Origin of the sequence: Lelliottia nimipressuralis (assembly GCF_004402045.1) — a bacterium.
Taxonomy (GTDB): domain Bacteria; phylum Pseudomonadota; class Gammaproteobacteria; order Enterobacterales; family Enterobacteriaceae; genus Enterobacter; species Enterobacter chinensis.
On the sequence record NZ_SOMG01000023.1, the window covers coordinates 338,798 to 454,140 of the forward strand.

Sequence of the window (115,343 nt, forward strand, 5' to 3'; positions counted from 1 at the left end):
ACGCTGGTTGCTATCTCCTGGCCGGACGTACAGTCCACTGCCAGCGCGCGAACCGAATCGCTGCCAAAATCGAGGCCAATCGCAATTGCCATGGTGTTGCTCCATCGGAAAAACAGGTATGGAAGAACATTAGAGACTGGGGGCGAAAATCGTCAGGCAGGATCCGCTAATCTTATGGACTAAATTGCTGTCACAACGGAAAGTGTGACGCTGTGCAAATATTCAATGTGGACATTTCTGCCGCACTTATAGACACTTTTGTTACTGCTTATCTGCCTGCTCTGGCGGAGAAATCAGGGGGAAAGGCTGAAACATGGCGGACGTAAAAGCGGCGTGATGATTTTTGGATCTTTTCGCGGGCCATTTTTAACCTGCTTTTAATGATATGGACAATTGGTTTCCTTCAGGACCCTTGGGAGAACTGAATCTATGGCCGAAACGCAAAACGATCCCCTGCTGCCGGGATACTCGTTTAACGCACACCTTGTGGCGGGGCTGACCCCTATCGAGGCTGAGGGATATCTCGATTTTTACGTCGACCGACCGCTCGGGATGAAAGGATATATTCTTAACCTGACCGTGCGAGGGGAAGGGATCATCAAGAACGGTGACCAGCAGTTCGTCTGCCGCCCCGGCGATATCCTGCTGTTCCCGCCGGGGGAGATCCACCATTACGGCCGCCACCCTGATGCCAAAGAGTGGTATCACCAGTGGGTCTACTTCCGTCCACGCGCCTACTGGCAGGAGTGGCTTTCGTGGCCGGCTATTTTTGCGCATACCGGTTTTTATCGTCCGGATGAGGTTCATCTGGCGCAGTTTCGCGAGCTTTTTGCCCAGATTATTGAGGCGGGGCAGGCAGGAGGGCGTTATGCCGAACTGCTGGCCATTAACCTGCTCGAGCAGGTGCTGCTGCGTCGGATGGAAGCCATCAACGAATCGCTTAACCCGCCGCTGGATAACCGCGTGCGCGACGCCTGTCAGTACATCAGCGACCACCTCGCCGATAGCCAGTTTGATATTGCCAGCGTTGCTCAGCATGTTTGTCTGTCGCCGTCGCGGCTGTCGCATCTGTTTCGTCAGCAGCTTGGCGTTAGCGTGTTGAGCTGGCGTGAGGATCAGCGCATCAGCCAGGCGAAGCTTCTGCTCAGCACCACCCGGATGCCGATTGCCACCGTGGGACGTAACGTAGGCTTTGAAGATCAGCTCTATTTTTCTCGCGTATTTAAAAAATGCACCGGAGCCAGCCCGAGTGAATTCCGCGCGGGATGTGAATAAACGGTAAAAAAAGATAAACAAACAGGTGAATGCGGAAAGCAGCCTGTAAACTATTCAGACAATTGTTGCCTTGACGCGGTGCGGGGCGCTAAGCAGAATCGCTGATTCGTTTTCTGACCGGAATAGTTATGCAGGCATTGCTGGAACACTTTATTACCCAGTCCGTTATGTATTCGCTCATCGCCGTGGCGCTGGTGGCGTTTCTGGAATCGCTGGCACTTGTGGGGTTAATCCTGCCCGGTACCGTGATGATGGCAGGGCTTGGCGCGCTGATTGGCAGCGGTGAGGTTAATTTCTGGCAGGCTTGGCTGGCCGGGATTATCGGCTGCCTGCTGGGCGACTGGATCTCCTTCTGGCTGGGCTGGCGCTTTAAGAAGCCGCTGCACCGTTGGTCGTTTATGAAAAAGAACAAAGCCTTGCTGGATAAAACCGAGCATGCGCTACACCAGCACAGTATGTTTACCATCCTCGTTGGTCGCTTTGTCGGGCCTACGCGTCCGCTGGTTCCTATGGTCGCCGGGATGCTGGATCTTCCCGTCGCCAAGTTTGTGGTACCGAATATCATCGGCTGCGTCTTCTGGCCGCCGTTCTACTTCCTGCCGGGGATCCTCGCGGGTGCAGCCATCGATATTCCTGACGGTATGCAAAGCGGTGAGTTTAAGTGGCTGCTGCTGGGCACGGCGCTGCTGCTGTGGCTGGCGGCATGGCTGTGCTGGCGGCTGTGGCGCAGCGCGAAAGCGAATATCGATCGCCTGAGTCGCTATCTCCCCCGCGCTCGCCTGTTGTGGCTGGCACCGTTGACGCTGGGCGTTGCGGTGGTGGCGCTGGTGGCATTGATTCGCCATCCGCTGATGCCGGTGTACGGTGAGATCCTGTTGAAGGTGGTGAGCCGCTAATGAATTCCCAGCAGGTGCGACGCGCTTGCTTTTCCGCTCATCAGCGCTTCAGTTTCGCCATCCCATAAAATACGTCCCTCCGCGATCACCACCGATCGCGGCGCAATGCGTACAGCATCTTCAATGCTATGTGACACCATCAGCATGGTCAGCTGCTGGCGCTGGCAGACGTCCTGCACCAGGGCAAGCATCTCCTGCCTCAGCGCGGGATCGAGTGCGGAGAAGGGTTCATCCAGAAGCAGCACCTGCTGCTCGCGTACCAGACAGCGTGCCAGCGCCACCCGCTGCCGCTGGCCGCCGGAAAGCTCGCCGGGCAAGCGGTCAAGAAAAGCGGTAATGCCCATCTGGTCGGCAATCCTTTCCAGCTTTTGACGCTGCGCGTCGTTGAGCTTTAGCCCCGGATCCATACCCAGCCCGATGTTTTGCCGTACCGTCAGATGGGTAAACAGGTTATTTTCCTGGAACAGCATCGACACCGGGCGCTTTGCCGGTGGAGTATGGGTATGGTCGCGGTTTTCAATCTCTATCGATCCGCTTGCCGGCTGCAGAAAACCGGCGATCAGATTAAGCAAGGTACTCTTTCCTGCACCGCTTGGGCCGAGCACCGCAATCATCTCACCCTGACGTACCGAAAGAGTGAAGCGCATGGGCAGGTGCTGGTAGAGCCAGGTTACATCAATCAGTTTTAACATCACGCCCCGGAATTTTTTCGATAACGGTAAATAACGCAAAGCACAGCAGCAGCAGCAGCAGCGCGGTGACAGCACCGTCCTGACTGCGGTAAGAGCCAATCTGCTGATACAGCCAGTAGGGCAGCGTGCGGAAATCGTCATTGCCGAAGAGTGCTACCACGCCAAAATCACCAATTGAAAGCACGCAGGCGAAGGCTAACGCCTGTGCCAGCGGGCGTTTCAGGGCACGCAGTTCGACTATTTTCAATCGCCGCCATCCCTGCATCCCCAGCGACTGACAGAGCAAACTGTAGCGGCTGTTGACGTCGCGCATCGGATTTTCCAGCACCTTGAGCGCGTAAGGAATGGCCATCAGGGCGTTGGTAAAAATCACAATACCGTCGGCGTTTTCCGGCAGGCCGATGGTACTGTTGAACAGTAAGAAGAAGCCCGTCGCCAGCACGATCCCCGGCATTGCCAGAATCAGCATGCCTGTCAGTTCCAGCGCGTGTCCGGCTTTTTGGGCCTGACGGGCATAGAGTTCGCGGCTGCTCCACAGCAGCATCATGGTCAGCATGACGCACAGCAGACCTGCCGCCAGGGCGATACGAAGCGAGGTCCCGGTGGCCCGCCAGAGGATGGGCTGCTGCAGGACGGACATGAGATTGAGGTTAAGACCGTCAACGATAACGGCTATCAGCGGCGGCAGCAGCAGCAGGAGTGCCAGCGCGATCAGAAGAAAATCGGTGATGCGGCTATGCAGGCTGTCCTGCGGGTCACGCCAGCCAGTCACCTGATGACTGCCGGGGGGAATGGCTTTACTCAGCCGCTGGCTCAGCAGCACCAGCGCAAGGCAGCATCCCATCTGTGCCATCGCCAGCAGTGCGGCACGACCGGGATCGTAGTCGTAACTCAGCGCCTGATAAATCGCCAGCTCAATGGTTGTGGCCTGCGGTCCGCCGCCGAGTGAAAGCACGGTGGCAAAGCTGGCAAAGCAGAGCATGAAGATTAATGCCGCTACAGGGGGAAGCTGGCGGCGCAGCCACGGCCATTCGACAAAGCGGAAGAATGACATGCCGCGCATGCCTAGCTGGGCGGCAATCTGACGCTGTTCGCCGGGAATGTTCTCCAGCGCCTGCAAAAAGAGGCGTGTCGCCATCGGCATATTGAAAAACACGTGCGCCAGCAGAATGCCCTTCAGCCCGTAAGGGGAGAAGGTCCACTCCAGGCCGAGAGCCGCAAAGAGTGACGCCAGCCAGCCCTGGCGACCATACACGCTCAGAATGCCAAATACTGCCACCAGTACGGGCAGGATCAGCGTCATGGCGCACAGGCGCAGCAGCGCCTGCCTGCCGGGGAAGCGCCTGCGGTAGAGCGCCCGCGCCAGGAAAATGGCCGGGATCACCGACAGCAGGGCAGAAAGAAACGCCTGCCAGAAAGAGAAACGAATGACGTGCCAGAGATAGCTGTCGTGCCAGAGCGCGGGCAGGTCACTCTCTGGCGCGTTAAACCACAATGCAAGAAAGGCCCCCAGGCTGACCGCCACCATGACTACGGCGGCGAGCAGCCCGGGTAGTAACCAGCCGGGAATTAACGGCTGACGGCGCGTTGCCATTCACTTACCCATGCCGCACGCTGCGCGGCGACCTGCTGCGGCGTAAATTCCAGCGAGGTTTTTGGTTTGGTCAGCTGCTCGAAACCTGCTGGCAGCGCAACGTTCGTGACGGGATACATCCAGTTACCTGCCGGGATGGCGTTCTGGAACGCGGGTGAAACCATAAATTTCAGGAACTTTTCAGCGAGTTCCGGCTGCTTGCTGGCGACGGTGCGCGCGGCCACCTCAACCTGCAGATAATGCCCTTCAGCAAAATCAGCAGCAGCGTAGTTATCTTTCTTCTCGGCGATAATGTGATAGGCCGGGGAGGTGGTGTAGCTCAACACCAGGTCGCTTTCGCCTTTCAGGAACAGACCATAGGCTTCGCTCCAGCCCTTGGTCACCGTCACGGTTTTGGCGGCCAGCTTCTGCCACGCTTGCGGCGCTTTGTCCCCGTAGACTTTCTGCATCCACAGCAGCAGGCCCAGACCCGGCGTACTGGTGCGAGGGTCTTCATAAATTACGCGCCATTTCTGGTCACTTTCCACCAGCTCTTTCAGGCTCTTCGGCGGGTTTTTCAGCTTGTTTTTGTCGTACACAAAGGCAAAGTAGCCGTAGTCGAACGGCACAAAGGTATCGTTTTTCCAACCGCCAGGCACGTTGACGGTATCTGCCGCTACGCCGCTTTTGGCAAACAGTTTGGTTTGCGAGGCGGCGTCCAGCAGGTTGTTATCCAGCCCGAGCACCACATCGGCTTTACTGTTTTTACCTTCCATGCGCAGACGGTTGAGCAGCGAGACGCCATCTTCCAGCGCCACGAACTTCAGTTCGCAGTTACAGTCAGCTTCAAAGGCTTTTTTGACTACCGGGCCAGGGCCCCAGTCGGCAGAAAAGGAGTCGTAGGTGTAGACCGTCAGAACGGGCTTAGCAAAAGCAGGCAGCGCAAACAGCGCCAACAGGGGAAGAGCTTTTTTTAACACTTTGCACCTCAAAGTTGAGTGGCAAAGGATTTTGAGCGACAGCCTCAAATCCCTTCGCCGGCGTTATCCGGATCAGGTTCGACGGGTATTATCTCAGCGCACATCTGTGATGCAGCACCCCGTTGAGAACGGCGGTATTGTAATGATTTGGTGAATATTACGAAAGCGTTATGGTTCCGGCGGCGCAAACCAGGCCGATTTGAAATCAAACCATCCCAGAGTGTTCATCCGCAGACCGCGCATACTGCGCTGTCCCTGGATCATCAACCAGTGGTGGATCAAGGGGACGATCGCCTGTTCAGCCAGCAGCTGCTGGCACCACACGGCAAGATTCATTTCGCCCGCACGCCACAGGGCTGCATCCTGCTGCCAGTCACGCTGGATGCAGTGCTGGATCAGCGGAACTTCATACAGGTGTGAGAATAATGAAAAATCGAGCGGCAGGGTGAAGTTGGCGCTGTTCAGCCAGATATCGCTGGTAAGCTCCCCCTGGTGCCATTCGTCATAGTCCACTTCCCGGATGTCCAGCCTGACCCCCTCCGCTGCCAGCAGTCTGGTCATGATCCTGGCGATAAAACGATGCTCAACATGTTCGCGGTAGTAGGTCAGGGTGATGGATTCCAGCCCTGCGGGTTTGTCGCAGTGCGCCGGGCGGGCGTGGTGCCAGCGCGGAAGCAGGCCGTACGCCGGGAACCAGTATGTCTGGTACTGCTCTTCCGCATGGTAAATCAGGTTGGAGGGAGACAAAATGTGGCTGATCCACTTGCGGACGGCCTGGTTTGCCCCGCGATGGGTGCGGCCGTCAAACAGCAGGTAGTAGCATCCCTCCTCCAGGCGGCTCTCCACGGCTTTTTCTCCCGTGGTAGGGCCTTCCAGCGTCAGGCCGGCGCTCAGCTCTTCATTGAGATCCGGTAATACCCACACGTTCACTTCATCGATAAGCGCCCGATAGCCAAAGTAGTCATCGAACGCGCGGATTTTCAGCTGATTGTTGTTATTGCGGGACACGGAGTAGGGGCCGGTGCCAATCGGCTGGCTGGCAAAATTGTTCATTGATTCCCACTCACCGGGCAAAATCATCGACGGCACATAGCCCAGCAGCCAGGGAAGCCACTTGTCCTGCTGCGACAGCTCAATATCGAGCGTCCATGCCGTTGGGGAGTGAACACGTGAAATATGCGAATACAGCGGTAGTTTACGGACACGTTCCAGAGAGGCGATGACGTCGCGCATTTCCAGCTCTCGCCCATGGTGAAAATGGATGCCGGGGCGTAAGAAGAAGCGCCAGTGAAACGGGGAAAGTTGCTGCCAGTGGTGCGCGATATCCGCTTCCAGTTCCCCATTTTCCTCATTTATGCGCGTCAGGCCGCTGAAGATTTGCCGGGCCATATGGGTTTCTGAGCGGCGTAAGGCCGTGCCGGGCAAAAGATTTTTCATTGGCCGATAGTAGAGGACCCGCAGGATGTGACGGCCCTGGCGGAAACTGCGTCCGAGATGCGAAACCAGCATCTGGCGCACGGCGGCTTTGTCGCCCACCAGCTGTACCAGCTGGTCAATTCGGTCCTGCTCCAGCAGGTCTTCAGCACGCTGCTGCTGCAACGCCAGCCCGGTGTAGAGGAAGGTCAGGCGCGAGCGTTTGCCGCGCCCCGCCTCCGCTTCCCAGCTTAACCAGCCCTGCTGCTGCATGGTATTGAGTAGCGTGCGCATATGACGGCGGGAACAGCTAAGCAGGTCGGCCAGCTCGTTCAGCGTGGTCTCCTGCGATTGCCCCTCACAGCACTGCCAGAGGCGGATAAATTGTTGTTGCAGTCGACCGGAAGGCATAAAAGGGGAACTCCTGATAAAAAATCAGCAATTTATTAATCCCTATATTAAGCCAATAATCCTTACCGATGAAGTGAGGAGGTAAATTATGAAGAGGTCTACCGCACGTCAGTTTTATCAGCACTATTTTTCAGCGACAAAAGGAACGTCCTGGCTGGCCCGTCAGTGTGCAGAGCAACGGCTGAAAATTCTGGAAGACCTGATGCAGTGGGACGTTACGAAACCGACCTCTTCTCGCTAACTCGCCTCGATCATGTGTGACTGAGTATTGGTGCTTATCACCCGCCAGCAAAATGTTTTTGCTGGCTTTTTTCGTTTATTCTTTCACCCGGTTTCGATTCGCTTTCACAAGGACTTGCGCATGCTCTGGTTGATGACGATGGGGCGACGCCTGAACGGCGTCTATGCCGCTTTTATGCTGGTGGCCTTTATGATGGGCGTGGCGGGGGCGCTGCAGGCACCGACCCTGAGCCTGTTCCTCAGCCGCGAGGTGGGAGCGCAGCCGTTTTGGGTAGGTCTGTTTTATACCGTCAACGCGATTGCCGGGATCCTGGTTAGCCTCGCGCTGGCGAAACGATCGGACAGCCAGGGCGATCGTCGAAAGTTGATCCTTTTTTGCTGCGCTATGGCCGTGGGTAACGCTCTGCTTTTTGCTTTCAATCGTGATTACCTGACGCTCATTACCTGTGGCGTGCTGCTGGCGTCGCTGGCGAACACCGCCATGCCGCAGCTTTTTGCCCTGGCCCGTGAATATGCGGATAACTCGGCGCGGGAAGTGGTGATGTTCAGCTCGGTGATGCGTGCCCAGCTGTCGCTGGCGTGGGTCATTGGTCCGCCGCTGGCCTTCATGCTGGCGCTGAACTATGGCTTTACCGCCATGTTTTCCATTGCGGCAGGGATTTTTGTCATTAGCCTGGCGCTGATTGCTTTTGCGCTACCGTCCGTGGCTCGGGTCGAGCAAACTACTGATAAACCGATTACTCAGGTGAGCGGCTGGCAGGACAAAAACGTCCGCATGCTGTTTATTGCCTCCACGCTGATGTGGACCTGCAACACCATGTACATTATCGACATGCCGCTGTGGATCAGCAGCGATCTGGGCTTGCCGGACAAGCTCGCCGGGATCTTAATGGGGACCGCGGCCGGGCTGGAGATTCCGGCAATGATTCTGGCGGGTTACTACGTGAAGCGCTTCGGAAAGCGTCGGATGATGATCGTCGCGGTGGCAGCTGGGGTGCTGTTTTACGCGGGGCTGATCCTTTTCCATTCGCGCGAAGCGTTACTGGCGCTGCAGCTGTTCAACGCCGTGTTTATTGGCATTGTCGCCGGAATCGGCATGCTCTGGTTCCAGGACTTAATGCCTGGCCGCGCTGGCTCGGCGACCACGCTTTTTACCAACAGCATTTCGACGGGCGTCATTTTGGCTGGGGTGATTCAGGGGGCGCTGGCGCAAAGCTATGGCCATGCTTCGGTTTACTGGATGATTGCTGCCATTTCGGTGGTGACGCTTGGGCTGACCTGCCGGGTCAAGGATGTGTGATTCTGGAAGGCGGCTTCACGAAATGAAACGACTTTCTGACAGGTATGAAGAAGGGGAATAGAGTGCGTGGCGGGTGCTTGAGGCTGTTTGCCTCAGGCTTTCGCAAGAGGCAAACAGTGGAGAGTCCCCCATCATTAAAACTGATGAGGAGACCAACTTCACAACCAACATTGCGAGGTTAGTCTCTTCGTTGCCGAAAAGCAATAAGGAGGCTGGAATGCCAAAACGTACTCTGCTGTTAGGTTTGTTTCTGATCTGTACGACGCTATTGATCTTCACCTGGATGGTGCGCGACTCGCTGTGTGAGCTGCACTTCAGACAGGAGAAAACGGAGCTGGCGGCAGTGTTGGCTTACGAAGCAAAACGTTAGCGGTATTGGCGGGGGACGTTGCCCCGCCTCTCCAGGGCGGTTGAGCCTCAACGCACCCTTATCAATGGCCCGCACGCTGCGGGCCATTGCCTTTAGCCCATAAACGCAGGCTGTTTTTTCTCATACGCTGAGATGGCGTCTTCGTGCTGGAGCGTCAGACCAATACTGTCCAGACCGTTCAGCATGCAGTGACGACGGAAAGCGTCAATGCTGAAACTGTAGGTTTTCTCCCCGGCTTTCACCACGCCAGCTTCCAGATCCACCTCAAATGAAATGCCCGGATTCGCCTGAACCAGTGCGAACAGTTCATCGACCTGCGCATCGCTCAGCGTCACCGGCAGCAGCTGGTTATTGAAGCTGTTGCCGTAGAAGATATCCGCAAAGCTCGGAGCGATAACCACTTTAAAACCGTAGTCGGTCAGGGCCCACGGCGCGTGTTCACGGGATGAACCGCAGCCAAAGTTTTCCCGCGCCAGCAAAATGGATGCGCCTTTGTATTCCGGGAAGTTCAGGACGAACTCCGGATTAGGCACTTCACCTTTCTCATCCAGGAAACGCCAGTCGTTAAACAGATGTGCGCCAAAGCCGGTGCGGGTGACTTTCTGCAGAAACTGTTTCGGAATGATGGCGTCAGTATCGACGTTAGCGGCGTCCAGGGGGACAACCAGGCCCGTATGTTGGGTAAATTTCTCTGCCATGATTGTCTCCTTATTTCAGGCTGCGAATATCGGCGAAATGACCGGTGACTGCTGCAGCGGCGGCCATGGCCGGGCTGACCAGGTGGGTACGCCCACCGCGGCCCTGACGGCCTTCAAAGTTACGGTTACTGGTGGAGGCGCAGCGTTCGCCCGGGTTCAGACGATCGTTGTTCATGGCCAGACACATGGAGCAGCCAGGCAGGCGCCACTCGAAGCCCGCGTCGATAAAGATCTTATCCAAACCTTCGGCTTCCGCCTGAGCTTTCACCGGACCGGAGCCTGGAACTACCAGAGCCTGTACGCCTGGCGCGACTTTACGGCCTTTAGCAATCTCGGCAGCCGCACGTAAATCCTCAATACGGGAGTTAGTGCACGAGCCGATGAAGACTTTATCAATGGCGACGTCGGTCAACGGAACGCCAGGTTTCAGCCCCATATAGGCCAGCGCTTTTTCCGCACTGGCGCGCTCGACCGGATCGGTGAACGAGGCCGGGTCAGGGATGCTGTCGTTGACGGAGATGACCTGACCCGGGTTGGTGCCCCAGGTCACCTGCGGGGCAATCTCTTCTGCCTGCAGGGTAACCACGGTATCGAAGCTGGCACCATCATCGGTTTTCAGGGTTTTCCAGTACGCGACCGCCTCGTCAAAATCCTGGCCTTTCGGCGCGTGCAGACGGCCCTTAACATAGTCAAAGGTGGTGTCGTCTGGTGCGACCAGCCCGGCTTTTGCACCCATCTCGATGGCCATATTGCACAAGGTCATACGGCCTTCCATGCTCAGGGCCTGAATGGCCTCACCGCAGAATTCCACCACGTGGCCGGTACCGCCTGCGCTGCCAGTTTTACCAATGATCGCCAGCACGATATCTTTTGCGGTGATCCCCGGTGCGGCTTTACCCTTCACTTCAATCTTCATGGTTTTGGCGCGGCCCTGCTTCAGGGTTTGCGTTGCCAGCACGTGTTCGACTTCAGAAGTACCAATCCCGAACGCCAGGGCGCCAAACGCGCCATGCGTCGCGGTATGGGAATCACCGCAGACGATGGTCATGCCCGGCAGGGTAATCCCTTGCTCCGGCCCCATCACGTGGACGATGCCCTGATAAGGGTGGTTCAGGTCGTACAGCTCAACGCCAAACTCGTTACAATTCTTAATCAGCTCCTGCATCTGGATACGCGCCATCTCACCCGACGCATTAATGTCTTTGGTTTGGGTGGAAACGTTGTGATCCATCGTTGCGAAGGTTTTTCCCGGCTGACGTACCGGGCGCTTGTGCGCGCGCAGGCCATCAAACGCCTGAGGGGAGGTCACCTCGTGTACCAGATGTCTGTCGATATACAGCAGCGGGGTTTCGTTTGAGGCCTCGTAGACAACGTGCGCATCAAACAATTTTTCATATAACGTTTTGGCCATGATTACACCCCTTGCGCGACATAGCGGGCAATAATGTCGCCCATTTCATCAGTACTGACTGCCGCCGTGCCGCGTGCTAAATCGCCGGTACGGACGCCTTCCTCTAACGCCCGGTTAATGGCGTTTTCAATTGCGGTTGCTGCATCGCCTGCATCCAGGCTGTAACGCAGCAGCAGGGCCAGAGAGAGGATCTGCGCAATCGGGTTAGCAATGTTTTTACCTGCGATATCCGGCGCGGAGCCGCCTGCCGGCTCGTACAGGCCAAAGCCTTCTTCATTCAGGCTTGCGGATGGCAGCATGCCCATGGAGCCGGTAATCATTGCGCACTCGTCCGAGAGAATATCCCCGAACAGGTTGGAACACAGCAGGACATCAAACTGGGACGGATCTTTAATCAGCTGCATCGTCGCGTTGTCGATGTACATGTGCGACAGCTCAACGTCCGGGTACTGCTTAGCGACTTCGCTGACGATTTCGCGCCACAAAATGGAAGACTGAAGCACGTTCGCTTTATCAATAGAGGTCACTTTATGGCGGCGCTTGCGCGCAGACTCAAACGCGATATGGGCAATACGTTCAATTTCGAAACGGTGATACACCTCGGTATCAAACGCTTTTTCATGCTGGCCGCTGCCTTCGCGTCCTTTTGGCTGACCGAAATAGATACCACCGGTCAGTTCACGCACGCACAGAATATCAAAACCGTTGGCGGCAATATCAGCACGCAGCGGGCAGAACTCTTCCAGACCCTGATACAGCTTCGCCGGACGCAGGTTGCTGAACAGCTTGAAATGTTTACGCAGCGGCAGCAGCGCGCCGCGTTCTGGCTGCTCTGCTGGTGGCAGGTGCTCCCATTTCGGGCCACCTACGGAACCAAACAGGACGGCATCGGCATTTTCGCAGCCTTCAACGGTGGCTTTCGGCAATGGCGTACCGTGGTTATCAATCGCAATACCGCCTACATCGTAGTGGCTGGTGGTGATTTTCATCGCAAAACGCGAGCGAACGGCTTCCAGTACTTTCAGCGCCTGTGCCATCACTTCCGGACCAATACCGTCGCCCGGTAACACAGCAATATGGTAATTCTTCGACATTACACGGTTTCCTTGTTGTTCTCTTTATTCTGAGCTTTGCGTTGCAACTCTTTTTCGACTTCGGCGGCGCGCCAGATGTTATTCAGAACATGCACCATCGCTTTCGCGGAGGATTCGACGATATCGGTCGCCAGACCCACGCCATGGAAACGGCGGCCATTGTGGGTAACAACAATGTCGACCTGACCCAGTGCATCTTTACCGTGGCCTTTGGCCGTCAGGTCATATTTCACCAGCTCAACGTCGTACTCGGTGACGCGGTTAATCGCCTGGTAGATAGCATCGACAGGGCCGTTACCGTTAGCGGCTTCTGCTTTAATTTCATCACCGCAGGCCAGTTTGACCGAGGCGGTAGCAATATTGCTGGAGCCGGACTGCACGTTAAAATAATCGAGACGGAAGTGCTCTGGCTCTTCCTGCTGCTTGTTAATAAAGGCCAGCGCTTCCAGGTCGTAGTCGAACACCTGACCTTTTTTGTCGGCCAGCTTCACGAATGCGTCGTACAGCTGATCCATGTTGTATTCGCTGTCTTTGTAACCCATCTCTTCCATACGGTGCTTCACGGCCGCACGGCCTGAGCGAGAGGTCAGATTCAGCTGCACCTGGTTCAGACCAATGGATTCCGGGGTCATGATTTCGTAGTTTTCGCGGTTCTTCAGCACGCCATCCTGGTGAATACCGGAGGAGTGCGCGAAGGCGCCGGTGCCGACAATGGCTTTGTTGGCAGGAATAGGCATGTTGCAAATCTGGCTGACGGTCTGGCTGGTACGCCAGATTTCGTTGTGATTGATACGGGTGTGCACGTTCATAATGTCTTTGCGCACTTTGATCGCCATAATCACTTCTTCCAGCGAGCAGTTACCCGCGCGCTCGCCGATGCCATTCATCGCGCCTTCTACCTGACGTGCGCCAGCGTGTACCGCGGCGATGGCGTTGCCAACGGCCAGGCCCAAATCATCATGGGTATGCACAGAGATAATCGCTTTATCAATATTCGGTACGCGCTCATACAGACCGGTAATGATATTGGAGAACTCAAACGGCATGGTGTAGCCAACGGTGTCCGGAATGTTGATAGTTTTCGCGCCCGCGTTGATAGCGGCTTCCACGACACGCGCCAGATCGTCAATTGGCGTACGGCCCGCATCTTCACAGGAGAATTCAACGTCATCGGTGTAGTTGCGTGCACGCTTAACCATATACACCGCGCGTTCAATAACCTCATCCAGTGTGCTGCGCAATTTGGTTGCGATATGCATCGGCGAGGTGGCAATAAAGGTATGAATACGGAAGGCTTCGGCGACTTTCAGCGATTCGGCCGCGACGTCGATATCTTTCTCTACACAGCGCGCCAGACCACAAACGCGGCTGTTTTTGATGGTACGGGCGATAGTCTGGACGGATTCGAAATCACCCGGAGACGAGACCGGGAAACCGACTTCCATCACGTCGACACCCATACGTTCGAGAGCCAGCGCGATCTGCAGTTTCTCTTTTACACTCAGGCTTGCCTGTAATGCCTGTTCACCGTCACGTAAAGTTGTATCGAAAATAATGACTTGCTGGCTCATGGGTTAGGTCCTTGTCAGTCTTAGGGCGCCTTGCTACGAGCATAAAAAAACCCGCGCAGTGGCGCGGGTTTCTAGTCTTACTGGTGACGATTCAACGCTGAATTTCGCCCGCCAGTCTACCGCGCACAGTGGATGCGTTTAGTAGTAGTAGACCGGTGAAACGAATGGTGCGAATCATGAATCGTGCTCCGTTAAATTCAATATGCTTTTAGTGGTACTGGATACGGCCGTTCATGTCAACCCCTGAGGATAAAAACGCCTCAGACAGGCTGAACAGGCAGACTTTTGGCTTTAGCTAATTGTGCTGGTTTTCTCTTTTGCGACCCGATGAATTGTCTAATTTTGGACTGGAAAAAAGGTTGCAGAAATAAATAAATATAATTTGTTTAAATTGAACAATGTACGTAGCCATACATGCTTTAGGCTTAAAGGGTTTTAATATCATTAAGTTATAAGTTCAATGAATCATTTTAGACGCTCTAAAAAATGAATTGGGATAACAGGTTGTTAACTTAATGTAGAGCGTCAGCAATAACAGTTTAATAATACTTAAGTCATCATTAACCAGAGACGAATTGTATATTTGCTTGGTTTATGGTTTCATCTTAATCCTAAAGTTAAGCATATAACTTACGCCTTTTTATTTTCATTATTTTATCATCTTTATATATTCCGAATTTTAAACAATTCTCTTTCGCTGGTCATATTTGCATGATAAATCATATATTTCGCGATTATTACAGTACGTTGGCAAAGGGAGTGTAGCGTGACGGTGGAGTCTGAAGTGTCAGAAAATAATATTAAACAAGCTCAAGCTGCTGATGGAATTAAGCCGCAGTTACGTACGGTGGACCTTAATCTTCTGACGGTGTTTGATGCTGTCATGCAGGAACAGAACATCACCCGTGCGGCACAAACGTTGGGGATGTCACAACCCGCCGTCAGTAATGCCGTCGCGAGACTTAAGGTCATGTTTAACGATGAATTGTTCGTTCGTTATGGGAGAGGGATCCAGCCCACGGCGCGTGCATTCCAGTTATTCGGCTCAATCCGCCAGGCGCTGCAGCTGGTACAAAATGAGCTGCCGGGGTCAGGTTTTGAACCCTTAAGCAGCGAGAGAGTCTTTCATCTTTGCGTCTGCAGCCCATTAGATAATTATTTAACGTCGATTATTTATAATAAAGTTGAAGAGATCGCACCAAATATCAATCTGGTTTTTAAATCATCCCTCAATCAAAACACGGAACATCAGTTGCGCTACCAGGAGATCGAATTTGTCCTGGGATATGAAGAGTTCCGTCGACCTGAGTTTTCCTGCGTGCCGGTTTTTAAGGATGAAATGGTTTTGGTCGCCAGTAAAAAACATCCTCGCCTGACTTCTCCGCTACGAGAAGGTGATGTTTATAGCGAGCAGCACGCTGTTGTTGCACTCGACAGATATGCTTCCTTTAGCCTGCCGTGGTATGACACTGCGGATAAACAGGCGTGCGTGGCGTATCAGGGGATGGCAATGGTCAGCGTATTAAACGTTGTCTCCCAGACGCAACTGGTGGCGATTGCACCGCGCTGGTTGGCAGAAGAGTTTTCTGAATCCTTAAATCTGCAAATTCTGCCTCTGCCGCTCAAGCTAAATAGCCGTACCTGCTACCTTTCCTGGCATGAAGCGGCGGGTCGGGATAAAGGGCACCAGTGGATGGAAGAGTTGCTGGTTGGCATCTGTCGCCGATAAACGCATCAGGATAAACTGCACTGGTTTATGTGGTTTATCCTGAGTTTTTTTAGATAATTGCTATTTTATTCTGTTGCGATTTTTTTCGGGCTGCTGTCCGGTGCGCAAAAATAGATGATTTCCTGCATTGTCGTGCTTTTCAGCGATGATTAATCATCCCATCCTCTATTACCAGATGAATTAACCATATCTTCTGTTAACCGCTGCTTTTTCTGCTTTACGCACCGTTTATCTCCCCGAGTTTGCTAATTGCCTGCCTCATAACGAGCGGTTAAGGTAAAGAACACTCTGCAAAATATAAGATTGGCTCATCCCAATCGTAAGACGGTGCGGAAATGAATTCGGCAGTCCGTCTATAACAAAATGCCTGGAGGCAAAGCATGGAGATGTTGTCTGGCGCGGAAATGGTCGTTCGGTCGCTGATCGATCAGGGCGTGAAGCAAGTGTTCGGCTACCCTGGCGGAGCGGTCCTCGATATTTATGATGCGCTTCATACGGTAGGGGGCATTGACCATGTGCTGGTACGTCATGAGCAGGCGGCGGTTCACATGGCTGACGGCCTGGCGCGTGCGACGGGTGAAGTGGGCGTGGTCTTAGTCACCTCCGGTCCCGGCGCGACAAACGCTATTACCGGCATTGCAACGGCGTATATGGACTCTATCCCGCTGGTGATCCTCTCCGGGCAGGTGGCAACCTCACTGATTGGCTACGATGCGTTTCAGGAGTGCGACATGGTCGGGATTTCGCGTCCCGTTGTGAAGCACAGCTTTCTGGTCAAGCAAACCGAAGACATTCCTGGCGTACTGAAAAAAGCCTTCTGGCTGGCGGCAAGCGGGCGTCCGGGGCCGGTGGTGGTCGATCTACCTAAAGATATACTGAACCCGGCAAACAAGCTGCCTTATGTCTGGCCGGAATCGGTGAGCATGCGTTCTTACAACCCAACAACGCAGGGCCATAAAGGTCAGATCAAGCGAGCGTTGCAAACACTTCTGGCAGCCAAAAAACCGGTCGTCTATGTCGGTGGCGGGGCGATCAATTCGGCCTGTGAAGTCCAGCTTCGTGAACTGATTGAAAAGCTCAATCTTCCAGTTGCGTCGTCACTGATGGGGCTGGGAGCGTTTCCCGCCACCCACCGTCAGGCGTTGGGTATGCTGGGTATGCACGGTACCTATGAAGCCAATATGACGATGCACCATTCCGATGTGATCTTTGCCGTTGGCGTACGCTTTGACGATCGTACTACCAACAACCTGGCGAAGTATTGCCCGAACGCCACCGTGCTGCATATTGATATCGATCCGACGTCCATTTCAAAAACGGTGTCGGCCGATGTGCCGATCGTCGGTGATGCCCGACAGGTTCTGGAGCAAATGCTGGAACTGTTGGCCCAGGAGAGCGCAACCCAGCCGCTGGATGATATTCGCGACTGGTGGCAGCAGATTGATCGGTGGCGCGCGCGTCAGTGTCTGAAATATGACACGCAAAGCGAAAACATTAAGCCGCAGGCGGTCATCGAAGCGGTGTGGCGACTGACGAAAGGTGAAGCGTATGTGACCTCAGACGTGGGTCAGCACCAGATGTTTGCCGCCCTGTATTACCCGTTTGATAAACCGCGACACTGGATCAACTCAGGTGGTTTAGGAACAATGGGCTTTGGTCTGCCCGCCGCGCTTGGCGTGAAGCTGGCACTGCCGAATGAAACCGTCGTCTGCGTAACCGGAGACGGCAGTATCCAGATGAACATTCAGGAGCTGTCTACCGCGCTGCAGTATGAACTGCCGGTTCTCGTGCTGAACCTGAATAACGGCTATCTCGGTATGGTGAAGCAGTGGCAGGATATGATCTATTCTGGCCGTCATTCACAGTCATATATGAAATCGCTGCCGGATTTTGTTCGTCTTGCTGAAGCTTACGGCCATGTTGGCATGCGTGTGACCGACCCTGCTGAGCTGGAAACGAAGCTCGCTGAAGCGCTTGAGCACGTTAAAAACAACCGCCTCGTCTTTATGGATGTGATTGTTGATGGGACCGAGCACGTTTATCCGATGCATATTCGTGGTGGTGGTATGGATGAGATGTGGTTAAGCAAAACGGAGAGAACCTGATATGCGCCGGATATTGTCTGTTTTACTGGAAAACGAGTCTGGCGCACTGTCGCGCGTCATTGGGCTTTTTGCACAGCGCGGCTATAACATTGAGAGCCTGACCGTCGCCCCGACGGAAGACCCAACGCTGTCGCGTATGACGATCCAAACCGTCGGCGATGCCAAAGTGCTTGAGCAAATTGAGAAACAGCTGCATAAGCTGGTCGACGTGCTGCGCGTGAGCGAGCTGGGGCAGGGTGCCTACGTTGAACGTGAGGTCATGCTGGTGAAAATTCAGGCCAGCGGCTACGGGCGTGAAGAAGTCAAACGCAATGCGGATATTTTCCGCGGACAGATTATCGACGTCACGCCTTCTCTCTATACCGTTCAACTGGTCGGGACGAGCGACAAGCTGGATGCTTTCCTGGCGTCCGTGCGGGATGTAGCAAAAATTGTTGAGGTGGCGAGATCGGGGGTAGTCGGTCTGTCACGCGGCGAGAAAATCATGCGTTAGTTGTCAAAAAGGTTCGCCTCTTTCTGCCCGGTCACCAAAGCCGGGCTTTTTTTTGTGTAATCAGCCGACAACGCAGATAAAAGCGGTTGCCGCGGAGGCTTTTCTGCGTTTAGATGTTAAAAGATTTAACCATAACCTTGACAGGGCCATGGACTCTTTTCTTTTTTTAAGGGGCAATTGTGAAACTGGATGAAATCGCCCGGCTAGCCGGCGTGTCACGAACAACGGCCAGCTATGTGATTAACGGTAAAGCAAAGCAGTACCGTGTCAGCGATAAGACCGTTGAAAAAGTTATGGCGGTGGTTCGTGAACATAACTACCATCCGAATGCTGTCGCAGCTGGCCTTCGTGCCGGGCGTACCCGCTCTATTGGTCTGGTGATCCCGGACCTGGAAAACACCAGCTATACCCGTATCGCCAACTATCTTGAACGTCAGGCGCGCCAGCGCGGCTATCAATTGCTGATTGCCTGCTCGGAAGATCAGCCGGACAACGAGATGCGCTGCATTGAGCATCTGCTCCAGCGTCAGGTGGATGCCATTATCGTGTCAACCTCCTTACCGCCAGAGCATCCGTTCTATCAACGATGGGCGAACGACCCGTTCCCTATCGTTGCGCTGGATCGCGCGCTGGATCGTGAGCATTTCACCAGCGTCGTGGGTGCCGATCAGGATGATGCAGAAATGCTGGCCGCGGAGCTAAGAACGTTCCCAGCGGAAACTGTGCTTTATCTTGGCGCATTGCCTGAACTCTCTGTGAGCTTCCTGCGTGAGCAGGGATTCAGAACCGCCTGGAAAGACGATCCGCGCGAGGTTCACTATCTCTATGCCAACAGCTACGAACGTGAAGCCGCTGCTCAGCTGTTCGAGAAATGGCTGGAAACGCACCCTATGCCTCAGGCACTGTTCACCACCTCGTTTGCACTTCTGCAGGGTGTGATGGATGTGACCTTGCGTCGTGAAGGTAAACTCCCCTCCGACCTGGCCATTGCCACTTTCGGGGATAACGAGCTGCTCGACTTCCTTCAGTGTCCGGTGCTGGCGGTAGCACAGCGTCACCGTGATGTGGCTGAACGCGTACTGGAGATTGTGTTGGCGAGTCTGGATGAACCCCGTAAACCGAAGCCAGGCCTGACGCGCATCAAACGTAATCTCTACCATCGCGGAATTTTAAGCCGTCAAAAATGAAAATGACCGGGGCGGCGAAATCTGCCCCCATTTTGTCGCGATAATTCGTGTAGATAATTCCCGGAGAGAAATTAGGATAATTCCTTAGGGCTCATAATCACCTATTTTCCTTAATTCATTTTGTCTTCTAAATTGTCCTTTAAAGAACGTCTGGGCAATTTAAAACAGCTATTTTTGTATTGTTTTGTTACAAACCCTCTCCGGTCGATGAATATTCAGACGTTTTTCCTCCTCCTTTGACAGCTAACATGGCAACCGCCGCGTTTACCGGGGGCCTGAGTGAATCTGGCGCTGTTATCCCCTGAGAATCTGTCATAAAATGCTGCCCGCGTCGCAAACTGACACTTTATATTTATCTGCGATGAAATTGAGTGAGCTTTAACGCTAGTGTGCATATTCGGTTTTTTTCTTACAAATATTCATAACGTTAATTTTGCCTCGCCAGTTGTGCAGTTATTAACCAGGACTGTTTATCTCTGTAAATAGAGGGCTTTCGGGTCCCTACAGGGAGAGTCCTGGCTTGACAAGCTTTTCCCTCGCTCCGTAAACTCCTTTAGGTGGGAATTTGTGGGTTAAAGTGGTGAGGGGGGGTGAGACTGGCATGTTCCGTGGAGCTACGTTAGTCAATCTCGACAGCAAAGGGCGCTTATCGGTACCAACCCGATACCGCGACCAGCTGATTGAGAACGCTGCGGGTCAAATGGTTTGCACCATTGACATTAACTCCCCCTGCCTGCTGCTTTACCCCTTGCCTGAATGGGAAATTATTGAGCAAAAGCTGTCGCGACTGTCGAGCATGAACCCGCAGGAACGCCGCGTGCAGCGGTTGTTATTGGGACATGCCAGTGAATGTCAGATGGATAACGCAGGGCGATTACTGATTGCACCTGTGTTACGGCAACATGCCGGTCTGACCAAAGAAGTGATGCTGGTCGGGCAGTTCAACAAGTTTGAACTGTGGGATGAAACGACCTGGTATCAACAGGTCAAGGAAGATATCGACGCTGAGCAGTCTGATTCCGCGACATTATCGGAACGGCTGCAGGACTTGTCTCTATAAATATGATGGAAAATTATAAACATAAGACGGTGTTACTGGACGAGGCCGTTAACGGCCTGAATATTCGTCCGGATGGCATCTACATTGATGGCACTTTTGGTCGCGGTGGCCACTCGCGTTTGATTCTCTCCCAGCTTGGAGAGGAAGGACGTCTGCTGGCAATCGATCGCGATCCGCAGGCGATTGCCGTTGCACAGACCATCAATGACCCACGCTTTTCCATTGTGCATGGACCTTTCTCTGCGCTCGCGGAATATGTTGCTGAGCGCGATCTGACGGGCAAGATCGACGGGATTCTTCTCGATCTTGGCGTCTCTTCACCGCAGCTTGATGATGCAGAGCGCGGCTTCTCCTTTATGCGTGATGGTCCGCTGGACATGCGCATGGATCCAACGCGCGGTCAATCTGCCGCCGAGTGGTTACAGACCGCAGACGAAGCGGATATTGCATGGGTTATTAAAACGTTCGGCGAAGAGCGCTTTGGCAAACGTATTGCGCGCGCCATCGTTGAGCGCAACCGCATTGAGCCAATGACCCGCACCAAAGAGTTAGCCGAGGTTATCGCGGCTGCGACACCGGTGAAGGATAAGCACAAACATCCCGCGACCCGTACCTTCCAGGCGGTTCGCATCTGGGTAAACAGTGAACTGGAGGAAATAGAGCTGGCGCTAAAAAGCTCGCTCGACGTGCTGGCCCCGGGTGGGCGGTTATCCATCATCAGCTTCCATTCGCTGGAAGACCGCATTGTGAAACGCTTTATGCGTGAACAAAGCCGCGGTCCACAGGTGCCAGCGGGGCTGCCGATGACGGAAGAACAACTCAGGAAGCTGGGTGGCCGTCAGTTGCGAGCATTAGGCAAGTTGATGCCGGGCGAAGAAGAGGTGGCAGAGAATCCACGCGCCCGTAGTTCAGTGCTGCGTGTTGCAGAGAGGACGAACGCATGATCAGCAGAGTGACAGAGACCCTAAGCAAAGTTAAGGATTCGTTAGGAAGCAACGAGCGCCATGCCTTGCCTGGCGTGATCGGCGACGATCTTTTGCGGTTTGGGAAGCTGCCACTCTGCTTGTTCATTTGCATCATTGTGACGGCAGTAACGGTGGTGACGACAGCCCACCATACACGTTTATTGACTGCGCAACGCGAGCAGATGGTACTGGAACGCGATGCGCTGGATATTGAATGGCGAAATCTGATCCTTGAAGAAAACGCGCTCGGCGATCACAGCCGGGTTGAACGGATCGCAACGGAAAAGCTGCAACTGCAGCATGTTGATCCTTCCCAGGAAAATATCGTAGTACAAAAATAAGGAAAATCGCGACGCATGAAAGCAGCGGCAAAAACGCTTAAACCAAAACGTCAGGAAGAACAGGCCAACTTTATCAGTTGGCGTTTTGCGTTGCTTTGCGGCTGCATTTTACTGGCGCTGGGTTTCCTGCTGGGACGCGTGGCCTGGCTACAAATCGTCGCCCCTGACATGCTGGTGCGCCAGGGCGATATGCGCTCTCTGCGCGTCCAGGAAGTGTCGACATCCCGTGGGATGATCACCGACCGCTCTGGTCGTCCGCTGGCGGTGAGCGTGCCGGTGAAGGCTATCTGGGCCGATCCTAAAGAACTGCATGATGCTGGCGGAATCACGCTTGATAACCGCTGGAAGGCGCTTGCGGATGCGCTGAAGATGCCGCTGGATCAGTTGGCTTCACGCGTGAATACGAACCCGAGAGGGCGTTTTATCTATCTGGCACGTCAGGTGAACCCTGACATGGCGGATTACATCAAAAAATTGAAGCTACCGGGGATCCATCTGCGTGAGGAATCACGTCGTTACTATCCATCCGGCGAAGTGACTGCTCACCTCATTGGCTTTACAAACGTTGATAGCCAGGGGATTGAAGGCGTTGAAAAAAGCTTTGATAAATGGCTCACCGGCCAGCCCGGTGAGCGCATTGTGCGTAAAGACCGCTATGGTCGTGTGATCGAGGATATTTCCTCAACGGACAGCCAGGCCGCACACAACCTTGCACTGAGTATTGATGAGCGGTTACAGGCGCTGGTTTACCGCGAACTGAACAATGCCGTGGCTTTCAACAAAGCGGAATCGGGCAGTGCCGTGTTAGTCGATGTCAACACGGGTGAAGTGCTGGCGATGGCCAATAGCCCGTCCTACAACCCTAACAATCTTACCGGTACGCAGAAGGATGTTATGCGTAACCGTACCATCACCGACGTGTTCGAACCGGGTTCGACCGTGAAGCCGATGGTGGTCATGACTGCACTTCAGCGCGGTATCGTCAATGAAAACACCGTACTGAATACCATTCCTTACCGAATTAACGGCCACGAAATCAAAGACGTGGCGCGCTACAGCGAATTGACCCTGACCGGGGTGTTACAGAAGTCGAGTAACGTCGGTGTTTCAAAGCTGGCGTTAGCGATGCCGTCCTCAGCGTTAGTAGAGACTTACTCACGTTTTGGGCTTGGAAAGGCGACCAATTTGGGGTTGGTCGGAGAACGCAGTGGCTTATATCCTCAAAAACAACGGTGGTCTGACATAGAGAGGGCCACCTTCTCTTTCGGCTACGGGCTAATGGTGACACCGTTACAGTTAGCGCGAGTCTACGCAACGATCGGCAGCTATGGCGTTTATCGTCCGCTGTCGATTACCAAAGTTGATCCACCGGTTCCCGGTGAGCGTATCTTCCCGGAATCGACCGTCCGTACTGTTGTTCATATGATGGAAAGCGTGGCGCTGCCCGGCGGCGGCGGCGTGAAGGCGGCAATCAAGGGTTATCGCATCGCCATCAAGACCGGTACGGCGAAAAAAGTTGGGCCGGATGGCCGCTATATCAACAAATACATTGCCTATACCGCAGGCGTTGCGCCTGCAAGCAATCCGCGTTTTGCGCTGGTGGTCGTGATAAACGATCCACAGGCGGGTAAATACTACGGCGGCGCCGTCTCCGCGCCTGTGTTCGGGGCTATCATGGGCGGCGTGTTACGTACCATGAACATTGAACCGGATGCGCTGGCGACGGGCGAAAAAAGTGAATTTGTAATTAATCAAGGCGAGGGTACAGGTGGCAGATCGTAATTTGCGCGACCTTCTCGCTCCGTGGGTGCCAAATGCACCGGAGCGAGCACTGCGAGAGATGGTACTGGACAGCCGCGTGGCTGCTTCTGGCGATCTTTTTGTGGCGGTGGTCGGTCATCAGGCGGACGGGCGTCGTTATATCCCGCAGGCGATTGCGCAAGGTGTTGCTGCCATTATTGCTGAGGCCAAAGATGAGGCAACCGACGGTGAGATCCGTGAAATGCACGGCGTACCGGTCATCTATCTCAGCCAGTTAAACGAGCGTCTTTCCGCACTGGCGGGACGTTTCTATCACGAACCTTCTGACCAGCTGCGTCTGGTTGGCGTGACAGGGACAAACGGAAAAACGACTACCACGCAGTTGATGGCGCAATGGGCCCAGCTGCTGGGGGAAACCGGCGCGGTCATGGGTACCGTGGGTAACGGCCTGCTGGGCAAAGTGAGCCCGACGGAAAACACCACCGGCTCAGCGGTTGACGTACAGCACGTGCTTGCCGGTCTGGCAGGGCAGGGGGCAACCTTTGCGGCGATGGAGGTTTCTTCGCACGGTCTGGTTCAGCATCGCGTAGCGGCCCTTAAATTTGCCGCCTCTGTGTTTACAAACCTGAGCCGCGATCATCTTGATTATCATGGTGATATGGAACAGTACGAAGCCGCGAAATGGCTGTTGTTCTTTACTCACCATTACGGGCAAGCCATCATCAATGCCGACGACGAAGTCGGTCGCCGCTGGCTTGCTAAGCTGCCGGATGCGGTTGCGGTGTCGATGGAAGAACATATCAATCCGAACTGCCACGGTCGCTGGCTGAAGGCCGTTGACGTTAATTATCACGACAGCGGGGCGACAATCCGCTTTGCCTCTTCCTGGGGGGAAGGCGAAATTGAAAGCCGCCTGATGGGCGCGTTTAACGTCAGCAACCTGCTGCTGGCGCTGGCGACGCTGCTGGCACTGGGTTATCCGATGGCCGAGCTGCTAAAAACCGCTGCGCGTTTGCAGCCGGTTTGTGGCCGTATGGAAGTGTTTAGCGCGCCGGGCAAACCGACCGTTGTCGTCGATTACGCCCACACGCCGGATGCGCTGGAAAAAGCGCTGGAAGCGGCGCGTCTGCACTGCACCGGCAAGCTCTGGTGCGTGTTTGGCTGTGGCGGCGATCGCGACAAAGGCAAGCGCCCGTTGATGGGGGCCATTGCGGAGCAGTTCGCGGATATTCCGGTTGTCACCGATGACAACCCGCGTACGGAAGAGCCGCGCGCCATCATTAATGACATTCTGGCGGGCATGCTGGACGCGGGCCGCGCTCGCGTGGTGGAAGGCCGTGCGGAAGCCGTGACTAACACCATCATGCAGGCGCGGGAGAATGATGTTGTCCTGCTGGCGGGTAAAGGCCATGAAGATTATCAGATCGTTGGCAATCGCCGTCTGGACTACTCGGACCGCGTAACGGCAGCACGTCTGCTGGGAGTCGTGGCATGATTAGCCTCTCGTTAAGCAAGGCCGCTGAAATCCTGCAGGGTGAGCTGCACGGTCAGGATCTGACCATTGATGCGGTGACGACGGACACCCGCAAAGTGACTGCCGGCTGTCTGTTTGTGGCGCTAAAAGGCGAGCGTTTTGATGCGCACGATTTTGCGGATAACGCCAAAGAGAACGGCGCTGGTGCGCTGCTGGTCAGCCGCAAGCTCGATACCGATCTGCCGCAAATTGTGGTGAAAGATACGCGTCTCGCGTTCGGTGAACTGGCCGCCTGGGTTCGCCAGCAGGTGCCTGCGCGTGTCGTCGCCCTGACCGGGTCATCAGGCAAAACGTCTGTGAAAGAGATGACGGCGGCGATCCTCAGCCAGTGCGGTAATACGCTTTATACCGCGGGCAACCTCAATAATGATATCGGCGTGCCGATGACATTACTTCGCCTGACCAAAGAGCATGAATTCGCTGTGATTGAGTTAGGGGCAAACCACCAGGGCGAAATCGCCTGGACCGTAAGCCTGACTCGCCCTGAAGCGGCGCTGGTGAATAACCTGGCGGCTGCGCATCTGGAAGGCTTTGGCTCGCTGGCAGGCGTGGCGAAAGCGAAAGGTGAGATCTATACCGGTCTCCCCGCTGACGGTATTGCCATTATGAATGCCGATAACAATGACTGGCTGAACTGGCAGAGCATCATTGGCTCGCGTAAAACCTGGCGCTTCTCGCCGAATGCAGCCAACAGTGATTTTACCGCGACCAATATTCATGTGACGTCGCAGGGTACGGAATTCACGCTCACTACCCCAACGGGTGGCGTAGATGTGCTGTTACCGCTTCCGGGCCGCCATAACATTGCCAATGCCCTTGCGGCGGCGGCGCTGTCGACGGCGGTGGGCGCATCGCATGAGGCGATTAAAAACGGCCTGGAAAATTTAAAAGCCGTGCCGGGGCGCCTGTTCCCAATCCACCTTGCTGAAAACAAACTGCTGCTGGATGACTCCTACAACGCGAACGTTGGCTCAATGACGGCGGCGGTGCAGGTGTTATCTGAAATGCCGGGCTACCGCATCATGGTGGTCGGTGATATGGCCGAGCTGGGCGACGAAAGTGAAGCCTGTCATACCCAGGTCGGTGAAGCGGCGAAAGCGGCGGGGCTGGACTGTGTGCTGAGCGCAGGAAAACTGAGCCAGGCGATTAGCCAGGCCAGCGGCGTAGGCGAACATTTTGCCGATAAAGGCGCGTTGATTGAGCGCCTTAAGGCATTAATTACAGAAAAACAAATTGTGACAGTGTTAGTGAAAGGTTCACGTAGTGCCGCCATGGAAGAGGTTGTGCACGCATTACAGGAGAACGGGACATGTTAGTTTGGCTGGCCGAACATTTGGTCAAATATTATTCAGGCTTTAACGTCTTTTCGTATCTGACGTTTCGCGCCATCGTCAGCCTGCTGACTGCGCTGTTCATCTCGTTGTGGATGGGCCCGCGCATGATTGCCCGTCTGCAAAAACTTTCTTTCGGTCAGGTTGTGCGTAACGACGGTCCGGAATCGCACTTCAGCAAGCGTGGTACGCCGACTATGGGCGGGATCATGATCCTGACCGCAATTGTCGTTTCCGTGTTGTTATGGGCATATCCGTCCAACCCGTACGTCTGGTGTGTACTGACGGTACTGGTGGGGTACGGGATCATCGGTTTTGTTGATGATTACCGCAAAGTCGTACGCAAAGACACCAAAGGCCTGATCGCGCGCTGGAAATATTTCTGGATGTCGGTCATTGCGCTGGGCGTGGCCTTTGCGCTGTATCTGGCAGGTAAAGACACACCAGCTACCGAGCTGGTCGTGCCGTTCTTTAAAGACGTAATGCCACAGCTGGGGCTGTTCTACATCCTGCTGGCGTATTTTGTGATTGTGGGCACCGGTAATGCCGTCAACCTGACTGACGGTCTGGATGGCCTGGCCATTATGCCAACCGTCTTTGTGGCCGCCGGTTTTGCACTGGTGGCGTGGGCGACCGGTAACATGAACTTTGCTAACTATCTGCACATCCCTTATCTGCGTCACGCGGGTGAACTGGTGATCGTCTGTACGGCGATTGTCGGTGCGGGGCTGGGCTTCCTGTGGTTCAACACCTATCCGGCCCAGGTGTTTATGGGTGACGTTGGTTCACTGGCTTTGGGCGGTGCGCTCGGCATCATTGCCGTGCTGCTGCGTCAGGAGTTCCTGCTGGTGATCATGGGTGGCGTGTTTGTGGTTGAGACCCTGTCGGTGATTTTGCAGGTCGGCTCCTTCAAGCTGCGCGGTCAGCGCATCTTCCGTATGGCGCCCATTCACCACCACTATGAACTGAAAGGCTGGCCGGAGCCGCGCGTGATTGTGCGCTTCTGGATTATTTCGCTGATGCTGGTCCTGATTGGCCTGGCAACGCTGAAGGTACGTTAATCATGGCAGATTACCAGGGTAAAAAAGTCGTTATCATCGGGTTAGGCCTCACGGGGCTTTCCTGCGTGGACTTTTTCCTCGCACGTGGCGTAACGCCGCGCGTGATGGATACGCGTGTCTCTCCGCCGGGCCTGGACAAACTGCCGGAACAGGTTGAACGCCACCTTGGTGGTCTGAATGATGACTGGCTGCTGGCAGCCGATCTGATTGTCGCAAGTCCGGGTATGGCGCTGGCGCATCCTTCACTGAGCGCTGCCGCGGATGCAGGCGTTGAGATTGTCGGTGATATCGAGCTGTTCTGCCGCGAAGTGCAGGCACCCGTTGTTGCGATTACCGGTTCTAACGGTAAAAGCACCGTCACCACCCTGGTGGGAGAAATGGCGAAAGCTGCGGGCATGAATGTCGGCGTTGGCGGTAACATTGGTTTACCTGCTCTGATGCTGCTGGACAAAGGCTGTGAGCTGTATGTCCTTGAACTTTCGAGCTTCCAGCTGGAAACGACCTCCAGCCTGCATGCTGCCGCTGCGACGATCCTTAACGTGACCGAAGATCATATGGACAGGTATCCATTTGGCCTGCAGCAGTACCGTGCCGCTAAGCTGCGCGTTTATGAAAATGCCAAAGTCTGCGTTGTTAACGCCGATGACGCGCTGACCATGCCGGTGCGTGGTGCAGACGATCGCTGTATTAGCTTCGGTATCACCATGGGTGATTACCACCTGAACCGCCAACTGGGCGAAACCTGGCTGCGCGTGAAGGGTGAGAAAGTGCTGAATGTGAAAGAGATGAAGCTCTCTGGTCAGCACAACTATACCAATGCCCTGGCGGCGCTGGCGCTGGCGGATGCAGTAGGGCTGCCGCGCTCCTCCAGCCTGAAAGCGTTAACCACGTTTTCTGGTCTGGCACACCGTTTCCAGCTGGCGCTGGAGCACAACGGCGTGCGCTGGATCAACGACTCCAAAGCCACCAACGTGGGAAGCACGGAGGCCGCGCTGAACGGCCTGCACGTTGAAGGTACTCTGCATTTACTGCTGGGCGGCGACGGTAAATCAGCCGATTTCTCCTCCCTGAAGCCGTATCTCCTGGGAGATAACATCCGCCTGTACTGCTTCGGCCGTGACGGCAGCGAGCTGGCTGAACTGCGTCCTGACGTTGCAGAGCAAACCGAAACCATGGAACAGGCGATGCGGCTGATTGCCCCTCGCGTGAAGCCAGGCGATATGGTGCTGCTCTCTCCGGCGTGTGCCAGCCTCGATCAATTCAAGAATTTCGAACAGCGTGGTGATGTCTTTACCCGCCTGGCGAAGGAGTTAGGCTAATGCGTTTATCTCTCCCTCGCCTGAAAATGCCGCGCCTGCCAGGATTTGGGATCCTGGCATGGCTGTTTGCGGCACTCAAAGGCTGGGTGATGGGCTCTCGTCAAAAAGATAACGACAGCCTGATCATGTACGACCGCACGCTGTTCTGGCTCACCATGGGGCTGGCGGCGGTCGGCTTTATTATGGTGACGTCAGCCTCAATGCCTGTCGGGCAGCGTCTGGCGAACGATCCTTTCCTGTTTGCCAAGCGTGATGGCCTGTACATCATCCTGGCGTTCTGTCTGGCGCTGGTCACCTTGCGTCTGCCAATGGAGTTCTGGCAGCGGCACAGTACGGCGATGCTGATTGCCTCGATCATTATGCTGCTGATCGTACTGGTGGTGGGGAGCTCCGTGAACGGGGCATCACGCTGGATTGCCTTTGGTCCGCTGCGTATTCAGCCTGCGGAATTTACCAAGCTCTCTCTGTTCTGCTACCTGGCTAACTACCTGGTGCGTAAAGTGGATGAAGTGCGTAATAACCTGCGCGGCTTCTTAAAACCGATGGGCGTGATTCTGGTGCTGGCGGTGTTACTGCTGGCGCAGCCTGACCTGGGTACCGTTGTCGTACTGTTTGTCACCACTCTGGCCATGCTGTTCCTGGCGGGTGCGAAGCTGTGGCAGTTCATCGCCATCATCGGGATGGGCATTTCGGCGGTTGTGCTGCTGATCCTCGCCGAGCCTTACCGTATTCGCCGTGTCACCTCATTCTGGAACCCGTGGGAAGACCCATTCGGCAGCGGTTATCAGCTGACGCAGTCGCTGATGGCCTTTGGCCGCGGTGAAGTCTGGGGGCAGGGGCTGGGTAATTCGGTACAGAAACTGGAGTATTTACCGGAAGCGCACACTGACTTCATCTTCTCCATTATTGCGGAAGAACTGGGTTATATCGGTGTGGTATTAGCGTTATTAATGGTATTCTTCGTCGCTTTCCGCGCCATGTCCATCGGCCGGAAAGCGCTGGAGATCGATCACCGCTTCTCAGGTTTCCTGGCCTGTTCAATAGGTATCTGGTTTAGCTTCCAGGCATTGGTAAACGTCGGGGCCGCAGCGGGTATGCTGCCGACCAAAGGTCTGACGTTGCCGTTGATCAGTTATGGTGGTTCCAGTCTGTTGATTATGTCGACGGCCATCATGTTCTTGTTACGCATAGATTATGAAACGCGTTTGCAAAAAGCTCAGGCGTTTACTCGAGGTTCACGATGAATCAACCGAAGCGGTTAATGGTGATGGCAGGCGGTACCGGCGGACATGTGTTCCCGGGACTGGCGGTTGCGCACCATTTAATGGATCAGGGCTGGCAGGTACGCTGGCTGGGAACCGCAGACCGCATGGAAGCCGACCTGGTACCGAAGCACGGTATCGAGATCGACTTTATCCGTATTTCTGGCCTTCGTGGCAAAGGCGTTAAGGCGCTGCTGCTGGCTCCGGTGCGGATTTTTAACGCCTGGCGTCAGGCGCGCGCCATCATGAAGCGCTTTAAGCCCGATGTAGTGCTGGGCATGGGCGGTTATGTCTCTGGTCCTGGTGGGCTGGCAGCATGGTCGTTAGGTATTCCCGTCGTGCTGCATGAGCAGAACGGTATTGCCGGTCTGACCAACAAGTGGCTGGCGAAAATCGCTACCAAAGTCATGCAGGCGTTTCCCGGGGCGTTCCCTAAAGCGGACGTGGTTGGTAACCCGGTACGTGTTGACGTGCTGGCGCTACCGTTGCCGGATGCTCGCCTGATGGGCCGTGAAGGGCCGGTTCGCGTGCTGGTCGTCGGCGGTTCTCAGGGCGCACGCATTTTAAACCAGACGATGCCGCAGGTTGCTGCGAAGCTGGGGGATGCCGTAACCCTCTGGCATCAGAGCGGAAAAGGTGCTCAGCAGATCGTTGAGCAGGCTTACGCCGAGGCGGGGCAGCCGCAGCATAGAGTTACCGAATTTATTGATGACATGGCCGCAGCGTACGCCTGGGCCGATGTCGTGGTCTGTCGCTCAGGTGCGCTGACGGTAAGCGAAATCGCCGCCGCCGGTTTACCCGCCCTGTTTGTGCCGTTCCAGCACAAAGACAGACAGCAGTACTGGAATGCGCTGCCGCTTGAGAAAGCTGGCGCGGCGAAAATTTTTGAGCAGCCACAATTTACCGCCGACGCGGTCGCCACCACCCTGGCGGGCTGGAACAGAGACGTATTACTGGAGATGGCAGAACGCGCGCGCGCGACGGCTATCCCGGATGCGACGGAACGGGTGGCAAAAGAAGTGAGCCTGGCAGCCCAGGCTTAACCCTCGCAGCGCGTGAAGCGCGGCACGAATTTTTAAGTAGTCGATGGCGTTTAGAGAATGAATACACAACAACTGGCAAAACTGCGTTCAATCGTGCCCGAGATGCGTCGCGTCCGGCACATTCACTTTGTTGGCATCGGTGGTGCTGGCATGGGCGGTATTGCCGAAGTGTTAGCTAACGAAGGCTATCAGATCAGCGGGTCTGACCTGGCGCCAAACCCTGTTACGCAGCAGCTGGCGTCGCTTGGGGCGACTATCTATTTCAACCATCGCCCGGAAAACGTGCGCGATGCGAGCGTGGTGGTGGTATCGAGCGCCATCGCCTCTGACAACCCGGAAATCGTTGCCGCGCATGAAGCGCGCATTCCGGTAATCCGCCGTGCAGAAATGCTGGCGGAACTGATGCGTTTCCGCCACGGCATCGCCGTTGCCGGGACCCACGGTAAAACCACGACCACGGCGATGGTCTCAAGTATTTATGCAGAAGCGGGTCTTGACCCGACGTTCGTCAACGGCGGTCTGGTAAAAGCCGCGGGCGTCCATGCACGTCTGGGCCACAGTCGTTACCTGATTGCTGAAGCGGATGAAAGCGATGCGTCGTTCCTGCATCTGCAGCCGATGGTGGCGATTGTCACTAACATCGAAGCTGACCATATGGATACTTACCAGGGTGACTTCGAGAACTTAAAGCAGACCTTTATCAACTTCCTGCACAACCTGCCGTTCTATGGACGCGCGGTAATGTGCGTAGACGATCCGGTGATCCGCGAACTGCTGCCGCGCGTAGGGCGTCAAATCACCACTTACGGCTTCAGTGAAGACGCTGACGTCCGCGTGGAAGAGTACAAACAGATTGGCGCACAGGGGCATTTCACGCTGGCGCGTCAGGACAAAGAACTGCTGCAGGTGACGCTAAATGCGCCAGGGCGTCATAACGCCCTCAATGCGGCAGCGGCAGTGGCCGTTGCGACGGAAGAAGGCATTGATGACGACGCAATCCTGCGTGCGCTGGAAAGCTTCCAGGGGACCGGGCGTCGTTTCGACTTCCTCGGTGAATTCCCGCTGGACGCCGTAAACGGTAAAGCTGGCACCGCTATGCTGGTGGACGACTACGGTCACCATCCAACCGAAGTGGACGCCACTATTAAAGCCGCGCGCGCAGGCTGGCCTGATAAGAATCTGGTGATGATCTTCCAGCCGCACCGCTTTACGCGTACCCGCGATCTGTATGACGATTTCGCCAGCGTCCTGTCTCAGGTGGATACGCTGCTGATGCTGGATGTGTATTCAGCGGGCGAAACGCCGATTCCGGGAGCAGACAGCCGTTCCCTGTGTCGTACCATTCGTGGACGCGGTAAAGTTGACCCTATTCTGGTTTCTGACCCGGCACAGGTGGCGGAAATTCTGGCTCCAGTGCTCACCGGTAACGATTTGATTCTGATTCAGGGGGCGGGAAATATCGGCAAAATCGCCCGTACCCTGGCTGAAATCAAACTGAAGCCGCAAACCCAGGAGGATGAGCATCATGGTTGATAAGATTGCTGTCCTGTCTGGCGGCACCTCCGCAGAGCGCGAGGTTTCCCTGCATTCCGGCGCTGCGGTGCTGGCGGGCCTGCGTGAAGGGGGCGTCAATGCGCACCTGGTCGATCCAAAAGAGGTCGACGTGACGCAATTAAAAGCGCTGGGCTTCGATAAAGTCTTTATCGCTTTACATGGTCGTGGCGGTGAAGACGGAACCCTGCAGGGACTTCTGGATTTGACTGGCATGCCATACACCGGTAGCGGCGTGATGGCATCCGCCATCTCTATGGATAAACTGCGCAGTAAGCTGCTGTGGCAGGGCGCGGGATTACCGGTTGCACCGTGGGTGGCACTGACGCGTCGCGAATTTGAATTGGGCCTGTCGGATAGCGTTAATACACGCATTGCTGAACTGGGCTTACCGGTTATTGTAAAGCCGAGCCGGGAAGGGTCGAGCGTGGGCATGTCAAAAGTCGACAAAGCTGACGATTTATCCTCCGCTTTAGCACTGGCATTTCAACATGATGAAGAAGTTCTGATTGAAAAATGGCTCAGCGGGCCGGAATTTACCGTTGCGATGCTTGGTGAAGAAATTTTACCGTCAATCCGTATCCAACCGGCCGGAACCTTCTATGATTATGAGGCAAAGTATCTCTCTGATGAGACGCAATATTTCTGCCCTTGTGGTCTTGATGCTGAGCGTGAAGCAGATTTACAGTCCCTGGTGCTTAAAGCCTGGCATATTCTGGGTTGCCGCGGCTGGGGACGCATCGATGTGATGCAAGACAGTGATGGACAATTTTATTTGCTGGAAGCGAATACATCGCCGGGAATGACCAGCCACAGCCTTGTGCCGATGGCCGCACGTCAGGCGGGGATGAGTTTCTCGCAGTTAGTCGTACGCATTCTGGATCAGGCGGGCTGATATGTCTCAGGCTGCATTGAACACGCGCAACCGCGATGACGAGGAAGATTACGCTTCTTCGCGCCGGAGTAATGGAACGCGTCTTGCAGGCATTATTTTCCTGCTCGGGGTGCTGTGCACCGTGTTTATCAGCGGCTGGATGGTGCTGGGCTGGATGGAAGATGCGCAGCGGTTGCCACTTTCTAAGCTGGTTGTTACCGGTGAGCGCCACTACACGCGTAACGATGATATTCGCCAGTCAATTCTGGCGCTGGGATCGCCTGGCACCTTTATGACTCAGGACGTCAATATTATCCAGAGCCAGATTGAACGTCTGCCATGGATAAAACAGGCGAGTGTAAGAAAGCAATGGCCTGATGAATTGAAGATTCATCTGGTTGAATATGTGCCCATTGCGCGTTGGAATGATCAGCACATGGTTGACGTAGACGGAAATTCCTTCAGCGTCCCGGCCGATCGTGTCAACAAGCAAAATTTACCGATGTTGTATGGCCCTGAAGGCAGCGAAAATGAAGTATTACAGGGTTTTCGCGAAATGGGTCAGGTGCTGGCGAAGGACAGGTTTACGTTAAAAGATGCTGCAATGACGGCGCGCCGTTCCTGGCAGTTGACGTTAACGAACGGCATTAAGCTCAACCTGGGTCGCGGGGACACAATGAAGCGTCTGGCGCGTTTTGTAGAACTTTACCCGGTTTTACAGCAGCAGGCGCAGACGGACGGCAAACGGATAAGCTACGTTGATTTGCGCTATGACTCAGGCGCAGCAGTCGGTTGGGTACCGGCTCCGGTCGAGGAACCTAATCAGCAACAGAATCAGGCACAGGTACAGGCAGAACAACAATGATCAAGGCGACGGACAGAAAACTGGTAGTTGGACTGGAGATTGGCACCGCGAAGGTTGCCGCTTTAGTAGGGGAAGTTCTGCCCGACGGTATGGTCAATATCATTGGCGTAGGCAGTTGCCCGTCACGTGGTATGGATAAAGGTGGGGTAAACGATCTTGAATCGGTAGTGAAATGCGTCCAGCGCGCTATCGATCAGGCTGAATTGATGGCAGATTGCCAGATTTCTTCTGTCTATCTAGCCCTTTCTGGAAAGCATATTAGCTGCCAGAACGAAATCGGTATGGTGCCGATTTCCGAAGAAGAAGTGACGCAGGAAGACGTCGAAAACGTTGTGCATACGGCGAAGTCCGTGCGTGTCCGCGATGAGCATCGCGTGCTGCATGTGATCCCGCAGGAATATGCGATTGACTACCAGGAAGGGATTAAGAACCCGGTCGGTCTTTCCGGCGTACGTATGCAGGCAAAAGTGCACCTGATCACATGTCACAACGATATGGCGAAGAACATTGTAAAAGCCGTTGAACGTTGTGGCCTGAAAGTTGACCAACTTATTTTCGCCGGTCTGGCGGCAAGTTATTCCGTGCTGACCGAAGACGAACGTGAACTGGGTGTCTGTGTGGTCGATATTGGTGGTGGTACAATGGACATGGCCGTATATACCGGCGGTGCTCTGCGCCACACCAAAGTGATCCCTTATGCAGGGAACGTTGTGACCAGCGATATCGCTTACGCTTTTGGTACGCCACCGAGCGATGCAGAAGCGATTAAAGTGCGCCACGGCTGTGCGCTGGGTTCTATCGTCGGCAAAGATGAGAGCGTTGAAGTGCCAAGTGTCGGTGGTCGTCCACCGCGTAGCCTGCAGCGCCAGACGTTGGCAGAGGTGATTGAGCCTCGCTATACCGAGCTGCTCAACCTGGTCAACGAAGAGATTTTACAGTTACAGGAACAGCTTCGTCAGCAGGGTGTTAAACATCATCTTGCGGCGGGGATTGTATTAACCGGCGGTGCAGCGCAAATTGAAGGTCTTGCGGCCTGTGCACAGCGCGTGTTCCATACGCAAGTGCGTATTGGTGCGCCGCTGAATATCACCGGTTTAACGGATTATGCTCAGGAGCCGTATTATTCAACGGCTGTGGGCCTGCTCCACTACGGGAAGGAATCTCATCTCAGTGGTGAAGCAGAAGTGGAAAAACGCGTCTCAGTGGGGTCGTGGGTCAAACGACTGAACAACTGGTTGCGAAAAGAGTTTTAATTTTTTTAAGAGACCGGAGAGAATTAGCGGTCTCGGGCGACAGGCACAACGGAGAGAGAAATTATGTTTGAACCTATGGAACTGACCAACGACGCGGTGATTAAAGTCATCGGCGTCGGTGGCGGCGGCGGTAACGCCGTAGAGCATATGGTGCGTGAACGCATCGAAGGTGTTGAATTCTTTGCAGTTAACACCGATGCGCAGGCACTGCGTAAGACGGCTGTAGGCCAGACTATCCAGATCGGCGGTGGTATCACCAAAGGGCTGGGAGCCGGGGCTAACCCGGAAGTGGGTCGCAACGCGGCTGAAGAAGATCGTGAAGCGCTGCGCGCTGCGCTGGAAGGTGCGGACATGGTCTTCATCGCAGCAGGTATGGGTGGCGGTACGGGTACCGGCGCTGCACCTGTTGTGGCTGAAGTGGCTAAAGATTTAGGTATCCTGACCGTTGCTGTCGTGACCAAGCCTTTCAATTTTGAAGGCAAGAAGCGTATGGCCTTCGCGGAGCAGGGTATCACCGAGCTGTCCAAGCATGTGGACTCGCTGATTACCATCCCGAACGACAAGCTGTTGAAAGTTCTGGGTCGCGGTATCTCTCTGCTGGACGCGTTCGGTGCAGCAAACGACGTGCTGAAAGGCGCGGTGCAGGGTATCGCTGAACTGATTACCCGTCCTGGCCTGATGAACGTTGACTTTGCAGACGTTCGCACCGTGATGTCCGAAATGGGCTACGCGATGATGGGCTCTGGTGTGGCGAGCGGTGAAGACCGTGCAGAAGAAGCGGCTGAAATGGCTATCTCTTCTCCACTGCTGGAAGATATCGATCTGTCTGGTGCGCGCGGCGTGCTGGTCAACATTACCGCTGGCTTTGATCTGCGTCTGGATGAGTTCGAAACCGTGGGTAATACCATCCGTGCGTTCGCCTCTGACAACGCTACCGTGGTAATCGGTACTTCTCTTGACCCTGAAATGAACGACGAACTGCGTGTGACTGTTGTTGCGACCGGTATCGGCATGGACAAACGTCCTGAGATCACTCTGGTGACCAACAAACAGACTCAGCAACCGGTAATGGATCGTTACCAGCAGCACGGTATGTCTCCTCTGACTCAGGAGCAGAAACCGGCCGCGAAAGTGGTGAATGACCCAACGCCGCAAACGGCAAAAGAGCCAGATTATCTGGATATCCCGGCGTTCCTGCGTAAGCAAGCTGACTAAGAATTGGCTGGAATTTGGGGATTTGCGCTCTTTGTGCTAAACTGGCCCACCGTTAGTGATATACACTCTCGGTTGGATAGTTAATTTGGCGAGATTATACGATGATCAAACAAAGGACACTTAAACGTATCGTTCAGGCGACAGGTGTCGGTTTACATACCGGCAAGAAAGTCACACTGACGTTACGCCCTGCGCCGGCCAATACCGGGGTCATCTATCGTCGCACCGACTTGAATCCACCGGTAGATTTTCCGGCCGATGCCAAATCTGTGCGTGATACTATGCTCTGTACTTGTCTGGTGAACGAGCATGACGTGCGGATTTCTACCGTAGAGCACCTGAACGCCGCCCTGGCGGGTCTGGGTATCGACAACATTATTGTTGAAGTCGATGCGCCAGAAATCCCGATTATGGATGGCAGTGCTGCTCCGTTCGTTTATCTGTTGCTGGATGCCGGCATCGAAGAACTGAACTGTGCGAAGAAATTTGTTCGCATCAAAGAGACCGTTCGCGTCGAAGATGGCGACAAGTGGGCTGAATTCAAACCGTACAATGGTTTCTCGTTGGACTTTACCATCGATTTTAACCATCCGGCGATTGATGCAAGCACCCAACGCTATGCGATGAACTTCTCTGCTGATGCGTTTATGCGTCAGATTAGCCGAGCCCGTACATTTGGCTTCATGCGTGATATTGAATATCTGCAGTCCCGTGGTCTGTGCCTGGGCGGCAGCTTCGATTGTGCCATCGTTGTTGACGATTATCGCGTACTGAACGAAGACGGCCTCCGTTTCGAAGATGAATTCGTTCGTCACAAAATGCTGGACGCTATCGGCGACCTGTTCATGTGTGGTCACAATATCATTGGTGCATTTACCGCGTTCAAATCCGGTCATGCACTGAACAACAAACTGTTGCAGGCCGTCCTGGCAAAACAGGAAGCTTGGGAATATGTGACCTTCGAAGACGAAGCTGAACTGCCGCTGGCTTTCAAAGCGCCAACCATGGTTCTGGCGTAACGGTTCACTCCGTTTCGTAAAAAATCGACTGGTTAACCTGGTACTCTCTCCGACCAGGGAGACCAGTCGTTTTTATTTTTACCCTTCTTTGTTTGCCCCAGCGTTATCTCTTGTTTGTCTTGCACAGAAAATGTGTGCGTTAGCTGCATTCTTGACCGTTTTTCCCCGCGGCAACACTTCATTCCTGCTGATGTGTATTGGCTTTAGTGGTAATATCTGGGCGCTTAAAAGAATAACTGAATTCAGCCTGTACCAGGCTGGCTTATGTGGTGGAGCAAGTGAGCGGAATACTGACGCGCTGGCGACAATTTGGCAGACGTTACTTCTGGCCGCATCTCTTATTAGGGATGGTCGCGGCGAGTTTCGGCTTGCCTGCGCTCAGCAACAGTGCCGAAGCGGCGACACCGGCGAAGACCTCCACAACCAAACACGATCTCAACACGCGGGTTAACTTTACTAACCTCGCGTGGCTTGAAGCCAATCGCCGCCCGAATTTCTCCGTTGATTACTGGCACCAGCACGCTATCCGCACGGTTATTCGCCATCTGTCATTTGCGATGGCACCGCAGGCCATGCCTGTTGCGGAAGAGACGCTGCCGGTGCAGGCGCAGCATCTTGCCCTGCTGGACACGCTCAACGCGCTGCTCACGCAGGACAGTCAGCCGCCGGTCATGGTTCGCCAGACAGCGCAACGTGCGCTTGTTCCTCCTGCCTCATTCTCTGTTTCAACATGGATTAGCCAGGCTCACGGCATTCGTGCCGGGCCTCAACGCCTCAGCTAAATTAACTTTTTTCAATACCTTAATTTATCTGCCCACGATGGGGCGTTTGAGAATTTATTATGCTAATCAAATTATTAACCAAAGTTTTTGGTAGTCGTAACGATCGTACCCTGCGCCGTATGCGTAAAGCCGTCACCGTCATCAATGGTATGGAACCGGCGATGGAACAGCTCTCTGATGACGAGCTGAAGGCCAAGACGGGCGAATTCCGTGCTCGCCTGGAAAAAGGTGAAACCTTAGAAAGCCTGATCCCTGAAGCATTCGCCGTGGTGCGTGAAGCGAGTAAGCGCGTATTCGGCATGCGTCACTTCGACGTTCAGCTGCTGGGTGGTATGGTGCTCAACGAGCGCTGCATCGCGGAAATGCGTACCGGTGAAGGTAAAACCCTGACTGCAACGCTACCGGCATACCTGAACGCCCTGACCGGTAAAGGCGTTCACGTGGTTACCGTCAACGACTATCTGGCACAGCGTGACGCCGAAAACAACCGTCCACTGTTCGAATTCCTGGGGATGACCGTGGGCATCAACATGTCCGGTCTGCCTGCGCCAGCCAAACGTGACGCGTATAACGCGGATATCACCTACGGCACTAACAACGAATACGGCTTCGACTACCTGCGTGACAACATGGCGTTCAGCCCTGAAGAGCGTGTACAGCGTAAACTGCACTATGCGCTGGTGGATGAGGTGGACTCCATCCTGATCGATGAAGCACGTACTCCTCTGATTATCTCCGGCCCTGCTGAAGACAGCTCCGAGATGTACCGCAAAGTCGACAAAATCATTCCGCACCTGCTGCGCCAGGAGAAAGAAGACTCCGACACCTTCCAGGGTGAAGGTCACTTCTCTGTAGATGAAAAAGCGCGCCAGGTGAACCTGACTGAACGCGGTCTGGTTCAGATTGAAGAACTGCTGGTTGCTCAGGGCATCATGGAAGAAGGCGAGTCTCTGTACTCTCCGAGCAACATCATGCTGATGCACCACGTGACCGCTGCGCTGCGTGCTCATGCGCTGTTCACCCGTGATGTCGATTACATTGTGAAAGACGGCGAAGTGATCATCGTCGATGAACACACCGGCCGTACCATGCAGGGACGTCGCTGGTCTGATGGTCTGCACCAGGCGGTTGAAGCCAAAGAAGGCGTTGATATTCAAAACGAAAACCAGACGCTGGCGTCTATCACCTTCCAGAACTACTTCCGTCTGTACGAGAAGCTGGCGGGTATGACCGGTACGGCAGATACCGAAGCGTTTGAATTCAGCTCCATCTACAAGCTGGATACCGTGGTCGTTCCAACCAACCGTCCGATGATCCGTAAGGATATGCCGGATCTGGTGTACATGACCGAAGCGGAAAAAATTCAGGCGATCATCGAAGATATCCGCGAACGTACTGCGAACGGCCAGCCGGTGCTGGTGGGGACGATCTCCATCGAGAAATCCGAAGTGGTTTCTAACGAGCTGACCAAAGCGGGTATCAAACACAACGTTCTGAACGCCAAATTCCACGCCAAAGAAGCGGACATTGTTGCGCAGGCAGGTTATCCGGGTGCCGTGACCATCGCCACCAACATGGCGGGTCGTGGTACCGATATTATGCTGGGTGGTAGCTGGCAGGCCGAAGTGGCAGAGCTGGAAAACCCAACCCCGGAACAGATTGCACAGATCAAAGCGGACTGGCAGGTTCGTCACGATGCGGTACTGGCGTCGGGCGGTCTGCACATCATTGGTACCGAGCGCCACGAATCTCGTCGTATTGATAACCAGCTGCGCGGTCGTGCGGGTCGTCAGGGTGATGCTGGTTCCTCCCGCTTCTACCTGTCGATGGAAGATGCGCTGATGCGTATTTTCGCCTCCGACCGTGTATCAGGCATGATGCGTAAGCTGGGGATGAAACCAGGCGAAGCCATTGAACACCCGTGGGTCACCAAAGCGATCGCTAACGCACAGCGTAAAGTGGAAAGCCGCAACTTTGATATTCGTAAGCAGCTGCTGGAATATGATGATGTGGCTAACGATCAGCGCCGCGCAATTTACACCCAGCGTAATGAACTGCTGGATGTGTCCGACGTAAGCGAAACCATCAACAGCATCCGCGAAGATGTGTTTAAAGCGACAATTGACGCGCATATTCCTCCTCAGTCTCTGGAAGAAATGTGGGATATCGAAGGTCTGCAGGAACGTCTGAAAAATGACTTCGACCTTGAGCTGCCAATCAAAGAGTGGCTGGATAAAGAGCCTGAGCTGCACGAAGAAACTCTGCGCGAACGTATCTTTGAAAACGCTCTTGAAGTTTATAAGCGTAAAGAAGAGGTCGTTGGCGCTGAGATGATGCGTCACTTCGAAAAAGGCGTGATGCTGCAGACGCTGGATTCCCTGTGGAAAGAGCACCTGGCGGCGATGGACTACCTGCGTCAGGGGATCCACCTGCGTGGCTATGCGCAGAAAGATCCGAAGCAGGAATACAAGCGTGAATCCTTCTCCATGTTTGCTGCTATGCTGGAGTCGCTGAAATATGAAGTGATCAGCACCCTGAGCAAAGTTCAGGTGCGTATGCCGGAAGAAGTGGAAGAGATGGAGCAGCAGCGTCGTGAAGAGGCTGAGCGTCTGGCGCAAATGCAACAGCTGAGCCACCAGACTGACGACATCGAAGCCGCAGCGGCGATCGCCGCACAGACCGGCGATCGTAAAGTAGGGCGTAACGATCCGTGCCCATGCGGTTCCGGTAAAAAATATAAGGCGTGCCACGGCCGTCTGAGCTAAGACGTTAACAAATCGAAAAGGCGCAGAAATCTGCGCCTTTTTTATGGACGTGACAATATGAAAATACTGCAAATTGCCGTCGGGATTATTCGCAACCCGCAAAACCAAATCTTCATTACCCAGCGCGCCGCTGACGCCCATATGGCGAACAAATGGGAGTTTCCTGGCGGAAAGATCGAGTCAGGTGAAACGCCGGAAGAGGCGCTGGTTCGTGAACTTCAGGAAGAGGTAGGAATTACCCCGCTTGGTGCAACGCTATTTGATAAGCTCGAATACCAGTTTCCGGACAGGCACATCACGCTGTGGTTCTGGCTGGTAGAAAACTGGGAAGGCGAACCCTGGGGAAAAGAGGGACAACCGGGCAACTGGGTTGAACTTCAGGCAGGTGATGCCGAAAAATTCCCTCCGGCCAATGAGCCTGTGATCCTGAGATTAGTCGCACAACCGTAGGCCTGCTAAGCGAAGCGCCAGCAGGCTTTACAGATTACTGCTGGCTCTCACTCCAGTCATCGCTATCCGAGAGATCGCCTTCGCTTGGAATGCGTTTCTCTTCCGCCGCCCATTCGCCCAGGTCAATGAGCTGACAGCGTTTGCAGCAGAACGGGCGGAACGGACTGATTTCGCCCCAGATAACGGTTTTGCCGCAGGTTGGGCAGTTTACGGTGGTGACATCAGACATCGGCACTCCTTAACAACAGGCCAGTTCAAAATCGAGACGTTCCGGCACGGTGCCATTTTCACTGTCCAGCGGCATAAAGCGAATCGCAAAGCGGCTCTTATGCCCTGAAATTTGTGGATAAAGCTGCTCGCCAAGGGACAGGTTCAGGCGCAGAAGATCGGCATCATCACCGTTGTCCTGGTAGAAACCGTTCAGGCTGGTTTGCTTGCGGAACGGCGCTGAGTTACGGATCAGATCGAGGATCAGCGACAGCGTCTGGTGCATCGGCTCCAGGCTTGCCAGCCAGCTGTTCACCTGAGCATCACGCTGAGATTGCGGCATATGCAGCCACATATGGAGCGTTGGCAGATCAAAGCTGCAGCAGCCGCCGGGAATACTCAGGCGCTGGCGCACCAGGGCGATTAAGCGGTCTTCACGTAAAAACTGCCCAACGCGTGGCGCAGCCATCAGAATGCCGCTGCTGTTTTTCAACTGCTGGCGTAGGGAGTCGATACGGCTTTGGTCGACGCCAGGCACCTCTGTCCATGCCTGTAATTTACGCTGTTGGCGCTCCAGCTCTTTCAGCAGCTCGGTGCGGACATCGCCACGTTCAATCACATCCAGCAAATCGCCTACGTTGCGGAAGAAATGCAGTGCAGCCGCATGATCGTTCACGGGCAGATGGTGCGAAAGCTGTTGAATGAGAAATTCTATGCGCAGCCAGGTACGCATTTTTTCATTGAGTGGATGCTCAAAAAGGATGTGTGTCGACATTATGGTTTTTCCTGTGCAACGGCCTGCGCGGCAAACGTGAGATACTGCGCGTGCAGACGGGCAACATCCGATGCAATGGCATCTGGTGCGCCGTTATTATCAATAACATCATCCGCAACGGCAAGACGCTGAGCGCGCGTGGCCTGTGCGGCAAGAATTTTTTCAGCATGTTCGCGTGAGACATGGTCGCGCGCCACGGTTCGCTGGATTTGCGTTTCGGGCGAAACATCAATCACCAGCACCCGATCGGCTTTACTCTGCAGCTGATTTTCTACCAACAGCGGAACGACCCACAGAACATAGGGCGAGCGGGCAGCGTTAATCTGGCGCTGAGTTTCCTGGTGAATAATGGGATGGAGCAGGGCATTAAGCCATACCTTTTCTGAAGAATCAGAAAAAATGCATTCGCGAAGCTGGCGGCGATCGAGCGTACCGTCCGGATTGATAATGGCCTGGCCAAAATGTGCTTTTATGGCCTTTAATGCGGGTGTATTGGGCTCTACCACCTGACGGGCAATGATATCGGCATCGATAATCGTGATGCCCAGACGAGCAAATGCGTCCGCAACGGTACTTTTTCCACTACCGATGCCGCCGGTTAATGCGACGATATACCCCATTAACTTAAATCCTGGGAATTATTCATTTTTAAAATCAGTTGCTTAAAATTCAAACATGCTACCGCAAATGTTTAGCTCTCTTTACCGGCTTTTTACCAGGTAAATTTATAGGATTGTAGCGTAAAAAAAGAGAATTTCGCAGTCTTGCAGAGCAGGTATTAGTGCGTATGATAACGTCACTGGAGTTGTGCTTTTAACATATTTGCCTCTAACCCCAGGAATCCCCACATGCGTATCGAAGAAGATCTGAAGTTAGGTTTCAAAGACGTTCTTATCCGCCCTAAACGCTCTACACTGAAAAGTCGCTCAGACGTTGAACTCGAACGTCAATTTACCTTTAAGCATTCCGGTCAGACCTGGTCTGGCGTGCCGATCATCGCTGCCAACATGGATACTGTGGGAACCTTTGAGATGGCAACTTCCCTGGCACAGTTCGACATTCTCACTGCCGTGCACAAACATTACAGCCCTGAAGAGTGGAATGCGTTTGTTACATCCGCATCTGCTGACGTGGTGAAGCATGTGATGGTCTCCACCGGTACCTCCGATGCGGACTTCGAGAAGACCAAACAGATCCTGAATGCTAACTCGGCACTTAACTTCATCTGTATTGATGTGGCGAATGGTTACTCCGAGCACTTCGTGCAGTTTGTCAGCAAGGCGCGTGAGGCCTGGCCGACGAAAACCATCATCGCGGGCAACGTGGTGACCGGTGAAATGTGTGAAGAGCTGATCCTGTCCGGTGCAGATATCGTGAAAGTGGGCATTGGTCCGGGTTCCGTGTGCACCACACGCGTCAAAACCGGCGTCGGTTATCCGCAGCTCTCCGCGGTTATTGAGTGTGCCGATGCGGCGCACGGGCTGGGTGGTCAGATTATCAGCGACGGCGGTTGCACCATGCCGGGCGATGTCGCAAAGGCCTTCGGCGGCGGCGCTGACTTTGTGATGCTCGGTGGTATGCTGGCAGGTCACGAAGAGAGCGGTGGTACCGTGGTTGAAGAGAACGGTGAGAAATTTATGCTGTTCTACGGAATGAGCTCTGAGTCTGCGATGACCCGCCATGTCGGTGGTGTGGCAAAATATCGTGCGGCAGAAGGCAAAACCGTGAAACTGCCCCTGCGCGGCCCGGTTGAATACACCGCGCGCGATATCCTCGGCGGCCTGCGTTCAGCCTGTACCTACGTTGGGGCATCCCGCCTGAAAGAACTCACGAAACGCACGACGTTTATCCGTGTTCAGGAACAGGAAAACCGCGTATTCAATAGCCTGTAATGGCTTTCGCTGGCGCATGCCCGTGCGCCAGCCCTTCAGCACTATCCCGCGCTCATCGCATCCCCCAGATGGAAAATCGGCAGGTACATTGCCACTACCAGCGTGCCAATGATGACGCCTGTCACAATCAGAAGCATTGGCTCCAGAAGTGCCGCCAGGTTATCTGCCCTTTGAAATGTTTGTTCCGTGTGATGCCGGGCAAGGTTTGCCAGCATGACGTCCAGCGCACCTGACATTTCGCCGGTTCGTAAAAGCTGGATACACAGCGGGGTAAAGATGGTCGCTCTCTGAAAGGATGACCAGACGGGGAGTCCTTTTTCAATGTCCTCCCGAACGCTGCGGAGTATTCCCTGCCAGTACTGACTTTCAACGGTCTCTTCTGCGCTCTCCAGGCCCTGTAAAAAGGCGATACCCGCCTGCTGCGTAAGCGACAGCACGGTAAAAATTTGCCCCAGTTTTTGGCCTTTTGCCAGCGCCCCCATCACTGGCGTATGCAGCAGGATGCGCTGCCAGCGAGGGTTTTGCCGCAGAGCCCAGGCGGCAATGAAGGGCAGCAATAACATGGCGAACAGCACGAGGGCATATGACTGCATAAATGCCGCCATCCCCATGACCTTTTGTGTCAGCCACGGGAGCGGGGCGTTAAACGTTTTGTAGATCGCGGCAAACTCGGGCAAGACCAGGGTAACCATCGCCAGCACGACGAGTATTGCAAGCGTCAGAACGATCGCCGGGTAGCGCAGCGCTTTTTTCACTTTCGCACTGAGCTGCTGCTGTGCTTTTTGTTGCTGAGCAAGCTGGCGACAGCACTCCTCCAGCTTCCCGGTCAGCTCACCGGTCTTCACCATCGAGACATGCAGTGGGCTAAAAACCGCTGGCCACTTTTTTAGCGACTCAGAAAAGGGACATCCTTCACTGAGCTCATCGGCAATGCCTTGCAGCAGCGCCTGCCATGGTTTTAGCGGATGCTGGTCTGCCAGCATTTGCAGGCTGTGGGATAATGTCAGCCCAGCCTGCAGAAGCGTGGCAAGCTGGCGAAACATCTCATAGCAGTGATGTGGCCGCCAGCGGTGTCGCTGCGCGCTTCGGGTCAGCGTCAGAGGATGAAGGTCGTTACGCATCAACCTGACGAAGGCCGCATTGCGGTCTGTAGCCCAGAGTGTCCCGCTTCGGGGTTCTCCTTCTTTGGTGAGCGCTCGCCAGCGCCAGAGCTGATTAGCTGCCATCGGGCATGCCCAGGACGCGAAGCAACTCTTCAAACGTAGTCAGCCCTTGTTCAACGGCCATGCAGCCGTGCTCAAAGAGAGAAACCATACCCGCCTGCCGGGCGCTCGCCTCTATCACTTCTGTTCCCGCCCCGCTGGCAATGGCCTGCCGCAAAGTATTGTCGATCGTGAGCACTTCAAAAATAGCCACCCGGCCATAAAAACCGTGATAACAACGATCGCAGCCGGTGGGCTGCCAGCGGGGGAGCGGCCTGCGCCATACTGAGCGAGGTAACTGAGCGTGTTCGCTGGCTTCCCGGCGACAGTGTGGACACAGACGCCGGACCAGCCGCTGGGCAATCACCATCGAAAGTGCGGAAGATATCATCCAACGTGCTACGCCCATCTGCTCCAGGCGCGTCAGGGCTTCCGTTGTCGAGTTGGTGTGCAGCGTCGACAACACCAGATGCCCGGTCTGTGCGGCATTAATAGCAATCCCAGCTGTTTCACCGTCACGAATTTCGCCGACCATAATGATGTCAGGATCCTGGCGCAGCAGCGCCCTTAGCACGCTCTGGAATGTTAAACCCGCCCGGGGGTTAATCTGCGTCTGGTTTAATCCCGCAAGGGGGATTTCAATTGGATCCTCCACGCTGCAAATGTTGACCTCAGGAGTGTTACGCGCCTGCAGCGCGCTGTAGAGCGTCACGGTTTTACCGCTGCCGGTGGGGCCGGTGACCAGAATCAGCCCCTGCGGCTGGTGGAGCACCTCATTAAAACAGGCCAGTTGTTCAGCGCTCATTCCGAGCGCTTTCGGTTCAAGAGCCTGCTGAACCTGATGCAGAAGACGCAGCACAATTTTCTCGCCGCCGCTGCAGGGAAGCGTGGCAATCCGAAAGGAGACCGGCTCGTTGGCCAGCTCAATCGTAAACTGACCGTCCTGGGGTAAGCGGCGTTCTGCAATATCCAGGTTACCCAGCACCTTTAAGCGTGCGCTGAACTGGCTTGCCAGTAAGGCGGAAAGGGGAGGCTGCGGGCAGAGCACGCCGTCGATACGCAAACGGATCTGGCACGCATGCCCCATTGGTTCGATATGAATGTCGGATGCGCGCTGGTTTATTGCCTGCTGCAGCGTGTGGTTGAGCATATCCACCGTCGAGTGTGTTTGCGAAACAACGGGCAGATGCGATTGCGACATGAGCTGCCGGTGTTTTTCCATGCGTTCAGCGCTCCAGCATTCGATATCAATCCGTTTCTGAGTCGCGAAACGCAGGGCCTCCATGAGTTCAGTTGCGGGGTTTCCCACGACGGCGATGCTTATCATGTCACTGTCGCTGGTGAGCAGCAGAGCATGATGGCGCAGACAAAGTGCCATAAGCCGATCGGTATTCATTAGCCGCTCCTCAGTTATTGTCGAAGCGGAAAACGTCTTCGCAGGCCTGTTTGAGCTCGCCGTCGCTACTGATATTGCAGCTACGTTTCCAGCCCGTCATCCCGTTGCCGCTGCTCCATTGTGGTGTCATAACCACCTCCAGCCCGTTAAGACTCTCCTGGCCCGTCAATGACACGACGCCCTGCGTCACGCTCATTCCCGAGATATAACGCGTTGTCGTCGGAGAGGGGATGCCGTTACTGCCGCCGTCACAGCTTGTCACGCCGCCGTGATCCAGCGCGCAAAGCTCAATAGCCGTACGATACGGCACGAACGTTTGCAGCATATCGGTCAGCGCCGCTTTGCGCAGGTAGTTCTGATAGGCGGGTACGCCGATGGCGCTCAGAATCGCAATAATGCCAATGACCACCATCAGCTCGATGAGAGTGAATCCATGTTGTCTGTCCATATCTGCTCCTTACGTTAAGTGGCGCTACTCTGTCAGCGCGAAAGGGCAGAAACGAGGGGCAAAAAAGGGAACGGGAAGGGGGCTTCAGAAAATTCATTGAGCGTTGCAGGGAAGGACAACGAAATTGCGAGCGGGGGTGAAATTCCCCTCTCCGGGCGGAGAGGGGAGGAATCATTATTTAAAGCGCATTGAGAGGTCGAGGGCGCGAACGTGTTTGGTCAGCGCCCCGACGGAAATGTAATCCACGCCCGTCTCGGCGAATTCACGGATCGTTTCGAAGGTGACGTTCCCGGACACTTCGAGCTGTGCCTGGCCGTTGGTCAGCTTAACCGCCTCGCGCATCTGCTCCGTTTCGAAATTATCGAGCATGATGATATCGGCACCGGCCTTAATTGCCTGCTCCAGCTCTTCCAGGCTTTCAACTTCCACTTCAACGGGCACATCCGGGTGCAGCCAGAAGGCTTTCTCAACCGCCTGACGAACAGAGCCAGAGGCAATAATGTGGTTCTCTTTAATCAGGAAGGCGTCGGATAAGCCCAGACGATGGTTTGCGCCACCGCCGCAGAGTACCGCGTATTTCAGCGCCGTACGCAGGCCCGGCAGCGTTTTGCGGGTGTCCAGCAGTTGGGTACGGGTGCCTGCCAGCAGGTCAACGTAGCGACGCACCTCACTTGCCACCCCGGACAAGGTCTGGACGAAGTTGAGCGCGGTTCGTTCACCGGTAAGCAGCACACGGGACGGGCCGTCCAGCTCAAACAGCGGCTGGTTTGCCGTAATCGCATCACCGTCTTCAACGTGCCAGACGATCTGCACATCATCACCCGCCAGCTGGGTAAAGACCTCTTCAACCCACCGCTTGCCACAAAAAACGCCATCTTCACGGGTGATAATGACCGCGTGAGAGCGTGACTCTTTTGGCAATAATTGTGCGGTAATATCCTTTTCGGCATTAACGTCACCGCCCAGGTCTTCTTTCAAAGCATGGGCGACGCTTGCCGGGATATCCATGTTAATACGTTCCAGAAGCGCTTCACGTCGGTGGTCGGGGTTGTAGCGGCGAGGCGGCATGATAAAACTCCAAATTGGTAACGAATCATAATATTGAAACATGCTACTCTGAACCGAGTAACAGCACCATACATAAGGAGTTCCAGCATGTTGTTAGAAAACGGATGGCTGGTGGATGCGCGGCACGTGCCCTCGCCGCACCACGATTGCCGCCCGGAGGATGAAAAGCCCACACTGCTGGTTGTTCATAATATTAGTCTCCCGCCGGGTGAGTTTGGCGGTCCGTGGATTGATGCGTTATTCACGGGAACGATAGATCCCAATGCGCATCCTTTCTTCGCTGAGATTGCGCATCTGCGCGTGTCGGCTCACTGCCTGATTCGGCGTGATGGCGAGATCGTTCAGTACGTGCCTTTTGATAAGCGCGCCTGGCATGCCGGGGTGTCGTTGTATCACGGGCGCGAACGGTGCAACGACTTCTCCATTGGGATCGAACTGGAAGGCACGGATACCACGCCCTACACCGATTCACAATATCAACAGCTAGCGGCTGTGACCCGCACGCTTATCGGACGCTATCCGGCCATCGCCGACAATATTACGGGACACAGTGATATTGCCCCGGCGAGAAAAACCGATCCCGGCCCGGCCTTTGACTGGCCACGGTTTCGCGCCATGCTCAACGCGTCGTCAGAATAAGGAGATACCATGACGTTGTTTACCATGCTGCTGGTTATCATCGCTGAACGCCTGTTCAAACTCGGCGAGCACTGGCATCTGGATCACCGGCTGGAGGTGATTTTCCGTCGGATTAAGCATTTTTCTATGCTGCGTACGCTGCTGATGATGGCAGGGGTGATGGTCATTACGTTCCTTCTGCTGCGCTCACTGTATGGACTGTTTTTCAACGTGCCGCTGCTGGTGGTGTGGATCCTGCTCGGTGTCCTTTGCATTGGCGCGGGGAAGGTGCGTTTGCACTATCACGCTTATCTTAAAGCCGCCTCCCGTGACGATGCCCATGCGCGCGGAGCCATGGCAAGCGAGCTGACGATGATCCACGGCGTGCCGCCGGATTGCGATGAGCGCGAGTTCCTGCGCGAGCTGCAGAACGCGCTGCTGTGGATTAACTTCCGCTACTACCTGGCACCGCTGTTCTGGTTTGTGGTGGGCGGTCCTTGGGGGCCGGTACTGCTGATGGGGTATGCTTTTCTTCGTGCCTGGCAGACCTGGCTTGCCCGTTATCTGACGCCGCATGAACGTTTGCTGTCCGGCATTGATGCCATTCTGCATGTGCTCGACTGGCTCCCGGTTCGCCTGGTGGGCGTGGTGTATGCATTAATTGGTCATGGTGAAAAAGCGCTGCCCGCATGGTTCGCTTCTCTTGCCGACCGCCATACCTCGCAGTACCAGGTGTTAACGCGCCTGGCTCAGTTCTCTCTGGCGCGCGAGCCGCATACCGACAAGATTGAAACGCCGAAAGCCGCCGTCTCAATGGCCAAGAAAACCTCGTTTGTCGTGGTGGTTGTGGTGGCGCTGCTGACGATTTACGGCACGCTGGTGTAAGCCAGCGCGCCGCAGCGGTTAAAGCGTATCCGCAGGCGGGATGCCGAAATCAGGCATCCCGTTTTCATCCCAGCGAACCCACTTCAGGCGGGTATGGCGATTGGGGTCGTATAGCGGATCGCCCTCGATTTCGGTGTAATTTCTTGCGTGATACACCAGCACATCTTCCCCTTCTGGCGTCTTTGTGAAGCTGTTATGCCCGGGCCCATACTGGCGGTTTTCATAGCTGGTGGCGAATACCGGGCGCGGAGATTTGTGCCAGTTCTCCGGGTTTTGCGGATCCGCTTTGATATCTATCCACAGCAGCCCCATGCAGTAGTTCTCATCGGTGGCGCTGGCAGAATAGCTGATGAACAGTTTATCGTCGTGGACCAGCACCGCCGGGCCTTCATTGACCCGGAACCCACGACATTCCCAGTCATACTCAGGTTGACTGAGCATGACCGGCTCGCCCTTGAGCGTCCACGGGTTCTCCATTTCACACAGATACAGGTTGGAGTTTCCGGCGATATCCGGCGCTTTTTGCGCCCACAGATACCAGCGTTTCCCCTGATGAACAAAGGTGGTGGCGTCCAGGGCGAAGGTGTCGAACGGCGTTTTTATTTGCCCTTTTTCGAGCCAGATTCCGGTGAGCGGATCGCGATCGTTACATTCCAGCGCGAACATGCGGTGCTGGAACATCCCCAGCTTATCGAGCGCCTGCGTATGCGTGGCCGCAAAATAGATATACCACTTGCCGTCGATATGATGCAGTTCCGGTGCCCAGATAAGCTGACTCATCGGGCCGGTCTCGGGTTTTCGCCAGACTACCACTTCTTCAGCGCTGCGTAGCCCTTCCAGCGAGTCCGCGCGGCGAATTTCGAGTCTGTCGTACTCCGGTACGGAGGCAATAAAAAAGTATTGCCCCGCGTGATGCAAAATATACGGATCGGCGCGTTGTTCAATAAACGGGTTTGGCCAGGTTTGCATTCGGCTTTCCTTATTTTGTCTCAGCGGCGCTGAGTTCCTGATACGCGTTCAGCTCGCGATAGTTATTGCGACGCTTCTCGAGGTCTTCCTGGATCCGCTTCATCGTCTCACGGTCAACTTTCAGCAGACGCACCACGCCTGCGGTAATGAGATACCCGACGCCCGGGATCACGGTAAACAGCAGGACAATGCCGTTGATGGCGTCCGCGCTTTGCGCTTTTGCCCCGGCGTCGTAGCCGTACCACGAGAGCAGGAAGCCGACCATTGCACCGGCAATCGCCAGCCCTAGCTTCAGGAAGAAGATATTGCCGGAGAAGCTGATCCCGGTGATGCGTTTCCCGGTTTTCCACTCGCCGTAGTCATCCACGTCGGCCATCAGCGACCAGTGCAGCGGAGACGGGATTTGGTGCAGGATATTCAGCAGGAAGTAGAGCACCATAATGGTGACGGTGGCTTTCGGGTCGAAGAAGTAAAAGGCGGTTGAGAAGACTGCCAGCACGATGTTGGTCCAGAAGAAAACCTTCAGCTTACACCAGCGGTCTGTCAGCACTTTTGCCAGCATGCTGCCGAGCATCATGCCCACCACGCCCAGGCTGATAAACAGGGTAGCGAAGTGGGTGCTCTGGCCCATCACCCATGTCACGTAATACATGGTGGCCGCCATGCGGATAAAGCCGGGGCAGACGTTACAGAGGGTCAGAAGCAGAATGCGCACCCACTGATCGTTTTTCCACACGTCTTTCAGGTCGTTTTTCAGCTGGTCATTAGTCTGGACCGCCGGGCGCACACGCTCGCGCACGGTGGCGAAGCAGAACAGGAACATACAGGTCCCAATTAGCGCCAGTACGGTCATCGCCATCTGGTAGCCTTTGGCTTTGTCATCACCCCCGAACCAGTCGGCCATCGGCAGCAGCGTCAGCGACAGCAGCAGCGTGGCGATACCGACCAACACGAAGCGATATGACTGGCAAGCGACACGTTCTTTAGGATCGTTGGTAATCACCCCGCCCAGCGAGCAGTAGGGAATGTTGATAGCCGTGTAGGTCAGAGACAGCATGAAATAGGTGACAAATGCATAGATAACTTTGCTGTTATAGCTCCAGTCAGGCGTAGTGAACATCAGAATGCTGAACAGCGCGTAGGGGAGCGCAATCCACAGCAGCCATGGACGAAACCGGCCATATTTGCTGCGGGTTCGGTCGGCGATCGCGCCCATGATCGGGTCGGTTACGGCATCTATCACGCGCACAGAGAGCAGTAGTACGCCCACCAGCGCAGGTGCCAGACCAAAAATATCGGTGTAAAAATAGTTAACAAACAGCATGATGGCGCCAAAGATGATGTTGCAACCTGCATCGCCCATCCCATAGCCGATCTTTTCTTTTACTGACAGTTTAGCGTTATCCATAGACTGCTCTCCGGGTTACGGTATGGAGAGAATTATTTGCTGGCAAAGGAATATATGCGTTGCAGTATCAGGGCGGTGATATGGATAAAAGCGCTGTGGACGTGAAAGTGTGAGGGAGGTAACAACGTGCGGTACCTGCAAAAGCAGGTACCGCGGAGGCAGGCTTAGTGGGCCTTCATCGCATTACGGCTTTTCTGGCTGAACAGATAGCCGACGCCAAGCACGGCAACCCAGACCGGGATCAGGTACACAGAAATCGCCATACCCGGGGTGATCAGCATGATCACCAGCACGGCCGCCATGAACAGCAGGCAAATCCAGTTACCCAGCGGATAGAGCAGAGCAGGGAAACGCGTGGTGACGCCCTGCTGCTGTTTCGCGCGGCGGAACTTGATGTGCGCCAGGCTGATCATCGCCCAGTTGATGACCAGGGCAGAGACCACCAGCGCCATCAGCAGGCCAAACGCCGATTCCGGCGCCATGTAGTTAATGAGGACACACAGCGCGGTCACGATCGCCGAAACGATAATGGTGTTTACCGGCACGCCGCGTTTATCGACGTTGAGCAACGCTTTCGGCGCGTTACCCTGCTGCGCCAGACCGAACAGCATACGGCTGTTGCAATATACGCAGCTGTTGTAAACGGACAGTGCAGCCGTCAGTACGACAACGTTGAGTGCATTCGCTACGACGGTATCTCCCAGTTCGTGGAAGATCAGCACAAACGGGCTGGTATCGGCGGTGACGCGCGTCCACGGCAGCAGGGAGAGCAGCACGGCCAGCGAACCCACATAGAAGATCAGGATACGGTAGATAACCTGGTTAGTGGCTTTCGGAATGCTCTGCTCCGGGTTGTCAGCTTCAGCGGCCGTAATGCCCACCAGCTCCAGACCGCCGAAGGAGAACATGATAATTGCCATCATCATCACCAGGCCCGTCATGCCGTGAGGCAGGAAGCCACCCTGTTCCCAGAGGTTGCGAACGGTTGCCTGCGGGCCGCCGTTGCCGCTGAACAGCAGCCAGCCGCCAAAGATAATCATCGCCACAACGGCAATGACCTTGATGATGGCGAACCAGAACTCCATTTCACCGAACACTTTTACGTTGGTCAGGTTAATGGCGTTAATAATGACGAAGAAGGCCGCAGCGGAGGCCCAGGTTGGGATCTCGGGATACCAGAACTGAATGTATTTCCCGACGGCGGTAAGCTCGGCCATGGCAACCAGAACATACAGTACCCAGTAGTTCCAGCCCGAGGCGAAACCGGCGAAACTGCCCCAGTACTTATAGGCAAAATGGCTAAAGGAACCTGCCACCGGCTCTTCAACGACCATTTCACCTAACTGACGCATAATCAGAAACGCGATAAAGCCTGCGATTGCGTACCCCAGAATAATACCCGGACCGGCTGACTGGATAACGGATGCGCTGCCCAGAAAGAGGCCGGTTCCGATAGCACCGCCCAGTGCGATGAGCTGAATATGGCGGTTTTTTAGCCCGCGCTTTAGCTGATCGCCGTGCTGTTGAGCTTCCATTTGAAACCTCGTGTGTGGTTGTTATGTTCACGCTGAGCGTGTGTAATTATGAATATCCGTTTTCTGTATTTATTTCTTTACGGTCAATAAGACCGAAAAAAGCGGAGGTGACTTCCGTAAGCGCCAGAATAGTGGTAAGTGCCTGCGAATGCACCTGCTTTATGACGTACGGATGACGAGTTGAATAAAAAGAAAGCATTTGTAAATCGCTCCGCTCACCCTTCTTATCCCAACCTATAGAATAGAAATGCGCCATAAGTGGGCGAAATTTCATTATTTGCTTTGTTGAATCGCTTCAGATTGCAAAAACCCTCGTTTCATTATGGTTAAAACTCCCTCTTTAGTAGTAATCAACTCATTTGTGCAAAGTTACATTTCTGAAACGTTATTTCTGTAAGGTTGTTAAAATGTGCAGGGTTTACTGATTTCAATCAAAACCAATATGGACAGAAGGTGAATACTTTGTTACTTTAGCGATACGAAATAGAAATTGGTAAGACCAATTGACTCCGGGCAAAAAGGCGTAAGACAGGGAATATGGCCTACAGCAAAATTCGCCAACCAAAACTATCTGATGTGATTGAGCAGCAGCTGGAGTTTTTGATCCTCGAAGGGACTCTGCGCCCGGGTGAGAAACTTCCGCCAGAACGCGAGCTGGCAAAACAGTTCGACGTTTCACGTCCCTCTCTGCGTGAGGCAATTCAACGTCTCGAAGCAAAGGGCTTGCTGCTTCGTCGCCAGGGCGGCGGAACTTTTGTACAAAACAGCCTGTGGCAGAGCTTCAGCGATCCGCTGGTAGAACTTCTCTCTGACCACCCAGAATCCCAATTTGACCTGCTTGAGACCCGTCACGCGCTTGAAGGTATTGCGGCCTATTACGCCGCCCTTCGCAGCACTGATGAAGATCGCGTGCGTATCCGCGAACTGCATCAGGCCATTGAACGGGCACAGCAGTCCGGCGACTTAGACGCCGAGTCCAGCGCCGTTGTCCAGTATCAAATCGCCGTCACCGAAGCTGCCCACAATGTGGTGCTCCTCCATCTGCTACGCTGCATGGAGCCGATGCTGGCCCAGAACGTTCGTCAGAATTTTGAATTGTTGTATGCCCGTCGGGACATGCTCCCACTGGTAAGCAACCATCGCACCCGAGTATTCGAGGCGATAATGGCCGGGGAACCGGAGCAGGCGCGCGAAGCGTCGCACCGACATCTGGCTTTCATTGAGGAAATCTTGCTGGACCGCAGCCGTGAACAATCGCGTCGCGAACGTTCATTACGCCGCATACAGCAACGAAAGGATTAAGCGCCAGGTACTTTTAGAGCGCGGCAACTAAACGCAGAACCTGTCTTATTGTGTTTTCTGGCGAAAATACAATGGGACAGGTTCCAGACAAATCAACGTATTAGATAGATAAGGAATACCCCCATGTCAGAACGTCTCCAAAATGACGTGGATCCGATCGAAACTCGCGACTGGCTACAGGCGATCGAATCGGTCATCCGTGAAGAAGGTGTTGAGCGCGCTCAGTATCTGATTGATCAGCTGCTTTCTGAAGCCCGCAAAGGCGGCGTGAAGGTTGCTTCAGGTGCAGGGGCTAGCAACTACGTAAACACGATTGCCGTCGAAGACGAACCGGAATACCCGGGCAATCTGGATCTGGAACGTCGTATCCGTTCTGCAATCCGCTGGAACGCCATCATGACCGTTCTGCGCGCATCCAAGAAAGACCTGGAACTGGGTGGCCACATGGCGTCCTTCCAGTCTTCTGCTACCGTTTACGAAGTGTGCTTCAACCACTTCTTCCGTGCAGCTAACGAGAAAGACGGCGGCGATCTGGTGTACTTCCAGGGCCACATCTCTCCGGGCATCTATGCACGTGCATTCCTGGAAGGTCGTCTGACTGAAGAGCAGATGAACAACTTCCGTCAGGAAGTTCACGGTAAAGGTCTGTCTTCTTACCCGCACCCTAAACTGATGCCTGAATTCTGGCAGTTCCCGACCGTATCTATGGGTCTGGGCCCAATCGGTGCGATCTATCAGGCTAAATTCCTGAAATATCTGGAACACCGTGGTCTGAAAGACACCTCTGAGCAAACCGTTTACGCCTTCCTGGGCGACGGCGAAATGGATGAGCCAGAATCTAAAGGCGCGATCACCATCGCGACCCGTGAGAAGCTGGACAACCTGTGCTTCATCATCAACTGTAACCTGCAGCGTCTGGATGGTCCGGTAACCGGCAACGGCAAGATCATCAACGAACTGGAAGGCATCTTCGCAGGTGCTGGCTGGAACGTGATTAAAGTCATGTGGGGCGGTCGTTGGGATGAGCTGCTGCGTAAAGACACCAGCGGTAAACTGATCCAACTGATGAACGAAACCGTTGACGGTGACTATCAGACCTTCAAATCCAAAGACGGTGCCTACGTTCGCGAGCACTTCTTCGGCAAATATCCTGAAACCGCAGCACTGGTTGCAGACTGGACTGATGAGCAGATCTGGGCCCTGAACCGTGGTGGTCACGATCCGAAGAAAGTCTACGCTGCACTGAAAAAAGCGCAGGAAACCAAAGGTAAAGCGACTGTAATCCTGGCCCACACCATCAAAGGTTACGGCATGGGTGATACCGCAGAAGGTAAAAACATCGCTCACCAGGTTAAGAAAATGAACATGGACGGCGTGCGTTATATCCGCGACCGTTTCAACGTTCCAGTGACCGATGAGCAGGTAGAAAACCTGTCTTACATCACCTTCCCGGAAGGTTCTGAAGAGCACAAGTACCTGCACGAACGTCGTCAGGCGCTGAAAGGCTACCTGCCAGCTCGTCAGCCTAACTTTACCGAGAAACTGGAACTGCCAGCGCTGGAAGACTTCTCTCAGCTGCTGGAAGAGCAGAATAAAGAGATCTCTACCACTATCGCTTTCGTTCGTGCCTTGAACGTGATGCTGAAGAACAAGTCGATCAAAGATCGTCTGGTTCCAATCATCGCCGATGAAGCGCGTACTTTCGGTATGGAAGGTCTGTTCCGTCAGATCGGTATCTACAGCCCGAACGGCCAGCAGTACACCCCGCAGGACCGTGAGCAGGTTGCATACTATAAAGAAGACGAGAAAGGTCAGATCCTGCAGGAAGGTATCAACGAGCTGGGCGCAGGCGCATCCTGGCTGGCTGCTGCGACCTCTTACAGCACCAACAACCTGCCGATGATCCCGTTCTACATCTACTACTCGATGTTCGGTTTCCAGCGTATCGGTGACCTGTGCTGGCAGGCAGGCGACCAACAGGCTCGCGGCTTCCTGGTAGGCGGTACTTCCGGTCGTACGACCCTGAACGGTGAAGGTCTGCAGCACGAAGATGGCCACAGCCACATTCAGTCTCTGACTATCCCTAACTGTATCTCTTACGACCCGTCTTACGCGTACGAAGTGGCAGTCATCATGCATGACGGTCTGCAGCGCATGTACGGTGAAGCGCAAGAGAACATTTACTACTACATCACCACCCTGAACGAAAACTACCACATGCCGGCAATGCCAGCAGGTGCCGAGGAAGGTATCCGTAAAGGTATCTACAAACTCGAAACCCTCGAAGGTAGCAAAGGTAAAGTTCAGCTGCTGGGCTCCGGTTCTATCCTGCGTCACGTACGTGAAGCGGCACAGATCCTGGCGAAAGACTACGGTGTGGGCTCCGACGTGTACAGCGTGACCTCCTTCACTGAACTGGCGCGTGATGGCCAGGATTGTGAGCGTTGGAACATGCTGCACCCAATGGAAACTCCACGCGTTCCGTACATCGCTCAGGTGATGAACGATGCACCAGCGGTGGCGTCTACTGACTATATGAAACTGTTCGCTGAGCAGGTTCGTACTTACGTTCCAGCTGATGATTATCGCGTTCTGGGTACTGACGGCTTCGGTCGTTCTGACAGCCGCGAAAACCTGCGTCACCACTTCGAAGTTGATGCTTCTTACGTGGTTGTAGCAGCACTGGGCGAACTGGCTAAACGTGGCGAAATCGATAAGAAAGTGGTTGCGGACGCAATCACCAAATTCAACATCGATGCAGAAAAAGTTAACCCGCGTCTGGCGTAAGAGGTAAAAGAATAATGGCTATCGAAATCAATGTACCGGACATCGGGGCTGATGAAGTTGAAATCACCGAGATCCTGGTCAAAGTAGGCGACAAAGTTGAAGCTGAACAGTCGCTGATCACCGTAGAAGGCGATAAAGCCTCTATGGAAGTTCCGTCTCCTCAGGCTGGCATCGTTAAAGAGATCAAAGTCTCTGTTGGCGATAAAACCGAGACCGGCAAACTGATCATGATTTTCGATTCCGCCGACGGTGCAGCAGCTGCTGCACCTGCGCAGGAAGAGAAGAAAGAAGCCGCTGTGGCCTCTGCTGCTCCAGCAGCTGCCGCGAGCGCGAAAGAAGTCAACGTGCCTGACATCGGCGGTGACGAAGTTGAAGTCACTGAAATCCTGGTGAAAGTGGGCGATACCGTTGCAGCTGAGCAGTCTCTGATCACCGTAGAAGGCGACAAAGCCTCTATGGAAGTTCCAGCTCCGTTCGCCGGTACTGTTAAAGAGATCAAGATCAACACCGGTGACAAAGTGTCTACCGGGTCGCTTATCATGATCTTCGAAGTGGCGGGTGCAGCACCTGCCGCCGCGCCTGCACAGGCAGCTGCTCCGGCTCAGGCCGCAGCACCAGCCGCTGCCGGTGGCGCGAAAGACGTGAACGTACCGGACATCGGCGGTGACGAAGTTGAAGTGACCGAAGTGATGGTAAAAGTGGGCGACAAAGTTGCTGCTGAACAGTCACTGATCACCGTTGAAGGCGACAAGGCTTCTATGGAAGTCCCTGCGCCGTTCGCGGGTACCGTTAAAGAGATCAAAATCAGCACCGGCGACAAAGTGTCTACCGGCTCTCTGATCATGGTCTTCGAAGTGGAAGGCGCTGCGCCTGCCGCGGCTCCGGCTGCGGCTCCAGCACCTGCTGCTGCACCGGCTCAGGCGGCTAAACCCGCTGCTGCCCCTGCTGCTAAAGCGGAAGGCAAATCTGAGTTCGCTGAAAACGACGCTTACGTCCACGCTACCCCGCTGATTCGTCGCCTGGCGCGCGAATTCGGTGTGAACCTGGCGAAAGTGAAAGGCACCGGCCGTAAAGGTCGTATCCTGCGCGAAGACGTTCAGACCTACGTGAAAGACGCGGTGAAACGCGCCGAAGCTGCACCTGCTGCAGCCGCTGGCGGCGGTATCCCGGGCATGCTGCCATGGCCGAAAGTGGACTTCAGCAAGTTCGGCGAAATCGAAGAAGTGGAGCTGGGCCGCATCCAGAAAATCTCTGGTGCGAACCTGAGCCGTAACTGGGTGATGATCCCGCACGTTACGCACTTCGACAAAACCGATATCACCGATCTGGAAGCGTTCCGTAAGCAGCAGAACGCTGAAGCCGAGAAGCGTAAGCTGGACGTGAAATTCACCCCAGTGGTCTTCATCATGAAAGCCGTTGCCGCTGCCCTTGAGCAGATGCCTCGCTTCAACAGCTCCCTGTCCGAAGACGGCCAGAAGCTGACGCTGAAGAAATACATCAACATCGGTGTTGCGGTTGATACGCCAAATGGTCTGGTTGTTCCGGTCTTCAAAGACGTGAACAAGAAGAGCATCACTGAGCTGTCCCGTGAACTGACCGTGATCTCCAAGAAAGCGCGTGATGGTAAGCTGACTGCCGGCGAAATGCAGGGCGGCTGCTTCACTATCTCCAGTATCGGCGGCCTGGGTACCACCCACTTCGCGCCGATTGTGAACGCGCCGGAAGTGGCTATCCTCGGTGTGTCTAAGTCCGCGATGGAACCGGTATGGAATGGCAAAGAGTTTGTGCCGCGTCTGATGATGCCAATCTCTCTGTCCTTCGACCACCGCGTGATCGACGGTGCTGATGGTGCGCGTTTCATCACCATCATTAACAACACCCTGAGCGACATTCGCCGCCTGGTGATGTAAGTGAAAAGCCGGCCAGTCGGCCGGCTTTTTTCTGTTAATCTCATGAAGTCTGTGAGGTTATTGGCGAAAGCGACAATTCGTGAGCCGTTTGTTGTTTCAAAATTGTTAACAATTTTGTAAACTGTGGGCGGATAGAACGTCCCGGTGGATGAAGGGCGACAAGTACCTGGACCGCCGGAAATCAATAAGAGGTCATGATGAGTACTGAAATCAAAACTCAGGTCGTGGTACTTGGGGCAGGTCCCGCAGGTTACTCTGCAGCCTTCCGTTGCGCTGATTTAGGTCTGGAAACCGTCATCGTTGAACGCTACAACACCCTCGGCGGTGTTTGTCTGAACGTAGGTTGTATCCCTTCTAAAGCGCTGCTGCACGTAGCGAAAGTTATCGAAGAAGCCAAAGCGCTGGCTGAACACGGTATCGTCTTCGGCGAGCCGAAAACCGATATCGACAAAATTCGTACCTGGAAAGAGAAAGTTATCACTCAGCTGACCGGCGGTCTGGCGGGTATGGCCAAAGGCCGTAAAGTAAAAGTGGTAAACGGTCTGGGTAAATTCACCGGTGCGAACACCCTGGAAGTGGAAGGCGAAAACGGCAAAACCGTGATCAACTTCGACAATGCGATCATCGCAGCAGGTTCTCGCCCAATCGAACTGCCATTCATTCCACATGAAGATCCACGCGTGTGGGATTCCACCGATGCGCTGGAGCTGAAAACCGTTCCTAAGCGCCTGCTGGTCATGGGTGGCGGTATCATCGGTCTGGAAATGGGTACCGTGTACCATGCGCTGGGTTCAGAGATTGACGTGGTTGAAATGTTCGACCAGGTTATCCCGGCTGCAGACAAAGACATCGTTAAAGTCTTCACCAAACGCATCAGCAAGAAATTCAACCTGATGCTGGAAACCAAAGTGACGGCCGTTGAAGCGAAAGAAGACGGTATCTACGTTTCCATGGAAGGCAAAAAAGCCCCATCTGAGCCACAGCGTTACGACGCCGTGCTGGTGGCTATCGGCCGTGTGCCGAACGGTAAAAACCTCGACGCGGGCAAAGCCGGCGTGGAAGTGGACGACCGTGGCTTTATCCGCGTTGATAAGCAGCTGCGCACCAACGTGCCGCACATCTTTGCTATCGGCGATATCGTCGGCCAGCCTATGCTGGCGCACAAAGGTGTTCACGAAGGTCACGTTGCCGCTGAAGTTATCGCCGGCATGAAACACTACTTCGATCCGAAAGTGATCCCATCTATCGCCTATACCGAGCCAGAAGTTGCATGGGTTGGTCTGACTGAGAAAGAAGCGAAAGAGAAAGGCATCAGCTACGAAACCGCCACCTTCCCGTGGGCTGCTTCTGGCCGTGCTATCGCGTCCGACTGCGCAGACGGTATGACCAAACTGATCTTCGACAAAGAAACTCACCGCGTCATCGGTGGTGCGATTGTCGGTACCAACGGCGGCGAGCTGCTGGGTGAAATCGGTCTGGCTATCGAAATGGGCTGCGACGCTGAAGACATCGCGCTGACCATCCACGCTCACCCGACTCTGCACGAGTCTGTTGGCCTGGCGGCAGAAGTGTTTGAAGGCAGCATCACCGACCTGCCAAACGCGAAAGCGAAGAAGAAATAAGTTTATTTCTGCTTTTTTCTAAACGCCTCCTTCGGAGGCGTTTTTTTTGGCTGAAAACTACCCATTATAGTAGGTAACTTATTGTTATTTCCCCTAAAAATTTGCGCTTATCTGCCGATACTTTTTTCACCATTGTGTAGCTACTGGCCGCACGGTTCGAGGTTCTGGATTTTTGATTACACGCAAAAAGGAAATAACATGTCTTTGAAGAAAGTGATGGGGATTGGCTTACTGGCGGCAGTCATGACGTTGACCGGGTGCGGTGCGATGACGACGGCGGTGAAAAAACGTAACCTGGAAGTGAAAACGCAGATGAGTGAGACCATCTGGCTTGAGCCATCCAGTGAAAAAACGGTCTACATTCAGGTAAAAAACACCTCTGATAAAGACATGAGCAACCTCCAGACGTTGCTTGCAAACGATCTGAGCGCTAAAGGGTATAAGGTAACGTCCTCTCCTGACAGCGCATACTACTGGGTTCAGGCTAACGTCCTTAAAGCAGACAAAATGGACCTGCGCGAAGCCCAGGGCTATTTAAAAACTGGCTATGAAGGTGCCGCCGTTGGCGCTGCGCTGGGTGCCGGTATCACTGCCTATAACAGTAATTCTTCGGGTGCGGCGCTGGGCGTAGGGCTGGCGGCTGGCCTGATCGGCATGGCTGCAGATGCGATGGTAGAAGATGTGAACTACACCATGGTAACCGACCTGCAGATCTCCGAGCGTAGCAAAGCGAAAGTCACCACCGATAACATTGCGGCGCTGCGTCAGGGTACGTCTGGCGTGAAACTGCAAACCAGCAGCGAGCAGGGCGATCGCGCGAAATATCAGACCCGCGTGGTATCGAATGCTAACAAGGTCAATTTGAAATTCGAAGAAGCGAAACCGGCCCTGGAAGCGCAGCTGGCGAAGTCGGTCGCAAATATTCTGTAAGTTAAAAAGCCGGGTGGCGGCTTTGCCATACCCGGCTTATAAAACGTGGTCCGTTGACGTTATTCAGGGCGCGACGGGCTGCCAGCTTTTATCAGGGCTATATGAGGTTAACGCCCGGGCTTTTTGCTCCGAATCGCTACCCAGATCTGACTGGTAAACCTTGTCGTCCTGATTTATCACAAAGCTCATTACGCCTGTCTGACCATAGCTGACCGGCCAGGCAACCATCGCGAATCCGTTATTATCTGGCAGGATCCGGAAGCGATAGCCGTGATAGCCGGTACCTGGCTCTTTCGGGCTAAATGCCGGGCCGAGTGGGCTGGGCGCTTCACCGGGTGAGGCTGGCCAGTACAAACCATCTTTTTTCCCTTCCGAGCTGACAATTTTCTGCGCGTATTTTTGAGTCATCGCAAAGTAGCTTTGCTGCGCATCGACATAGGCATGTAATGCTTCGATGGCGGCAAGCTCGTTACGCCCAATCTCGCGGGTCAGGATCTCTTCAGCGCCTTCTTTGATATCGAACTGCCAGCCTGTTGTGGTTTTGACAACCGGGATGGGGAGCTGCCAGCCGCTATCTCCGACAACAAGATGCGCCGTATCCCCTTCGACAACGGTGTTATGACGCAATTTCCAGTCGCGCAGGAAACGATCGACGGCATCCGGATCAACGCCTTCAGGCGGCAGAAAATCGCGCCAGTTTTCTCCAAGCAGGTTGGTCATCGCGCCCTCATTATGCTCGCTAATGGCGTTGGCCAGCGCATCGGTCGCCTGGTCGGGCGTGCTAAAGGATTGCTGCGCCATCGCCGAGGCAGAAAGCAGGAACAACACCATTCCACTGAGTAGTTTACTTTTCATGTCGGTTCCCTTAGCGATGTCGAATTTCACGGCGTTCAGCGCGTCCACCAGACGCCTGGCGTGGCTGCTGCTGACGAGCAGCGTGCTGTCTGCTTTGCGCACCACGCTGCTGCTGCGCCTGCCAGTTCGCGGAGCGGCTGTCGTTGCCGCTCAGCGCATTAGCCCGGGGCTGACTGTTTCGCTGCTGGAGAGTGCGTTGCTGCGCAGGTTGCGAAACCCGTTTCTCTTGTCTTTGGGCTGTGCTCTGGCGGTTTTCTCGCTGCTGCGTACTGGTCCGCTTCGCCGTCTGCGGTTTGGTGTCGTAGCCCCGGTAGTTATTGCGCTGTGAAATCTGCTTCAGCTGTTCACTTGAGGCCTGACGCTGCCCCTCTTTCGTTCCGGGGCGGGCGGTTTGCGGGAAGGTTTTACCCGTTGATTTCTCCATCTGGCTGAGGGCAGCCTGACGCTGGCTATCGCGGTTAGCCGGCTTTTGCTGCGTTGAGCTTAACCCTGTGGCCGTGCTGGTGGAGTGGAAGCGATTGTTGAGCTGGTTAGTGGGATAGGGCACGCCTTCCCGGTAGGCCGGGTTGTGCTGCCAGGTGCGGTTGGCATCCGTCAGACGCTGTCCGCTGATTTTATTAAAGTTCTCAACGTTAATATTGATGTTGTTATCACCGTTGCGGTTATAGCCGCCGTGATTATCCCAGTCGTCATGGTGATGATCCCAGTCATCATCATCATCCCAGTCGATGTTGCTGAAGATGGCATAGGTTGTGGCGACACCCAGGCTGAAACCTAAACCGTTGACGAAGCTGTTGCCAAACTGCTCGCCGGGTGACGGCGGGAGATAGGTTGGCGGATAGGCGGTGTTTGGCCAGGTCCCGTAAACCGTATTGGGGTTATAGGTGGGAACGTACACAACCTGCGGATCGGCAGATTCAATTTTGATAACCGTAGGGGCTGGCGCGGACGTTGTGGCTGTCGTTGACTCGGTGGTGCTGGTTTTCGCCGGTGTCGGTTTTGTCACGGTGGTGACCGTCTGCTGTGGCGTTGATTGTAAGGCGCCGGTTTTCTGCGCCAGCGCGCGCAGGCGCTGCACGGAATCCATCACGTCTTTCGGTTGCGCGAGAAACGCATCGCCCAGGTTTTGCACCCACGGAGGGTTTTCTCCCATCAGCGACATGAGCTGAGGAAACGCGACCAGCGATTTTACGCTGGGATCCCAAGGCTGGCTGGCAACGGCCTGGATAGCGGCGTCCCCTTCCATTTTAGGGTTGTCTTTGGACCACTGCGCCGCCTGGATAACATTGGCCGGGTAGGTAGAGGCCATCAAAATTTGTGACAGCAGGGCATCAGGGTAGAGCGCGATGGGGGCAACCCACTGATCGATTTGCGCGGCAGTATACGCTGGCGCGACAACGGGGGCGGGCTGTGCCGCGGCAGGCGTCGCCGGTGCTGCCGGTTGTTGTGCGACGGGGGCCGGCGCAGCGGGCTCCGTTGCGCGGCTTTTGACAAACATGACGCCTGAGGCGGCAAGCAGCCCGGCACTGCACAGAAGGACGAGCAGATGTGGCTTAAAGGGCAACTTCATAAAATGACTCCAACGAGACAAGCGCTGTGCCGTGAGGCGTTACGGTTGGCGTGAGTATTATTCACCCGTCTTTTACTGTTTTGACTTTTATTGGGAAGCATCCGGTACGTCCGGATAAAGAGTGTGAGTATTTATTACACAATTATATCGGATAGTTGCAAAGCCGCTGGGATTTCAGAAGGCCGCTCTTGCGAGCGGCCAGCAGCTAGTTGCCGAGGTTAACAACAAACAGCACCGTGATGTCGGATATGTTCCAGCCACCGTGCAGTGCCGTAAGCAGTAAACCGAGCGCAACGATCAGCGCAGTGATTCGCATCTCCATTGCGTGCGTTCCTGTACAGGCTACGCGGGTTCATTCTTCACCGGGAAAGGCAGAACCAGGCAAGTTGATGTTGCCGCGTAGATGACGGAACTGCTCCCGGGCCCGGTGACTGGTTGCTACACCAGCGGAGCAGGCCGCGGAGAAGAATAGTCAATTCAATGGATCTGAAGAAGGCAAAAAATGCAGTTACATGGGCTTTCATACGAAATGGGAAGGCGCTACGCAAAATCGTGATAGCGGCTTGCAAGCCAACAGGCGGTGATGCACAATATTTCACGTTGGTGTTGCCGCAAATCTGCCAGCCCGGTGTGCTACCACCGCAAGGCAACAAATTAACCGCTACCAGGCGGTTTTTTTGTACCCAAAATTCGTCTTGTCTCCCCGCTACACCATGCTTAACGATTCAGCAAATTTTTTAATGTTGCTTTTTTGTAAACGGATTAACACTGTGCAGAAATCCTGCTATGCTGCCCGACGCGGTATCGGGCATTTACCCTACAAACTGCTGTCTCACAGGAGCGTGAAGAGAACGCCCGCCGCATATGACAATGAGAGCGAGGAGAACCGTCGTGCTAGAAGAATACCGTAAGCACGTAGCAGAACGTGCCGCCGAGGGAATTGTACCCAAACCTTTAGATGCAACCCAAATGGCCGCGCTCGTCGAGCTGCTGAAGAACCCGCCTAAGGGCGAAGAAGAATTCCTGTTAGATCTGTTGATCAACCGCGTACCGCCTGGCGTAGATGAAGCTGCCTACGTAAAAGCCGGATTCCTTGCTGCTATCGCCAAAGGCGAAGCCACCTCCCCACTGGTTACTCCTGAAAAAGCTATTGAACTGCTCGGCACCATGCAGGGTGGTTACAACATTCATCCGCTGATTGACGCGCTGGATAACGACAAGCTGGCACCGATTGCCGCTAAAGCGCTCTCTTCCACGCTGCTGATGTTCGATAACTTCTACGATGTGGAAGAAAAAGCCAAAGCAGGCAACGTCTATGCGAAGCAGGTGATGCAGTCCTGGGCTGACGCCGAATGGTTCCTGAACCGTCCAGCGCTGGCTGAAAAAATTACCGTTACTGTTTTCAAAGTGACCGGTGAAACCAACACCGATGACCTCTCTCCGGCGCCGGATGCATGGTCTCGCCCGGATATCCCTCTGCACGCTCTGGCAATGCTGAAAAACGCCCGTGAAGGTATTGAGCCGGATCAGCCAGGCAGCGTCGGCCCGATCAAACAGATCGAAGCCCTGCAGAAAAAAGGTTTCCCGCTGGCTTACGTTGGTGACGTTGTCGGTACGGGCTCTTCTCGTAAATCCGCAACCAACTCCGTGCTGTGGTTCATGGGTGATGACATTCCTCATGTTCCGAACAAGCGCGGCGGTGGCCTGTGCCTCGGTGGCAAAATTGCCCCTATCTTCTTCAACACCATGGAAGATGCTGGCGCACTGCCAATCGAAGTGGACGTAAGTAACCTGAACATGGGCGACGTGATTGACGTTTATCCGTTCAAAGGTGAAGTGCGTAACCACGAGACAAACGAGCTGCTGGCAAGCTTCGAGCTGAAAACCGACGTGTTGGTTGACGAAGTGCGTGCCGGTGGTCGTATTCCGCTGATTATCGGTCGTGGCCTGACCACCAAAGCGCGTGAAGCGCTGGGCCTGCCGCATTCAGACGTTTTCCGTCAGGCGAAAGATGTGGCTGAGAGCGACCGTGGTTACTCTCTGGCGCAGAAGATGGTTGGTCGCGCATGCGGCGTAGCCGGTGTTCGCCCAGGCGCGTATTGTGAGCCGAAGATGACCTCCGTGGGTTCTCAGGACACCACCGGCCCAATGACCCGTGACGAACTGAAAGATCTGGCGTGCCTGGGCTTCTCTTCCGATCTGGTGATGCAGTCCTTCTGCCACACCGCGGCGTATCCGAAGCCGGTTGACGTGACCACGCACCACACACTGCCAGACTTCATCATGAACCGTGGCGGTGTTTCCCTGCGTCCGGGTGACGGCGTCATCCACTCCTGGCTGAACCGTATGCTGCTGCCGGATACCGTGGGCACCGGCGGTGACTCCCATACCCGTTTCCCAATCGGTATCTCTTTCCCGGCGGGCTCAGGTCTGGTGGCCTTTGCTGCGGCGACCGGTGTGATGCCGCTGGATATGCCGGAGTCCGTGCTGGTCCGCTTCAAAGGTAAAATGCAGCCGGGTATCACCCTGCGCGACCTGGTTCACGCGATCCCGCTGTATGCGATTAAACAGGGCCTGCTGACCGTTGAGAAGAAAGGTAAGAAAAACATCTTCTCTGGCCGCATCCTGGAAATTGAAGGTCTGCCGGATCTGAAAGTTGAGCAGGCGTTCGAGCTGACCGATGCCTCCGCTGAGCGTTCTGCTGCTGGCTGTACCATCAAGCTGAACAAAGAGCCGATTATTGAGTATCTGAGCTCTAACATCGTGCTCCTGAAGTGGATGATTGCGGAAGGCTACGGCGACCGTCGTACGCTGGAGCGTCGTATCCAGGGCATGGAAAAATGGTTGGCCGATCCGCAACTGCTGGAAGCCGATGCTGACGCAGAGTACGCGGCAGTGATCGACATCGATCTGGCGGATATCAAAGAGCCAATCCTGTGTGCACCGAACGATCCGGACGACGCGCGTCCGCTGTCTGAGGTTCAGGGCGAGAAGATCGACGAAGTGTTCATCGGATCCTGTATGACTAACATCGGTCACTTCCGTGCTGCCGGTAAACTGCTGGATACCCATAAAGGCCAGCTGCCAACCCGTCTGTGGGTGGCGCCGCCAACCCGTATGGATGCGGCTCAGCTGACTGAAGAGGGCTACTACAGCGTGTTTGGTAAGAGCGGGGCGCGTATCGAAATTCCTGGCTGTTCCCTGTGTATGGGTAACCAGGCGCGCGTAGCTGACGGTGCGACGGTGGTGTCCACCTCTACCCGTAACTTCCCGAACCGTTTAGGTACCGGTGCAAACGTCTTCCTGGCTTCTGCGGAGCTGGCGGCGGTTGCGGCGCTGATTGGCAAACTGCCAACGCCGGAAGAGTACCAGACCTTTGTGGCTCAGGTTGATAAGACGGCGGTGGATACCTATCGCTATCTGAACTTCGACCAGCTCTCTCAGTACACCGAGAAGGCTGACGGGGTTATCTTCCAGACGGCAGTATAAAAGCTACCCTCTCCCGTGGGAGAGGAGCTGGGGGTGAGGGCACCAGACCGCACCTGACCCATTGCCCGGTGGCGCTACGCTTACCGGGCCTACAAAACCCATCGCAACTGCGGTGGGTTTTTATTTTCATTCCTCCCACCTCTCACGCTTTTTTTCTTCCTCTCTGCTGCGATAATTACCCTAATGGCTTTGCAGAGGAAAATACTATGGATTACGAATTTCTGCGCGACATCACCGGAGTGGTGAAAGTGCGTATGTCGATGGGCCACGAAGCCGTTGGACACTGGTTTAACGAAGAGGTGAAAGAAAATCTCGCACTTCTTGATGAAGTTGAACAGGCGGCAGATACGGTGAAAGGCAGTGAACGCTCCTGGCAACGTGCCGGACATGAATACACGCTGTGGATGGATGGCGAAGAAGTCATGGTGCGTGCCAATCAGCTCGAGTTTTCAGGTGACGAGATGGAAGAGGGGATGAACTACTATGACGAAGAAAGTCTGTCGATGTGCGGCGTGGAAGACTTCCTTCAGGTGGTGAATGCCTACCGTGAATTTATGAAACAGAAGTAACTTCCCGAAGCGTCCTTGCTCCGGGCAACACTTACACGGCCGGAATATTGCGGCCGTAGTAGATCTCGCGCATCTCTTTCCAGAGCAGGTCAGTGATGGCCTTACGCTCTTCTTCGCTCAAATCTTCCGGCTTCGTGTGGAACATATAGTGTTTAAGGTCGAATTCCTTCAGTAACATCTTGGTATGGAAGATGTTTTCCTGATATACGTTCACGTCCATCATGTCGTACAACGATTTCATGTCGTCGGACATAAAGTTCTGAATAGAATTGATCTCGTGGTCGATGAAGTGCTTCATGCCGTTGATATCACGGGTAAAACCACGGACGCGATAATCAATCGTAACGATGTCCGATTCCAGCTGGTGGATTAAATAGTTCAGCGCGTTCAGCGGGGAAATCACGCCGCAGGTCGACACTTCGATATCCGCGCGGAACGTACACAGCCCGCCTTCCGGGTGGCTTTCCGGGTAGGTGTGAACGCAGATATGGCTTTTATCAAGGTGCGCGACAACCACTTCCGGCAGCGGGCCCGGATGTTCAGTTTTGTCGATAAGCTTCGGATCGACCGGCTCTTCGCTGACCAGTATGGTCACGCTGGCGCCCTGGGGTTCATAATCCTGGCGGGCGATATTCAGAATGTTTGCGCCGATAATCGAACAGGTTTCTGACAGGATCTCGGTCAGACGGTTGGCGTTGTAGAGTTCATCGATATAGGCGATGTAACCATCGCGTTCTTCCGCTGTTTTGGCATAGCAGATATCGTAAATACAAAAACTCAGGCTTTTGGTCAGGTTGTTAAAGCCATGCAGTTTAAGCTTTTTCAATTAGCTCACCCCCTTTGTGGATAATGCATCTTGCAGGTACTGCGGCAACGCAAACGCAGCAGTATGCACGGCCGGATTGTAGTATCGGCATTGAAGACCAGCCTGGTGGAAGCGGGCCTGGATAATTTCGGTGGAGAGATGGCGCAATAAGTCGTTATCCGTTGCCCAGGCGAAGGTCATGATCCCGCCGTAGTACGTCGGAATAGCGGCCTGATAGAAGCTGACATCGCTGAAGTAGGTGCTCAGCTTGCGATGGCTGTCGATCGCTTCGTCCTGCTGCAGGAAGCAGACGCCATTTTGTGCGACAAAGATCCCGCCAGGGTTCAGGCAGCGCTTGCAGCCTTCGTAGAAGGAGGAGGTAAACAGCGATGCGCCGGGGCCGATCGGGTCGGTACAGTCGGAGATAATGACGTCAAAGGTCTGGGTAGTCTGATTAACGAAGTTCACGCCATCGTCAATCACCAGACTAAAGCGCGGATCGTCATAGCTGCCGGCATTGTGGTTGGGCAGGTACTGGCGGCAGAAAGAGACCACACCCGCATCGATTTCCACCATGGTGATGGTTTCAATAGACCGATGGCGGGAAACCTCACGCAGCATAGCACCGTCGCCACCGCCGATAATCAGGACATGCTTCGCATGACCGTGCGCCAGCAGCGGGACGTGGGTCATCATCTCATGATAGATAAACTCATCCCGCTCGGTCGTTTGCACGACGCCGTCCAGCGCCATTACGCGGCCAAAGGCGGCATTCTCGAAGATGATTAAATCCTGGTGATCGGTTTTCTCATGATAGAGCACGTTATCAACGGCAAAGTACTGACCAAACTGGTCATGCAGTGTTTCATGCCACAACGTGTGGTCGGCCATATGCGGACTCCTCCTGTGTTAACATCCGTTACACTCATCAAAAAATAAGCGAAACATGATAGCTAACTATAACCGTGGTTGCACGGCTATAGGCTCAACAAGGGGCGTCGGGAAGGTTATTTCACGTAGGCGAGAAGGCTGAGTGAATCACGAGCCAGCGCTTTGCATTTTTTTGCAGTGGGGATACCAATGCCGCTTAAGTCACGGTAGCTGTCTTCACCGAGCGCCTTCATGTCGAAGCTGTCGTAGTTGCTGAGATCCCACTGGTTCTGCTGGGCAAAAAAGACCAGTGCGCGGCGAATTTGCCCGTTGGGTAAATTCTGGTAGCCACAATCATTTTTCAGGAATACAAAAACCGCCGTTAAATCGGCCATATCTTCCGCTTCATTTTCACTTAGCGCATAGCTGTTCGCACACATTGCCATCAGGCTACCGAACAAAATTGTCCTGAAAAACGTCTTCATTGCTTCTACCACATCTTCACGGAAAATTAACGTTAGCATACTTGATGCCAGCGCGACGATCTTTATTATTGCCGCCGTGCTTGACCTTCCGGTAAGGGGAGGGTTTATGCTCAAAAGATCGCCTGCTGGAAATAAGGAAATGAACATGCAACGTCGTGATTTTTTGAAATACTCCGTTGCGCTGGGGGCTGCCAGCGCATTACCACTCTGGAGCCGCGCGGTTTTCGCCGCTGACAGACCTGCCTTACCTATCCCTGATTTACTGACCGCTGACGCCCGCAGCCGTATCCAGCTTGTTGTTCAGTCCGGCAAAACGACGTTCGGTGAGCACAATGCCACCACGTGGGGCTATAACGGCAATCTGCTCGGTCCGGCGCTTCAGTTACGTAAAGGGAAATCGGTGACGGTGGATATATACAATACGCTCGCTGAAGAGACGACGCTGCACTGGCACGGGCTGGAAGTGCCGGGCGAGGTGGACGGCGGGCCGCAGGGGGTCATAAAAGCGGGCGGCAAGCGCAGCGTCACCTTTACGCCCGATCAGCGTGCAGCCACCTGTTGGTTTCATCCGCATCAGCATGGCAAAACCGGCCATCAGGTAGCGATGGGGCTGGCGGGGCTGGTGCTGATTGAAGACGACGAAAGCCGCCTTCTGCGCCTGCCTAAACAGTGGGGCATCGACGACGTGCCGGTGATTGTGCAGGACAAGAAATTCACCGCTGACGGGCAAATTGACTTCCAGCTGGACGTTATGAGCGCGGCGGTCGGCTGGTTTGGCGACACGTTGCTGACCAACGGTGCCCTTTACCCTCAGCATGCCGCACCGAAAGGCTGGTTGCGCCTGCGCCTGCTCAACGGCTGTAACGCACGCTCACTCAATTTCGCCGCCAGTGATAAACGTCCTCTGTACGTGGTTGCCAGCGACGGAGGTCTGCTGCCCGAGCCGGTGAAGGTAAACGAGTTACCGATGCTGATGGGGGAACGTTTTGAAGTGCTGGTGGATATCAGCGACGGCAAAGCGTTTGACCTGGTGACGCTGCCGGTCAGTCAGATGGGGATGGCGGTTGCGCCCTTTGATAAGGCACACCCGGTGCTCCGCATTCAGCCGTTGCTGGTGACCGCTTCCGGCACGTTGCCGGATAGCTTAACCACCCTGCCAGCACTCCCTTCGCTTGACGGGCTTACGCAACGCAAACTGCAGCTCTCCATGAACCCGATGCTCGACATGATGGGCATGCAGGCGCTGATGGCGAAATATGGCGATAAGGCGATGGCGGGGATGCACCACGGGCAGATGATGGGCCATATGAATATGGACCACGGAAAAATGGGTGGTATGGGGAACATGAATCACGGCGAGCATGGCTTTGATTTCCACAACGCTAATATGATCAACGGCAAAGCGTTCGACATGAACACGCCGATGTTTGCTGCCGCAAAAGGACAGTTTGAACGCTGGGTGATTTCAGGCGAAGGGGACATGATGCTGCATCCGTTCCATATCCACGGTACCCAGTTCCGCATTCTCTCCGAGAACGGTAAGACCCCTGATGCCCATCGCGCGGGCTGGAAGGATACGGTGAGAGTGGAAGGTGGCGTCAGCGAGGTGCTGGTGAAGTTTGACCACGACGCGCCGAAGGAGTTTGCCTACATGGCGCACTGCCATCTGCTGGAGCATGAGGATACGGGGATGATGCTTGGTTTTACCGTATAAAAAAAGCCGGGTGGCGGCTTCGCCTTACCCGGCCTACATATGGCACCCGTAGGCCCGGTAAGCGTAGCGCCACCGGGCTTTTCAGTTACTTTCCTTCATCCGGCAGTGCATACGCGACAATATAGTCGCCCATCTTCGTGCCAAACGAACCGTGACCACCGGCAGAGATGACAACGTACTGCTTGCCATTCACTTCATAGGTCATCGGCGTGGCTTGTCCACCGGCTGGCAGACGGCCTTGCCACAGTTTTTCACCGTTGGTCATGTTGTACGCGCGCAGGTAGTTATCTGCGGTTGCCGCGATGAACAGCACGTTACCGGCGGTGGAAATCGGGCCACCCAGCATTGGCATACCCATATTAAACGGCACTGGAACTGGCATCGGGAACGGCATGCTGTCCTGCGGGGTACCAATACGTTTTTTCCACACGACCTGGTTAGTTTTCAGATCCAGACCGGAGATATAACCCCAGGCAGGCTGTTTACACGGCAGACCGAACGGAGACAGGAACGGGTTCAGCGTCACGCCAAACGGTACACCGTACTGCGGCTGAATGCCGGCTTCGGTACCGCTGCCTTTCGCATCTTTCGGCTGCTCCATTGGGTTACCTGGACCACGTGGGATCAGGCGGGATACAAACGGCAGAGCCATTGGGTTGGCAATCGCGACCTGACGGTTCGGGTCAACGGAAATGCCGCCCCATTCGAACATCCCCAGGTTACCCGGGAAGACCAGCGTGCCCTGCTCAGAAGGTGGTGTGAAGATGCCTTCATAACGCAGCTGGTGGAACATCACGCGGCACACCAGCTGGTCAAACATGGTGGCGCCCCACATGTCTGCACCGCTGAGGTCTTTCTTCGGACGGAAGCTCAGATCGGAGAACGGCTGGGTTTTGCTGACGTAATCGCCTTTAGCAGCGCCCTGCGGAACCGGTTTTTCCGGTGCTGGCACAACCAGTTTACCGTTGCTGCGATCCAGTACGAAGATGTTACCCGTCTTCGCCGGCGCGTAAATCACCGGTACGGTTTTGCCATCAACGGTAATGTCCGCCAGCGTCGGCTGGGACGGCATATCCATATCCCACAGATCGTGGTGAACGGTCTGGTAGCTCCATGCCAGCTTACCGGTGGTCGCATTCAGCGCCACGATAGCACTCGCATAGCGTTCCTGCTCCGGTGTGCGGTTACCGCCCCAGATATCTGGCGTGGTCACACCCATCGGCAGGTAGACCAGGTCCAGCTTCGCGTCATACGCCGCTGGCGCCCAGGAGTTAGGCGAGTTAAAGGTAAAGGTGTGTTCATCCGACGGGATCGCGTTTGGATCTTTCGCGCCCGGGTCGAAGGCCCACAGCAGTTTACCGGTGTTCACATCGAAACCACGGATGACGCCAGAGGTTTCACGGGTGGAGAAGTTATCCGTTACCGAACCGGCAATCACGATAGTTTTATCGGTGATGATCGGCGGAGAGGTTGGCTCATACAGACCCGGCGTGGTGTCCGGCATGTTGGTCTGCAGGTTCAGGATACCTTTATTAGCAAAGGTTTCGCACAGCTTGCCCGTTTCGGCGTTAATCGCGAACAGACGGCCGTCGTTCACCGGCAGCATAATGCGGCGAGGACAGTCGGCAATCACTTCCGGACTTGCGTTATCCGCACGCGCTTCGTGGTAAGAGACGCCACGGCAGGTGACATGCTGGAAGGACGGGTTGGAGTTCAGCTGCGGATCGAAGTGCCATTTCTCTTTACCGGTGGCCGCGTCGAGCGCGAACAGACGCTGGTGCGCCGTACACAGGTAAAGCATGTTGCCCACTTTAATGGGGGTCACTTCGTTAGTCAGTTCACCCGGATCGTTCGGCATCTTCAGGTCGCCGGTACGGAATACCCAGGCTTCTTTCAGATTTTTAACGTTATCCGCGTTGATCTGCTTCAGCGGGGAGTAACGTTGGCCTTCCTGGTTACGACCATAGGCCGGCCAGTCGCCGTCAGCGACCTGGGAGATAGCGGCCGCAGGCGTGGATTCCGCGTTCAGCGTACCGTTGATCTCCTGCGGGTCGTTAAAGCCGGCCCAGGTGAGAATACCGCCGCTGATTAACAGGGCCACCACCAGTGCCGCAACGGCACCGCTGGACGGCACAATCAGGCGACGCCAGACAAATGGCAGGATCAGCCAGATACCAAAGAAGACCAGAATGTCGCTGCGTGGCGTCAGTGCCCAGAAGTCGAAACCGACTTCCCAGACGCTCCAGATCATGGTTGCGAGGAGTAATGCGGCATATAGCCACAGTGCGGATTGTTTTCTACGCCAGAGCAGGACGGTTACGCCAAGCATAACCAGACCCGCAACGGGGTAGTACCAGGAGCCGCCAATTGCGACCAGCCAGACGCCACCGATTAACAGGTACAGGCCGCAGAAGGCGGCGAATAACGCTGTTAGTGTCACCAGTAGACGCGGCTGTTTAGAGTTTGTTTCAGCCATAGAAAGTGTACTCGTCAGTTTTTGTTAATAATTTGCTAGCAACTAATTATAGGTATTAACAAGTGTGATCGGAATCACAATATTTGCTTTTTATAACTCATGCGCCAGGCTTAGCCATTTGCTGATATAATGGCTGGCTTGCGTATCGATGCCGGAATAACACATATCCGCATTGAGAGATTTTCATTAAAATCATATGGTTAGTAATATGAAACATACTGTTGAAGTGATGATCCCGGAAGCCGAGATCAAAGCGCGTATCGCCGAACTGGGTCGTCAAATCACCGAACATTACAAGGACAGCGGCAGCGAAATGGTGCTGGTTGGTCTGTTGCGTGGCTCTTTCATGTTCATGGCAGACCTGTGCCGTGAAGTGCATGTGTCACATGAGGTCGATTTTATGACCGCCTCCAGCTACGGCAGCGGCATGTCCACAACCCGTGATGTGAAAATCCTGAAAGATCTGGATGAAGATATTCGTGGCAAAGATGTGTTGATCGTTGAGGATATTATCGACTCCGGCAACACGCTCTCAAAAGTGCGCGAGATCCTGAGCCTGCGTGAGCCAAAATCTCTGGCTATCTGCACCCTGCTGGATAAGCCGACCCGCCGTGAAGTGCAGGTGCCGGTTGAGTTCGTGGGCTTCTCCATTCCGGACGAATTCGTCGTCGGTTACGGCATTGACTACGCGCAGCGTTATCGTCATCTGCCGTATGTTGGGAAAGTGGTATTGCTGGACGAGTAGCACATGTAGGCCGGGTAAGGCGCAGCCGCCACCCGGCTTTGTTTATTTATGGTTCACGTGCTTAAGCTTGAGGTTAGCAATCCCTGAACGGTAACGCTGCTCCAGCGTTTCGCGGTTGGTGGCGGTGACTTCCAGATTGCGCAGCAGACCATCGTGAATACCGTACGCCCAGCCGTGGATGGTGACCTTCTGCCCGCGCTTCCACGCTGACTGCATGATCGTTGAGTGGCCCAGGTTATACACCTGCTCCATCACGTTGAGTTCGCAAAGGGTATCCATGCGACGCTCCTGCGGCATTTCGCCCAACAGTGAGCTATGTTTGAACCAGATATCGCGGATGTGCAGCAGCCAGTTATCGATTAATCCCAGCTCCGTATTTTCGACCGCTGCCTGCACGCCGCCGCAGCCATAATGGCCGCAAATAATGATGTGCTCGACTTCCAGAACGTCAACGGCATACTGAACAACTGAAAGACAGTTAAGATCGGTGTGAATTACCAGGTTGGCGACATTACGGTGAACAAACAGTTCGCCGGGCTCGAGGCCGGTCAGACGCTCTGCCGGTACGCGGCTGTCGGAACATCCAATCCAGAGAAAGCGTGGGTTCTGAGCCTGCGAGAGTTTTCCAAAAAATCCGGGGTCTTCCTCCACCAGCATTTTTGACCATAGTGCATTGTTGCTGATGAGTGTATCTATGTTGTTCATGGAGGTTAGCGACCTGTAACCGAGTAATTGCGTTGCGCTACTATAGGGTAACCCGACTTTTAATGAAACCACACAACGCGTGTAAGAACTGAAGGTAAGTGAATTTCATGGCAATTGCACTGGAGCTTGAGCAGCTTAAAAAAACCTATTCGGGTGGCGTTCAGGCGCTACGCGGGATAGATCTTAAAGTAGAGTCCGGCGATTTTTATGCGCTTCTGGGGCCGAACGGGGCGGGGAAATCGACCACTATTGGTATTATCAGCTCGCTGGTCAATAAAACGTCCGGCAGGGTGAGCGTTTTTGGGTACGACCTGCAAAAAGATGTGGTGAACGCCAAGCGCCAGCTGGGGCTGGTACCGCAGGAGTTCAACTTCAACCCGTTCGAGACGGTGCAGCAAATTGTCGTTAACCAGGCGGGTTATTACGGCGTTGAGCGTAAAGAGGCCCTGGAGCGGAGCGAAAAGTACCTAAAACAGCTCGATCTGTGGGAAAAACGCAACGAGCGTGCGCGCATGTTGTCCGGTGGGATGAAGCGCCGCCTGATGATTGCCCGTGCGCTGATGCACGAGCCAAAACTGCTGATCCTCGATGAGCCGACTGCGGGCGTGGATATTGAACTGCGTCGTTCCATGTGGGGCTTCCTCAAAGACCTCAACGACAAAGGCACCACCATTATTCTGACCACTCACTATCTTGAAGAGGCTGAAATGCTGTGCCGCAACATCGGCATCATTCAGCACGGCGAGCTGGTGGAAAACACCTCAATGAAGAATCTGCTCTCCAAGCTGAAATCAGAAACCTTCATTCTCGATCTGGCGGCAAAAAGCCCGCTACCGAAGCTCGAAGGGTATCAGTATCGTCTCGTTGATACCTCGACGCTTGAAGTGGAAGTGCTGCGCGAGCAGGGGATTAACAGCGTGTTCTCGCAGCTGAGCGCGCAGGGTATTCAGGTCTTAAGTATGCGTAACAAAGCGAACCGACTGGAAGAGCTGTTTGTCTCTCTGGTGCAGGATAAACAAGGAGACAAGGCATGACGCATCTTTACTGGGTCGCGCTGAAAAGTATCTGGGCAAAAGAGATTAACCGTTTTATGCGTATCTGGGTGCAAACCCTGGTGCCGCCGGTTATCACGATGACGCTCTACTTCATCATCTTCGGTAACCTGATTGGTTCCCGGATTGGTGAAATGCACGGCTTTACCTATATGCAGTTTATCGTGCCGGGCCTGATCATGATGGCGGTGATCACCAACGCCTATGCCAACGTGGCGTCGTCATTCTTTAGCGCCAAGTTCCAGCGCAATATTGAAGAGCTGCTGGTCGCGCCTGTACCGACGCACGTCATTATTGCTGGCTATGTTGGCGGCGGCGTGGCGCGCGGGCTGTGCGTGGGGATCCTGGTCACGGCGATTTCGCTGTTCTTTGTCCCGTTCCAGGTGCATTCGTGGCTGTTTGTCGCGCTGACGCTGCTCCTGACGGCAATTCTGTTCTCACTGGCCGGTCTGCTTAACGCCGTGTTCGCCAAAACGTTTGACGATATTAGCCTCATCCCGACCTTCGTACTGACGCCGCTGACCTATCTCGGCGGAGTGTTCTACTCCCTGACGCTGCTGCCGCCGTTCTGGCAGGCGCTGTCGCACCTGAACCCGATTGTCTACATGATCAGCGGTTTCCGCTTTGGCTTCCTCGGGATTACCGATGTGCCGCTGTTTACCACGGTGGCGGTGCTGGTGGTGTTCATCATCGCTTTCTACCTGCTGTGCTGGTATCTGATCCAGCGCGGGCGCGGTCTGCGCAGCTAACCTTCTGCCCGGCGACATTCTGTTTGCCGGGCACTTTTCTTTGACAGTTATCACCGAAAGCTAACCTTCACTCCGCTAAACTACTTGCCTGCTAAGGAGAGAGTTATGCTGGGATGGGTTATCACCTGCCACGATGAACACGCGCAGGATATGCTGGACAAGCTTGAAGCCAGATTTGGCCCGCTGGTGCAATGCCGGGCGGTAAATTACTGGCGCGGGTTGAGCACCAACATGCTGAGCCGAATGATGTGCGATGCCCTGCATGAAACTGACACGGGTGATGGCGTTATTTTTCTTACCGATAAATCGGGCGCGCCACCTTACCGCTCAGCCGCGTTGCTGAGCCACAAGCATGCGTGCTGTGAAGTGATCTCGGGCATCAACTTCGCCCTGCTGGCGTTAATGTATCCACAGCGTGAATTATTAAGCAGCGCGGAGTTTCGCCATGCCATCGTGGCGCAGGGCGTTCCGGGCGTCAGCAGCTTGTGGCATCAGCAGCAGAAAAATCCTCCCTTCGTCCTGCTCCATGACTTGTATAAGAATTAAACATTGGTATTGATGTCTCATTTGTTACAATAGTGGCAGTTTCCCGCACCGATTAAGACACCATGTTACCGCGTATTCTTTTCTTGCTTTTGATGCTCATTTCCGGCGTCAGCTCGGCCAGTTTACTCAGCCAGCAAACGCTGCCTGCCCAGTATATGCAAACCACCGAAGATGCGGCCATCTGGGCGCAGGTGGGAAACAGTGTTATCAACGTTGGCAATGTGCGCGCCGGGCAGATCCTGGCCGTTGTGCCCGCGGCGGCGGACTACTACGAGTTTCGCTTCGGTTTTGGTACGGGATTTATCGACAAGGAGCACCTTGAGGCGGTTCAGGGGAAACAGCGCGTCGAGGACAGCCTTGGGGATCTCAATAAGCCCTTGAGCAATCAGAACCTCATTACCTGGAAAGACACGCCGGTGTATAACGCGCCTTCCAGCGGGAGTGCACCGTTCGGCACATTAAGCGCGAATCTTCGCTATCCGATCCTGAACAAACTTAAAGACCGTCTGAATCAGACCTGGTTCCAGATCCGCATCGGCAACCGCCTGGCGTGGGTGAGTAGCCTGGATGCACAAGAAGATAACGGGATCCCGATTCTGACCTACCATCATATTCTGCGTGATGAAGAGAACACCCGTTTTCGACATACCTCCACCACGACCAGCGTGCGTGCGTTCAATAACCAGATGGCCTGGCTGCGCGATCAGGGGTATACCACCCTGACGATGTATCAGTTGGAAGGGTATGTGCGTAACAAACTGAATTTGCCTGCCAAATCGGTAGTGATTACCTTTGATGACGGGCTCAAATCGGTAAGCCGCTATGCTTTTCCGATCCTGAAAGAGTACGGCTTTAACGCCACCGCGTTTATCATTTCATCCCGTATTAAGGGACATCCGCAGAAGTGGGACCCAAAATCGCTGCAGTTTATGAGTGTCCAGGAGCTGAAGAGCATTCAGAGCGTTTTTGATATTCAGTCCCACACGCACTTCCTGCACCGCGTTGATGGCAACAAACATCCGATTTTACTGAGCCGCAGCTACCACGTGATCCTCTTCGATTTTGAGCGTTCTCGCCGGGCGCTGGCACAGTTTAATCCGCGCGTGCTGTATCTCTCTTATCCCTTTGGCGGCTACGACAACAAAGCAATAAAAGCAGCAAACGATGCCGGTTTCCACCTGGCGGTGACAACGGTAAAAGGGAAGGTCAAGCCGGGGGATAATCCGTTCTTACTGAAACGTCTGTATATCTTAAGAACGGATTCGCTGGAGACGATGTCGCGGCTGATCAGCAACCAGCCGCAGGGGTAAATTACTCGTAGGTAAACTGCAGGGTACCGATGGCGCTGAATGTGCCAGAGGTGACTTTTTCTGTGTCAGACTTAACCAGCTGCGCCGTAAGTAACCGGCTGAATAACAAAATAGTGGTGTTCTCGCTCGCGCTATAGCTGTTCGTTGAGTTAGGTACCACCTGGCTGTTGTCTGGCCACTTCAGTAACACGCCCACGCCTTTTGCCGCATTCGAGGACGCAGTGTTGGCGAGTAATGTGCTATCAGTCCCGGTTGTCTTACTGGTGGTCAACTTCATGGTGATTTTACGTGTGTTGGTACAATTCCCGGACACCTGTACAAATACGTTTTGCGTGTTATCGTTTTCGAGATCGGATACACCATAATCCCCCAAATCCACGGTTTTGGGGGCCGTAAGGGTGCAGGTTGGTTTTGCAACAGGAACATTGAAGCCCATATTGGGTACCGTAATTAACGGACGCGGGTGGTCGCTTTCATCTGAAGTATAGGGGTCACCCAATACAATATTGCCAATATTTCCAGCTACCGGGCCAATCATTGTGACGCTTTCGGGTATGCCAGCATAGGAAGGTAATTGATAAAACTCCATGCGGGCATACCACCATTTTGTTTTCACCACGTCTGAGTTATCTGCCTGATTGGCCGTTTCTTCATAACTCCCTGTCTTCGCCGGGAAAAAGGCATTAAAGGCATTGCTGTTGGGGTACATGGCCAGCGTGTAGGCAATCCCCGTGACGTTAGTTTTAAAGAGTGCTTTTCCGTCCACGCTACCGACGACCAGTGAGCTGTCCGTTTTCTGATAGACGCGTTCTCCGTCATTACCTGTTGTACACCAGGAGAACAGACCCGGACTGACCTGCAAATCAATAAGACTACTTATCTTTGTCGGTACGCTGACGTTATCCAGAGGAACGAGTGTCGGTTTCACACCGCTGACATCTGATATAGGCTGAACAGAAAATGCATTAAATTTACATTCATATAAATCCGCTGATGCGGAAAAACTTATTGCAAGAAGTGACAAAGCAAGGCCTGCACCTTTTGTGAAAAATTGTTTTTGCCTGGACCCTGCTGTATAAAACATTGATAATTCCTTATACCCGACAGTTGATTCAATATTAATTATAAATAACGCTGATTAGCGCGCTTGTGGTAACCTTACCCACACTAATGTTTCCTGTGCTTTGATAACGGGCATAGAAATTATAATTTGTTAAATATTCATTGCTGTTTTGGTCAGATATATCAAAAATAACATCTGACGTTCCCGTTGTATTTACCACATTGGTATTGTGTTTTTCTGAGAAAATAACAATGCCGACATTTTCTGCCCCGCCTGCTGAGGCGGGAATGTCATTGGCAAACACTTGCTGACTACTGCCGGCAAATTTTCCACTTTGTGGTTTAAATTCAAAATGCAGGGTTTTTGCCAGTCCAGACTCACTTTCCGCACAGCTTTTCACTTGTACTACAAATCGTGTTCCTCCGGCTGCGTCTCCGGGTTGTAATCGTGGGCTACCATCTGAGTTATAAAACCAACTGCTGCCCACGATCGGTAAGTTGACTTTCCCATCATTCGGAATACTGACTTGGCATGTATTATTAATAATGTTTGCCGTCATATCCATTTCCAGGCTTGAGGCAAAACCTGCTGCTGGAAAACCTAGACAAAGGGCGAGCCAGGACATCATATTTTTAATGATTACGCGGGACTTGAACATCCTGTATAAGCTACCTGTCTGAAGAAACATTATTGATAGGTCACGATAAACGTCACTGGCGCACTGACCGAACCCGTGGTCACGTCAGAAATGGTTTTATCTTTGGCGATGACGATTCGCGCATCCATTTCAAAATCGCCCGCCCCGTTAGACAGATTAAGGACAGAACTGGGGGCGGTGCCGCAGTTCATAATGGAACCTGAGTCGACAGAACCTTTCCAGATTTCAAAACCTACGTTATGCCCGGCTGCATACGAAGTACCATTTTTGGCATTTCCGGTACACGAACCGCCAGCACCCGGCGTGGCCTGGATGGTGGCATTTTTTACCCCGGCACAGTTGGTGAAGGCAATTTTGAACGCTTCTTCCCGGCTCTGGCTAACCAGGTCAGACTTAAACACATCGCCAAACGGCAGAATGCTAATCGGGGCTCCGCCGGCATTCTGAATTTCCGCGTTACAGGTTCCCGCTTCAATGGCGGAGGTAAAGGTTGCCTGAACGCTCGTCGTACCCGTAATGGCGCTTAACGCAACGGAAGGCAGGGTGGCAGTTATCGCAAGCACCAGTAATGTCATTTTCATTTTCATATCAACGCTCCGTATTACTGCCAGTTATTCATAGGTGAAATTAAACGTAGCGATACCGCTAAAGTTGCCGGTCGTGCCTTGCCCGCTTGCGGTTTCAACCAGCGTCGCCAGGAGCGAAACTTCTCCAGAACTTATCTCTCCGCTCGACCAGGTGAGACGCTGACTATCGGTTGTGGAGTTGATGGTAAATGGGGCATCCGGGGTGGCAGTGCGGGAAATCGCGACGCCAATATGCTCCGCGCTGCCCTCACCAGAGAGTGAGTTCTCAATGGCCGTCACTACAGGACTGGCGTTGCCGCTAATGGTCGTTTTCAGCGCCGCGAGGCTGGAAGGGCAAGAGACCATTTTGAGCTTAAAACTGGTCGTCGCTTTCGCATTTTTCAAAATGATGTAATCCAGGCGTACCTTACCGTTAGCGCCGATGGGGATAACATTGCTGGTGCCATCGCCGGTGCCGCCTTCAATTTTCATATCGCAGGTAGTGTCACGAATATTAGCGGTAAAGGTAATATCGAGGTTATCAGCGTATGTGCCCAGGGACAGCGCCATCAGCCCTGAACTTAAAATAAGTAATCCTGTTTTTTTCCCAGCTTCAATAAGCATGTTTTAACTCCTTTTATAATGCTGTGATGCGGCAGGTCTGACCTGTCAATAGTGTTGTCGGCCCAATCTTTTTCGCATCAGGTGTGATCTGGTAGGAGACGGTGCAGGATGTGCCAGGCCCACTTCCCCAGATAATGTTTAGCATTCCTTTATCTTCAATTCCGCGGATCCAGGCTTGTCCAGCCTGGCCGACGCTACCCACGGATACGCCTTTCTCGGTTTGAACATCTGCACCCAGCGGAATAAACCCGTTATCGTCACGTGCCAGTTCCATTAACACGGAACGCCCTTGATCGGTCTCAAAGTTAACCAGCACAACGGCACCGCTACGGGGCACCGTGGTGGTACGGGTATTTTTCACTTCGACGTCAGAACGCATATCACTGATATCAAGACCTACGCTATTTTCACGGTAGGCAGACAGATAAGGCATAAGGGCATAGCCTGAAGCACCGATTTCACCGTTACCAATAGAGACGCGGGCGCCTTCTGCCCCCTCTGCTTTAATCAACGCAAGCGTATCGCTTTCGCTGATGCTGCCTGGTGCAAGTGTTACGCCACCAGAGTGCAGAACCATCCCGCCACTATAGCTGGCAGAATATTGTCGCGAATCGTCATCTGATGCTGAGACGGAAAGGCTCAGTGGTCCATGCGGGCCGTTGTAACTGCCATAACCGCTGAGCTGGTTTAATGTATCGTCGTTACGCGTGGTGCTTTCGGTAATGCTATAACTGAAGCGATTATCTTCAGTGCTGCCGTTGGCGCTGGCGTTAAAACTCCCACCACCTTTTAAATCGCTGCCGATACCCGTCGTGAGTGAGGAGAATCCGCCCGCACGCTTACCGTTGCCCATCAGCGTGTCGAATGGAATTGTGAGGTTCAGATAGACACTGTCATCTTTTTCCCCGAACTCGTCGTAGGTGCGCTGCACGGAGAGGCTATAACTTCCCCAGCTTAACGAATGACTGTGACCGACGGAGTATTGCGCTGACGAACTACTTTCATTCCAGTAGTCCTGCCAGGTTGAGTTGACATACAGCGATCCCAAATCAAGGTCGCCCATTTTCAACGGCTGGCTGATATTTACCTGGATCTGGTTTTTCATGCGCTGGAAGGTCTGATACACATCGCGGTTATTACGTTCAGGGTTACGCTCCCTGTCACGATATTTGATCTCATCGGTTAACGAGGCCGCATCGTTCAGGCTGAGGTAGTCAGACGTTGAAAACCGGTAAGCTGCGACGTTGAAAGAGGTATTCGTCGCTTCCATGAGTTTACTGTAGGAGATGCGATAACTTTCGCCTGTGAGATGTCGTAAGCCGTCGATTCGGGCATCAGAATGCGTGACATCAAAGGCGAATGCGCCCACTCTGGTGTTCATCGCAATACCCAGCAATGCGGCGTAGAAATCGCTATCGGTGTATTCCAGCCCCGTATACCCGGTGAAGGTATTGGTTAAGCCATAATAGCCCGTGGCATATCCGACCATTGGTTTGTCGCGCAGGCTGTCGTCACGCAGTTCACCTACGCCGACATCCCATCGGGAGTAACCGGGGCGAAGCATTTGCGCGACTGAAGAATATGCGACTGAGAAGGAACGTTTGCTACCATCCGTTTCTTCTACAGTGACGATGAGATCGCTTCCGTAACCTGTTGTACTGAGATCCGTAATTTCAAATGGTCCTGGCGGTACGGACGTTTCGTAAATCGTATTTCCACTTTGAGCGATTGTGACTTTGGCGTTGCTGTTTGCTACCCCCCGGATCACCGGCGCATAGGTAGATATCCCGTTAGGAAGCATACGATCATCGTTATATAAACGCGCCCCGCGCAGGCTGATGGAATCGAAGGCGTCACCACGGGTATAGGAGTCTCCTGCGATAAACTGCGCTTTAAGGGGGGTTATATCACGCTGAAGATAAATGTCCTGGCTGGCGTAATGGGTACCGGAGTCCTGATCCCAGTTCAGGTTGCCGCGTGCCCGGAGTCGCCACGGCCCCAGATTTGCCCCATAGCGTAAGCCTGCATAGGCCGTATCAGTGCTGGAATCTGGTGTGTCTGCATGCCAGCCGTTGAGATCCCAGGAGAGCATTGCCACCGGGATGCCATCTTCCCAAAGTGAAGGATCGACAAACCCCGACGGACGCTGAATAACGAAAGCCTGTGGAACAGAAAGATCTAACTCCTGGGTGGAAGGATCGTAAGCCACGCGCGAGCCTGGGTAGGCGTTCGACACAGAGATACACGTGTCATCAGAATCTTCCCCCGCTTGTTTAAGCTGTTCGGTTGTTACATTTGCCTGGATGAGCAGTTTAGATGTGATACAGGGCGTGGCGCGCGGAGTGCCATTCTCCTCAAAGAGAAGATCCGTGGTAACGGAAGGTTTCCCGTTAATAATCACCTTCACTTTATACGTTCCGGCAATAACAGGGTTGCCTTTTGAAAATCGACTGACATCAATGGATGCGCCGGTGTTATAAAGAAACTGCTCATTAAACTGCACGTTTTCTTCTTTATTATTTTCAGCAGCAAATGCACATAACGGCAATACCGCGCTTATCGATAAACATAGTAGCGAACGTCTGAAGTGCATGATGAACTCTGTCCCAGAGCAAAGCCAATTATAGTTCTTGCGAATGATATGAAGCTGATACAGAATCAATTCTGTATAAACTCATACTTATCAATTCCACCGAAATCATTGATGGCTTGCCAGATTATTTTGCTATTTCCGGCCGGGGTGTAGTTTTTCACATTCATCATCTGGATCGAGAACGGTTCAATATAATGCGTTTCGACCTCGTAACGTTTAACGCCTGAAATAAGCGTTGCACTCGCCAGCGAAACATAATAAGGCGAGTCATTTTTCGCACTTAAAACGATTTTTTGCCCTTGCCGGGTTTGAGACCATTTAAGATTTTTGGCCGCGTCTGTCGGTTCCCCTTTCAACCCTGTAGGACGGAAAAAGAGTTTAATACGGGTGCGGAAAGCAAGCTGAAGCATGCTTTGGTTGTCGCTCTCCTTTGCTTTAGGCGGAACTTCCAGAACGTTAAACCAGAACAGGGACTCTTTATCTTTTGGCAATGCCTGACCAAGCCAGGTGATTCTGACGGTTTGCCCTTTTTGCGGTTCAACACGCGAAACGGGGGGCGTAACAATAAAGGGAAGTTTCAGCTCCTGAGGATTGGTGGTATCTCTTCCATCGTCGAGCCAAGTTTGTACCAGTAAAGGCCGGGTGCCACGGTTATCCATCGACACCGTTACGTCTTTTGCCGATTCAGGATAAATGACACGGGTGCCAGAAATCACAATATCTGCACTGGCGTTAAGAGCAAAAACGCTCACCGAGGCCAGCAGCAGGGCTTTTAATCCGCTCTTAATATTCAGTACGTACATGTATAATCTCAAAAAATACGAAAAATGTGCCCAGCGGGGCACATTAACGGCAGGGATAAATTATTCGTAGCTCATGGTGAAGTAAGCGTTGGCGCTGACTTTACCTGACTGCACAGGATTCGTGCCTTTCACCCAGTTGGAGCCTGGGACATAAGCAACGCGGTAGAACAGTTTACCGGAACCCGCATTCAGGTCGGCTTTCTGCGTATTATTGTCAGGCTGGCCTACCATAATACGAGAAGAGACGGTTGGGGCATTGTTATACAGGGCAAGTGCAACGTTCGTTGCTGCGCCTGCTACATTGGCGTCAGGTTCAATGGTACCGTTTGCAATTGCACCCATATTTTTAGACATGAAGCTTGCAGAAGCAGTATCTAATGTCTCAGGGCAGTTGGTGAGTAGCAGTTCAAAATTCTTAGAGCCGACGCCGGTATCGACGGTGGTGGATTCAACCTCAGACTTTTTAACAACCGGTAGGGTGATAGTAATATTGTTTTGTGATTCACCATTTGAGGTGGAAATATTACATGTGGTATCAGTTACCGCACCATCAAAGGTGATTAAACCCAGATCTGTATCTGCAATTGCTGAAAAAGAACCTGTTACGAATAAAGTTACAACTGAAGCTAATAACGTTTTTTTTAACATGATTAAAATTCCATTTAAAAAACATTTCACTGATGTAATTCAAGCAAAGTGATGATAGGGATCTCTGAATACATTGGGTATTTAAAATTGCTTAAAACCATCATTAGAAAAAATAATTATCCTGATAAGTTACTGAAAATGATCTTGAAAATTCTTTAAAAGAATGCAGAAGAGGAAGGGTAATTTCATCCGATCTCATTCTGGCACGATATAAATTATAAATGGTAAAGATCATTTCCTTTATTATATTTTTTAGAGGAATGTGTTTTTCAAAAAAACAGACGTGATGAGAGAGCGGGAATAGGATAAATAAATGAGGAATGATTTAATTAACGATAAAAGTATGAAGGACTTTTCGCCATTTAAGGAGCGGATCCTGAGAAATCCGCTCCTCGCCGGAGTCAGGCAACCTGAACCGGGATCGCTTTCGCGGTACGTTTCATGTCGTTATCGCCTTCGAAATAGGCCACTTTAGGCTGCCAGCGGCGTGCTTCTTCGTCAGACATCATCACAAAGCTGGCGATAATCACAATGTCACCCACGTCCGCGCAGTGGGCAGCTGCGCCGTTAACGGAGATGATTTTAGACCCACGCTCGGCAGCAATGGCGTAGGTTGAGAAACGTTTGCCATTGTTTACGTTCCAGATATCAATCGCTTCGTTTTCAAGGATGCCTGCGGCATCAAGGAAATCCTGATCAATGGCGCAGGAGCCTTCATAGTGCAGGTCGGCCTGGGTGACTTTCACACGGTGAAGCTTACCTTGCAGCATTTTGCGAATCATTACGTTTACCTTTCATTATCAAGGGCGAAAACTACGCCAGCTCAACCACTTTATTATCAATCAGACGAGCCTGGCCAAGCCATGCCGCTACCAGGATCACTGCACGTTTGCTGGTTTCAGTAAATTCCAGCAGCGTATCAGCATCACGAATTTGTACGTCGTCAGCGCGAAGGCCTTTATCGTTCAGCGCCTGTTCGGCGAGGGCGACGATCTCTTCGGCGGTCAGCTCTTTGGCCAGAACCTGCTCCGCCATCGTATTCATAACCTTGCTTAAGCCTGGCGCGATTTTACGCTGCTCCGCGGTCAGATAGCCGTTACGGGAGCTAAGGGCCAGACCGTCTTTGGCTCGTACAATCGGTACGCCGACGATCTCAATGTCGTAACCCATATCCGCGACCATCTTGCGGATCAGCGCCAGCTGCTGGAAATCTTTCTCACCGAAGCAGGCAACGTCGGGTTGTACCAGGTTGAACAGTTTGCTGACGATGGTCGATACGCCACGGAAATGACCCGGGCGGCTGGCGCCTTCGAGCATGGTGGAAATGCCCGGTACGTCAACGTAAGTTGCCTCTTCCGTACCCTGAGGATAGACGTCAGCCGGTGCCGGAGAGAAGACGATGTCCGCATGGCGTTTTTTCAGCTTCTCGCAATCTTCCTGCAGGGTGCGCGGATAGCGTGCCAGGTCATCGGCGCGGTCAAACTGCATGGGGTTAACGAAGATACTGACCACCACGATATCAGCCCGAGCACGCGCTTCGTCGACCAGTTTCATATGGCCGTCATGCAGGTTGCCCATGGTTGGGACCAGTGCGATACGTTTACCTTCCTGTCGTGCGCGACGAATATGCTGGCGAAGCAGCGGCAGGGTTTCAATGATTAGCACAACGAGACTCCTTAATGGAAACTGTGTTCTTCAGCCGGGTAAACACCGGATTCAACGTCGGCAATATACTGCCTGACCGCGGCGCGCATGTCGCCCGCTTCCGTGAGGAAATTTTTGGCAAATTTAGGGATGTGTCCACCGGTAATACCGAAGGCGTCGTGCATGACCAGAATTTGACCATCGGTCACGTTTCCTGCACCAATCCCGATAACCGGAATCGACAGCGCGTCGGTGATGCGTTTCGCCAGTTCAACCGGAACGCACTCCAGCACCAGCAGCTGCGCGCCTGCGGCTTCCAGCGCCAGGGCATCATCAAACAGCGTCTGGGCTGCGTCACCGCGGCCCTGCACCTTATACCCGCCAAAGATGTTGACGGATTGCGGCGTCAGGCCCAAATGGCCGCACACCGGTACGGCGCGCTCGGTGAGCATTTTTACCGTCTCAACGAGCCAGGCTCCGCCCTCGATTTTAACCATATTGGCCCCGGCACGCATGACTGCGGCAGCATTTTCAAAGGCTTGCTCTGGGGTGGCATAGGCCATAAACGGTAGATCGGAAAGGAGCAGGCAGGCAGGTGCGCCACGGCGCACTGCGCGGGTATGGTAGGCGATGTCTTCGACCGTAACCGGCAGGGTGGAATCATGTCCTTGTACCGTCATCCCTAACGAATCCCCAACCAGCATGACGTTGATACCCTCTTCGGCAAAGAGTTTGGCAAAGCTGTAGTCATACGCGGTGATAGTGGCGAAGCGTTTTTTTTCCTGTTTGCATTTCTGCAGTAAGGAGATGGTGGTTGGTTTCATACTGTTTCCTGATAGCCCAAAAGCGAATCTTTGCGCATTCTAACAGTAACATTCGAGGGAACAATGATTTTAGATAGTCGATTAGCCACAATTATTTTATGGCTAATGGGCAGGGGAACTGGCTTACCAGCGAGCGGGTTTTTCCGCGTGGAGGTTGTCCAGAATGTCCCTGAGCGGAATGCCGTCCGGGAAGATGAGATCGGGGGCGACTTCAAACAGCGGCCAGAGCATAAACCCGCGGTTTTTCATATCGTAATGCGGAACGGTGAGCCGTTCAGTGTTAGTGGTCTCGTAACCAAACAGCATAATGTCGAGGTCCAGCGTGCGCGGTCCCCAGCGTTCGGCTTTGCGTACGCGGCCCTGCTGCAGTTCGATGCGCTGGGTATTGTCCAGCAGCGTTTCGGCATCCAGAGCGGTTTCCAGCACCACGGCGGCATTAAGATAATCAGGCTGATCCTGAGGACCCAGCGGCGGCGTGCGGTAGAAAGAGGAGACCGCCACGATCTTGCTTTGCGGAATCTCACCCAGCGCCTGAACGGCAGCATTCACCTGCTCCAGCGGAGAGGCTAAATTGCTGCCGATGGCGATATACGCGAGGGTCATGCCGTACCTTCACGACGCGGCGCGCGCTTGCGCGGACGACGATGACGGCGACGCGGTTCCGGCTCTTCATCCAGCCCGGTAAGCATATCTTTCTGCTCTGGCGGTGCGGAAACCTGGAATTCGGCCCACCACTGCGTCAGACGCTGCAGCTCCTGGTTCCTTTCAATCTCAGCACGCAGCGACAGCAGATCGAATGCGGCGCGGAACTTCGGATGCTCCATCAGCTTCCAGGCGCGTTTGCCCTGACGACGGGACATGCGCAGCTGAAGCTGCCAGATATCGCGTACCAGCGTGGTAATCCGTTTCGGGATCGCCAGCGTACGGCATCCTTCGTCGAGCACGTCGTTTGCAGCCAGCGCAAAGGCATCATAATAGGCGAGCCCGCTCTCCTGGGTAATTCGCTGGGCTGTTTCCAGCAGCGGGTACCAGAACATGGCCGCAAACAGGAACGCCGGGTTCACGCGCATGTCGTTGCGAATGCGGGTATCGGTATTTTTCAGAACCTGCGCAATCATCCGTTCCATTGGGCTGTCACCGCTTTCGGTGAAGTAGCGGGTAATGGTCGGGAACAGCGGCTGGAACAGGTTGTATTCACGCAGCAGATTATAGGTTTCAAAGCCGTGGCCAGCCTGCAGCAGCTTCAGCGCCTCTTCAAACAGGCGGGCAGGCGGCACGTCGTTGATAAGCGTCGCCAGACGCGGAATCGGCTCTGCCGTTTCCGGGCTGATGCGCATATTCAGCTTGGCGGCGAAACGCACGGCGCGCAGCATACGCACGGGATCTTCACGATAACGCGTTTCCGGCGTGCCAATCAGGCGGATCAGACCTTCTTTCAGGTCCTGCATGCCGCCGACGTAATCGCGTACGGTGAAATCCGCCACGCTGTAATAAAGGCTGTTGATGGTGAAGTCGCGGCGCTGGGCATCTTCTTCGATAGAGCCAAAGATATTATCGCGCAGCAGCATACCGTTCTGACCGCGCTGCGACGTGGTGCGATCGGATGCGCCCGCTTCGTGGTGGCCGCGGAAGGTCGCCACTTCGATAATCTCGGGTCCAAACATCACGTGAGCAAGGCGGAAACGGCGGCCAACAAGACGGCAGTTACGGAATAATTTGCGCACCTGCTCAGGCGTGGCGCTGGTCGTCACGTCGAAATCTTTCGGTTTTTTGCCCAGCAGTAAATCACGCACCCCACCGCCCACGAGATAGGCCTCGTAGCCCGCTTTATTCAGACGATAGAGCACCTTGAGGGCATTTTCACTGATATCTTTGCGGGAAATAGTGTGCTGCTCACGAGGAATAACCGACATGTGTGGCTGTGCAATAGCATCGTTCGCCATGCTCTCTTCGCGGCTTAGCACTTTACGGCAAAAATTAGCGACTCGGGTAAAAATGGTACACCTCGTAGTGTGTTTTGTTATGAAAAAAGCGGCTAATCATAGCTCAGCGCAACGCATTTGAGAATGCTGGATTTTTGGCACTGCTGTGAGCGTCCAGTGAGCCGTTGCCATTTTCAGCAGTTCGTCAATTCGCAGATCCTGCCATTCGTTGGTTACATTCTGGTTGAGAAATCGCAGCGCGTCGATCAAAACAGGACGCGGATCGCCCTCTGGCAGGGCCGGGGCGTGATTTTGCTTTGACAGCTTACAGCCCTGTGCATTGACCGCCAGCGGCAGATGAATGTAATCCGGTGCCGTCCAGCCAAACTGGTGATAAAGGGAGATTTGTCGCACGGTAGGTTCAACCAGGTCCGCCCCGCGCACGATTTCCGTCACGCCCTGAAAATGATCGTCCACCACCACGGCCAGGTTATAGGCAAACAGGCCGTCACGACGGTGAATAATAAAATCCTCACGTGCAAGACGCTCATCGGCAAGGATTTCACCGGAGAGTAAATCGTTAAAGCGCGTCACAGGGGAGCGCTGCTTGATACGTACGGCGGCATTTTCCGGAGGAAGATTAAGCGTGCGGCAGTGACCGTCATAGACCCCTCCCACGCTCTGGATACGCGCGCGGGTGCAGGTGCAGTTATAGGAAAGTCCCTGAGTGCTAAGCCAGGCCAGACGTTCCCGATAAGCGTCGTGACGTTTTGACTGCCACAGAACGTCGTCATCCCAGTGAAGACCGTAATGTTCCAGCTGACGCAGAATGGATTCTGCTGCACCGGGAACTTCACGCGGAGGGTCAATATCTTCAATGCGAACGAGCCATTTGCCCTGGCGGGCGCGAGCCTGCAGGTAGCTGCCGAGCGCGGCAATTAATGAGCCGAAGTGTAATTCACCGGAAGGAGATGGCGCGAAGCGCCCAATATAGTGTGATTCAGACATATCAACAGTAACAAGGCGGGAGAAACTCCCGCCTTTGGAGTGTGTAAACAGCGCTGGTGTTAACCGGCCATCTGTTTTTCGCGGATTTCGGCCAGCGTTTTACAGTCGATGCACAGATCGGCGGTTGGACGCGCTTCCAGGCGACGAATACCAATTTCAACACCGCAGGATTCGCAGTAGCCAAAATCTTCGTCTTCGACTTTTTTCAGCGTTTTCTCGATTTTTTTGATCAGTTTGCGTTCGCGGTCACGGTTACGCAGTTCGAGACTGAACTCTTCTTCCTGAGCGGCACGGTCTACCGGATCCGGGAAGTTAGCAGCTTCATCCTGCATATGAGTAACGGTGCGATCGACTTCATCCCTGAGTTGATTACGCCATGCTTCAAGAATACGCCTGAAGTGCGACAGCTGGGCTTCGTTCATATACTCTTCGCCCGGCTTCTCTTGATACGGCTCCACCCCAGCGATGGCGAGAATACTCAGGGACGATGTTTTACGGTTTTGCCCTTCTTGCATGTTGCTTCTCCTTAACACGCACTATCGATCCCCGTGTTGGGGGAAAAATCAGGTCGCTATAAATAGCAGATGCTTTTCCGGATGGCAATTATCTAAACGTAACACTTGACAAGCCTGTGAGGAAAAGCGTATTTGCGCACGCGGCCAGAACACTTAATCATCAATCGTCTAATCCCTTATAAGACAATGGGAAGAGAGGATCTCAGAGTCATATTATCGGCAGAAAGTTCCGCTTTATAAGCTAAAACCTCTACCCCCTGCTTTTGTGCCTCATTCAACAATTGCGCGTATTTAGGATCAATATGGCGGGCAGGGGAGAAACGTTCAATGGCTGAATGCAATACCGCAAACAGCAATACGGCGCGTTTGCCCGCCGCCGCAACACTCATTAGCTCTCGCAGATGCTTCTGGCCACGTAGCGTTACCGCATCCGGGAAGTAGCCATTTTCCTGTTCCGCTAACGTCACTGATTTTACTTCAATATAGCACTCAGGCCTGTCTTCCGCCTGTAACATGAAGTCAATTCTGCTGCTTTCATCGCCATACTTCACTTCACTTTTATGGGTGCCATAACCCACCAGTTCGGGAAGGGCACCAAAGGTCAGGGCTTCCTTAACTAATTGATTTGCGCGCAGGGTGTTAACGCAAATAAATGCCCCGTTTTGCGTTTCGGTCATTTCCCAGGTATGAGCATATTTGCGTTTAGTATTTTCTGAAGTGGAATACCAGACTCTGTCACCCGGCGTCGCACACCCCGTCATGGCCCCCGTGTTGGGGCAGTGCAGGGTGAGCTGTACGCCTTCGGGCGTGATCACGTCGGCAAGGAAACGTTTGTAACGTTGGATCAGCGTGGCGTGCTGCAGGGGAGGATCAAACTTCATCAGAATTCCTTTCGGTGTTGCCCAGCGTCCAGCGCTGGAGCGGCGTATAGCGGGTGCGTCCCTGTGCAAAGACGGATTCATAAAGCGCGAATTCATTGACCGGAAAAGCCCAGTGAAAACCCGGTGGCGGGATGGCAACGGCCTGACCTGCATCGCGCAGCAACGTGATATGCGGATGAAACGGCTGCGGGCTCTGATAACAGCCGCTGCGTGCCGCCTGCGCGCGCAGCATATTCGCCAGCTGCAATAATCCGCGAGGCGGCTGGCGCGTCCCCAGCCAGAGCACGCGAGAACGTAGCCACTGACCCGCGTCATCGAGGTGCAGCGTAAATTCCGGCTGGGTAATACGCCCGGCCATTGCGGCTAACGCCCGCTGTTTTTCGGCACTGACGTCGCCCAAAAAGGCCAGCGTCAGGTGCAGATTCGCCGCCGCAACGGGGCGGCCTGCTTCTGGCGGGAAGTGTTCAGCGCGCCAGCGAACAATTTGACGCTGTATTGTGGCGGGCAATTCAATGGCAAAAAACAGCCGTTTCGACTCAGACATACGGGAGGCTCGGTAATGATATGCGCCGATGCTACAATGTACGCCGACTAATGTTAACCCTCTGGAGCTGTTAGTGTCCTCATTGCCGGTCGCCGTTGTCCTTCCTGAGCTTCTCGCTGCCTTACACCGTGCCCCGCAGGTTTTGCTAAACGCGCCTACGGGGGCCGGTAAATCCACCTGGCTGCCGCTACAAATTCTGAAAAACGGCAATATCGGTGGAAAAATTATCCTGCTGGAGCCGCGCAGGCTGGCCGCGCGCAACGTGGCGCAGCGCCTGGCGGAACTGCTGAATGAAAAGCCGGGAGAGACGGTAGGGTACCGCATGCGCGCGGAAACCTGCGTGGGGCCTTCCACGCGGCTTGAGGTGGTGACCGAGGGGATCCTCACCCGCATGCTGCAAAACGATCCGGAGCTGACCGGCGTCGGGCTGGTGATCCTGGATGAATTTCACGAGCGCAGCCTGCAGGCGGATCTGGCCCTGGCGCTCTTGCTGGACGTGCAGCAGGGCCTGCGCGACGATCTTCGGCTACTTATCATGTCCGCTACGCTGGACAACGAGCGGCTGCAGCAGGTGTTGCCACACGCACCGGTAATTAGCTCAGAGGGGCGCGCGTTCCCGGTCGAACGGCGCTATCAACCGCTGCCAGCCCATCAGCGCTTTGACGAAGCGGTCGCCATCGCAACCGCAGAACTGTTGCGTCAGGAATCTGGTTCGCTGCTGCTGTTTTTACCCGGCGTGGGCGAGATCCAACGCGTGCAGGAGCAGCTGGCCTCCCGCGTAGACAGCGACGTGCTGCTGTGCCCGCTCTACGGTGCGCTGTCGCTGGCCGATCAGCGTAAAGCGATCCTTCCCGCACCTGCGGGACAGCGCAAGGTGGTGTTGGCAACCAATATTGCTGAAACCAGCTTGACCATCGAAGGTATTCGCCTGGTGGTGGATAGCGCGCAGGAGAGGGTGGCAAGCTTTGACCCGCGTACCGGGCTAACCAGACTGCTTACGCAACGCATTAGCCAGGCGTCGATGGTGCAGCGCGCGGGCCGTGCGGGACGCCTTGAGCCGGGTATTTGTCTGCATTTGACCAGCGCGGAGCAGGCTGAACGCGCGGCACAGCAAAGCACACCGGAAATTTTACAAAGCGATTTGTCTGGCCTGGTGATGGAACTGCTGCAATGGGGCTGCCTGGAACCCGCCCAGCTCACCTGGCTTAACCCCCCTCCTGTCGTGAACCTTGCCGCGGCGCGTGCTTTACTGACCCAGCTCGGTGCGCTTGACGGTGAGCGGTTGTCCTCCCGAGGACAAAAAATGGCCGCACTGGGGAACGAGCCACGGCTGGCCGCCATGCTGGTGTCAGCGCAGGGAGACGATGAAATAGCTACGGCCGCGAAACTGGCAGCTATCCTTGAGGAGCCGCCACGCGGAGGCAGTAGCGATCTGGCCCATGCCTTTTCGCGCAGTCAGGGGAACTGGCAGCAGCGGGCGCAGCAGCTGTGTAAGCGGCTTAGCAGCCGCGGCGGCGTGCCAGACGGTGAGAGTATCCCACGGCTGTTAGCGCGGGCATTTCCGGACCGGATTGCGCGTCGGCGCGGGCTGGACGGACGCTATCAGCTGGCAAACGGCATGGGGGCGATGCTGGACAGCGATGACGCCCTGACGCGTTATGAGTGGCTGATCGCGCCGCTGTTGCTGCAGGGGAGCTACTCCCCGGATGCCCGTATTTTGCAGGCGATTGCCGTGGATATCGACGCCCTGACGCGCGCGTGCCCGCAGCTGCTCCAGCAGTCCGACACCGTCGAGTGGGATGATGCGCAGGGTACGCTGAAGGCATTTCGTCGTAGCCAGATAGGTAAGCTGACCCTCGGGACGAAGCCGCTGGCGAAGCCGTCGGAAGAGGAGCTGCATCAGGCCATGCTGAACGGTATCCGGGAAAAAGGGCTCGGCGTACTGAACTGGTCGCCAGAGGCTGAACAGTACCGTCTTCGCCTGCACTGTGCCGCGCGCTGGCTGCCGGAGTATGCCTGGCCCGCGGTGGATGATGAAACATTGTTGGGCTCTCTGGAGCGCTGGTTATTGCCGCAAATGCACGGTGTTCACTCGCTCCGGGCGCTGAAAGCGATCGATGTTAAGGTCGCGTTACAGAATTTACTCGACTGGTCATTACGTCAACGTCTGGATAGTGAACTGCCAGAGCATTACACTGTGCCGACCGGAAGCCGGATTGCCGTTCGTTATCACGAGGATAATCCGCCTGCGCTGGCGGTACGGATGCAGGAGATGTTTGGGGAGGCGACCACGCCGTCCATCGCCGAAGGGCGCGTTCCGATGGTGCTTGAGCTCTTGTCGCCTGCACATCGTCCGCTGCAGATCACCCGCGATCTGGGAGCGTTCTGGGCGGGGAGCTACCGAGAAGTGCAAAAAGAGATGAAGGGGCGTTATCCCAAACACGTCTGGCCGGACGATCCGGCGAATACGGCGCCGACGAGGCGGACGAAGAAATATTCGTGAAAGGGGAGTGCGGTCTGATGCCCTCACCCCAGCCCTCTCCCACGGGGAGAGGGAGAAAACCCATTTTGAGAGATTTCTTCTTTCACGATGATGTGGAAGAAAAGAGAATCGGGCCTTTGCGCCTGAAAGTTGCGGAGAAAAAGCATGGCGGGGAATGACCGCGAGCCAATAGGACGTAAGGGAAAACCAACGCGTCCGGCGAAAGAAAAGGTAAGCCGTCGTCGCCTCAGAGATGAGGACTATGACGATGACTATGAAGACGATTATGAGGATGAAGAACCGATGCCGCGTAAAGGGAAAGGCAAAGGGCGTAAGCCTCGGGGCAAACGCGGCTGGTTCTGGCTGCTGCTGAAGCTGTTTATTGTTTTTGTTGTGCTGATGGCGATTTACGGCGTGTATCTGGATCAAAAGATCCGCAGCCGTATCGACGGTAAAGTCTGGCAGCTACCTGCGGCAGTGTATGGCCGTATGGTGAACCTTGAGCCAGATATGTCCATCAGTAAGAACGAGATGGTGAAACTGCTGGAAGCCACCCAGTATCGTCAGGTATCTAAAATGACGCGGCCTGGCGAGTTTACCGTGCAGGCGAACAGCATTGAGATGATCCGCCGTCCGTTTGATTTCCCGGACAGCAAAGAGGGGCAGGTGCGCGCGCGTCTGACCTTTGACGGCGATCGTCTGGATATTATTGAGAACATGGATAACAACCGTCAGTTCGGTTTCTTCCGTCTCGATCCCCGTCTGATCACCATGCTCTCCTCGGCAAACGGCGAACAGCGCCTGTTCGTGGCGCGTAACGGTTTCCCGGATCTGCTGGTGGACACCCTGCTGGCAACCGAAGACCGTCACTTCTACGAGCACGATGGCATCAGCCTCTACTCGATTGGTCGTGCGGTACTGGCTAACCTCACTGCGGGACGTACCGTGCAGGGGGCGAGTACCCTTACTCAGCAGCTGGTGAAGAACTTGTTCCTCTCCAGCGAACGCTCTTACTGGCGTAAAGCTAACGAAGCGTACATGGCCGTGTTGATGGATGCGCGTTACAGCAAGGATCGTATCCTTGAGCTGTACATGAACGAGGTATACCTCGGTCAGAGTGGCGATAACGAAATCCGCGGCTTCCCGCTGGCGAGCCTGTACTACTTTGGTCGTCCGGTGGAAGAGCTGAGCCTCGACCAGCAGGCACTGCTGGTGGGTATGGTGAAAGGGGCGTCCATTTATAACCCGTGGCGTAACCCGAAACTGGCGCTTGAGCGTCGTAACCTGGTGCTGCGCCTGCTGCAACAACAGCAGGTGATTGACCAGGAGCTGTACGACATGCTGAGCGCGCGTCCACTCGGCGTTCAGCCGCGCGGTGGCGTGATTTCGCCTCAGCCTGCATTTATGCAGCTGGTGCGTCAGGAGCTGCAAAGCAAGCTTGGTGATAAGGTCAAAGATCTCTCCGGCGTGAAGATCTTCACCACCTTTGACTCCGTGGCGCAGGATGCGGCAGAAAAAGCGGCAGTGGAAGGCATTCCGGCGCTGAAGAAACAGCGTAAGCTGAGCGATCTGGAAACCGCGATGGTGGTGGTTGACCGTAACACCGGCGAAGTTCGCGCGATGGTGGGCGGTGCTGAGCCGCAGTTTGCAGGCTACAACCGTGCTATGCAGGCACGTCGCTCGATCGGTTCTCTGGCAAAACCGGCGACCTATCTGACCGCCCTGAGCCAGCCAAATCAGTATCGCCTGAATACCTGGATTGCGGATGCGCCGATTTCCCTGCGTCAGCCTAACGGCCAGGTCTGGTCACCGCAGAACGATGATAAACAGTTCAGCGGCCAGGTCATGCTGGTGGATGCCTTAACGCGCTCCATGAACGTGCCAACGGTTAACCTCGGGATGTCGCTGGGCCTGCCGGCCATCGTTGACACCTGGCAGAAACTTGGCGTGTCGAAAGATCAGCTGCATCCGGTGCCTGCGATGATCCTCGGTGCGCTTAACCTGACGCCGATCGAAGTGGCGCAGGCATTCCAGACCATTGCCAGCGGGGGTAACCGCGCGCCGCTGTCTGCCCTGCGTTCGGTGATTGCCGAAGATGGCTCCGTGCTGTATCAGAGCTTCCCGCAGGCAGAACGTGCCGTTCCCGCTCAGGCAGCCTATATGACGCTGTGGACGATGCAGCAGGTTGTGCAGCGCGGTACCGGGCGTCAGCTGGGTGCGAAGTATCCGGGTCTGCATCTGGCGGGTAAAACCGGGACCACCAACAACAACGTCGATACCTGGTTCGCCGGTATTGATGGCCGTGAAGTGGTGATCACCTGGGTAGGCCGCGACAACAACCAGCCGACCAAGCTGTACGGCGCGAGCGGGGCGATGTCGATTTACCAGCGCTATCTGGCAAATCAGTCTCCTGTGCCGCTGAATCTGGTTGCGCCGGAAGACATTGTCGATATGGGTGTGGACAGTTCCGGTAACTTTGTCTGCGGCGGTGGGATGCGTACGCTGCCTGTCTGGACCGCAAACCCGGACTCGCTGTGCCAGCAAAGCCAGCCAGAACAGCCAACGGGTAACCCGTTCGACCAGTCTTCTCAGCCACAGCAGCCGCAGCAGCAACAGCCGCAGCAGCAGAATGAGAAGAAAGACAGCGACGGTGTCGCGGGCTGGATCAAAGATATGTTCGGCGGTAACTAACCTTTTGAAGCCCTCTTCCCTGGAAGGGGGCTTTTTTACCCGTAAACCTCATTTCGTTAACCCTCGCTTTAAGTCTGATTAACCCTTCGTTTTCTCTTGTCTATTTCTTAAACCCTTAATTCTCATAGGGCCGCTTACTGCTTGCTATGCAACCAGCGTTTCGCATATTATTCTGGCGCTCATAATAATAATTCTCGTTTACGTTATCATTCACTTTCACATCAGAGATTCAACATGGCGCTTTCCAATACTGCTCAGCCAATTAACACGTCGCTGCGTAAAATCGCGGTTGTCGTAGCCACAGCGGTTGCCGGCATGTCGGCTTATGCACATGCTGCCGAAACCCCGAAAAAAGAAGAGACCATTACGGTAACCGCAGCACCTGCGGCACAGGAAAGTGCCTGGGGGCCTGCACCAACGATTGCGGCAAAACGCACCGCAACGGCGACCAAAACCGATACCCCGATTGAGAAAACACCGCAGTCTATTTCCGTGGTCACGCGTGAAGAGATGGATATGAAGCAGCCGGGTACGGTGAAGCAAGCGTTAGCCTATACGCCGAGCGTTTTTGCGACTCGCGGTGCATCAACAACGTATGATGTTGTTTCTATCCGTGGGTTCACCACCTCCAGTACCGTGAATACTAACCAGTATCTGGATGGGATGAAGCTGCAGGGAGATAACTATTCTGAAGCGTCCATGGATCCGTATTTCCTTGAGCGCGTCGAACTGCTGCGCGGCCCAACGTCCGTCCTGTACGGTAAAAGTCACCCGGGCGGCGTGGTCAGCATGGTCAGCAAGCGCCCAACCACCGAGCCACTGAAAGAAATCCAGTTCAAAATGGGTACCGATAACCTGTGGCAAACCGGATTTGATTTCAGCGATGCGATTGATGATGACGGCGTGTGGTCATACCGTCTGACCGGTCTGGGGCGCAGCGAAAATGCGCAGCAGGAAATGGTTAAGTCCACCCGCTACGCCATTGCGCCTGCTTTCAGCTGGCGTCCTGACGATAAAACCGATTTCACCTTCCTAAGCAATTTCCAGAGCGATCCGGATGCAGGCTATTACGGCTGGCTGCCGCGGGAAGGTACCGTTGTGCCTTACTATGACGCCAATGGCAACGCTCACAAGCTGCCGACCGATTTCAACGAAGGTGATGAAGACAACAAGATCTCCCGCCGTCAGAAGATGTTGGGCTACAGCTTCTCGCATCAGTTTGATGACACCTTTACCGTGCGTCAAAACCTGCGCTACACCAAAATCAACACGCTTTACCGTTCCGTCTACGGTAACGGCTATATTGCACCAGCTCAGATCAGCCGCGCGTATGTGCGCTCTGATGAGGATCTGAACTCGTTCACGGTCGATACCCAGCTGCAGTCCAAATTTGCGACAGGTGCAGTGGATCATACTCTGTTAACGGGCGTTGACTACCTGCGCATGCGTAACGATATTGATGCTGATTACGGCAGCGCTGATCCTATCAGCATGACGAATCCGCAGCACAACAATGCCAATATCAACGTGAACTTCCCGTATGCCGTGCTCAATCGTCAGGAGCAAACGGGCCTGTACGCGCAGGATCAGGCTGAGTGGGATAAGTGGGTACTGACCCTTGGCGGACGCTATGATTTCGCTAAAACGTCCACACTGACGCGTTCCTCTGACACGACGGCTGAAATCAACGACCGGGCATTCACCTGGCGTGGCGGGATCAACTACCTGTTTGATAACGGTATTACGCCGTACTTCAGCTACAGCGAATCCTTCGAGCCTATTTCCGGCGCAACCCAGGGCGGCAAACCGTTCGATCCGGCTCGCGGCAAACAGTATGAAGCGGGCGTGAAGTATGTACCGAAAGATCTGCCTGTGGTTGTGACTGCAGCGGTATACCAGCTGACCAAAAACAACAACCTGACGGCCGATCCGGCGAACCCGACCAGCGGCTTTAGCGTGCAGGGCGGAGAAATTCGTTCCCGCGGGTTCGAACTGGAAGCGAAAGCCGCAGTCTCTGCCAACGTGAACGTGACGGCTTCCTATAGCTTTACTGATGCGGAATACACGCACGATACTTGGTATGAAGGCCGTCGTCCGGCGGAAGTGCCGCGTAACATGGCGTCTCTGTGGGCCGATTACACCTTCCACGAGACGGCGCTGAGCGGTCTGACGGTAGGGGTGGGAACCCGTTACATCGGTAACACCGTTTCCTACTACTCTGCCTCGTCGCCAAAAGCCTATCAGTCGTTCAACGTTGCGGGCTACGCCCTGGCGGATGCGACCGTGAAATACGACCTGGCACGCTTTGGACTGCCGGGCTCTTCTGTCGGCGTCAACGTGAACAACATCTTCGACCGTGAATACGTCTCCAGCTGCTACAGCGAATATGCATGCTATTGGGGAGCAGGACGTCAGGTTGTTGCCACCGCGACCTTCCGCTTCTAACCGCTCTTCGGGCACGGTTCGCCGTGCCCTTTTTATTTAAGTTGGCTGATATGCAGGATAATCAAACGCAACCCGACACCACCTTTACGCTCAACCACCTCTCCTTTCGCGTACCCGGGCGCACGCTGCTGCATCCGCTCTCTCTGACGTTCCCGGCAGGTAAAGTAACGGGGCTGATTGGCCACAACGGCTCCGGTAAATCCACGCTGCTCAAAATGCTGGGACGCCACCAGCCGCCTTCAGAAGGTGATATTTTGCTGGACGACCAACCGCTGGAGAGCTGGAGCAGTAAAGCCTTTGCCCGCAAAGTCGCCTATCTGCCGCAGCAGCTGCCGCAGGCGGAAGGGATGACGGTACGCGAGCTGGTGGCCATTGGGCGTTATCCGTGGCACGGGGCGCTGGGGCGCTTCGGCGTCGCCGACAGAGAAAAAGTGGAAGAGGCGATTGCGCTGGTGGGGCTAAAACCGCTGGCGCACCGGCTGGTGGATAGCCTGTCCGGCGGTGAGCGTCAGCGCGCGTGGATTGCAATGCTGGTGGCACAGGACAGCCGCTGCCTGCTGCTCGACGAACCCACCTCCGCGCTGGATATTGCCCACCAGGTCGACGTGCTGGCGCTGGTGCATCGCTTAAGCCAGCAGCGCGGGCTGACGGTGATTGCGGTCCTGCATGATATCAACATGGCGGCGCGTTACTGCGATTATCTGGTGGCGCTGCGCGGTGGTGAAATGATTGCCCAGGGCACGCCGTCTGAGCTGATGCGCAGCGAAACGCTGGAACACATTTACGGTATTCCGATGGGTATTCTGCCTCACCCTGCCGGGGCTGCACCGGTGAGCTTTGTGTACTGATGCTGGACAACATGCTTATCAGCCGCCGTCGCCTGCTGACGGCTATGGCACTCTCACCTCTGCTGTTAAAAATGAATACGGCGCGCGCTGCCGACGTGGATCCGCACCGTATTGTGGCCCTTGAGTGGCTGCCGGTTGAACTGATGATGGCGCTCGGCGTCACGCCCTATGGCGTGGCGGACATTCCTAACTATAACCTCTGGGTGAACGAGCCGAAGCTGCCGGACTCGGTGATCGACGTCGGTCTGCGCACGGAGCCAAACCTCGAACTGCTCACCCAGATGAAGCCGTCGTTCCTGTTCTGGTCCGCGGGCTACGGTCCGTCAGAGGAGGTGATGGCGCGCATTGCGCCAGGACGCGGATTCTCTTTCAGCGACGGTAAAAAGCCGCTGATCGTGGCGAAAAACTCGATTAACGAGATGGCGCATTTCCTCAACCGCGAGGTGGAGGCCAAACGGCATCTCGACGAATTTGATGCCCTGATTGACGCGCTAAAGCCGCGTTTTGCTCACCGGGGCGATCGCCCGCTGCTGATGGTGACGCTGCTGGATGCCCGCCATATGCTGGTCTTTGGTAAAAACTGCCTGTTCCAGGACGTGCTCGACAGTTTTGGCATTCGTAATGCCTGGGAAGGGGAGATGACGTTCTGGGGCAGTACCGCCGTGGGTATCGATCGTCTGGCGGCGTTTCGCGATGTAGATGTGATCTGTTTCGACCACGGGAACGAGCGTGACATGCAGGCGCTGATGGCGACCCCGCTCTGGCAGGCGATGCCGTTTGTGCGCGAGCAGCGCTTCCAGCGCGCCCCGGCGGTCTGGTTCTACGGCGCGACGCTGTCGGCCATGCATTTCGCCCGGGTGCTGGATAACGCATTGGGAGGAAAAGCATGAGCATGCGTATCGCCCGCTTCCCGGCGCTGCTGTTGTCCTTACTTTTCCTTGCCGCGCTGGTATTAACCTGGTTCAACCTCTCGACGGCACTACCGCGTGGACAGTGGGGAGATGCCCTGGCCGCGCCGGATATCGATAATATCCAGCAGATGCTGTTCCACTACAGCCTGCTGCCGCGTCTGGCGATCTCCCTCTTGGTCGGTGCCGGTTTAGGGCTGGTGGGCGTACTGTTTCAGCAGGTTTTACGCAATCCCCTGGCGGAACCGACCACGCTCGGCGTCGCGACCGGTGCGCAGCTTGGGATCACGGTCATCACGCTGTGGTCGCTGCCGGGGGCGTTGACCTCGCAGTTTGCCGCTCTCGTGGGAGCGTGCGTGGTGGGCGCGCTGGTCTTTGGCGTGGCATGGGGCAAACGTCTTTCCCCTGTGACGCTTATTCTGGCCGGGCTGGTGGTCAGCCTGTACTGCGGGGCGATTAACCAGCTGCTGGTGCTATTCCACCACGATCGGCTGCAAAGCATGTTCCTGTGGAGTACCGGCACGCTCACCCAGACCGACTGGAGCGTGGTGGCGCACCTGTGGCCGCAGCTGGCCGGCGGCGTCGTGCTGACGCTGCTGCTCCTGCGTCCTCTGACGCTCATGGGGTTGGATGATGGCGTGGCGCGTAACCTGGGGCTGGCGCTGTCGCTGGCTCGCCTGGCGGCGCTGACGCTGGCAATTGTATTGAGCGCTCTGCTGGTGAACGCGGTCGGCATCATCGGGTTTATCGGCCTGTTCGCGCCGCTGCTGGCGAAAATGCTCGGAGCGCGTCGTTTGCTGGCGCGTCTGCTGCTGGCCTCGCTGATTGGGGCGCTGATCCTCTGGCTTTCCGATCAGCTCATTCTGTGGCTGGCGCGGGTCTGGAGAGAGGTGTCCACCGGGTCGGTCACGGCGCTTATCGGTGCGCCGCTGCTGCTTTGGCTGCTGCCGCGCCTGCGCAGCGTGAGCGCACCGGCGATGGATGCGGGCGATAAAGTCTACGCGGAACGCCAGTCGGTGCTGTGGTTTAGCCTTGCCGGCCTGGCGGTGCTGGTTATCGTCTCGTTTACGGCGCTCGCGTTTGGGCGTGATGCAGCGGGCTGGCACTGGGCAACGGGCGATTTACTCAACGACCTGCTACAGTGGCGCTGGCCGCGTATCTTCGCTGCGCTGATCGCCGGCGTAATGCTGGCGGTGGCGGGGTGTATCATTCAGCGTCTGACCGGCAACCCGATGGCAAGCCCGGAAGTGCTCGGGATCAGCTCTGGCGCCGCCTTTGGCGTGGTGCTGATGCTGTTCTTTGTGCCGGGCAATGCGTTTGGCTGGCTGATGCCGGCCGGGAGTATCGGTGCGGCGGCCACGCTGATGATTATTCTGATGGCCGCCGGTCGCGGTGGATTTTCCCCGCACCGGATGCTGCTGGCCGGGATGGCGCTCAGTACCGCATTTACGATGCTGTTGATGATGCTACAGGCGAGCGGCGATCCGCGTATGGCGAAGATCCTGACCTGGATTTCTGGCTCAACCTACGGTGCCACCGGCAGTCAGGTTGTCTGGTCCGGGATCGTGATGATCGCGCTACTGGCGATTGTTCCGCTGTGCCGTCGCTGGCTGACCATCCTGCCGCTCGGTGGTGAAACGGCGCGTGCGGTGGGTATGGCGCTGACGCCAGCGCGCGTGGCTCTACTGCTGCTGGCGGCGTGCCTGACGGCGGTGGCAACCATGACTATTGGACCACTGAGTTTTGTCGGGTTGATGGCGCCGCACATTGCCAGAATGATGGGGTTCCGCCGGACGATGCCGCATATTGTGATGTCTGCCCTCATGGGCGGGGTCATGCTGGTGTTTGCGGACTGGTGCGGAAGAATGGTGCTGTTCCCGTATCAGATCCCGGCGGGGCTGCTGTCGACCTTCATTGGCGCGCCGTATTTTATTTATCTGTTGAGAAAGCAGAGCCGATAGTCAGGTGCGGCCTGATGCCCTCTCCCACGGGAGAGGGAGAACAGCGTAGGCCGGGTAAGCGTTAGCGCCACCCGGCAATGCCCTTAGAGCTTCGCAAACACCTTACGCGCCGCGTCGATGGTGTTATTGATATCTTCTTCGCTGTGCGCCACGGACATAAAGCCCGCTTCGAACGCTGACGGTGCCAGGTACACGCCTTCTTCCAGCATCAGGTGGAAGAAGCGCTTGAAGCGTTCAACGTCGCACTTCACCACGTCCTGATAGCAGGTCACGGTTTTCGCATCGGTGAAGAAAATCCCGAACATCCCACCCACGTGGTTAACGACCAGCGGAATACCGGCTTCCTCTGCCGCTTCAAGCAGTCCGTTTGCCAGCTGCGTCGTCAGGTCGGTCAGGGTTTCATGAATACCGGGCTGAGCCACTTCGTTCAGGCAGGCGAAGCCCGCCGCCATGGCGATTGGGTTACCGGAGAGCGTGCCCGCCTGGTAAACCGGGCCGGTTGGCGCCAGGGCTTCCATGACGTCCTTACGGCCACCAAAGGCCCCGACCGGCATGCCGCCGCCGATGATTTTGCCGAGGCAAGTGAGGTCCGGCTCAACGCCATAATAAGACTGGGCACCCGCCAGCGCCACGCGGAAGCCGGTCATCACTTCGTCGATGATCAGCAGGGCGCCGAATTCGTCGCACAGGGCGCGCAGGCCCGGCAGGAAATCAGGCTGCGGTGGGATACAGTTCATGTTACCCGCAACAGGCTCAACGATGATGCAGGCGATCTCCTGCGGATACTGCTCGAATGCCGCGCGAACGGTGGCCAGATCGTTGTAGGTGCAGGTCAGGGTATGCTTAGCGAAATCTGCCGGTACGCCAGGCGAGTTTGGCTGGCCGAGCGTTAGCGCGCCGGAGCCTGCTTTCACCAGCAGGCAGTCCGCATGGCCGTGGTAGCAGCCTTCAAACTTGATGATTTTATCGCGGCCGGTGAAGCCACGCGCAAGGCGGATGGCGCTCATGGTGGCTTCGGTACCGGAGTTCACCATACGCACCATGTCCATGGTCGGCACCAGTTCGGTGACCAGCGCCGCCATTTTCACTTCCATTTCGGTTGGCGCGCCGAAGCTCAGGCCGCGCTGGGCGGCTTCAATCACCGCGTTACGGATAGCCGGGTGGTTGTGGCCCAGCACCATCGGGCCCCAGGAGCCGACATAATCGATATAGGCTTTGCCATCGACATCATACAGATACGCGCCGTCAGCACGTTCGATAAACAGCGGCGTGCCGCCCACGCCGGTAAAGGCGCGCACAGGTGAGTTCACGCCACCCGGAATAAGCTCTCGGGCTGCACTGTAGAGGTTTTCAGACTTGCTCATGGCGTCGTTCCTGGTTCGTATAAAATGATTAAGCACACTATTCTAAGTGATTCGCGGAAGGTTATGAAATGTTTGCCCCACTAATGCAAAAACAATTGTTAAGGATTTTTCACGGGACGGCGCCACAGTCTCTGGTAAAATCCTCGCGGCTTTTTGTATGACGAATAAGAACAGGACATGAAATCAGATTCTCCGTCTTTTGAAGAACAACAGTTTACGCGCGCCCAGCACCGAATCAGTATTCGGCGGCTGCTCAATCGCGATAAAACGCCGCTGGCGATCCTGCTGGCCGCTGCCGTGGTGGGTACCCTCACGGGGCTGGTTGGCGTGGCTTTTGAAAAAGCGGTTAATGCCGTACTCAACTGGCGAGTGGGGACCGTAGCCGGTTTCGCCGATAGCAGATGGCTGGTCTGGGTGGGGGCATTCGGACTGTCTGCGCTGTTTGCCATGGTGGGGTATTTTCTGGTGCGTAAATTCGCGCCGGAAGCGGGCGGATCGGGCATCCCGGAAATTGAAGGTGCGCTGGAGGAGTTGCGTCCTGTGCGCTGGTGGCGGGTGATGCCGGTTAAATTCATCGGTGGCATGGGGACGCTGGGCGCGGGGATGGTGCTCGGCAGGGAAGGGCCCACGGTACAGCTGGGGGGCAACGTTGGTCGTATGGTGGGCGATCTGTTTCGGATGCGAAGCGCCGAAGCGCGCCATACGCTGCTGGCAACCGGTGCGGCTGCGGGGCTGTCGGCGGCGTTTAACGCGCCGCTGGCGGGGATTTTGTTCATCATCGAAGAGATGCGCGCGCAGTTTCGCTACAACCTGATCTCCATTAAAGCGGTGTTTACCGGCGTCATTATGTCGAGCATTGTCTTTCGTATAGTTAATGGCGAAGGGGCGGTCATTGAGGTGGGTAAACTGACCAACGCACCGGTCAACACCCTGTGGCTGTATCTGGTCCTCGGTATGATTTTTGGCGTGGTTGGCCCGCTCTTTAATACCTTCATCTTACGTGCTCAGGATATGTTTCAGCGTATTCACGGCGGGAATACAACCAAATGGGTGCTGATTGGTGGCCTGCTGGGCGGGATGTGCGGGGTACTTGGATTCATTGAACCGAATGCCGCAGGCGGCGGGTTCGGCCTGATTCCCATTGCGGCGGCCGGGAATTTCAGCGTGGGTCTGCTGCTGTTTATGTTTCTTTCGAGAGTCATCACGACGGTGCTGTGCTTCTCGTCCGGTGCGCCAGGGGGGATATTCGCACCGATGCTGGCGCTGGGAACGCTGCTGGGCACCGCGTTCGGTATGGCGGCGCAAGCGGGCTTTCCCGCTTATCACCTTGATGCCGGGACCTTTGCGGTGGCCGGAATGGGGGCGCTACTGGCTGCATCCCTGCGCGCGCCGCTAACCGGCATCGTGCTGGTGCTGGAGATGACGGATAATTACCAGCTCATTTTGCCAATGATCATTACCTGTCTCGGCGCGACACTATTAGCCCAATTCCTGGGTGGAAAGCCGCTATACTCCACCATCCTTGCGCGTACTCTGGCAAAACAAGAGGCTGAGCGGGCCGCAACGCAGAATACTTGAATGAATTACCAGGGTATTAGATAATGACACAAAGAATTGGGTGAATTTTACCCAATAGCAGTAGCAGTAGCAGTATTCATGGGAGCATAAGATGAGTGATGATGTAGCGTTGCCGCTGGAATTTACCGAAGCAGCAGCCAACAAAGTGAAAACCCTGATTGCCGACGAAGACAATCCGGATCTGAAACTGCGCGTCTATATTACCGGTGGCGGCTGCAGCGGCTTCCAGTATGGTTTTACCTTTGACGATCAGGTTAACGATGGCGATATGACTATCGAGAAACAGGGCGTCGCGCTGGTGGTTGACCCGATGAGCCTGCAATATCTGGTGGGCGGTTCGGTAGATTACACCGAAGGTCTGGAAGGATCGCGCTTTGTGGTGACAAACCCGAACGCAACAAGCACCTGCGGGTGTGGTTCTTCGTTCAGCATCTGATGTTTCGGGCGGTGTGGTCTGATGCCCTCACCCCGTCTCTCTCCCACGGGAGAGGGCGAAAACGCTAAAAACGGTAACCTCCAGGTTACCGTTTTGCTTTTTACCTTCCGTTATCATCCAGCGCAAACGTCGGCAGCTTCAGGTGCCAGCGTATCGCGGCTAAACGTATCACCAGCGTCACGACCATCCCCAGCATCGCTGCATTTTCCAGTGGGAGCGCAAAGGTGTAGTACGCGGTTGCGTGAACAATCCCGCCAACAATACAGGCCGTTGCGTAAATTTCAGTACGCAGGATCATCGGCACTTCACGTGCCAGAATGTCGCGAATGATCCCACCGCCCACGCCGGTTAATACGCCCATGCAGATCGCCACCATCGGACCGGTACCTGCATTAAACGCCTTGTTTACGCCAATACCGACAAACACGGCCAGACCCACAGCATCCAGCACCGGCAATATCCATTTTGGTAATCTGCGCGGCTGGCGAACCAGCACAATGGTTAACAGACAGGTGACCATCGCGACCACCAGATCGGTCGGATCTTTCACCCAAAACACCGGGCCATTCGCCAGCGCCATGTCGCGGATAGTCCCGCCGCCAACAGCGGTCACCACGCCAAGCACCAGCACGCCAAACGGATCCATGCGTAGTTTTCCGGCGAGCAGGACGCCGGAGATAGCAAAAACGGCTGTGCCAAGAATATCCAGCCAATAAACGAGCATCGTTAAATCCTCGAACCAATGTTAGTGACTCTCTGCCAGTGCGGCACAGAGCTGTTTTGCGGCGAGGATAATACGCGGGCTGGCGCGTTCAAACCAGTCGCTGTTGAGCGGGATCACCGGTATTTTTAGCTGTCTTTGCCAGAATTGTTCAATTTTAGGAATCTCGCTCGCATTTCCGACCACGACGATAGCCTGTGGCTGGCGCGCCAGGACCTGTTCACGGCTAACCTGAGGCCATGGTACCCGGCTGGCAGCGAAAATATTTTCACCACCACAGACTTCCAGCACCTGGTTCTGAATTGACCCTTTTCCGGTGGTAAACAGCGGCTGGCTGCCAAACTGCAGGAAAATGCGCTTTTTAACGGGCGTATCGTATCGGGATTTCAGCGCGGCATAGTCGCTGAGCATCTGTTTTGCCGCGGCTTCGGCTTTTTTGGGGGTAGGGCTATAGGGTGCCAGGGCGCGTAGCGCCTGAGCGACTTGTTCAATGCTCACGGCATCAATCCACATGACCTTGATGCCAAGCGAGGTCAGCTGGTTGACCTGCCGCTCAGCGTTGCCGCCACGCCAGGCCAGCACGAGATCCGGTTTAAGCGCCACAATGCGCTCAAGGTTCATCCCTTGCCAGGTTGCTACCTGTTCAATGTCCGCGGCCTGCGGTGGGTAATCGGAAAAGCTACTCACGCCAACGGGTGTGATCCCTGCGGCAAATGCCAGTTCCGTGTTAGCGGGGGAGAGTGTAATCACACGCGGGACAGCATAGAGCCACAGCGGTGCGAACAGAAGCAGGGCGGCCAGCGCCCTGACGCTATGTTTAGCCACGTGCCAGATTCTGCACCAGGCGTTCCACCATCACGGTGGACTGTTTTGCCGCAACGGTCAGGAACTCGTCGAAGCTGATGTGAGACTGCTGGTCTGCCACGTCAGAGATGGCGCGAACCACCACGAACGGTACGTTGAAGTTATGGCAAACGTGAGCGATCGCGGTCGCTTCCATCTCAACGGCTACCGCCTGAGGGAAGTTATGACGGATTTTCGCCAGGCCAACGGAGCCATTGATAAAGGCATCACCGCTGACAATCAGACCACGCACCGCGTTGAGATTGAGTTCAGCAATGCAGGTTTCTGCTGCTGCAATCAGTTTGTCGTCAGCCTTAAACCCAGCCGGACAACCCGGGAGTTGACCGTACTCGTAACCGAACGCGGTCACGTCAGCATCGTGGTAACGCGCTTCGTCGGAGACAACGATATCACCCACTTTCAGCGTCGGCGCCAGGCCGCCCGCAGAGCCGGTATTAACGATCACGTCCGGCTTGCAGCGCTCAAGCAACAGGGTTGCACCCAGTGCAGCAGCCACTTTACCGATGCCTGATTTCAGCAGAGCCACGTCAACACCGTTCAGCTGACCGGTGTAGATCTCACAGCCTCCCAGAGAGAGCGTCTGACGGTTCTCAATTTCGTCACGCAGCAGCGTAACTTCTTCTTCCATTGCACCAATAATGCCGATTTTCATAGATTTACTCGCGATGTGCCTTGTTAAGATGCATAGTCTATCATGCGGTTAAGGGGAAACGCATTCTCAGGCGGGGGAGCACATGTCACCAATCGATTTTCGCACCAAAATTAACTGGCACCGGCGTTTCCGTTCGCCGCAGGGCGACAAGAGCGAACATGAGATCCTGCGTATCTTCGAAAGCGATCGCGGGAGGATCATTAACTCGCCAGCTATCCGTCGTTTGCAGCAAAAGACGCAGGTGTTTCCGCTCGAGCGCAATGCTGCGGTGCGCACGCGCTTAACCCACTCCATGGAAGTGCAGCAGGTCGGGCGCTATATTGCCAAAGAGATTTTGAGCCGTCTCAAAGAACAACGTTTACTGGAAACCTATGGCCTGGACGAACTGACCGGGCCCTTCGAGAGCATCGTTGAAATGGCCTGCCTGATGCATGACATCGGCAACCCGCCTTTTGGTCACTTTGGTGAGGCGGCAATTAACGACTGGTTTAAACAACGGCTTTACCCTTCGGATGCTGTCAGCCAGCCTCTCAGCGATGACCGCTGTATCGTACGCGATTTGCGCCTGCGTGAAGGTGAAGAGGGGCTGAACGATCTGCGTCGTAAAGTGCGCCAGGATTTGTGTCACTTCGAGGGTAACGCGCAGGGGATCCGGCTGGTCCATTCTCTGATGCGCATGAACCTGACTTGGGCGCAGGTCGGCTGCATACTGAAATATACCCGCCCCGCGTGGTGGATGGGGGATACACCCGCGTCCCACAGTTATCTCATGAAAAAACCGGGCTATTACCTTTCTGAAGAGGCCTATATTGAACGGCTGCGTAAAGAACTTTCACTGACGCCAAACGGCCGCTTTCCATTAACCTGGATTATGGAAGCCGCCGATGATATTTCCTATTGCGTGGCCGATCTGGAAGACGCCGTTGAGAAAAGAATCTTCAGCGTCGAGGAGCTTTATCAGCATCTTTATGCGGCGTGGGGCAGCCATGAAAAAGGTTCACTGTTTGCTCAGGTTGTCGAAAATGCCTGGGAAAAATCGCGCTCAAATACATTAAGCCGCAGTACGGAAGACCAGTTCTTTATGTATTTACGGGTCAATACATTAAATAAACTGGTGCCGTATGCGGCATCGCGCTTTATTGATAATTTACCGCTGATTTTCAGCGGGGAATTCAATCATGCGCTGCTGGAAGATGACAGCAGTTTCAGCCAGCTCCTTGAGCTTTATAAACATGTGGCGATGCGGCATGTATTCAGCCATCCGGATGTCGAACAGTTAGAGCTGCAGGGCTATCGGGTAATCAGTGGGTTACTTGAAATTTATTCCCCATTGCTTCAGCTGTCGGTCAACGATTTCAGTGAGCTGGTGGAACACGAGCGCGTGCGCCGAATTCCTATCGAATCCCGGCTTTATCAGAAACTTTCTACCCGTCATCGTCTGGCGTATGTCGAAGCGGTTGGCAAGCTGGATCGCCATTCTCCCCAGTGGCCAGTGCTGGAATATTATTATCGCTGCCGTCTTATCCAGGACTATATCAGCGGCATGACAGATTTGTACGCCTGGGATGAATACCGCAAGCTTATGGCGGTGGAATAATTCCTGAGTTTTGTAAAGACGGCCAATAAATTTTTACCTTTTCCATAAACTTATCGCCGGAACTAAGCGGTATAAAATGAATCTGAGTTACACAGCAATTTTGCGTTATCTGTAAATCGAGATTGAGAAACATGAAAAAAACCACATTAGCAATGAGTGCACTGGCTCTGAGTTTAGGTTTAGCGCTGTCTCCTCTGACTGCTACTGCAGCCGAGACCGCGTCATCGGCAGCAACCGCGCAGCAGATGCCAAGCCTGGCACCGATGCTCGAAAAGGTGATGCCATCGGTGGTGAGTATTAACGTTGAGGGCAGCACGACCGTCAATACGCCGCGCATGCCGCGTAACTTCCAGCAGTTCTTTGGTGACAACTCGCCGTTCTGCCAGGACGGTTCGCCATTCCAGAGCTCTCCGTTCTGCCAGGGCGGTGGCGCAGGGGATGACAGCCAGGGCGGCGCCCAGCAGCAGAAATTCATGGCGCTTGGCTCGGGGGTGATTATTGATGCAGCGAAAGGCTACGTCGTCACCAACAACCACGTTGTTGATAACGCTAACAGCATTAAGGTGCAGCTGAGTGATGGCCGTAAGTTCGACGCCAAAGTGGTGGGTAAAGACCCGCGCTCCGACATCGCGCTTATCCAGATTCAGGATCCGAAAAACCTGACGGCGATTAAAATTGCCGACTCCGACGCGCTGCGCGTGGGTGACTATACCGTGGCAATCGGTAACCCGTTCGGTCTGGGTGAAACCGTGACTTCCGGTATCGTCTCTGCGCTGGGTCGCAGCGGCCTCAATGCCGAAAACTATGAAAACTTCATCCAGACGGATGCGGCGATTAACCGCGGTAACTCCGGCGGTGCGCTGGTGAACCTGAACGGTGAGCTGATCGGTATCAACACCGCTATCCTGGCACCGGACGGCGGCAACATCGGTATCGGCTTTGCTATCCCAAGTAACATGGTGAAAAACCTGACCGCGCAGATGGTGCAGTACGGCCAGGTGAAACGCGGTGAGCTGGGCATCCTGGGTACGGAACTGAACTCCGAACTGGCTAAGGCAATGAAAGTCGACGCTCAGCGCGGGGCATTCGTCAGCCAGGTGATGCCGAACTCCTCTGCAGCAAAAGCGGGTATTAAAGCGGGTGATGTGATCACCTCCCTGAACGGTAAACCGATCAGCAGCTTTGCCGCCCTGCGTGCCGAAGTGGGGTCCATGCCGATTGGCAGTAAAGTCACCCTCGGCCTGCTGCGCGACGGTAAGCCGGTTAACGTGAGCCTGGAGCTGCAGCAGAGCAGCCAGAATCAGGTTGATTCCAGCACCATCTTCAGCGGTATTGAAGGCGCAGAGATGAGCAACAAAGGGGCAGATAAAGGCGTGGTGGTGAACAACGTGAAAGCGAATTCACCGGCAGCCCGTATTGGCCTGAAAAAAGGGGATGTGATCATGGGTGCTAACCAGCAGCCGGTGAAAAACATCGCTGAACTGCGCAAAATTCTCGACAGCAAGCCTTCCGTGCTGGCGCTGAATATCCAGCGTGGTGACTCCTCTATCTACCTGCTGATGCAGTAATTTCTGTAAGCCCCTGCTTGTAACTGGCAGGGGCTTTTCTCGTTTCTGTGACCCTTTCCACAAGTCCATACTTCTCCCTCTCTCTTTGTGCATTTGCACAATGCAGCCGTAGCTGAACTTCCCTATGCTTGAGCTCTGCTCACAGGAGGGTT

At 54.7% G+C, this 115,343-nt stretch carries 101 protein-coding genes and 1 riboswitch (1 of these 102 cut by a window edge); of the genes, 54 read left to right on the top strand and 47 right to left on the bottom strand.

Going from position 1 to position 115,343, the window contains the following annotated elements; translation table 11 throughout:
- Window positions 1–92: the 5' end (the start) of a ribulokinase gene (araB, locus tag E3U32_RS16475; RefSeq protein WP_134349633.1), read on the bottom strand. 1,618 nt of this gene lie to the left of the window's left edge; the window shows 92 of its 1,710 coding nt (coding positions 1–92); it begins with the start codon at window positions 90–92; the stop codon falls past the left edge of the window.
- 337 nt (window positions 93–429) lie between these two features.
- Between araB and araC the strand changes: the two genes are divergently transcribed.
- A complete protein-coding gene (gene araC, locus E3U32_RS16480) occupies window positions 430–1,275 on the top strand; it encodes an arabinose operon transcriptional regulator AraC (RefSeq protein ID WP_116342460.1) in 846 nt (281 codons plus the stop codon).
- A gap of 128 nt (window positions 1,276–1,403) precedes the next feature.
- The gene (locus E3U32_RS16485) at window positions 1,404–2,171 is read left to right on the top strand and encodes a DedA family protein (RefSeq protein ID WP_134349634.1); all 768 of its coding nucleotides are present in this window, start codon (window positions 1,404–1,406) and stop codon (window positions 2,169–2,171) included.
- Here E3U32_RS16485 and thiQ read toward each other — a convergent pair.
- The 4 genes from thiQ to sgrR form a co-directional block, all read right to left on the bottom strand.
- Window positions 2,168–2,863, bottom strand: coding sequence for a thiamine ABC transporter ATP-binding protein ThiQ (gene thiQ / locus E3U32_RS16490; protein ID WP_134349635.1), 696 nt, complete (start codon window positions 2,861–2,863; stop codon window positions 2,168–2,170). The two genes, E3U32_RS16485 and thiQ, sit on opposite strands and share 4 nt — an antisense overlap.
- On the bottom strand, window positions 2,847–4,457 hold the full coding sequence (gene thiP / locus E3U32_RS16495) for a thiamine/thiamine pyrophosphate ABC transporter permease ThiP (RefSeq protein WP_134349636.1): 1,611 nt from the start codon (window positions 4,455–4,457) through the stop codon (window positions 2,847–2,849). Before thiP ends, thiQ begins: the two co-directional genes overlap by 17 nt.
- A complete protein-coding gene (gene thiB / locus E3U32_RS16500; RefSeq protein WP_134349637.1) occupies window positions 4,433–5,416 on the bottom strand; it encodes a thiamine ABC transporter substrate binding subunit in 984 nt (327 codons plus the stop codon). The genes thiP and thiB overlap by 25 nt, the downstream gene beginning before the upstream one ends.
- Before the next feature lie 31 nt (window positions 5,417–5,447).
- Window positions 5,448–5,548: riboswitch (TPP riboswitch) on the bottom strand.
- 36 nt (window positions 5,549–5,584) lie between these two features.
- Window positions 5,585–7,240, bottom strand: coding sequence for an HTH-type transcriptional regulator SgrR (sgrR, locus tag E3U32_RS16505; RefSeq protein WP_134349638.1), 1,656 nt, complete (start codon window positions 7,238–7,240; stop codon window positions 5,585–5,587).
- 88 nt (window positions 7,241–7,328) lie between these two features.
- On the opposite strand from sgrR, the gene sgrT reads away from it, so the two are divergent.
- The 3 genes from sgrT to E3U32_RS16520 all read left to right on the top strand — a co-directional run bounded on the left by sgrT (window position 7,329) and on the right by E3U32_RS16520 (window position 9,150).
- On the top strand, window positions 7,329–7,481 hold the full coding sequence (gene sgrT / locus E3U32_RS16510) for a glucose uptake inhibitor SgrT (RefSeq protein ID WP_032672519.1): 153 nt from the start codon (window positions 7,329–7,331) through the stop codon (window positions 7,479–7,481).
- 120 nt (window positions 7,482–7,601) lie between these two features.
- Window positions 7,602–8,780, top strand: a complete 1,179-nt coding sequence (locus tag E3U32_RS16515; protein WP_134349639.1) for a sugar efflux transporter — start codon at window positions 7,602–7,604, stop codon at window positions 8,778–8,780.
- Window positions 8,781–8,997: 217 nt separating this feature from the next.
- Complete coding sequence (locus E3U32_RS16520) at window positions 8,998–9,150, top strand: Hok/Gef family protein (protein WP_010427008.1); 153 nt, start codon at window positions 8,998–9,000, stop codon at window positions 9,148–9,150.
- A 92-nt stretch (window positions 9,151–9,242) separates the two neighbouring features.
- On the opposite strand, the gene leuD is transcribed toward E3U32_RS16520, so the two are convergent.
- The 5 genes from leuD to leuL all read right to left on the bottom strand — a co-directional run bounded on the left by leuD (window position 9,243) and on the right by leuL (window position 14,102).
- On the bottom strand, window positions 9,243–9,848 hold the full coding sequence (leuD, locus tag E3U32_RS16525; protein WP_134349640.1) for a 3-isopropylmalate dehydratase small subunit: 606 nt from the start codon (window positions 9,846–9,848) through the stop codon (window positions 9,243–9,245).
- A gap of 10 nt (window positions 9,849–9,858) precedes the next feature.
- A complete protein-coding gene (gene leuC / locus E3U32_RS16530; RefSeq protein ID WP_134349641.1) occupies window positions 9,859–11,259 on the bottom strand; it encodes a 3-isopropylmalate dehydratase large subunit in 1,401 nt (466 codons plus the stop codon).
- Window positions 11,260–11,261: 2 nt separating this feature from the next.
- Window positions 11,262–12,353: a 3-isopropylmalate dehydrogenase gene (gene leuB / locus E3U32_RS16535; protein ID WP_047346341.1), complete on the bottom strand. Its 1,092-nt coding sequence runs from the start codon at window positions 12,351–12,353 to the stop codon at window positions 11,262–11,264.
- A complete protein-coding gene (gene leuA, locus E3U32_RS16540; RefSeq protein ID WP_134349642.1) occupies window positions 12,353–13,924 on the bottom strand; it encodes a 2-isopropylmalate synthase in 1,572 nt (523 codons plus the stop codon). Before leuA ends, leuB begins: the two co-directional genes overlap by 1 nt.
- A 91-nt stretch (window positions 13,925–14,015) precedes the next feature.
- The gene (gene leuL / locus E3U32_RS23910; protein WP_071530973.1) at window positions 14,016–14,102 is read right to left on the bottom strand and encodes a leu operon leader peptide; all 87 of its coding nucleotides are present in this window, start codon (window positions 14,100–14,102) and stop codon (window positions 14,016–14,018) included.
- Window positions 14,103–14,690: 588 nt separating this feature from the next.
- Here leuL and leuO point away from each other — a divergent pair.
- From leuO to mutT, 23 genes are all read left to right on the top strand, one after another.
- The gene (gene leuO / locus E3U32_RS16550) at window positions 14,691–15,653 is read left to right on the top strand and encodes a transcriptional regulator LeuO (protein WP_286164376.1); all 963 of its coding nucleotides are present in this window, start codon (window positions 14,691–14,693) and stop codon (window positions 15,651–15,653) included.
- A gap of 380 nt (window positions 15,654–16,033) precedes the next feature.
- Window positions 16,034–17,758 (top strand): acetolactate synthase 3 large subunit, encoded by a 1,725-nt coding sequence (ilvI, locus tag E3U32_RS16555; protein WP_134349643.1) that lies wholly within the window; start codon window positions 16,034–16,036, stop codon window positions 17,756–17,758.
- A gap of 1 nt (window position 17,759) precedes the next feature.
- Window positions 17,760–18,251: an acetolactate synthase small subunit gene (gene ilvN, locus E3U32_RS16560; protein ID WP_008501994.1), complete on the top strand. Its 492-nt coding sequence runs from the start codon at window positions 17,760–17,762 to the stop codon at window positions 18,249–18,251.
- 179 nt (window positions 18,252–18,430) lie between these two features.
- Window positions 18,431–19,438: a catabolite repressor/activator gene (gene cra / locus E3U32_RS16565; protein WP_008501993.1), complete on the top strand. Its 1,008-nt coding sequence runs from the start codon at window positions 18,431–18,433 to the stop codon at window positions 19,436–19,438.
- Between the two features lie 601 nt (window positions 19,439–20,039).
- Window positions 20,040–20,498: a division/cell wall cluster transcriptional repressor MraZ gene (gene mraZ, locus E3U32_RS16570; RefSeq protein ID WP_021240528.1), complete on the top strand. Its 459-nt coding sequence runs from the start codon at window positions 20,040–20,042 to the stop codon at window positions 20,496–20,498.
- A gap of 2 nt (window positions 20,499–20,500) precedes the next feature.
- On the top strand, window positions 20,501–21,442 hold the full coding sequence (rsmH, locus tag E3U32_RS16575) for a 16S rRNA (cytosine(1402)-N(4))-methyltransferase RsmH (protein ID WP_134349644.1): 942 nt from the start codon (window positions 20,501–20,503) through the stop codon (window positions 21,440–21,442).
- Entirely contained in the window at window positions 21,439–21,804 is a 366-nt protein-coding gene (gene ftsL / locus E3U32_RS16580; protein ID WP_014830643.1) for a cell division protein FtsL, read from the top strand. The genes rsmH and ftsL overlap by 4 nt, the downstream gene beginning before the upstream one ends.
- Window positions 21,805–21,819: 15 nt before the next feature.
- Window positions 21,820–23,586, top strand: coding sequence for a peptidoglycan glycosyltransferase FtsI (locus tag E3U32_RS16585; protein WP_029741225.1), 1,767 nt, complete (start codon window positions 21,820–21,822; stop codon window positions 23,584–23,586).
- Window positions 23,573–25,060: a UDP-N-acetylmuramoyl-L-alanyl-D-glutamate--2,6-diaminopimelate ligase gene (murE, locus tag E3U32_RS16590; protein WP_134349645.1), complete on the top strand. Its 1,488-nt coding sequence runs from the start codon at window positions 23,573–23,575 to the stop codon at window positions 25,058–25,060. The genes E3U32_RS16585 and murE overlap by 14 nt, the downstream gene beginning before the upstream one ends.
- A complete protein-coding gene (gene murF / locus E3U32_RS16595; protein WP_134349646.1) occupies window positions 25,057–26,415 on the top strand; it encodes a UDP-N-acetylmuramoyl-tripeptide--D-alanyl-D-alanine ligase in 1,359 nt (452 codons plus the stop codon). The genes murE and murF overlap by 4 nt, the downstream gene beginning before the upstream one ends.
- On the top strand, window positions 26,409–27,491 hold the full coding sequence (gene mraY / locus E3U32_RS16600) for a phospho-N-acetylmuramoyl-pentapeptide-transferase (RefSeq protein WP_008501985.1): 1,083 nt from the start codon (window positions 26,409–26,411) through the stop codon (window positions 27,489–27,491). Before murF ends, mraY begins: the two co-directional genes overlap by 7 nt.
- A 2-nt stretch (window positions 27,492–27,493) precedes the next feature.
- The gene (murD, locus tag E3U32_RS16605; RefSeq protein WP_134349647.1) at window positions 27,494–28,810 is read left to right on the top strand and encodes a UDP-N-acetylmuramoyl-L-alanine--D-glutamate ligase; all 1,317 of its coding nucleotides are present in this window, start codon (window positions 27,494–27,496) and stop codon (window positions 28,808–28,810) included.
- Window positions 28,810–30,054 (top strand): cell division protein FtsW, encoded by a 1,245-nt coding sequence (gene ftsW / locus E3U32_RS16610; protein ID WP_134349648.1) that lies wholly within the window; start codon window positions 28,810–28,812, stop codon window positions 30,052–30,054. Before murD ends, ftsW begins: the two co-directional genes overlap by 1 nt.
- Complete coding sequence (murG, locus tag E3U32_RS16615; protein WP_134349649.1) at window positions 30,051–31,115, top strand: undecaprenyldiphospho-muramoylpentapeptide beta-N-acetylglucosaminyltransferase; 1,065 nt, start codon at window positions 30,051–30,053, stop codon at window positions 31,113–31,115. The genes ftsW and murG overlap by 4 nt, the downstream gene beginning before the upstream one ends.
- 57 nt (window positions 31,116–31,172) lie before the next feature.
- Window positions 31,173–32,648 (top strand): UDP-N-acetylmuramate--L-alanine ligase, encoded by a 1,476-nt coding sequence (gene murC, locus E3U32_RS16620; RefSeq protein ID WP_134349650.1) that lies wholly within the window; start codon window positions 31,173–31,175, stop codon window positions 32,646–32,648.
- Window positions 32,641–33,561, top strand: a complete 921-nt coding sequence (locus tag E3U32_RS16625) for a D-alanine--D-alanine ligase (RefSeq protein WP_134349651.1) — start codon at window positions 32,641–32,643, stop codon at window positions 33,559–33,561. The genes murC and E3U32_RS16625 overlap by 8 nt, the downstream gene beginning before the upstream one ends.
- 1 nt (window position 33,562) lies before the next feature.
- Window positions 33,563–34,405: a cell division protein FtsQ gene (gene ftsQ, locus E3U32_RS16630; protein ID WP_134349652.1), complete on the top strand. Its 843-nt coding sequence runs from the start codon at window positions 33,563–33,565 to the stop codon at window positions 34,403–34,405.
- Window positions 34,402–35,658, top strand: a complete 1,257-nt coding sequence (ftsA, locus tag E3U32_RS16635; RefSeq protein ID WP_006173845.1) for a cell division protein FtsA — start codon at window positions 34,402–34,404, stop codon at window positions 35,656–35,658. Before ftsQ ends, ftsA begins: the two co-directional genes overlap by 4 nt.
- 63 nt (window positions 35,659–35,721) lie before the next feature.
- Window positions 35,722–36,873: a cell division protein FtsZ gene (ftsZ, locus tag E3U32_RS16640; protein ID WP_008501978.1), complete on the top strand. Its 1,152-nt coding sequence runs from the start codon at window positions 35,722–35,724 to the stop codon at window positions 36,871–36,873.
- Window positions 36,874–36,974: 101 nt separating this feature from the next.
- The gene (gene lpxC / locus E3U32_RS16645; protein WP_061099229.1) at window positions 36,975–37,892 is read left to right on the top strand and encodes a UDP-3-O-acyl-N-acetylglucosamine deacetylase; all 918 of its coding nucleotides are present in this window, start codon (window positions 36,975–36,977) and stop codon (window positions 37,890–37,892) included.
- A gap of 278 nt (window positions 37,893–38,170) precedes the next feature.
- A complete protein-coding gene (secM, locus tag E3U32_RS16650) occupies window positions 38,171–38,674 on the top strand; it encodes a secA translation cis-regulator SecM (RefSeq protein ID WP_166790953.1) in 504 nt (167 codons plus the stop codon).
- A 59-nt stretch (window positions 38,675–38,733) separates the two neighbouring features.
- The gene (gene secA, locus E3U32_RS16655) at window positions 38,734–41,439 is read left to right on the top strand and encodes a preprotein translocase subunit SecA (RefSeq protein ID WP_134349653.1); all 2,706 of its coding nucleotides are present in this window, start codon (window positions 38,734–38,736) and stop codon (window positions 41,437–41,439) included.
- A gap of 57 nt (window positions 41,440–41,496) precedes the next feature.
- A complete protein-coding gene (gene mutT, locus E3U32_RS16660) occupies window positions 41,497–41,889 on the top strand; it encodes an 8-oxo-dGTP diphosphatase MutT (RefSeq protein WP_134349654.1) in 393 nt (130 codons plus the stop codon).
- A 34-nt stretch (window positions 41,890–41,923) separates the two neighbouring features.
- On the opposite strand, the gene yacG is transcribed toward mutT, so the two are convergent.
- Genes yacG through coaE form a run of 3 tightly spaced genes read right to left on the bottom strand, consistent with a single transcriptional unit; the run spans window position 41,924 to window position 43,491 of the window.
- Entirely contained in the window at window positions 41,924–42,118 is a 195-nt protein-coding gene (gene yacG / locus E3U32_RS16665; protein ID WP_134349655.1) for a DNA gyrase inhibitor YacG, read from the bottom strand.
- A gap of 9 nt (window positions 42,119–42,127) precedes the next feature.
- A complete protein-coding gene (gene zapD / locus E3U32_RS16670; RefSeq protein WP_134349656.1) occupies window positions 42,128–42,871 on the bottom strand; it encodes a cell division protein ZapD in 744 nt (247 codons plus the stop codon).
- Entirely contained in the window at window positions 42,871–43,491 is a 621-nt protein-coding gene (gene coaE / locus E3U32_RS16675; RefSeq protein ID WP_134349657.1) for a dephospho-CoA kinase, read from the bottom strand. Before coaE ends, zapD begins: the two co-directional genes overlap by 1 nt.
- A 228-nt stretch (window positions 43,492–43,719) precedes the next feature.
- Between coaE and E3U32_RS16680 the strand changes: the two genes are divergently transcribed.
- Entirely contained in the window at window positions 43,720–44,763 is a 1,044-nt protein-coding gene (locus E3U32_RS16680) for a GMP reductase (RefSeq protein ID WP_134349658.1), read from the top strand.
- Between the two features lie 41 nt (window positions 44,764–44,804).
- Here the strand turns inward: E3U32_RS16680 and hofC are convergent, their stop codons facing one another.
- From hofC to nadC, 4 genes are all read right to left on the bottom strand, one after another.
- Entirely contained in the window at window positions 44,805–45,989 is a 1,185-nt protein-coding gene (hofC, locus tag E3U32_RS16685) for a protein transport protein HofC (protein WP_134349659.1), read from the bottom strand.
- Entirely contained in the window at window positions 45,979–47,361 is a 1,383-nt protein-coding gene (gspE, locus tag E3U32_RS16690) for a type II secretion system protein GspE (protein ID WP_134349660.1), read from the bottom strand. The genes hofC and gspE overlap by 11 nt, the downstream gene beginning before the upstream one ends.
- Before the next feature lie 10 nt (window positions 47,362–47,371).
- Entirely contained in the window at window positions 47,372–47,809 is a 438-nt protein-coding gene (ppdD, locus tag E3U32_RS16695; protein ID WP_134349661.1) for a prepilin peptidase-dependent pilin, read from the bottom strand.
- Between the two features lie 174 nt (window positions 47,810–47,983).
- A complete protein-coding gene (gene nadC / locus E3U32_RS16700) occupies window positions 47,984–48,877 on the bottom strand; it encodes a carboxylating nicotinate-nucleotide diphosphorylase (protein ID WP_134349662.1) in 894 nt (297 codons plus the stop codon).
- Between the two features lie 87 nt (window positions 48,878–48,964).
- Between nadC and ampD the strand changes: the two genes are divergently transcribed.
- Together ampD and ampE are read left to right on the top strand one after the other, a co-directional pair.
- The gene (ampD, locus tag E3U32_RS16705; RefSeq protein WP_134349663.1) at window positions 48,965–49,516 is read left to right on the top strand and encodes a 1,6-anhydro-N-acetylmuramyl-L-alanine amidase AmpD; all 552 of its coding nucleotides are present in this window, start codon (window positions 48,965–48,967) and stop codon (window positions 49,514–49,516) included.
- 9 nt (window positions 49,517–49,525) lie between these two features.
- Window positions 49,526–50,380 carry a beta-lactamase regulator AmpE gene (gene ampE / locus E3U32_RS16710; RefSeq protein ID WP_059310642.1) on the top strand — a complete coding sequence of 285 codons (855 nt, stop codon included), beginning with the start codon at window positions 49,526–49,528 and terminating at the stop codon, window positions 50,378–50,380.
- 18 nt (window positions 50,381–50,398) lie between these two features.
- Here the strand turns inward: ampE and E3U32_RS16715 are convergent, their stop codons facing one another.
- From E3U32_RS16715 to aroP, 3 genes are all read right to left on the bottom strand, one after another.
- Window positions 50,399–51,349: a glycoside hydrolase family 43 protein gene (locus E3U32_RS16715; RefSeq protein WP_134349664.1), complete on the bottom strand. Its 951-nt coding sequence runs from the start codon at window positions 51,347–51,349 to the stop codon at window positions 50,399–50,401.
- 10 nt (window positions 51,350–51,359) lie between these two features.
- Complete coding sequence (locus E3U32_RS16720) at window positions 51,360–52,757, bottom strand: glycoside-pentoside-hexuronide (GPH):cation symporter (protein WP_134349665.1); 1,398 nt, start codon at window positions 52,755–52,757, stop codon at window positions 51,360–51,362.
- Between the two features lie 164 nt (window positions 52,758–52,921).
- The gene (gene aroP, locus E3U32_RS16725; protein WP_134349666.1) at window positions 52,922–54,292 is read right to left on the bottom strand and encodes an aromatic amino acid transporter AroP; all 1,371 of its coding nucleotides are present in this window, start codon (window positions 54,290–54,292) and stop codon (window positions 52,922–52,924) included.
- 537 nt (window positions 54,293–54,829) lie between these two features.
- Between aroP and pdhR the strand changes: the two genes are divergently transcribed.
- From pdhR to traT, 5 genes are all read left to right on the top strand, one after another.
- Entirely contained in the window at window positions 54,830–55,594 is a 765-nt protein-coding gene (pdhR, locus tag E3U32_RS16735; protein WP_008501960.1) for a pyruvate dehydrogenase complex transcriptional repressor PdhR, read from the top strand.
- A gap of 123 nt (window positions 55,595–55,717) precedes the next feature.
- A complete protein-coding gene (gene aceE, locus E3U32_RS16740; RefSeq protein WP_059310644.1) occupies window positions 55,718–58,381 on the top strand; it encodes a pyruvate dehydrogenase (acetyl-transferring), homodimeric type in 2,664 nt (887 codons plus the stop codon).
- Between the two features lie 14 nt (window positions 58,382–58,395).
- Window positions 58,396–60,291 (top strand): pyruvate dehydrogenase complex dihydrolipoyllysine-residue acetyltransferase, encoded by a 1,896-nt coding sequence (gene aceF, locus E3U32_RS16745; protein ID WP_134349668.1) that lies wholly within the window; start codon window positions 58,396–58,398, stop codon window positions 60,289–60,291.
- Window positions 60,292–60,488: 197 nt separating this feature from the next.
- The gene (lpdA, locus tag E3U32_RS16750; RefSeq protein ID WP_134349748.1) at window positions 60,489–61,913 is read left to right on the top strand and encodes a dihydrolipoyl dehydrogenase; all 1,425 of its coding nucleotides are present in this window, start codon (window positions 60,489–60,491) and stop codon (window positions 61,911–61,913) included.
- A gap of 198 nt (window positions 61,914–62,111) precedes the next feature.
- Window positions 62,112–62,843, top strand: coding sequence for a conjugal transfer complement resistance protein TraT (gene traT, locus E3U32_RS16755; RefSeq protein ID WP_134349669.1), 732 nt, complete (start codon window positions 62,112–62,114; stop codon window positions 62,841–62,843).
- A 63-nt stretch (window positions 62,844–62,906) separates the two neighbouring features.
- On the opposite strand, the gene E3U32_RS16760 is transcribed toward traT, so the two are convergent.
- Both E3U32_RS16760 and E3U32_RS16765 read right to left on the bottom strand, forming a co-directional pair.
- Window positions 62,907–63,698 (bottom strand): DUF2950 domain-containing protein, encoded by a 792-nt coding sequence (locus E3U32_RS16760; RefSeq protein ID WP_134349749.1) that lies wholly within the window; start codon window positions 63,696–63,698, stop codon window positions 62,907–62,909.
- Window positions 63,699–63,708: 10 nt separating this feature from the next.
- Window positions 63,709–65,268, bottom strand: coding sequence for a DUF3300 domain-containing protein (locus E3U32_RS16765; RefSeq protein ID WP_134349670.1), 1,560 nt, complete (start codon window positions 65,266–65,268; stop codon window positions 63,709–63,711).
- Between the two features lie 891 nt (window positions 65,269–66,159).
- On the opposite strand from E3U32_RS16765, the gene acnB reads away from it, so the two are divergent.
- Together acnB and yacL are read left to right on the top strand one after the other, a co-directional pair.
- Window positions 66,160–68,757 carry a bifunctional aconitate hydratase 2/2-methylisocitrate dehydratase gene (gene acnB, locus E3U32_RS16770; protein ID WP_134349671.1) on the top strand — a complete coding sequence of 866 codons (2,598 nt, stop codon included), beginning with the start codon at window positions 66,160–66,162 and terminating at the stop codon, window positions 68,755–68,757.
- 206 nt (window positions 68,758–68,963) lie between these two features.
- On the top strand, window positions 68,964–69,326 hold the full coding sequence (gene yacL, locus E3U32_RS16775) for a protein YacL (protein ID WP_134349672.1): 363 nt from the start codon (window positions 68,964–68,966) through the stop codon (window positions 69,324–69,326).
- 31 nt (window positions 69,327–69,357) lie between these two features.
- On the opposite strand, the gene speD is transcribed toward yacL, so the two are convergent.
- From speD to E3U32_RS16790, 3 genes are all read right to left on the bottom strand, one after another.
- The gene (gene speD / locus E3U32_RS16780) at window positions 69,358–70,152 is read right to left on the bottom strand and encodes an adenosylmethionine decarboxylase (protein WP_023334531.1); all 795 of its coding nucleotides are present in this window, start codon (window positions 70,150–70,152) and stop codon (window positions 69,358–69,360) included.
- Complete coding sequence (gene speE, locus E3U32_RS16785) at window positions 70,153–71,022, bottom strand: polyamine aminopropyltransferase (RefSeq protein ID WP_134349673.1); 870 nt, start codon at window positions 71,020–71,022, stop codon at window positions 70,153–70,155. It abuts the gene before it with no gap.
- Window positions 71,023–71,138: 116 nt separating this feature from the next.
- Window positions 71,139–71,486, bottom strand: coding sequence for a YacC family pilotin-like protein (locus tag E3U32_RS16790; RefSeq protein ID WP_014882582.1), 348 nt, complete (start codon window positions 71,484–71,486; stop codon window positions 71,139–71,141).
- 145 nt (window positions 71,487–71,631) lie between these two features.
- Between E3U32_RS16790 and cueO the strand changes: the two genes are divergently transcribed.
- Window positions 71,632–73,200 (top strand): multicopper oxidase CueO, encoded by a 1,569-nt coding sequence (gene cueO / locus E3U32_RS16795; RefSeq protein WP_134349674.1) that lies wholly within the window; start codon window positions 71,632–71,634, stop codon window positions 73,198–73,200.
- An 85-nt stretch (window positions 73,201–73,285) separates the two neighbouring features.
- Here cueO and E3U32_RS16800 read toward each other — a convergent pair whose 3' ends face one another.
- Complete coding sequence (locus E3U32_RS16800) at window positions 73,286–75,676, bottom strand: glucose/quinate/shikimate family membrane-bound PQQ-dependent dehydrogenase (protein ID WP_134349675.1); 2,391 nt, start codon at window positions 75,674–75,676, stop codon at window positions 73,286–73,288.
- Window positions 75,677–75,884: 208 nt separating this feature from the next.
- Between E3U32_RS16800 and hpt the strand changes: the two genes are divergently transcribed.
- Window positions 75,885–76,421, top strand: coding sequence for a hypoxanthine phosphoribosyltransferase (gene hpt, locus E3U32_RS16805; protein ID WP_166790954.1), 537 nt, complete (start codon window positions 75,885–75,887; stop codon window positions 76,419–76,421).
- Window positions 76,422–76,463: 42 nt separating this feature from the next.
- Here the strand turns inward: hpt and can are convergent, their stop codons facing one another.
- Window positions 76,464–77,126 carry a carbonate dehydratase gene (can, locus tag E3U32_RS16810; protein WP_134349677.1) on the bottom strand — a complete coding sequence of 221 codons (663 nt, stop codon included), beginning with the start codon at window positions 77,124–77,126 and terminating at the stop codon, window positions 76,464–76,466.
- Window positions 77,127–77,233: 107 nt separating this feature from the next.
- Between can and E3U32_RS16815 the strand changes: the two genes are divergently transcribed.
- From E3U32_RS16815 to E3U32_RS16830, 4 genes are all read left to right on the top strand, one after another.
- Window positions 77,234–78,160, top strand: coding sequence for an ABC transporter ATP-binding protein (locus tag E3U32_RS16815; RefSeq protein WP_134349678.1), 927 nt, complete (start codon window positions 77,234–77,236; stop codon window positions 78,158–78,160).
- The gene (locus tag E3U32_RS16820) at window positions 78,157–78,927 is read left to right on the top strand and encodes an ABC transporter permease (protein ID WP_023334536.1); all 771 of its coding nucleotides are present in this window, start codon (window positions 78,157–78,159) and stop codon (window positions 78,925–78,927) included. The genes E3U32_RS16815 and E3U32_RS16820 overlap by 4 nt, the downstream gene beginning before the upstream one ends.
- A gap of 105 nt (window positions 78,928–79,032) precedes the next feature.
- Window positions 79,033–79,473: a PTS sugar transporter subunit IIA gene (locus E3U32_RS16825; protein ID WP_134349679.1), complete on the top strand. Its 441-nt coding sequence runs from the start codon at window positions 79,033–79,035 to the stop codon at window positions 79,471–79,473.
- Window positions 79,474–79,535: 62 nt separating this feature from the next.
- Entirely contained in the window at window positions 79,536–80,783 is a 1,248-nt protein-coding gene (locus E3U32_RS16830; RefSeq protein WP_134349680.1) for a polysaccharide deacetylase family protein, read from the top strand.
- 1 nt (window position 80,784) lies between these two features.
- Here the strand turns inward: E3U32_RS16830 and E3U32_RS16835 are convergent, their stop codons facing one another.
- From E3U32_RS16835 to thpR, 16 genes are all read right to left on the bottom strand, one after another.
- Window positions 80,785–81,867: a fimbrial protein StkG gene (locus tag E3U32_RS16835; RefSeq protein ID WP_134349681.1), complete on the bottom strand. Its 1,083-nt coding sequence runs from the start codon at window positions 81,865–81,867 to the stop codon at window positions 80,785–80,787.
- Window positions 81,868–81,901: 34 nt separating this feature from the next.
- The gene (locus E3U32_RS16840; protein WP_134349682.1) at window positions 81,902–82,504 is read right to left on the bottom strand and encodes a fimbrial-like protein; all 603 of its coding nucleotides are present in this window, start codon (window positions 82,502–82,504) and stop codon (window positions 81,902–81,904) included.
- A gap of 29 nt (window positions 82,505–82,533) precedes the next feature.
- Window positions 82,534–83,091, bottom strand: coding sequence for a fimbrial protein (locus tag E3U32_RS16845; RefSeq protein WP_134349683.1), 558 nt, complete (start codon window positions 83,089–83,091; stop codon window positions 82,534–82,536).
- Between the two features lie 24 nt (window positions 83,092–83,115).
- Entirely contained in the window at window positions 83,116–83,694 is a 579-nt protein-coding gene (locus tag E3U32_RS16850) for a fimbrial protein (protein ID WP_134349684.1), read from the bottom strand.
- Between the two features lie 13 nt (window positions 83,695–83,707).
- Window positions 83,708–86,287, bottom strand: coding sequence for an outer membrane usher protein (locus E3U32_RS16855; protein ID WP_134349685.1), 2,580 nt, complete (start codon window positions 86,285–86,287; stop codon window positions 83,708–83,710).
- Between the two features lie 65 nt (window positions 86,288–86,352).
- The gene (locus tag E3U32_RS16860) at window positions 86,353–87,090 is read right to left on the bottom strand and encodes a fimbrial chaperone (RefSeq protein WP_134349686.1); all 738 of its coding nucleotides are present in this window, start codon (window positions 87,088–87,090) and stop codon (window positions 86,353–86,355) included.
- A gap of 60 nt (window positions 87,091–87,150) precedes the next feature.
- Window positions 87,151–87,738 (bottom strand): fimbrial protein, encoded by a 588-nt coding sequence (locus E3U32_RS16865; RefSeq protein WP_134349687.1) that lies wholly within the window; start codon window positions 87,736–87,738, stop codon window positions 87,151–87,153.
- 401 nt (window positions 87,739–88,139) lie between these two features.
- Window positions 88,140–88,520: an aspartate 1-decarboxylase gene (panD, locus tag E3U32_RS16870; RefSeq protein WP_006810068.1), complete on the bottom strand. Its 381-nt coding sequence runs from the start codon at window positions 88,518–88,520 to the stop codon at window positions 88,140–88,142.
- A gap of 31 nt (window positions 88,521–88,551) precedes the next feature.
- Entirely contained in the window at window positions 88,552–89,403 is an 852-nt protein-coding gene (gene panC / locus E3U32_RS16875; RefSeq protein WP_134349688.1) for a pantoate--beta-alanine ligase, read from the bottom strand.
- An 11-nt stretch (window positions 89,404–89,414) separates the two neighbouring features.
- Window positions 89,415–90,206, bottom strand: coding sequence for a 3-methyl-2-oxobutanoate hydroxymethyltransferase (panB, locus tag E3U32_RS16880; protein WP_134349689.1), 792 nt, complete (start codon window positions 90,204–90,206; stop codon window positions 89,415–89,417).
- Between the two features lie 123 nt (window positions 90,207–90,329).
- Window positions 90,330–90,809, bottom strand: coding sequence for a 2-amino-4-hydroxy-6-hydroxymethyldihydropteridine diphosphokinase (gene folK, locus E3U32_RS16885; protein WP_134349690.1), 480 nt, complete (start codon window positions 90,807–90,809; stop codon window positions 90,330–90,332).
- The gene (gene pcnB / locus E3U32_RS16890) at window positions 90,806–92,203 is read right to left on the bottom strand and encodes a polynucleotide adenylyltransferase PcnB (protein WP_072210735.1); all 1,398 of its coding nucleotides are present in this window, start codon (window positions 92,201–92,203) and stop codon (window positions 90,806–90,808) included. Before pcnB ends, folK begins: the two co-directional genes overlap by 4 nt.
- A gap of 42 nt (window positions 92,204–92,245) precedes the next feature.
- A complete protein-coding gene (gluQRS, locus tag E3U32_RS16895) occupies window positions 92,246–93,136 on the bottom strand; it encodes a tRNA glutamyl-Q(34) synthetase GluQRS (protein WP_134349691.1) in 891 nt (296 codons plus the stop codon).
- Between the two features lie 59 nt (window positions 93,137–93,195).
- Window positions 93,196–93,651 carry an RNA polymerase-binding protein DksA gene (gene dksA, locus E3U32_RS16900; RefSeq protein ID WP_003829221.1) on the bottom strand — a complete coding sequence of 152 codons (456 nt, stop codon included), beginning with the start codon at window positions 93,649–93,651 and terminating at the stop codon, window positions 93,196–93,198.
- Between the two features lie 176 nt (window positions 93,652–93,827).
- A complete protein-coding gene (gene sfsA, locus E3U32_RS16910; protein WP_134349692.1) occupies window positions 93,828–94,532 on the bottom strand; it encodes a DNA/RNA nuclease SfsA in 705 nt (234 codons plus the stop codon).
- Complete coding sequence (gene thpR, locus E3U32_RS16915) at window positions 94,522–95,076, bottom strand: RNA 2',3'-cyclic phosphodiesterase (RefSeq protein ID WP_134349693.1); 555 nt, start codon at window positions 95,074–95,076, stop codon at window positions 94,522–94,524. The genes sfsA and thpR overlap by 11 nt, the downstream gene beginning before the upstream one ends.
- A 73-nt stretch (window positions 95,077–95,149) precedes the next feature.
- On the opposite strand from thpR, the gene hrpB reads away from it, so the two are divergent.
- The 6 genes from hrpB (at window position 95,150) to fhuB (ending at window position 106,411) form a co-directional block, all read left to right on the top strand.
- A complete protein-coding gene (hrpB, locus tag E3U32_RS16920) occupies window positions 95,150–97,579 on the top strand; it encodes an ATP-dependent helicase HrpB (RefSeq protein WP_134349694.1) in 2,430 nt (809 codons plus the stop codon).
- Between the two features lie 144 nt (window positions 97,580–97,723).
- Entirely contained in the window at window positions 97,724–100,249 is a 2,526-nt protein-coding gene (mrcB, locus tag E3U32_RS16925; RefSeq protein WP_134349695.1) for a bifunctional glycosyl transferase/transpeptidase, read from the top strand.
- 234 nt (window positions 100,250–100,483) lie between these two features.
- Complete coding sequence (gene fhuA, locus E3U32_RS16930; RefSeq protein ID WP_134349696.1) at window positions 100,484–102,694, top strand: ferrichrome porin FhuA; 2,211 nt, start codon at window positions 100,484–100,486, stop codon at window positions 102,692–102,694.
- 50 nt (window positions 102,695–102,744) lie between these two features.
- Entirely contained in the window at window positions 102,745–103,542 is a 798-nt protein-coding gene (gene fhuC / locus E3U32_RS16935; protein ID WP_047346397.1) for a Fe3+-hydroxamate ABC transporter ATP-binding protein FhuC, read from the top strand.
- Window positions 103,542–104,432 (top strand): Fe(3+)-hydroxamate ABC transporter substrate-binding protein FhuD, encoded by an 891-nt coding sequence (fhuD, locus tag E3U32_RS16940; RefSeq protein ID WP_134349697.1) that lies wholly within the window; start codon window positions 103,542–103,544, stop codon window positions 104,430–104,432. Before fhuC ends, fhuD begins: the two co-directional genes overlap by 1 nt.
- Window positions 104,429–106,411 (top strand): Fe(3+)-hydroxamate ABC transporter permease FhuB, encoded by a 1,983-nt coding sequence (gene fhuB / locus E3U32_RS16945; RefSeq protein ID WP_134349698.1) that lies wholly within the window; start codon window positions 104,429–104,431, stop codon window positions 106,409–106,411. The genes fhuD and fhuB overlap by 4 nt, the downstream gene beginning before the upstream one ends.
- Window positions 106,412–106,494: 83 nt before the next feature.
- On the opposite strand, the gene hemL is transcribed toward fhuB, so the two are convergent.
- The gene (hemL, locus tag E3U32_RS16950; protein ID WP_134349699.1) at window positions 106,495–107,775 is read right to left on the bottom strand and encodes a glutamate-1-semialdehyde 2,1-aminomutase; all 1,281 of its coding nucleotides are present in this window, start codon (window positions 107,773–107,775) and stop codon (window positions 106,495–106,497) included.
- A gap of 177 nt (window positions 107,776–107,952) precedes the next feature.
- Between hemL and clcA the strand changes: the two genes are divergently transcribed.
- Entirely contained in the window at window positions 107,953–109,353 is a 1,401-nt protein-coding gene (clcA, locus tag E3U32_RS16955; RefSeq protein WP_134349700.1) for a H(+)/Cl(-) exchange transporter ClcA, read from the top strand.
- 91 nt (window positions 109,354–109,444) lie between these two features.
- Window positions 109,445–109,789 carry an iron-sulfur cluster insertion protein ErpA gene (erpA, locus tag E3U32_RS16960; RefSeq protein WP_013095643.1) on the top strand — a complete coding sequence of 115 codons (345 nt, stop codon included), beginning with the start codon at window positions 109,445–109,447 and terminating at the stop codon, window positions 109,787–109,789.
- A 100-nt stretch (window positions 109,790–109,889) separates the two neighbouring features.
- Here the strand turns inward: erpA and E3U32_RS16965 are convergent, their stop codons facing one another.
- The 3 genes from E3U32_RS16965 to mtnN are packed head-to-tail and all read right to left on the bottom strand — an operon-like array spanning window position 109,890 to window position 112,026.
- The gene (locus E3U32_RS16965; RefSeq protein ID WP_023310447.1) at window positions 109,890–110,513 is read right to left on the bottom strand and encodes a TRIC cation channel family protein; all 624 of its coding nucleotides are present in this window, start codon (window positions 110,511–110,513) and stop codon (window positions 109,890–109,892) included.
- 21 nt (window positions 110,514–110,534) lie between these two features.
- Entirely contained in the window at window positions 110,535–111,335 is an 801-nt protein-coding gene (btuF, locus tag E3U32_RS16970; RefSeq protein ID WP_134349701.1) for a vitamin B12 ABC transporter substrate-binding protein BtuF, read from the bottom strand.
- Entirely contained in the window at window positions 111,328–112,026 is a 699-nt protein-coding gene (gene mtnN, locus E3U32_RS16975) for a 5'-methylthioadenosine/S-adenosylhomocysteine nucleosidase (protein ID WP_134349702.1), read from the bottom strand. The genes btuF and mtnN overlap by 8 nt, the downstream gene beginning before the upstream one ends.
- An 82-nt stretch (window positions 112,027–112,108) precedes the next feature.
- Here mtnN and dgt point away from each other — a divergent pair, with 82 nt between their 5' ends.
- Together dgt and degP are read left to right on the top strand one after the other, a co-directional pair.
- Entirely contained in the window at window positions 112,109–113,623 is a 1,515-nt protein-coding gene (gene dgt / locus E3U32_RS16980) for a dGTPase (protein WP_134349703.1), read from the top strand.
- 131 nt (window positions 113,624–113,754) lie between these two features.
- The gene (gene degP, locus E3U32_RS16985) at window positions 113,755–115,191 is read left to right on the top strand and encodes a serine endoprotease DegP (RefSeq protein ID WP_134349704.1); all 1,437 of its coding nucleotides are present in this window, start codon (window positions 113,755–113,757) and stop codon (window positions 115,189–115,191) included.
- Window positions 115,192–115,343: the final 152 nt, after the last annotated feature.

Coding starts and splice junctions, on each gene's coding strand:
- araC (WP_116342460.1), top strand. CDS start 430: ATGGCCGAAACGCAAAACGATCCCCTGCTGCCGGGATACTCGTTTAAC.
- E3U32_RS16485 (WP_134349634.1), top strand. CDS start 1,404: ATGCAGGCATTGCTGGAACACTTTATTACCCAGTCCGTTATGTATTCG.
- thiQ (WP_134349635.1), bottom strand. CDS start 2,863: ATGTTAAAACTGATTGATGTAACCTGGCTCTACCAGCACCTGCCCATG.
- thiP (WP_134349636.1), bottom strand. CDS start 4,457: ATGGCAACGCGCCGTCAGCCGTTAATTCCCGGCTGGTTACTACCCGGG.
- sgrR (WP_134349638.1), bottom strand. CDS start 7,240: ATGCCTTCCGGTCGACTGCAACAACAATTTATCCGCCTCTGGCAGTGC.
- sgrT (WP_032672519.1), top strand. CDS start 7,329: ATGAAGAGGTCTACCGCACGTCAGTTTTATCAGCACTATTTTTCAGCG.
- E3U32_RS16515 (WP_134349639.1), top strand. CDS start 7,602: ATGCTCTGGTTGATGACGATGGGGCGACGCCTGAACGGCGTCTATGCC.
- E3U32_RS16520 (WP_010427008.1), top strand. CDS start 8,998: ATGCCAAAACGTACTCTGCTGTTAGGTTTGTTTCTGATCTGTACGACG.
- leuD (WP_134349640.1), bottom strand. CDS start 9,848: ATGGCAGAGAAATTTACCCAACATACGGGCCTGGTTGTCCCCCTGGAC.
- leuC (WP_134349641.1), bottom strand. CDS start 11,259: ATGGCCAAAACGTTATATGAAAAATTGTTTGATGCGCACGTTGTCTAC.
- leuB (WP_047346341.1), bottom strand. CDS start 12,353: ATGTCGAAGAATTACCATATTGCTGTGTTACCGGGCGACGGTATTGGT.
- leuA (WP_134349642.1), bottom strand. CDS start 13,924: ATGAGCCAGCAAGTCATTATTTTCGATACAACTTTACGTGACGGTGAA.
- leuL (WP_071530973.1), bottom strand. CDS start 14,102: ATGATTCGCACCATTCGTTTCACCGGTCTACTACTACTAAACGCATCC.
- ilvI (WP_134349643.1), top strand. CDS start 16,034: ATGGAGATGTTGTCTGGCGCGGAAATGGTCGTTCGGTCGCTGATCGAT.
- ilvN (WP_008501994.1), top strand. CDS start 17,760: ATGCGCCGGATATTGTCTGTTTTACTGGAAAACGAGTCTGGCGCACTG.
- mraZ (WP_021240528.1), top strand. CDS start 20,040: ATGTTCCGTGGAGCTACGTTAGTCAATCTCGACAGCAAAGGGCGCTTA.
- rsmH (WP_134349644.1), top strand. CDS start 20,501: ATGATGGAAAATTATAAACATAAGACGGTGTTACTGGACGAGGCCGTT.
- ftsL (WP_014830643.1), top strand. CDS start 21,439: ATGATCAGCAGAGTGACAGAGACCCTAAGCAAAGTTAAGGATTCGTTA.
- E3U32_RS16585 (WP_029741225.1), top strand. CDS start 21,820: ATGAAAGCAGCGGCAAAAACGCTTAAACCAAAACGTCAGGAAGAACAG.
- murF (WP_134349646.1), top strand. CDS start 25,057: ATGATTAGCCTCTCGTTAAGCAAGGCCGCTGAAATCCTGCAGGGTGAG.
- mraY (WP_008501985.1), top strand. CDS start 26,409: ATGTTAGTTTGGCTGGCCGAACATTTGGTCAAATATTATTCAGGCTTT.
- murD (WP_134349647.1), top strand. CDS start 27,494: ATGGCAGATTACCAGGGTAAAAAAGTCGTTATCATCGGGTTAGGCCTC.
- ftsW (WP_134349648.1), top strand. CDS start 28,810: ATGCGTTTATCTCTCCCTCGCCTGAAAATGCCGCGCCTGCCAGGATTT.
- murG (WP_134349649.1), top strand. CDS start 30,051: ATGAATCAACCGAAGCGGTTAATGGTGATGGCAGGCGGTACCGGCGGA.
- murC (WP_134349650.1), top strand. CDS start 31,173: ATGAATACACAACAACTGGCAAAACTGCGTTCAATCGTGCCCGAGATG.
- E3U32_RS16625 (WP_134349651.1), top strand. CDS start 32,641: ATGGTTGATAAGATTGCTGTCCTGTCTGGCGGCACCTCCGCAGAGCGC.
- ftsQ (WP_134349652.1), top strand. CDS start 33,563: ATGTCTCAGGCTGCATTGAACACGCGCAACCGCGATGACGAGGAAGAT.
- ftsA (WP_006173845.1), top strand. CDS start 34,402: ATGATCAAGGCGACGGACAGAAAACTGGTAGTTGGACTGGAGATTGGC.
- ftsZ (WP_008501978.1), top strand. CDS start 35,722: ATGTTTGAACCTATGGAACTGACCAACGACGCGGTGATTAAAGTCATC.
- lpxC (WP_061099229.1), top strand. CDS start 36,975: ATGATCAAACAAAGGACACTTAAACGTATCGTTCAGGCGACAGGTGTC.
- secA (WP_134349653.1), top strand. CDS start 38,734: ATGCTAATCAAATTATTAACCAAAGTTTTTGGTAGTCGTAACGATCGT.
- mutT (WP_134349654.1), top strand. CDS start 41,497: ATGAAAATACTGCAAATTGCCGTCGGGATTATTCGCAACCCGCAAAAC.
- yacG (WP_134349655.1), bottom strand. CDS start 42,118: ATGTCTGATGTCACCACCGTAAACTGCCCAACCTGCGGCAAAACCGTT.
- zapD (WP_134349656.1), bottom strand. CDS start 42,871: ATGTCGACACACATCCTTTTTGAGCATCCACTCAATGAAAAAATGCGT.
- coaE (WP_134349657.1), bottom strand. CDS start 43,491: ATGGGGTATATCGTCGCATTAACCGGCGGCATCGGTAGTGGAAAAAGT.
- E3U32_RS16680 (WP_134349658.1), top strand. CDS start 43,720: ATGCGTATCGAAGAAGATCTGAAGTTAGGTTTCAAAGACGTTCTTATC.
- hofC (WP_134349659.1), bottom strand. CDS start 45,989: ATGGCAGCTAATCAGCTCTGGCGCTGGCGAGCGCTCACCAAAGAAGGA.
- gspE (WP_134349660.1), bottom strand. CDS start 47,361: ATGAATACCGATCGGCTTATGGCACTTTGTCTGCGCCATCATGCTCTG.
- ppdD (WP_134349661.1), bottom strand. CDS start 47,809: ATGGACAGACAACATGGATTCACTCTCATCGAGCTGATGGTGGTCATT.
- nadC (WP_134349662.1), bottom strand. CDS start 48,877: ATGCCGCCTCGCCGCTACAACCCCGACCACCGACGTGAAGCGCTTCTG.
- ampD (WP_134349663.1), top strand. CDS start 48,965: ATGTTGTTAGAAAACGGATGGCTGGTGGATGCGCGGCACGTGCCCTCG.
- ampE (WP_059310642.1), top strand. CDS start 49,526: ATGACGTTGTTTACCATGCTGCTGGTTATCATCGCTGAACGCCTGTTC.
- E3U32_RS16715 (WP_134349664.1), bottom strand. CDS start 51,349: ATGCAAACCTGGCCAAACCCGTTTATTGAACAACGCGCCGATCCGTAT.
- E3U32_RS16720 (WP_134349665.1), bottom strand. CDS start 52,757: ATGGATAACGCTAAACTGTCAGTAAAAGAAAAGATCGGCTATGGGATG.
- aroP (WP_134349666.1), bottom strand. CDS start 54,292: ATGGAAGCTCAACAGCACGGCGATCAGCTAAAGCGCGGGCTAAAAAAC.
- pdhR (WP_008501960.1), top strand. CDS start 54,830: ATGGCCTACAGCAAAATTCGCCAACCAAAACTATCTGATGTGATTGAG.
- aceE (WP_059310644.1), top strand. CDS start 55,718: ATGTCAGAACGTCTCCAAAATGACGTGGATCCGATCGAAACTCGCGAC.
- aceF (WP_134349668.1), top strand. CDS start 58,396: ATGGCTATCGAAATCAATGTACCGGACATCGGGGCTGATGAAGTTGAA.
- lpdA (WP_134349748.1), top strand. CDS start 60,489: ATGAGTACTGAAATCAAAACTCAGGTCGTGGTACTTGGGGCAGGTCCC.
- traT (WP_134349669.1), top strand. CDS start 62,112: ATGTCTTTGAAGAAAGTGATGGGGATTGGCTTACTGGCGGCAGTCATG.
- E3U32_RS16760 (WP_134349749.1), bottom strand. CDS start 63,698: ATGAAAAGTAAACTACTCAGTGGAATGGTGTTGTTCCTGCTTTCTGCC.
- E3U32_RS16765 (WP_134349670.1), bottom strand. CDS start 65,268: ATGAAGTTGCCCTTTAAGCCACATCTGCTCGTCCTTCTGTGCAGTGCC.
- yacL (WP_134349672.1), top strand. CDS start 68,964: ATGGATTACGAATTTCTGCGCGACATCACCGGAGTGGTGAAAGTGCGT.
- speE (WP_134349673.1), bottom strand. CDS start 71,022: ATGGCCGACCACACGTTGTGGCATGAAACACTGCATGACCAGTTTGGT.
- E3U32_RS16790 (WP_014882582.1), bottom strand. CDS start 71,486: ATGAAGACGTTTTTCAGGACAATTTTGTTCGGTAGCCTGATGGCAATG.
- cueO (WP_134349674.1), top strand. CDS start 71,632: ATGCAACGTCGTGATTTTTTGAAATACTCCGTTGCGCTGGGGGCTGCC.
- E3U32_RS16800 (WP_134349675.1), bottom strand. CDS start 75,676: ATGGCTGAAACAAACTCTAAACAGCCGCGTCTACTGGTGACACTAACA.
- hpt (WP_166790954.1), top strand. CDS start 75,885: ATGAAACATACTGTTGAAGTGATGATCCCGGAAGCCGAGATCAAAGCG.
- can (WP_134349677.1), bottom strand. CDS start 77,126: ATGAACAACATAGATACACTCATCAGCAACAATGCACTATGGTCAAAA.
- E3U32_RS16815 (WP_134349678.1), top strand. CDS start 77,234: ATGGCAATTGCACTGGAGCTTGAGCAGCTTAAAAAAACCTATTCGGGT.
- E3U32_RS16820 (WP_023334536.1), top strand. CDS start 78,157: ATGACGCATCTTTACTGGGTCGCGCTGAAAAGTATCTGGGCAAAAGAG.
- E3U32_RS16825 (WP_134349679.1), top strand. CDS start 79,033: ATGCTGGGATGGGTTATCACCTGCCACGATGAACACGCGCAGGATATG.
- E3U32_RS16830 (WP_134349680.1), top strand. CDS start 79,536: ATGTTACCGCGTATTCTTTTCTTGCTTTTGATGCTCATTTCCGGCGTC.
- E3U32_RS16835 (WP_134349681.1), bottom strand. CDS start 81,867: ATGTTTTATACAGCAGGGTCCAGGCAAAAACAATTTTTCACAAAAGGT.
- E3U32_RS16840 (WP_134349682.1), bottom strand. CDS start 82,504: ATGTTCAAGTCCCGCGTAATCATTAAAAATATGATGTCCTGGCTCGCC.
- E3U32_RS16845 (WP_134349683.1), bottom strand. CDS start 83,091: ATGAAAATGAAAATGACATTACTGGTGCTTGCGATAACTGCCACCCTG.
- E3U32_RS16850 (WP_134349684.1), bottom strand. CDS start 83,694: ATGCTTATTGAAGCTGGGAAAAAAACAGGATTACTTATTTTAAGTTCA.
- E3U32_RS16855 (WP_134349685.1), bottom strand. CDS start 86,287: ATGCACTTCAGACGTTCGCTACTATGTTTATCGATAAGCGCGGTATTG.
- E3U32_RS16860 (WP_134349686.1), bottom strand. CDS start 87,090: ATGTACGTACTGAATATTAAGAGCGGATTAAAAGCCCTGCTGCTGGCC.
- E3U32_RS16865 (WP_134349687.1), bottom strand. CDS start 87,738: ATGTTAAAAAAAACGTTATTAGCTTCAGTTGTAACTTTATTCGTAACA.
- panD (WP_006810068.1), bottom strand. CDS start 88,520: ATGATTCGCAAAATGCTGCAAGGTAAGCTTCACCGTGTGAAAGTCACC.
- panB (WP_134349689.1), bottom strand. CDS start 90,206: ATGAAACCAACCACCATCTCCTTACTGCAGAAATGCAAACAGGAAAAA.
- folK (WP_134349690.1), bottom strand. CDS start 90,809: ATGACCCTCGCGTATATCGCCATCGGCAGCAATTTAGCCTCTCCGCTG.
- gluQRS (WP_134349691.1), bottom strand. CDS start 93,136: ATGTCTGAATCACACTATATTGGGCGCTTCGCGCCATCTCCTTCCGGT.
- dksA (WP_003829221.1), bottom strand. CDS start 93,651: ATGCAAGAAGGGCAAAACCGTAAAACATCGTCCCTGAGTATTCTCGCC.
- sfsA (WP_134349692.1), bottom strand. CDS start 94,532: ATGAAGTTTGATCCTCCCCTGCAGCACGCCACGCTGATCCAACGTTAC.
- thpR (WP_134349693.1), bottom strand. CDS start 95,076: ATGTCTGAGTCGAAACGGCTGTTTTTTGCCATTGAATTGCCCGCCACA.
- mrcB (WP_134349695.1), top strand. CDS start 97,724: ATGGCGGGGAATGACCGCGAGCCAATAGGACGTAAGGGAAAACCAACG.
- fhuA (WP_134349696.1), top strand. CDS start 100,484: ATGGCGCTTTCCAATACTGCTCAGCCAATTAACACGTCGCTGCGTAAA.
- fhuC (WP_047346397.1), top strand. CDS start 102,745: ATGCAGGATAATCAAACGCAACCCGACACCACCTTTACGCTCAACCAC.
- fhuD (WP_134349697.1), top strand. CDS start 103,542: ATGCTGGACAACATGCTTATCAGCCGCCGTCGCCTGCTGACGGCTATG.
- fhuB (WP_134349698.1), top strand. CDS start 104,429: ATGAGCATGCGTATCGCCCGCTTCCCGGCGCTGCTGTTGTCCTTACTT.
- hemL (WP_134349699.1), bottom strand. CDS start 107,775: ATGAGCAAGTCTGAAAACCTCTACAGTGCAGCCCGAGAGCTTATTCCG.
- clcA (WP_134349700.1), top strand. CDS start 107,953: ATGAAATCAGATTCTCCGTCTTTTGAAGAACAACAGTTTACGCGCGCC.
- erpA (WP_013095643.1), top strand. CDS start 109,445: ATGAGTGATGATGTAGCGTTGCCGCTGGAATTTACCGAAGCAGCAGCC.
- E3U32_RS16965 (WP_023310447.1), bottom strand. CDS start 110,513: ATGCTCGTTTATTGGCTGGATATTCTTGGCACAGCCGTTTTTGCTATC.
- mtnN (WP_134349702.1), bottom strand. CDS start 112,026: ATGAAAATCGGCATTATTGGTGCAATGGAAGAAGAAGTTACGCTGCTG.
- dgt (WP_134349703.1), top strand. CDS start 112,109: ATGTCACCAATCGATTTTCGCACCAAAATTAACTGGCACCGGCGTTTC.
- degP (WP_134349704.1), top strand. CDS start 113,755: ATGAAAAAAACCACATTAGCAATGAGTGCACTGGCTCTGAGTTTAGGT.